This is a genomic window from Rhizorhabdus wittichii (assembly GCF_017607425.1).
GTDB lineage: Bacteria > Pseudomonadota > Alphaproteobacteria > Sphingomonadales > Sphingomonadaceae > Rhizorhabdus > Rhizorhabdus wittichii.
This window is the reverse complement of sequence record NZ_CP059319.1, coordinates 165,814-281,156: the sequence shown is the minus strand read 5'-3', so window position 1 is coordinate 281,156 and position 115,343 is coordinate 165,814. Positions and strand designations below refer to the sequence as shown.

Below are 115,343 nucleotides of genomic sequence, written 5' to 3'. Positions count from 1 at the left end.
CGGGATCGGTTTCGCCGCGCTCCACCAACTCACCCAGACGCTGCGGTTGCAGGACATATTGGCGGCGTTCGACGCGATCGGCTCCCGCCAGGTGGCGCTCGCGATCGGCTGCACCGTCGCCAGCTATGTCGCGCTGACCTTCTACGACCTGCTCGCGCTGCGCGTCATCGGCCGGCCGCTGCCCTGGCGGACCGCCGCGCTCGCGTCCTTCACCAGCTACACGATCAGCCACAATCTCGGCCTCGCGCTGATCACCGGCGGATCGGCGCGCTACCGCATCTACACCGCCGCCGGCCTGTCGGGCGGCGACGTGGCGCGGATCGTCGCGATCGCCTCGGCGACCTTCTGGATGGGGGTGCTGGCGATCACCGGCCTCGCCCTCGCCTTCCACCAGGGCGGGCTGTCGCTGGCGGGGGTCGCGCTGGGCGGGACCGCCGCGCGCGTCGCCGGCGGCGCGATCCTCGCCGGGGCGGCCGGCTTCGTCCTCGCCTGCGCCTTCGGCCCGCGCGAGATCCGACTGTTCGGCTGGACGCTGCCATTGCCGGGCGCGGGCGTCGCGCTCGGCCAGATCGCGATCGCGGGGATCGACCTCGCCGCCGCCTCGGCGGCGCTGTTCGTCCTGATCCCCGGTGCCGATCCGGCGCTGCTCCCCGCCTTCCTCCTCGCCTATGCGCTCGGCATCATCGCCGCGCTGGTCAGCCATGTCCCCGGCGGCATCGGCGTGTTCGAGGCGGTGGTGCTGGCGACCGTCCCGGCCGACCGGCCCGCGCTCGCCGCCGCGCTGATCGCCTATCGGCTGATCTATTATCTGCTCCCGCTCGCGCTCGGCATCGTCGCGCTGGTGCTGCACGAGGGCCGCCAGCGCCGCCTCGGCCGCGCGATCGCGGGGGTGCGGCTGGTCGCCAACGGCCTCGCCCCGCTGCTGATGGGCGTGGCGAGCTTCCTCGGCGGCGCGGTGCTGCTGCTGTCGGGATCGACCCCTGCCGTTCCCGCCCGCCTGCACACGCTGCACGCGATCGTGCCGCTGCCCTTCATCGAGGCGTCGCACCTCGCCGCCAGCCTGGTCGGCACCGGGCTGCTGCTGCTCGCGCCCGGCCTCTACCGCCGCCTCGACGGCGCCTTCGTCGCCGCCCGCGCGCTGCTGATCGCCGGGGCGATCTTCTCGCTGGCCAAGGGCATCGACTATGAGGAGGCGATCGTCTGCCTGACGATCGCGGCGCTGCTGCAATGGACCAGCCCGGCCTTCTACCGGACCACGGCCTTCGTCGCGCGCGCCTTCTCGCCCGCCTGGCTGGTCTGCGTCGCGGCGGTCGGCGGCCTCAGCCTGTGGGTCGGCCTCTTCTCCTACAAGCATGTCGCCTATCAGAACGCCCTGTGGTGGGACTTCGCGCTGCACGGCGACGCCTCGCGCTACCTGCGCGCCAGCCTCGGCACCGCCGTGCTGCTCGCCGGGGTGGCGCTGGGGCGGCTGTTCGCGCCGGCCGCGCCCCGCCGCGACCGGACGGCGCTGCCGGCCGAGGTCGCCGACGTGATCGAGGGCGCCGAGCGCACCGATGCGATGCTCGCCTATACCGGCGACAAGCGCTTCCTCTTCTCCCCCGACGGCGACGCCTTCCTGATGTACCAGATCCGCGGATCGAGCTGGATCATGATGGCCGATCCGGTCGGCCCGCGCGCCGCCTGGGCCGGCCTGCTCTGGACGATCCGATCGATGGCGGACGCCGCGCAGGGCCGGCTGATGCTCTACCAGATCAGCAGCGACATGCTCGAACTGGCGATCGCGCTGGGCCTGCAGATCGTCAAATATGGCGAGGAGGCGATCGTCGACCTCGCCGCTTTCTCGATCGAGGGGCCGCGGATGCGCTCGATCCGCCAGACGGTCCGCCGCGCCGAACGCGAGGGCGCGACCTTCGAAGTCGTCCCCGCCGCCGAGGTCGCCGCGATCATCCCCGACCTTGCCGCCATCTCCGACGAATGGCTGGAGGCGAAGGGCCAGCGCGAGAAGGGCTTCAGCCTGGGCCGCTTCGATCCCGACTATGTCGCGCGCTTCGATTGCGCGCTGGTCCGGGTCGAGGGACGGATCGTCGCCTTCGCCAATATCTGGCGAACGCCCAACGGACGCGAACTGTCGGTCGACCTGATGCGCCATGGCGCGGGTTCGCCGCCGGGGGTGATGGACTATCTGTTCGCCAGCCTGATGCTGTGGGGCCGGGAGAACGGCCATGCCCGCTTCTCGCTGGGCCTCGCCCCGCTGTCGGGGATCGAGGCGCACCGGCTGTCGCCGCTCTGGGTGAAGGCCGCCGCCGCCATCTTCAAGCGCGGCGAGCGCTTCTACGGCTTCCGGGGCCTGCGCGCCTACAAGGAGAAATTCGCGCCGGTCTGGGAACCGCGCTACATCGCCGCGCCGCATGGCCTCGGCCTCGTCCGGGCGATGCGCGACCTCAACCAGCTGATCGGCCGCCCGCATCCGGTGTCCGATCGCGCCGCCTCCTCGGTGGCGGCCGATGCCGACCCGCCCCGCCTCGCCGCCTGACCAAAAGTTCATCCACCCGTCATCGCCGCCACAGCCGCGCCGGCGCAGGATGGTATCGTTCCAGGAGATGTCGATGTCGACCGACCAGCCAGCCGTCCTGCCCCCGATCCGCGGCCGCAAGCGCCACCCGCGCATGATCGCCGAAATCTCGCGCAACTGCCGCGCCGGCCGCCACATCGTCGCGGCCGACGTGCGGACCGACGATCAGGGCGTCGAGCATGGCCGCTGCCGCCATTGCGGCTGCGAGCTGGCGCGCATGCCGGTGCTGCGCCGCTGGTTCCGCACCGGGGAGATGGGCTGAGAGTCTGTTTGGAAATGCGCGGAAGGGCGCATTCCCAACCAGACTCCGAGCGCGAAGCGCGACGGTCAGGCGACCGGATAGGGCGTGGGCGCGCTGCGATTCTCGTCGATCGCCACCGGCCGGCCGATCGGCGGAAAGGCCCGCTGCGGGCAGGACGGCCGCTCGCAGACCTTGCAGCCCGCGCCGATCGGCGTCGCCGCCGCCGGATCGGTCAGGTCCAGGCCGCGCGAATAGACCAGCCGGCCGGCATGGCGGATGTCGCAGCCGAGGCCGACCGCGAAGCTCTTGCCCGGCATGCCGTAGCCGGCGCTCCCCCGGTCCACCGTCCGCGCGATCCACAGATAGCTGCGGCCGTCCGGCATCTGGGCAATCTGGGTCAATAGCCGGCCCGGCTGGGCGAAGGCCTCATAGACGTTCCACAGCGGGCAGCTTCCGCCGACGCGCGAGAAGTGGAAGTCGGTCGCCGACTGGCGCTTCGAGATGTTGCCGGCACGATCGACCCGGACGAAGAAGAAGGGGACGCCCCGCGCCTCGGGGCGTTGCAGGGTCGAGAGGCGGTGGCAGATCGTCTCGAACCCGACGCCGAAGCGTCGGCCGAGCTTCGCGATGTCATAGCCCTCGGCCTCGGCGGCGGCGAGGAAGTCGCCATAGGGCAGGATCAGCGCCCCCGCGAAATAATTGGCGAGCCCGACCCGCGCGAGCCGCCGCGCCTCGTCGCCCGTCAGGATGCTGCTGTCCGACAGCCGCCCGATGACGTCGCCCAGTTCGAGGAAGGCGAGCTGGGTCGCCATCTGGAAGGCCTGCTGCCCCTGCCGCAGGTCGGCCGAGAGATGGAGGATGCGGCGGACCGGGTCATAATGCCGCTGCGCGCCGCCGCCCTCGTCCCAGACGATCTGGACGCCGTGCCGCTCCCGCAGCCAGGCGACCAGCCCCTGGTGCACCGATCGCGGCCCCAGATTGGCCTGCCGGTAGAGCCGCTCCGCCGCCTCGTCCAGCGGCTCGACATGGTTGTGCCGCGCGTAGAAGAAATCGCGCACCTGCTCGAACGGCATCCGCGCCGGACCGCCCGCGATCCAGTCGTCGCCGAGCTGCGCCGCCATCGCCTCGCCGCGCTCGACCGACTCGCGGTAGCGGCGATGGAGCGATACGAGCGTGCGGCCCACCGCGGGCATGTTCATCGCCAGCTCGCGGATCTCGGCGATCGAGACGCTCTCCGATCCTTCCGCCAGCGCGTCGCGCAGCTCGGTGATGAGGCGCGCTTCCTCGTCCTCCGAGAAGAGTTGCACGTCGATGCCGAACGCCGCGTTGATCTTGAGCAGCACCGGCACCGTCAGCGGCCGCTGGTTCTGCTCCAGCTGGTTGAGGTAGCTCGACGAGATGCCGAGCGCATTGGCCAGCTCGACCTGCTTGAGGTTCCGTTCCTCGCGCAGCCGTTTCAGCCGCACGCCCATATAGGCCTTCCGCATCGCCCGATCCGATCTTCGCAAAATTTGCAAATCTGCGGACAACTCTCCGCAAATCTTCGCATATTCCGTTATATTTCAATGTATAACATAATGCGGATATTGCGAAACATGCAAAACAGATCGGGCGCCTTCGCGCTTCAGCCCGCCTGCGGGATCGCTTCCGGCACGATCGTCCTGACGATCGAGGCGTCGAGCGCCTCATAGGCGTGCAGGCCGATCGTCTCGTAGAGCTCGGCGCGGGTCTGCATCTCGTCGACCATGGCGTGGGTGCCGCCGTCACGCCGGATCGCGGCGTAGAGCCTGGCCTGCGCCTTGTTGGCGACGCGCAGCGACGAGACCGGCCAGATCACCATACGATAGCCCATCGCCTCGAACTCGGACGCGGTGAAGAACGGCGTCCGGCCGAACTCGGTCATATTGGCGAGCAGCGGGACGTCGGGCATCGCCCGCGCGAACCTCTCGAACATCTCGCGCGTGTTCAGCGCCTCGGGGAAGATCGCGTCGGCGCCGGCCTCGACATAAAGCCTCGCCCGATCGACCGCTGCATCGAACCCTTCGACTCCGGCCGCATCGGTCCGCGCGACGATCACGATGTCGCGCGCCGCCTTCTTCGCGGCGGCGACCTTCGCCGCCATGTCATGCGCGTCGGCCAGCTTCTTGCCGTTGAGGTGGCCGCATTTCTTGGGGAGGATCTGATCCTCCAGATGGACGGCCCCTGCCCCCGCATCCTCGAAGGCGCGGACCATGTGCATGACGTTGAGCGCCTCGCCATAGCCGGTATCGCCGTCGACCAGCAGCGGCAGACCCGCCGCGCGGACGATCTGGCGAATGAAGAAGGCGACCTCGTCGACGGTGATGATGCCGAGGTCGGGCAGCCCCATCGACGCCGTCATCGCCGCGCCCGACAGATAGAGCCCCTCGAAGCCCGCCGCCTTCGCCTGGAGCGCCGCCTGGCCGTTGTGCGCGCCGGGAAGCTGGAGGATGTTCGGGCGCGCGAGCAGCCGGCGGAAGCGCGCGCCGGCGCTCTCGCGCGGAAGCTCGCCTGCGATCAGATAGGGCAATGCGGTCTCCTCAATTCGCCAGCACGTCGCCGCGCTGGTCGAGCGGCACGAAGGTCAGGTTTTCCGGGCCGGTATAATGGGCGGACGGGCGGATGATCTTGTTGTCCTGGCGCTGCTCGATCACATGCGCCGCCCAGCCGGAGGTGCGCGCGATCACGAACAGCGGCGTGAACATCGCCGTCGGCACGCCCATCAGGTCGTAGGAAACGGCCGAGAACCAGTCGAGGTTCGGGAACATGCGCTTGGCGTCCCACATCACGCTCTCGATCCGTTCGGCGACGGCGAACTGGCGCCGCGCGCCCGCCTCGTCCGCCAGCGCCCTGGCGACGCGCTTGATCACCACGTTGCGCGGATCGGAGACGGTGTAGACCGGGTGGCCGAAACCGATCACCACCTCCTTCGCCGCGACGCGGCAGCGGATGTCGGCCTCGGCCTCGTCGGGGGTGGCGTAACGCTTCTGGATCTCGTGGGCGACCTCGTTGGCGCCGCCATGCTTGGGGCCGCGCAGCGCGCCGATCGCCCCGGCGATCGCCGAATAGATGTCCGATCCGGTGCCGGCGATGACACGCGCGGCGAAGGTCGAGGCGTTGAACTCATGCTCGGCATAGAGGATCAGCGAGCAGTGCATCGCCCGCACCCAGCTTTCGGGGGGTGCGGCGCCATGGAGCAGATGAAGGAAATGGCCGCCGATGCTGTCGTCGTCGGTCTCGACCTCGATCCGCCGGCCGTTGTGCGCGAAATGATACCAGTAGAGCAGGATCGAGCCGAGCGAGGCCATCAGCCGGTCGGCGACGTCGCGGGCGTCGGACGGGTTGTGGTCGTGCGTCTCGGGCAGGACGCAGCCGAGCGCCGAGACGCCCGAGCGCATCACGTCCATCGGATGCGCGGCGGCGGGGATCGCCTCCAGCGCCTCCTTCACCGATCGCGGCAGCCCGCGCAGCTTGCGGAGCTTCGCCTTGTAGGCGGCCAGCCGGGTCGCGGTCGGCAGCTCGCCGTGGACGAGCAGGTGGGCGATCTCCTCGAACGCCGCGGTCTCGGCGAAATCGAGGATGTCGTAGCCCCGATAATGGAGATCGTTGCCGGTGCGGCCCACCGTGCAGAGCGCGGTGTTGCCGGCGGTGACGCCCGAAAGCGCCACCGACTTCTTGGGTTTGAAATCGGCGTTCATGCGCGGAACTTCCTCTCGGATGGGAGGGTGGTGAAGGTGAAGCGGCCGCTGCCCGCCATGCGACGGCCGCCGCCGTGCTGCGGCGCGGTCGCGAAGACCGATACGGTCACGGACTGGCGATCCTCGACGACCGCCCAGCTCTCGACCTCGACGTCGCCCGCCCCGAAGCCCCCGGCGAGCCGGAAGGATTCGCAGGCGGACAGGCGGACCCCGCCGGGCAGCCGCGCCGACGCCCAGGCGGCGGCGGTGTCCGCCATCAGCGCCATCAGATCGAGACCGGATATGGGAGCGTTGGAGAGCATGGGCACCTTATCCGCTCGCGCCTGCGATGCGAGAATGGCTGAAAAGGCGGATATCTGCGGATGCGGCGTTGCGAAGCTGCGAATTCGGCGAAGGCGCGACCCGCCTCAGAAGCTGTCGGCGGGAACCCGCACCCAGCCTTCCATCAGGATGCGGGCGCTGCGGCTCATGATCGCGCGGGCGACGGTCCATCGCCCGTCGACCAGCTTCGCCTCCGCGCCGACGCGCAGGGGTTCCCGACGGGTGGCCAGAACGGACGGCCCGCTCCCCTCCCCGGCCGCCCGATGGACCAGCGTGCCCGGCACCGCCGCCCCGCCGCGATCGCGACCGACGCCGTGCCCATCATCGCGTGGTGGAGCCGGCCCATCGACAGCGCGCGCACCAGCAGGTCGATCTCCCCGGCGCGCACGATCCGGCCGTTCGAAGCGACATAGTCGCTCGGCGGCGCGACGAAGGCGATCTTCGGCGTGTGCTGGCGTCGCGCGGCCTCGTCGATCGAACCGATCAGGCCCATCCGCACCGCCCCGATCGCGCGCAGCGTTTCGAAGCGGGCGAGCGCCTCGACATCGCCGTTGATCGCATCGCGCAATTCGGTCCCCGCATAGCCGATATCGGCCGCGTCGACGAAGATGGTGGGGATGCCGGCGTCGATCAGCGTCGCCCGGAGCTTGCCGCCTGGAACGATCGCCTCGGGCACGTCGAGTTCGTCGACCATGTTGCCGGTCGGGAACATTGCGCCATCGTCCTCCGCCGGATCGAGGAATTCGAGGACGATCTCGGCGGCCGGGAAGGTCACGCCGTCCAACTCGAAATCCCCGGTTTCCCGCACCCGGCCGTCGGCGACGGGGACATGGGCGATGATCGTCCTGCCGATATTGGCCTGCCAGATGCGCACCGTGCAGACGCCGTCCAAGGCCCTTGCCGGATCGACATGGCCGGCGTGGATCGCGAAGGCGCCCGCCGCCGTGGAGAGATTGCCGCAATTGCCGGACCAGTCGACGAAATCGGTGTCGATCGCGACCTGTCCATAGAGATAGTCGACGTCATGGCCGGGCCGCGTGCTCGGCGAGACGATGACGCATTTGCTGGTGCTGGAGGTGGCGCCGCCCATGCCGTCGATATGACCAGCATAGGGATCGGGGCTGCCGATCACGCGCTGGAACAGCCGGTCGCGCGCCGGGCCCGGCACGCGGCAGGATTCGGGCAGGTCCTCCAGCCGGAAGAACACGCCCTTGCTGGTGCCGCCGCGCATATAGGTGGCGGGAATGCGGAGCTGGGGAAGGCCGGACATCAGGCGGCCTCCACCCCGGCGGCGAGGAAATCCTGGGCGAAGCGCTGGAGCACGCCGCCGGCTTCGTAGATCGACGCCTCCTCGGCGGTGTCGAGGCGACAGACGACCGGCACCTCGATCGCCTCGCCGCCGCTGCGACGGACCAGCAGAGTCAGCCCGGCGCCGGGTATGCGCCGGCCGATCACGTCATAGGTCTCGGTGCCGTCGAGCCCCAGTGTCAGCCGCGTCGTGCCCGGCCGGAATTCGAGCGGCAGCACCCCCATGCCGATCAGGTTGGTGCGATGGATGCGCTCGAACCCTTCGGCGACGATCGCCTCGACGCCCGCCAGCCGGACACCCTTGGCCGCCCAGTCGCGCGAGGAGCCCTGGCCATAGTCGGCGCCGGCAATGATGATCAACGGCTGCCGGCGCCCGATATAGGTCTCGATCGCCTCCCACATGCGCATCACCGTGCCGTCGGGTTCGACGCGGGCCAGCGATCCCTTCCGCACCTCGCCGTCGACGACCGCCATCTCGTTGACGAGTTGCGGATTGGCGAAGGTCGCGCGCATCGCGGTGAGATGGTCGCCGCGATGGGTGGCGTAGCTGTTGAAGTCCTCTTCCGGCAAACCCATCCTCGCCAGATATTCGCCGGCGGCCGAGTTGGCGAGGATGGCGTTCGACGGCGACAGATGATCGGTGGTGACATTGTCCGGCAGGATCGCCAGCGGCCGCATCCCCGTCAGGCTGCGCGGGCTGGCCGCCAGCGCGCCGATGCCCTCGGTGTCCCAATAGGGCGGACGGCGGATATAGGTCGACCGGGGGCGCCAGTCGTAGAGCGGAGGGGTCGCTTCCGCCGCATCGCTGCGCGTCGCGAACATCGGTTCATAGACCCGGCGGAACTGCTCGGGCCTCACGCTGGCGGCGACGATCGCGTCGATCTCCTCGTCGGACGGCCACAGGTCCTTGAGCCGGATGTCCCGGCCGTCGACGACGCCGAGCACGTCCTGCTCGATGTCGAAGCGGATCGTGCCGGCGATCGCATAGGCGACGACCAGCGGCGGCGAGGCGAGGAAGGCCTGCCGGGCATGGGGATGGATGCGCCCGTCGAAATTGCGGTTCCCCGAGAGCACGGCGACGGCATGGAGGTCGCGAGCGACGATCTCCTGCCGGATCGCCGGATCGAGCGCGCCGGACATGCCGTTGCAGGTGGTGCAGGCATAGCCGACGATGCCGAAGCCGAGCGCCTCCAGCTCGGGCAGCAGCCCGGCCTCCTCCAGATAGAGCCGCGCGACGCGCGAGCCCGGCGCGAACGATGTCTTGACCCACGGCTTGCGCGCCAGGCCGAGCGCATTGGCCTTCTTCGCCAGCAGCCCGGCCGCGACCACGTTGCGCGGGTTCGACGTGTTGGTGCAGCTCGTGATCGCGGCGATGATCACCGCGCCGTCGGGGAGCAGGCCGGCGCGTTCCTCGGCCTGCGCCTCGGCCAGGCCGGTCGCGATGCCGCGCTCCTTCAGGGCGCTGGTCGGCAGGCGCCGGTGCGGGTTGGACGGGCCGGCCATGGTGCGGCCGACACTCGACAGGTCGAACGCCAGCTCGCGCTCATATTCGGCGGTCTCCAGCGCGTCGGCCCAGAGGCCCGCGGCTTTCGCATAGGTCTCGACCAGCGCGACCTGCTCGGGCGCGCGGCCGGTGAGCCGGAGATAGTCGATCGTCTGCCCGTCGATATGGAACATCGCGGCGGTCGCGCCATATTCGGGGCACATGTTGGAGATGGTCGCGCGGTCGCCGATCGACAGGGCGGCGGCCCCTTCCCCGAAGAACTCGACCCAGGCGCCGACCACGCGCGCCTCGCGGAGGAAGGCGGTGAGCGCGAGGACGATGTCGGTGGCGGTGATGCCCGGCGCGCGCCGACCGGTCAGCCGGACGCCGACGATGTCGGGCAGGCGCATCATCGAGGCGCGGCCGAGCATCACCGTCTCCGCCTCCAGCCCGCCGGCGCCGATCGCGATGACGCCCAGCGCGTCGACATGCGGCGTATGGCTGTCGGTGCCGACGCAGGTATCGGGAAAGGCGACGCCGTCGCGGAGCTGGATCACCGGCGACATCTTCTCCAGGTTGATCTGGTGCATGATGCCGTTGCCAGCCGGGATCACGTCGACATTCTCGAACGCGCGCCGGGTCCATTCGATGAAGTGGAAGCGGTCCTCGTTGCGGCGATCCTCGATCGCGCGGTTCTTGGCGAAGGCTTGCGGGTCGAACCCGCCATGCTCGACCGCGAGGCTGTGGTCGACGATGAGCTGGGTCGGCACCACCGGATTGACCCTGGCCGGGTCCCCGCCCGCCTCGGCGATCGCGTCGCGCAGACCAGCCAGGTCGACCAGCGCCGTCTGGCCGAGGATGTCGTGGCAGACGACCCGCGCCGGATACCAGGGGAAGTCGAGATCGCGCCGCCGCTCGACGATCTGCCGCAGCGCGTCTTCGAGCAGCGCCGGATCGCAGCGGCGGACGAGCTGCTCGGCCAGCACGCGGGAGACATAGGGTAGCCCGTCATAGGCGCCCGGCCGGATGGCGTCGATCGCCGCGCGCGCGTCATGATAGTCGACGGCCGTGCCCGGCAGCTTCTTGCGGAAGGTCTGGGAAAACATGGCCGTCCTATCGGCCTGCGCCTTCGGCGCGAACATGGCTGAAAGCGCGAAGATTTGCGGATGCCGGCTTGCAAATCGGCGAAGCTTGCGAAGGCGGGAACAACATATAAAGTTTTCTTTATATCTGCCTTGACAGCCACGCCGCGATGCGGTCCAATGGATGCTGTCGAGGTTCCCTGCTCGCGATCCGGCAACGGGTTTGCGCGGCAGGGCTAAGACGGGAAGCCGGTGGCGTCCGCGAGGACGGAGTCCGGCGCTGCCCCCGCAACTGTAAGCGGCGAGCGGCGGTTTCAACCATGCCACTGGCGCCCCGCGAGGAGCGCCGGGAAGGCCGGAACCGCCGTGACGACCCGTGAGCCAGGAGACCTGCCTCCGACGCGATAACGTTCCTCGGACGGGGGTTCCTCCGGTGGATCGCGCGACGAAAGCCCCGCGGCCATCGATGCGCCGGGGCCGTTCGTTCGCGCGCTCTTCCGTCGACCTCCGCCCGGCAAAGCAGGTGTCGAGTCGATGTCCAGACCCCAGCCCTACGCCATCGGGCCGCCCGGCCGAATGCGATAGCGCGCCGCGCCGGCCTCCGAGGCCCGACGCGGCGCGCTGACCTCTTTCCATTCCCCACCACCATGACGGCCGGCGACAGCGCCCGGCCGAAGGAGATGACTCATGTCCGTCACTGCCGCCAATCTCGGCTTTCCCCGCATCGGCCCGCGCCGCGAACTGAAGACCGCCGTCGAGGCCTATTGGGCCGGCAAGACCGACGAGGCCCAGCTCTTCGACACCGCCCGCCGCCTGCGCGCCGCGACCTGGGACCGCCAGAAGGCGGCCGGCATCGCGGTGATCCCGAGCAACGACTTCTCGCTCTACGACCAGGTGCTCGACACCAGCGTCATGGTCGGCGCGATCCCCGAAATCTACCGCGGCCTCGGCGCGCCGGACTCGCTCGCCGTCTATTTCGCGATGGCGCGCGGCACCCGCACCGACGCCGACAACGCGGGCTGCGCCCACGGCCATGGCAAGGGCGGCGACGTGCCCGCCCAGGAAATGACCAAATGGTTCGACACCAACTATCATTACATGGTGCCCGAGGTGTCGCCGAACCAGGACTTCGCGCTCGCCACCGCCAAGCCGGTCGATCATTTCAGGGAAGCGAGGGCGCTCGGCCATCACACCCGGCCGGTGATCCTCGGCCCGGTCACCTGGCTGCTGCTGGCCAAGTCGAAGGCCGAGGGCTTCGATCCGCTGTCGCTGCTGCCCCGGCTGCTGCCGGTCTATGCCGATCTGCTCGGCCGGCTGCGCGACGCCGGCGCGGACTGGGTGCAGATCGACGAGCCGGCGCTGGTGCTCGACCTGAGCGACGCGGCCCGCGCCGCCTATGTCTCGGCCTATGGCGAGCTGGCGAAGGTCGACGGCATCAAGCTGATGCTCGCCACCTATTTCGGCGCGCTGGGCGACAATCTGAAGACCGCCCTGTCGCTCCCCGTCGCCGGCCTGCACGTCGATCTCGTCCGCGCGCCCGAGCAGCTCGACGCCGTGCTGGCCGGGGCCCGCAAGGACCTACTGCTCTCGCTCGGCCTGATCGACGGCCGCAACATCTGGAAGGCCGACCTCACCGCCCTGCTCGATCGCTACGAGCCGATCATGAAGTCGCGGTCGGCGTTCCAGATCGCCCCGTCCTGCTCGCTGCTGCACACGCCGATCGACCTGGCGCTGGAGACGAAGCTCGATCCGCAGGTGAAGGACTGGCTCGCCTTCGCCGCGCAGAAGCTCGAGGAGCTTTCGCTACTGGGCCTCGGCCTGTCGAACGGCCGCTACGTGATCTCGGACGAGCTGCTCGCCAATGCGGACTCGATCCAGGGCCGCCGCAATTCGCCGCTGACCAACGATCGCAAGGTCCGTGACCGAGCGGCGCGGATCACCGGCGACTGGGCCCGGCGCAAGGCCCCCTTCGCCGATCGGATCAAGGCGCAGCAGGCGCGGCTGAACCTGCCGATGCTCCCCACCACCACGATCGGCTCCTTCCCGCAGACCGCCGAGGTCCGCAAGGCGCGCTCGGCGCACGACAAGGGCGAGCTCGACACCGCCGGCTATGAACGCTTCCTGCGCGAGGAGACGGCGCGCGCGATCGCCTGGCAGGAGGAGATCGGCATCGACGTGCTCGTCCATGGCGAGTTCGAGCGCAACGACATGGTGCAATATTTCGGCGAGCAGCTCGCCGGCTTCGCGTTCAGCCGCGCCGGCTGGGTGCAGAGCTACGGCTCGCGCTGCGTCCGCCCGCCGATCATCTACGGCGACGTGTCGCGCCCGAAGCCGATGACGGTCGCCTGGTGGCACTATGCCCAGTCGGTGACGGTCAGGCCGATGAAGGGGATGCTGACCGGCCCGGTGACGATCCTCAACTGGTCGTTCGTCCGCGACGACCAGCCCCGCGAGGAGACCTGCCGCCAGATCGCGCTGGCGATCCGCGACGAGGTGCTCGACCTCGAAGCCGCCGGCGCCCGGATCATCCAGATCGACGAGGCCGCGCTGCGCGAGGGGCTGCCGCTGCGCCGCGCCGACTGGCAACATTATCTGGACTGGGCGGTCGAAAGCTTCCGCATCTCCGCCGCGGGCGTCGCCGACGAGACCCAGATCCATACCCATATGTGCTATTCGGAGTTCAACGAGATCATCGAGTCGATCGGCGCGATGGACGCCGACGTGATCTCGATCGAGACGTCGCGGTCGAAGATGGAGCTGCTCGACGCATTCGTCGACTATGCCTATCCGAACGAGATCGGGCCGGGCGTCTACGACATCCACAGCCCGCGCATCCCGACCACGCGGGAGATGGAAGCCCTGCTGATCAAGGCCGGCGAGCGGCTGTCGGCGCGGCAGCTCTGGGTCAATCCCGATTGCGGCCTCAAGACCCGCAAATGGGAGGACGTGAAGCCCGCGCTGGTCGCGATGGTCGACGCGGCGAAGGCGGCCCGTGCGGCTCTCGCCTGACCGGCCGCGCCTCCCCTCCTCCGACGACGAGGGCCTCGACCGCATGTTCCTGCATGGGATCGAGGTCCATGGCCGGCACGGCGTGTTCGATTTCGAGCGCCGCGCCGGCCAGCGCTTCGTCGTCGACGTCGACTGGTGGCTCGCGACCGGCGCGGCGGTGGCGAGCGACCGGCTCGATGCGACGCTCTGCTACAAGCGCCTCCACGATCGCGTGGTCGCGATCATCGCCGGGGAGCCCTGGTCGCTGATCGAGACGCTCGCCGACGCCCTCGTCCGGACGCTGCTGGCGGAATTCGCCGCGATCGAGATCGTCCGGGTCACCGTCCACAAGCCCGACGCCCCGATCGGCGGCACCTTCGCCGACGTCGGCATCACCATGACCCGCCGCCGCCCGATCGACCGCGACGGCGCAGGCTGATCGATCGGCATGTCGCCAACGCTGGATGGAATGGCCGTTACCGGGCTATGCCGGTGGCCATCCCCCTGCCGGCAAGGAGAGGCCTGCGTGATTTTCACCCGGTTCACAGCGTTCGCGCTCTGCCTGATCACCGCACTCGTGTCGGGCTATTACCTGCCCGCGGTGTGGGCGATGCCGCTGTTCGCGGCGAGCGCCCTGCTCTCCCTGCTCGGCATCTACGACCTCGCCCAGCCGCTGCATTCGGTACGCCGCAACTATCCGGTCGTCGGCCGCCTGCGCTGGCTGTTCGAGGATATCCGGCCCGAGATCCGGCAATATCTGATCGAGGGCGACGACGAGCAGACGCCCTTTTCCCGCAGCCAGCGGGCGCTCGTCTATGCGCGGGCGAAGAACGAGAGCAGCGAGCGGGCGTTCGGCACGCTCCAGAACGTCTACGCGGCCGGATACGAGTTCATCGCCCATTCGGTGCGCCCCGCCCCGGTCGCCGATCCCGCGACCTTCCGGGTGGCGATCGGCGGCGACCAGTGCGCGCAGCGCTACAGCGCGTCGATCTTCAACATCTCGGCGATGAGCTTCGGCTCGCTCAGCGCCAATGCGATCAGGGCGCTGAACAAGGGCGCGAAGATGGGCGGCTTCGCGCATGATACCGGCGAAGGCAGCATCAGCCCCTATCACCGCGAAGCCGGCGGCGACCTGATCTGGGAGATCGGCTCGGGCTATTTCGGATGCCGCACCGCCGACGGCAATTTCGACGCGGCCCGGTTCGCGGAGCAGGCGGCCGATCCCCAGGTGAAGATGATCGAGATCAAGATGAGCCAGGGCGCCAAGCCTGGGCATGGCGGCATCCTGCCCGCCGCCAAGGTCACCGCCGAGATCTCGGTGACGCGCGGCGTTCCGATGGGCGAGGACTGCATATCGCCGTCCCGCCATCGCGCCTTCTCGACCCCGGTGGAGATGATGGAGTTCATCGGCAGGCTTCGCGAGCTGTCCAAGGGCAAGCCCGTGGGATTCAAGCTCTGCATCGGCCACCCGTGGGAGTTCATGGGGATGGTCAAGGCGATGCGCCAAACCGGGATATTGCCCGACTTCATCGTCGTCGACGGGGGCGAAGGCGGCACCGGCGCCGCGCCGCTGGAGTTCACCGACCATCTCGGCCTGCCGATGCGGGAGGGGCTGCTGTTCGTCCACAACACGCTGGTCGGCGCCGGCCTGCGCGGGCGGATCAGGGTCGGCGCGGCGGGCAAGATCGTCAGCGCCTTCGACATCGCGGCGGTGCTCGCGCTCGGCGCCGACTGGACCAATGCCGGACGCGGCTTCATGTTCGCGCTCGGCTGCATCCAGTCGCTCTCCTGCCACACCAACCGCTGCCCGGTCGGCGTCGCCACGCAGGACCCGGCCCGGCAGCGCGCGCTGGTGGTGTCCGACAAGGCCGAGCGCGTCGACAATTTCCATCGCAACACGCTGGCCGGGCTCGCCGAGATGATCGCCGCTGCCGGGCTCGAGCATCCGAGCCAGATCAGCCCGCACCACCTCGTCCGCCGGGTGAGCCTGACCGAGGTCCGGCTGTTTTCGCAGCTCCACGTCTATCTCGAACCGGGCGAGCTCCTGAACGACCGGTGCGACCATGATTTCTACGATCGCATCTGGCGCCTCGCGCGCGCCGACAGCTTCGATCTCGCGCAGTGAGGCCGCCTCATCGCAGGAGCGAGCGCGGCGTCGGCGCGAGGTCGCCAAGGTGGAGCAGAATGGCCGGGCGCTGCGTTCCTGTTCGGCACAGCTTCGGGCTTTCCAGTGAAAGGCAGAGCGAGCCATGGCCATGAAACTGCCTGAAATCCTGATCGCGATCGTCGCGGGCCTGACGGCCACGCCGCTGCTCGCCGCGCAGGAGAGCGCCCCCGCCTGCCATGTCGGCGCCTATGCGCTGGCCGACGGATCGATCCTCGACATCGGCAACGCCCCGGACGGGAAGCTGCGGTGGCGGAGGACGGATGGCCGCACCGGCCTGCTCACGCCCGGTGAAGGCGGCGATTGGCGCAGCACGCTCGGCTGGACGGACCGGCCGGACGGGAACGACGTCAGCTTCGGCGCCTGCGGCGACGCGGCGATCGACCTGCACGGCGTCACCGGCCGCCGCATCGATTTCGACGTGCGCGAGACGCGCTTCGCCAGCGGCGACGCGACGCTCGGCGGACGGCTGGTGCTGCCCAGGGGCGGCGGCAAGGTGCCGATCATCATACTGGTCCATGGGTCGGAGCATGATTCGGCGCGCGATTTCTACGCGCTCCAGCGCCTGTTCCCCGCCGTCGGCATCGGCGCGTTCGTCTATGACAAACGCGGCACCGGCGCCTCGGGCGGACGCTATACCCAGGACTATCTCGTCCTTGCCGAGGATGCGATCGCCGCGGCGCGCGCGGCGCGGCGGCTCGCCGGCGACCGCGCGGGACGGATCGGCTATCAGGCCGGAAGCCAGGGCGGCTGGGTCGCGCCGCTCGCGGCGAAGATCGAGCCCGTCGACTTCGTCATCGTCGGCTTCGGACTGGCGGTATCGCCACTCGACGAGGAGCGCGAGGCGATCGCCGAAGGCATCAGGCTCGGCGGCTACGGGCCCGATGTCGTCGCCAAGGCGCTCGACTTCGCCGAGGCCAGCATCGCGATCCTGAGCAGCAACTTCACCGCCGGCTTCGACCGGCTCGAAGCCGCGCGCGCCCGGTACAAGGACGAACCCTGGTTCCGCTTCGTCCGCGGCGACGTGACGCACGTCTTCCTTCAAACGCCCGAAGCGGAGCTGCGCGCGCGCGGGCCGGCGCTGTTCGCCGGCATCCCCCTCCACCATGATCCGATGCCGATCCTGCGCAACCTCGCCGTCCCGCAGCTCTGGGCGCTCGCCGCCGACGACCTCGACGCGCCGAGCGGGGAGACCTCGCGACGCCTCAGGCAGTTGATCGCGGACGGCCGCCCGATCTCGCTCGCCGTCTTCCCCCGCACCGAGCACGGCATATTCGAATATGAGCCGGGCCCGGACGGCGAACGCCTCTCCACCCGCCAGCCCGAGACCTATTTCCGGATGATGGCCGATTTCGTCCGGCAGGGCCGGATCGCGGACGACTATCCTCAGGTCGACATCGCCCGGCCCCGCGGCGACGGGTCGCAGCGGAAATAGAGTCTGCCGATCTCTCCTGTTCTCCGTCATTCCCACGAAAGCGCGAATCCACGGTCACGGAACATTCCGTCTCTTGCGGCCCGCTGTCCATGGATTCCCGCTTTCGCGGGAATGACGATTGGGGCGGACATGCCCCCTATCGGCAGGTCGGCTTGATAAATATACAAAATCATATGATATAAAATTAATGATCGCCGGAGTCGCCCGGCGTCGACGGGGAGGACTATCGATGATCGGCAAGGTTGCGGCGGCGTGTGCCGCGCTTCTCGTTCTGGCGCCGCATGCGGCGCAGGCGCAGGGCATGGGATCGCCACAGGCCGGCGCGGCATTGCGCGATGCCGACTATCCGGGCGTCATCCGGCTGACGATCGACGCGCGCGACGTCTCGCGCGCGATCCTGCGCGGGACGATGGTCCTGCCCGTCGCCGGGCCGGGGCCGATGACGATCTATTTCCCGCGCTGGGTGCCGGGCCATCACGCCCCGTCGGGGCCGATCGCGCGGATCGCCGGGCTGACGCTGCGCGCCGGGGGAGCCGAGATCGGCTGGAAGCGCGATCCGGTGATGATGCACGCGATCCATGTCGACGTGCCGGAAGGCGCGGATACGATCGAACTCGGCTTCCAATATCTCTCCCCCACCGATCCGAAGATGGGCCGGATCGAGGTGAGCCCGGAGATGATCGACCTGCAATGGACGTCGCTGGCGCCCTATCCGGCGGGCTATCCCTCGCGGCGGATGACGGTGCAGGCATCGGTGCGCCTGCCCGACGGCTGGCAGTTCGCCACCGCGCTCACGACCGACGGCGTCGCCGACGGCGTGATCCGCTTCAAGCCGGTCGACTATGAGACGCTGGTCGACTCCCCGATCCTCGCCGGCCGCTATGCGGCGCGCTACAAGCTCGACGAATCGAACGCGCCGGTCGGGCTGGCGGTCTTCGCCGATCGGCCCGAGCTGCTCGCCGCTGCCCCCGCGCAGATCGAGGCGCATCGCCGGCTGGTCGACCAGAGCCTCAAGCTGTTCGGATCGCGCCATTACGACCATTATGATTTCCTGCTCGGCCTGACCGGGAGGATCGGCAGCCTCGGCGCCGAGCACAGCCGGTCGAGCGAGAATTTCACGGTGCCCGACTATTTCACCGACTGGGCCGGCACCGCGCCGAGCCGGGAGCTGCTGCCGCACGAATTCGTCCACAGCTGGAACGGCAAGTTCCGCCGCGGCGCGGACCTGCTGACGCCCACGCTCGACACGCCGATGCAGAACAGCCTGCTGTGGGTCTATGAAGGACTGACGCGCTATCTCGGCGCGGTGCTGTCGGTCCGCTCGGGGCTGCACAGCGTGCAGGAAGGGCTCGACAATGTCGCATTGAGCGCCGCGACGATGCAGAATCGGACCGGCCGGCAATGGCGTCCGCTGATCGACACCACCAATCATTCGATCTACGCCGAAGGCGCGCAGCCCTGGCCCAACTGGCAGCGCGGGTCCGACTATTATCTGGAGGGGCAGCTGATCTGGCTCGACGTCGACACGCGCATCCGCGCGCTGTCGGGCGGCAAGCGCAGCCTCGACGATTTCGTGCGCGCCTTCTTCTCGATCGACGACGGCTCCTATCGGCCGGTCCCCTATGTGTTCGACGACGTCGTCGCCGGATTGAACGCGGTCGCCCCGTGGGACTGGGCCCGCTATTTCCACGACCGCGTCGACAAGGTCGCGCCGGACGCGCCGCTCGACGGGCTGGCGCGCGGCGGCTACCGCCTGGTCTATGGCGACACGCCGACCGCCTTCTTCCGCAGCGGAGAGGCGCAGCGCGGCGTCACCGACCTGAGCTGGTCGATCGGGCTGACAGCGGACAAGGGCGGCACGATCACCGACGTGGTGTGGGACGGCCCCGCCTTCGCCGCCGAACTGACGATCGGCACCCAGATCCTCGCGGTCGACGGCCGGAGCTATGACCCCGGCCGCCTCGTCCAGGCCGTCGCAGCCTGCAAGGGACGCGCCGACCCGCTGACGCTGACGGTCAGGCGCGCCGACGCGGTGCGCGACGTCAGGGTCGCCTGCGCCATGGGGCTGCGCTATCCGCGGCTGGAACGCGATTCGTCGGCGCCCGCGCGGCTCGACGCCATCTTCGCCCCGCGATGAGGGTCGGTTTGGAAATGCGGTGAAACCGCATTTCCAAACGGCCTATCAGGCCATTTTCATATCTGCAAAAATCTATTCATTTTCATATACACTTTTAGGCATAAACTAATTATACCGGTGTCGAGGGGCGGCAGAAGCTCGACCCATGGACGCCGGAACAGGGCGATGAAAGGGAGGCTGGACCAATGAGAAGGATGACCAACCAGATGCTGCGCATGGCGAGCGGCAGCGCGATCGCGGCCTTGCTGGCGATCAGCGGCCAGGCATCGGCGCAGGCCGCGGCCGAGGCTGAGAATCAGGGGCTGGAGGACATCGTCGTCACCGCCCAGCGGCGCAGCGAAAGCATCCAGAACGTGCCGGTCGCGGTGACCGCGTTCAACACGCAGGAACTGCAGCGCGCGAACATCCAGGACGTCGGCGCCTATTTCCAGAACACGCCCAACGTCTTCATCACCGACAGCCCGGTGCGGAGCGGCAACAACGTGTCGAGCAGCGCGCTCGGCCTGGCGCTGCGCGGCATCTCGAACGTCGGCGGCAACGCGTCGTCGTTCGGCATCTATCTCGACGATTTCAACATCTCGAACATCGCGCTCAACCCGCACCTGATCGACATGGAGCGGATCGAGGTGCTGCGCGGGCCGCAGGGCACCTATTTCGGACGCAACGCGTCGGGCGGCGTGATGAGCCTCAACACCGCGAAGCCCGATACGCGGGGCTTCGCCGGCGAGGTGAACGCGATGGCGGGCCGCTTCGGCAGCTACGAGCTGGGCGGCATGGTCAACGTGCCACTGAACGACATGGTCGCGATCCGCGCCGCCGGCAAATGGGAAACCTCCAACGGCGAGTTCAACAACAAGGCGCCGATCGGCGGCGGCAACGGCCGCGACTACAAGGCGGCGCGCCTTTCGCTCCGCGCGACGCCGACCGAGCAGCTGACGATCGACCTGTCGTACAACTACACGCGTGAGAAGGACGACGATTTCGGCCTGATCCACACCGGCGTGCTGAGCGACTTCATCAAGTCGATCTGCCCGGGCGTCACCTTCTCCTGCCCGGTCGATTCCAACCTCGGCTTCTATCCGAACAACCGCCGCAACTATGCGCATGACGCGCCGCTGGTGGTGGACAACGAATATCACATCGCCGTCGGCCGGGTCGCCTGGACCGGCGAGAATGTCGGCGTCACCAGCATCACCGGCTACGGCTCGGCCAAGTTCGACCGCAGCGGCGAGCTCGACTTCTCGAGCGTCGACTTCCTGCGCGAAGGCTTCAACTATGAACGGCGCAAGAGCTTCTCGCAGGAATTCCGCGTCCAGTCGGTCGGCGACAAGCGGCTGAACTGGATCGTCGGCGCCGTCTATGCGCAGGACAAGCATCGCGAGGGCGAGTTCATCGCGGCGGGCGTCCAGAACGATATCGGCCTGCCCGAGGATTTCCCGATCGAGCTGTCGCACTACAACCAGAAGATCACGTCAAAGGCGCTGTTCGCCGAGGCGACCTTCGACGTCACCGACGCGCTCTCGCTGACCGCCGGCGCCCGTTATTCGCACGACAAGATCAAGCGGTTCGAGGACCAGATCGAGTTCGGCGGTCCGCTCCAGGCCGTGCAGGGCAGCCGCAGCTTCAGCGACGTGTCGCCGCGCTTCGTGATCAAATATAAGGCGGCGGACCACGTCAATCTCTACGCGAGCGCCTCGAAGGGCTGGAAATCGGGCGGCTTCGAGCTCGATCCGCAGCGCGCGCGCAGCGACTTCGGCGCGGAGACGCTGTGGAACTACGAAGTTGGCGTGAAAAGCACCCTGCTCGACAACCGCCTGCGCGCCAACCTCGCGCTGTTCTACATCGACTGGAACAACGTGCAGGTCAGCTCGGGCGTGATCGGCCGCGACGCCAACGGCAACATCATCAACTATGCCGGCATTTCGAACGCGGCCAGCGCGACCAGCAAGGGCGCCGAGCTCGAACTGCTCGCCGCGCCGACCGACCAGCTCGAACTCGGGCTGAACATCGGCTATCTCAAGGCGCGGTTCGACAAGTTCGCCGATGCGCGCACCAATTTCGGCACGGTCGACCTGTCGGGCAAGCCGCTGCCCAAGGCTCCAGAATGGACGCTGTCGACCTTCGCGCAATATACCGTGCCGCTGACCGGCGATTTCGAGGCGTTCGTGCGCGGCGAATATTTCTACACCGACGACGCCTACACCACGGTCAACAACATCGCCGCGGTGCTGACCGGCCAGCCGCGCTTCCCCTATGAGGTGAAGGGCTATGGCAAGGCCAATCTGCGGATCGGCGTGGAGAATGACCGCTTCCGCATCGTCGGCTATGTCGAGAACCTGTTCGACAAGAAATATTACACCGCATCGTTCGACTTCGGCTTCGCCAACGGCGCCGCCGTGGTGCCGGGACTGCGGCGCTGGGGCGTGCGGGGCAGCGTGAAGTTCTGATCCTGGCGGCGGCGGCCATTCGGTCGCCGCCTGCCACCCGCGAAGAAAAACCCCCGTCGGCATCCCGCCGGCGGGGGTTTTCCTTGTCACCGAAGAAGGCCGGCCGGCTCAGCCCGGCTGGCTCGCCGTCCAGCTCAATATCTCGATCGCATAGCCCTCGGGGTCCTTGAAGATGAAGGCATGGATCGACCGCTTGTCGTCGAGCCGCGTCGTCTTGCGCTCCTCGCTGATCGCGATCCCCTGCGCGCGGACGCGGTCGTACCAGGCGTCGACCGCGGCGACGCCGTCGACCACCACCGTCACCATCACCGGCTTGTTGTCGGCCGGGCGCAGCGTCCCGTCCTGCGCGTTGACCAGCCCCAGCGTCGCGGTGTCGGTCAGGTCGAACAGCCGCACCCAGGCCGGCGTGTCCTGCGGCGGCGTGCCGAGCAGCTTCTCGTAGAAGGCGGCGGCGGCCGGCAGGTCCTTGTAGTAGAGGAAGGTCATCTGCCCCTTGATCGGCGCCGAGGCGGGGGCGGCCGGAGCCGCCGGCCGTTCGGCAGTGGCCGGGGGAAGCGCGCAGGCCGTCCCCAGAAGCGTGAGCGCCAGGCCGATAATCCGCATTTCGATCTCCCAATAAATATGCGTTTTCATATGAAATGAATTGACATAAATCCAGTCCATTCTAGACTTCCGACCCACTGGATCACCATGAAAGGACAGGAGATGGACGAGAAACTGGTCACCAGCCGTCGCCAGGCGCTGGGGCTCGCCTCGCTCGCGGTGGCGGGCGTCGCGGTCGGCGCGCCGGCTGCTGCTGCCGCTGTGTCGACGGGCGCCGACCCGCGCCGGCCCAGCGATGCCGAGCTGGAACGCGTCGCGCGCCTCTATGGCGGCGAGTTCGGCGGCGGCAGGGGAGCGCGCTGACATGGCGATTTTCGAAGCCGAAAGCTGGTTTCCGATCCAGGGCAAGGAAGCCGAACACGACGCCGCGATGACCAATTTCCTGAAATGGGTCGGCGCCAACCGCCACCTGTTCAAGGAATGGAAGAGCCTGCGCTACTACGTCAAGGAGATCGCGGGCCCCAATAGCGGCCGCCATTTCATCGTCTGGGAATATGAGGACCTGGCGAGCTTCGAGGCGTACAAGAAGCGGCGCCACGACTATCCGGGGCCCTATGCCGAATATAAGAAGAACGATCCCTATCACCTGGGCGTGATGGATCACCGCAACATGGAAGTTGAGATCTGGTACGAGATCGACCGGCCGCTCTGGCTCGAATAGTCGGTCGACAACCGGGTCCTGCCGTCGCCGGCCGCATTGACGGGGCGACGGCACAGTCGTGCGTTCAGGGAGAATATCGATGGGCGATGCCGTCGTGGCAAGCCGCAAGCCGTTCTACAAGGAATTGAAGGCCGGGCGTTCCTATCTCTGGTGCGCCTGCGGGCGATCGAAGCGGCAGCCCTTTTGCGACGGCCGTTCGCACGAAGGCACCGGCATCGAGCCGATCCGCTACGACTGCACCGTCGATGGCGAGGAAGTGCTGTTCTGCGGCTGCAAGCAGACCGCGACGGGCCCCTTCTGCGACGGCGCGCACAGCAACCTGCCCGGCGGCTATGCCGAGGAAGCCGAACGGGCCGAGGACCTGCCCTGGGCGGAAAGCGACGCGGAGGGAATCCGCTCGCTCGACGGCCATTGCTATGTGATCGCCGCCGAGGCGACCCGCCCCGCGACCGCCGGCGACTGGTGGTGCCGGACGATCGTGTCGACCGCGATGGGCGCGCAGCATCAGGCGCAGTTCTACGGCGAGTTGCGGCGCGGCCAATCGCCCGTGCTCGCTTCCGCCGCCGGCGACGTCGTCCTCTGGACGATGGCCGGACAGGGCAGCGTCGAGATTTCCGGGCGGAGCTTCGCCCTCGCCAGGAACATGGGCGTCTATGTCCGGGGCGGCGAGGCGTTCCGCTTCACCCAGCAGGGTGACGCGCCGCTCGGCGTACATATCCACGCCTGTCCCGCCACCGACGCGCTCGGCGAGCTGGCGGAGATGCCCGACGGTTTCGACGCCCGCTGGCCCGACCGCACCGTCGGCGTCGACGAGGGCCAGCGCCACGCCATGGGGCCGCGCTATTTCCAGATGCTCGTCGACAAGCGGATCGGATCGACCACCGCGACGCAGTTCATCGGCCATATCCCGCAATCGCGCGCCGAGATGCATCGCCACCTCTACGAGGAAGCGCTGATCATCCTGTCGGGCGAAGGCGTGATCTGGAACGAAGGCGTCCGCGCCCGCGTCCGCGCCGGCGACGTGATCTTCTTCCCGCGCAAGCATCGCCACTCGCTGCAATGCACCCATCCCGACGGCATGGACGTGGTCGGACTCATCCACCCCGGCGACAATCCCGGGATCAACTATTGAGGCCTTGAGGGGGCCGCCAAGCCTAACGACGATCCTTTTGCCCGTCACCCCAGCGCAGGCTGGGGTCCATGTCTCTCATCAGCCAGATGGCATCTGAGGAGAAAACAGACATGGACCCCAGCCTGCGCTGGGGTGACGAGTGGGAAAACCACCCTACCCCACCGCTTCCCGCCGGGCGAAGCACTGGCCGCTGCGGACCAGCGCGTCGACGAAGCGCTCGACATCGGCTTCGTCATTATAGGCGTGGAAGCCCGCGCGGATGTTGCCGTCGCGGCTCGACGTCACGATGTTCTGCGCGAACAGCTGCGCGACGAACGCATCCTCGTCCCGCACCGGGATCGCGATCATCGGGCCGCGCAGCGCATCGTCCTCCGGCGTCGCGACGGCGATGTCCGCCTCCGCCAGCCGATCGAGTGCGAGCCGGGTGAGCGCGCGCACCCGCCCCTCGATCGCATCGACGCCGAGATCGAGGATCAGGTCGAGCCCCGCCTTGGCCGCATAGAGGCTCGGCACCGGCGGGGTGCCGCCCTGGAAGCGGCGCGCGCTGGGGCTGGGATCGTGCGCGAAGATGTCCATCGCATTGGTGTCGGCCTGGGCGAACCAGCCCGACGTGGTCGGCGCCAGCGCGGAGGTCAGCGCCGCGCGCACCCACAGGAAGCCGCTGCCCGCCGAGCCGAGCAGATATTTGAGCATGCCGCCGACGCAGAAATCAACGCCCAGCGCGCGCACGTCGATCTGCTCGGTGCCGATCGACTGGTAGCAATCGAGGATCACCAGCGCGCCGCGCTCATGCGCGATCCGGACGATCTCGCGGATCCGGTCGGCGGGAAGCTTGCCGCCATGCCGGTAGCAGACGTGCGACAGCGCGACGATCGCGGTGTCGCGGTCGATCGCCGCGTCGAAATGGGCGAGCGGGATGGTGCGATCCTCGGCCTCCGCGACATGGACGACCTGCGCGCCGCGCTTCTCCTGCGCGTGCCAGATCTGCGCGCTGGTCGGAAATTCGTAATTGCTGACCACCGCCTTGCGCCGCGTCGAGAAGTCGACACTGCTCGCCACCGCGTTGATGCCCGCCGATGCCGACGCCGTCACCGCGACCTCGTCGACGTCGCCGCCCAGCAGCCGCGCCATGCGCCGGCGGACCTCCTCCTCCAGCGCCACCCAGGCGCCCCAGTCGGCACCCTTGGCGATCCGGTCGGCCAGATAGGCCTCCATCGCCGCGCGCGCGCTGTTGCCGAGCAGGCCGTAGGATCCGCTGTTGAGGTAGACCATCGTCTCGGTGGTCGGGAACTGCGCGCGAAATTGGCCGAAATCGGCTTCAGCGGTCATGCGGATCTTGCTCCATCTCGTCCTTATGCATTCATATATATATGAAGATGACTATATGTATAGCATGATCTAGCCGAGCAGGTGGACAGCGAGCCCGAAAATGGCGAGCGGGGCGACATAGCGGATGATCAGGGCCCAGAGCCTGAAACCGCGGGGACCGAGGCCGGTGTCGCCGGGGCCGACGATCGCCCGGCACCGCCAGCCGACGAACAGCGCGAGCATCAGCGCGCTGGCGGGCAGCATCAGGTTGGCGATGGTGAAGTCGAGCAGGTCGAACGCCGTCTCCTTCTCCAGGCCGAAGGCGGCGAGCGGGTGGACATCCGACAATATGTTGAACGACAGCAGCGACGGCAGGCCGATCAGCCAGATCGCCAGCCCGGCGCCGACGGCGAGCGGGGCGCGGCCGAGCGGCAGCTTCTCGCGCAGCCGGGCGACCACCGGCTCGAGCATGCCGACCGCGGTGGTGAAGGCGCCCAGCGCGATCAGCCCGAAGAAGAAGATGGCGATGATCCGCCCGCCCGCCATCTGTCCGAACACGACAGGCAGGGTGACGAAGATCAGGTTGGGGCCCTCGGTGGGCTTGAGGCCGTAGGCGAGCACGGCGGGGAAGATCGCGAAGCCGGTCAGCAGCGCGACGACGATCACCCCGCCCGCCAGCGCGAAGGAGGATCGCGGCAGCGATGCGTTGGCGGGCAGATAGGCGCTGTAGGTCATCAGCACGCCGGCGCCGATCGCGGTCGAGAACAGCGCCTGGCCGAGTGCGGTCAGCGCGCCGGTCGCGCCGAGCGCCGCGAAATCGGGTTCGAGCAGGAAGACGGCGCTGGGCATCAGCCCGATCGTGATCGCGTTGTAGATGACCAGGCCGATCAGGATCGCGAACAGCGCGATCATCTTGATCCGCGACACGGTCTCGATCCCGCGCTGCACGCCCAGCCCGACGACCGCCGCGGTCGCCATGATGAAGCCGAGCTGGAGCAGCCCGCCCCGCACCGGCGACGCCGTCAGCGCCCCGAAGGCGGTGCGCGACCGCTCCGCATCGAAGCCGGCGAAGCCCTGCGTCACCGACAGGACGCTGTAGTCGATCGCCCAGCCGGCGACGATGCTGTAATAGCTGAGCCCGAAGAAGGGGATCAGCAGGCCGAGCAGGCCGACGACGCGCCAGCCCCGCGATCCGCCGCTCGCCGCGATCGCGGCGTCGACGCTGGCCATCACGCTGCCATGGCCGCGCCGGCCGATCGCCATTTCGGCGATCATCAGCGGAACGCAGATCGCGACCACGAACAGCGCGTAGAGGATGACGAAGGCGCCGCCGCCATTGGCCCCCGCGACATAGGGGAAGCGCCACAGCGTCCCCAGGCCGATCGCCGCCGCGCCGATCGAATAGATGAACGACAGCCGGGACGACCATTGTTCGTTCGCGCGCGATGCACCAGCCGGATTGTCAGCCAAACGCCCCTCCATAAAACATCCATTTATATATGTTTTATTATCTGTATATGCTGTTTGCCCGATTGACCAGCGCAATAGTTGCTATAAGCTGCCGCGTGTGACCAAGCCGCAAAAGACCCGCGAAACCGCGCGATCGAGCCTCGAAGAGGCGCAGGCCGGGAATAGCTGGCTCAACGACTATCTCCCCTACCAACTCTATCGGCTGACCAACCGGCTCGACCAGAGGCTGCAGGCGCGCCTGCGCAGCCAGGGGATCAAGCCGTCGCGCTGGCGCGTGATGAGCGTGCTGCGGTCCTACGGCACGCTCACCATCGGCAAGATCGCCGAACAGGCGCTGATGGAGCAACCCACGGTCAGCCGCGTGATCATGCAGCTCGAGGCCGACGGCCTGGCGACGCGCCAGGCCTCGACCGAGGATTCGCGCGCGACCGAGGTGACGCTGACCCCGGCCGGGATCGAGAAGCTCGAAGCGATCCTGCTGACCGCCTACCGTCACCAGCAGGAAGCGCTCGCCGGCCTGTCGCGCGCGGAGCTCGACACGCTGCGCGCCACGCTCAACCGGGTCGAGCAGAACATCGATTTCTATCAATGACGGTGGCTGCGTCGCGATGACGGGACCGGTGGAGGGCAGGCCCGACATCGCCGGGACCATCACCTTCTTCTACTATGACGACCTCGCCGCCGCGATACGCTGGTATCGCGAGGTGCTGGGGTTCGAGCCCTATTTCGACCAGGATTGGCTGGTGCTGCTGCGCGTCGCCCCGGGCCACAGCCTCGGCCTCGTCGATGCGGTGAGCGGCAGCCAGCGCCCGGTGCCCGGCCTCAACAAGGGCGCAACGCTCTCGATCGAGACCGATCAGCTGGAACAATGGCGCGACCGCCTTGCGGCCGCGGGCTGCCTCGGACCCGACGACGGCTTCCAGCCCGGCTGCCGCGGCCGCACCACCGAGTTCCGCGTGTGCGACCCCGGCGGCTATTTCGTCGAATTCTTCCGCTGGATCGAACCGCCCCCGCTCGCCTGACACGGCGGGCAGCCAACCGATAAATCCTTGTTTTCAGCAGGATCTGGCGGAGACGGAGGGATTCGAACCCTCGGTACGAGTAATCCCCGTACGGCGGTTTAGCAAACCGCTGGTTTCAGCCACTCACCCACGTCTCCGGCGAGGCAGAGGCCGCGCTATAGCGAGCAGGTGCGCTCTGATCAACCGCCTCTCGATGCATTTTCCGCCATCAATATTCAGGTTCGATTCATTGCAGCATCCGCCAAAAGAGGCTTTACCAGACAACAGGCGAAGCGGTTTGCGGAGAACAGGCATGGTCAAGGGGATGGTGCTCGGCATGGCGGGGGCGATGGCGCTCGCGCTTTCGGGCACGGCGCAGGCGCAGATCAGGACGGTCGACCCCAACGCCGCGAGCGACCTCGCCCCCGTTCCGGCGAGCGAGGCCAATTACGGCACCCGGGTCTCGGCGCCAGCGGCTGAGGCCGCATCCGCCGCGCCGGCCGGCACGACCGACGCCGCCGCCGTCGGCAGCGACGTCGCCACCGGCGATTCGGTCACCGTCGAGGGCACGCCGATGCCGGCCCGCGCCCAGGCCGCCGATGCCGCCGCCAATTCGACCTATGCGCAGGACGACGTCCTCGCCGCCGCCGAGGGCGTGTTCGGCAAGGGCGCCGAGGGCCTCGCCAAGCTGGTCGAGAAGATCTTCGCCGAACAGGGCCGCCCCAACGCCTATATCGCGGGCCGCGAAGCCGGCGGCGCGATCATCGTCGGCGTGCGCTACGGCTCGGGCACGCTGTTCCACAAGGTCGAGGGACAGCAGCCGATCTACTGGACCGGCCCGTCGCTGGGCTTCGACCTCGGCGCCAACGGCGCCAAGAGCTTCGTGCTGGTCTACAATCTGTTCGACACCGCCGACGCCTATCATCGCTTCCCGGCGGTCGAGGGCACGGCTTATATCGTCGGCGGCTTCACCGCGACCTATCTGCGCCGCGGCGACGTGGTGATGATCCCGATCCGGCTCGGCGTCGGCTGGCGGCTCGGCGTCAATGTCGGCTATATGAACTTCACCCACAAATCGAAGATCGTGCCCTTCTGAGAGTCTGCTTGGAAATGCGCGGAAGGGCGCATTTCCAAACAGACTCTTAGCCGGGCAGCCCGATCAGCGAGATCTGCCGCCCATAGCCGGGCTCGCCCAGATGGGTGGCCCGGCGGAAGCTGAAGAAGCGATCGGGCTGGGCATAGGTGTCCTCGCCGATCGCGATCACCCGCCCCACCCCGGCCGCCGCCAACCGGTGCGCGACATAGGCTTCGATGTCGAACTGGGCGTGGCCGACGCGGCGGCCGTCGGCGAAGAAGCGCTCATTGGCGGGATCCTCGGCCTCGAAGCGGCGGACGAAGCCCTCGTCGACCTCATAGCTCGCCCGCGCGATGCACGGTCCGATCGCCGCAACGACGCGCGAGCGATCCGCGCCCAACGCTTCCATCTCCACCAGAGTGGCGTCGGCCACCCCCGACAGCGCCCCCTTCCAGCCGGCATGCGCCGCGCCGACGACGCCGGCCGCCGCATCGGCGAACAGCACCGGCACGCAATCGGCGGTGAGGATGCCGAGCAGCAGGCCCGGCCGGTCGGTGACCAGCGCATCGGCATGCGGCCGTTCATCGTCGGCGAAGGGTGCGGTGACCGCCACCGCATCGGCCGAATGGACCTGGTGGAGCGTGACGAGATCATGGCCCGGCGCCACCGCCTCGACCGCCCGCCGACGATTCTCGCGGATCGCGTCGCGGTCGTCATCCGATCCCAGCCCGACATTGAGCCCGGCATGGATGCCCTGCGACACCCCGCCCTCGCGGCCGAGGAAGCCATGTGGCAGCGCGCCGAGCGCGTCGATCCGGATCGGACGGACGGCCATGCTCATACCGTCGGCTTCTGGGTGAAGCCCTGCGCGACCACGCCAGGCGTATCCTCGACATCGATCGAATCGACCCGCGACGCGGGCGACCCACGCCGACAGCGCGCGATCATCTCCTCGACCCGATCGGCCGGTCCCGCAGCGACCGCCTCGACCGAGCCGTCCGCGCGGTTGCGCACCCAGCCGTCGAGGCCGAGTTCGGCCGCCTGCTCGACCGTCCAGGCGCGGAACCAGACGCCCTGCACCTTGCCCTTCACATGGATGCGGCGGGCGATGCGGTCGGGGCGATCGGCCCCGCTCATCCGACCTGCGCCCGGTGCAGCAGCTTCTGGTCGGCCAGCACCAGCGCGACCATCGCCTCCAGCACCGGCGCGGCGCGGATGCCGACGCAGGGATCGTGGCGTCCCTTGGTGCGGATGTCGGCGGCCTTGCCGTCGCGCCCGATCGTCTCGACCGGGGTCAGGATCGACGAGGTCGGCTTGAGCGCGATCCGCACCACCACCGGCTGGCCAGTGGCGATGCCGCCCGCGATCCCGCCGGCATGGTTGGCGAGGAACACCGGCTTGCCGTCATTGCCGGGCCGCATCGGATCGGCGTTGCTCTCGCCGGTCAGCCGCGCCGCGGCGAAGCCGTCGCCGATCTCGACGCCCTTGACCGCGTTGATCGACATGCAGGCCGCCGCCAGCTCGCTGTCGAGCTTGGCGTAGAGCGGCGCGCCCCAGCCGGCCGGCACGCCCTCCGCGACGCATTCGACGACGGCGCCGACCGAGGAGCCGGCCTTGCGCGCATCGTCGACGATCGCTTCCCAGCGCGCCGCCGCCGCGCGATCGGGGCAGAAGAACGGATTCTCGTCGATCGCGGCATCGTCGAACGCGACGGGATCGATCCTGTCGCCGCCCAGTTCGATCAGATAGGCCCGGATCCTGACCTCTGGAATCACCAGCCGCGCGACCGCGCCCGCCGCCACCCGCGACGCCGTCTCGCGCGCCGAGGATCGCCCGCCGCCGCGATGGTCGCGGAAGCCATATTTGGCATCATAGGCATAGTCGGCATGGCCGGGCCGATAGGCGAGCGCGACCTCCGAATAATCCTTCGAGCGCTGGTCGACATTCTCGATCATCAGGCTGATCGGCGTGCCGGTGGTCCGCCCTTCGAACACGCCCGACAGGATGCGGACCTGGTCGGGCTCCTGCCGCTGGGTGGTGAAGCGCGAGGTGCCCGGCCGGCGCTTGTCGAGCCACGGCTGGATATCGGCCTCGCTCAGCTCGAGGCCCGGCGGACAGCCGTCGACCACCGCGCCGATGGCGGGCCCATGGCTCTCCCCCCAGGTCGAGAAGCGAAAGACGCGGCCGAAGCTGTTGAAGCTCATGCGTCCCTCTCCCCGAGGGAGAGGGAGGGGCCCAAGCCGCAGGCTTGGGAGGGTGAGGGCACGCGCTCGACCAGGGCGCAACGGATCGCTTCGAGCACGCCGGGCAGGTTTCCCGCCACTTCATTGTTCCAGACCCGGATCACCCGATATCCCTCGTTCCGCAGATAGGCATCGCGCCCTACGTCATATTCCCGATTTTCGCCATGCTGCGATCCATCGGCCTCGACCACCAGCTTCGCTTCGACACAGGCGAAATCGGCGATGAACGGACCGATCCAGACCTGGCGGCGGAATTTGAACCCGCCCAGCCGCCGGTTCCGCAATTCGCGCCAGAGAATCCTTTCGGCGTCCGTCGCCGACCGGCGAAGGGCGCGGGATCGCGCGAGGGCTTCGGTTCCGTCGATCGCCTTCACCGTGCCCTCACCCTTCCCACGCCTGCGGCGCGGGCCCCTTCCCTCTCCCTTCCGGGAGAGGGACGATCGCTCACGCCAGCGCGATGTCCGGGGCGTCCTCCGCCTTCATGCCGATGACGTTGTAGCCGGCGTCGACATGGTGGATCTCGCCGGTCACGCCCGATGCGAGGTCCGACAGCATGTAGAGGCCGGCGCCGCCGACATCCTCGATCGTCACGTTGCGGCGGAGCGGCGAGTTGAGCTCGTTCCACTTCAGGATGTAGCGGAAATCACCGATCCCGCTGGCCGCCAGCGTCTTGATCGGTCCCGCCGAGATCGCGTTGACGCGGATATTCTCCGGCCCCAGGTCCATCGCCAGATATTTGACGCTGGTCTCCAGCGCGGCCTTGGCGACGCCCATGACGTTATAGTGCGGCACCACCTTCTCGGCGCCGTAATAGCTGAGCGTCAGGATCGATCCGCCCGCCGCCATCATCGGCCGCGCGCGCTTGGTGACGGCGACCAGGCTGTAGGCCGAGATGTTCATGGTCAGCAGGAAATTGTCGAGGCTGGTGTCGACATATTTGCCGCGCAGCTCGTTCTTGTCCGAAAAGCTGATCGCATGGACGAGGAAGTCGATCGTCGGCCAGCGCGCGGCCAGCGCCGCGAAGGCCGCGTCCACGCCCTCATCGGTCGCCACGTCGCATTCGATCAGGAAGTCGGAGCCGACCTGCTCGGCCAGCGGGCGGACGCGCCGCTCCAGCGCCTCGCCCTGGTAGCTGAACGCCATCTCCGCGCCCTGATCGTGAAGCGCCTTGGCGATTCCCCACGCCAGCGAGCGATCATTGGCGAGCCCCATGATCAGCCCGCGCTTCCCCTGCATCAAACCGGCCACGATATCTCCCTTATTCGTTCGGCGAGGCATCCTTTACAGAAGTTTCCGGGCCTTCGGCTAGAGCCGCGTTGAGGTGCGCGCCGAAAACGAGGCCGAGCCCGACCAGCCAGAAGAACAGCAGGGTCACGATCACCCCCGCCAGGCTGCCATAGGTGCGGCCATAGCCGCCGAACGCGCCGACGACGATCGGCAGCAGCATCGTCACCGCCATCCACCAGCCCGCGGTGAACAGCGCGCCGGGCCATTTCGGGCAGTCGGACAGCCGGTATCGGGCCGGGGTCAGGGTCACGAACATGGCATAGAGCGCCCCGGCCAGCATCAGCAGCGGCGCGAGCCGCGAGAGGTTGATCAGCGGCTGCAACTCGTCCGCGAAGGGCAGCAGCCGCCAGATGACCTGCTCGACGCCGGTCAGCACCACCTGCGCGCTGAACGCCGCCATCGCCAGGATCACCGAGACGACGATGATCAGGATCGCCCCGGCGCGATAATGCCAGAAGCTCTTGCTCGGCCGGGTGCCATAGGCGCGATAGAGGATGTCGCGGATCGTCTCGATGAAGCTGCCGACCGTCCACAGCCCGACCAGCGCGCCCAGCCACAACAGCGCGCCCTTGTTGTTCGCCGCCAACACGTCGCTGATCGGCTGGGCGACGAGCTGGCGGACCGAGGGCGGCACCGTGGCAAGGAAGCCGTAGACCGCGTGCTGGACGTCGGGCGTCCGGCCGAACAGCTGCGCCAGCGCGGCCATGACGATGAAGAAGGGGAACATCGTCAGCAGCGCCAGATAGGCGATGTTGCCTGCATGGATGAAGCCGTCGGCATAGACGCCGAGCACGGCACGGCGGAAGACGGTGTAGATGCGCCCGCCGGGGCGCATCTGGTTCAGGTGCTTCTCGAAGGGCCGGCGGCGGCGCGCTTCGGGGGATTCGTCCGTCACCAAAGCCCGCCGCTCCTGTCCCTTCCGAAAATCCGTCGCCTCGTCAAACGCCCAGATTGGCGCGCGGGTTGCGCTGGCCCTTGCCCGGCCATGTCTCGACGAAGGCCTCGAGCTCCGCGTCGCCGGCCGGGATGTCGATCATCACGGTGACGAGCTGGTCGCCGCGCGACCCGTCCTTGCGGTGGAAGCCCTTGCCCTTCAGCCGCAGCGTCTTGCCCGAGCTGGCGCCCTTGGGGACCGCGAGCATCACCGCGCCGTCGACGGTCGGCACCTTCACCTTGGCCCCGGTCACCGCCTCGTCGATCGCGACGGGCAGGTCGAGCCGGACATCGTCCTCGTCGCGGCGGAAGAAGCGGTGCGGGCGCACGTCGACGGTGACGATCGCATCGCCCTTGCCGCCGGGGCCTTCCTCGCCCTGTCCGGCCAGCCGCATCTGCGTGCCGGTTTCGACCCCGTTGGGCAGCTTGACGTCGATCGTCTTGCCATTGGCCAGGGTGATCCGCTGCGGCTTCAGCGCCGCCGCGTCCTCGAACGGGACGGCCAGGCGATAGGAGACGTCCGCGCCCTTCACCGGACGGCTGCCGCCCTGCGTCCCGAAGCCGCCGAAGCCACCGCGCCGCCCCGCGCCCGGACCGGCCCCGCCACCGCGCGAGCGGCCAAAAATGCCTTCGAAGATGTCGCCGAAGTCCGAACCCTCGCCGAACTCGAAGTTGGCGCCGCCGGGTCCGGCGCCCGGATGGAAGCCCCCGCCCCCACCGCCGCCGCGCCCGCCGAAGCCGAAGGGGCCGCGCGGATTGCCCTGCTCGTCGATCTCGCCCCGGTCATATTGGGCGCGCTTGTCGCGGTCGGACAACAGGTCGTAGGCGGAGGTCACCTCGGCGAAACGCTCGGCGGCCTTGGGATTGTCCTGGTTGCGATCGGGATGCAGCTCCTTGGCGAGCTTGCGATAGGCCTTCTTGATCTCGGCCTCGTCCGCCCCACGCTTCACACCCAGCTTCGAATAGAGATCCGCCATCGTCGTCGTCGTCATCCTGCCGTCGCACCTGTTGCAAAAATGCAACATGGGAGATGTGTATCGGCTTGCCGTTCCGCAAGTGAGAATTCGTCGCCTTCGGCGGCAACCCGCCGGAGACGCCCCGCGTTCTGGGACCTAAATCGACGAACTACAAGCGAGTTGGCCGTCCATGGCACCCTATCCCTGCCCCAACTGCAAGCGCCTGCTCCATTTCGAGGCGCGCGTCTGCCCCGGGTGCGCCTTCACCCTGGGCTATGATCCGGCGTCGGACGGCTTTCTCTTCCTGGGCGACGGCGCGACCACCTGGCGCGACGTCGACGGCCAGCCGCGCGATGTCGCGGTTTGCGCGAACAACGATGCGCACGGCGTCTGCAACTGGCTGGTCGGCACCGGCGAGGGCACCCCCTATTGCCGCGCCTGCCGCCACAACCGGACGATCCCCGACCTGTCGGTGCCGTCGGTCCCGCCGCGCTGGGCGAGGATCGAGGAAGCCAAGCGGCGGATGTTCCACACGCTGATCAAGCTCGGCCTGCCGTTGGAGACGAAGGCAGAGGAAGTCGATAGGATACAGGGGCTTGCCTTCGATTTCTTATACGACCCCTCAGCCGAGGAGCAGGGCGACGCCCGGATCACCACCGGCCATGACGGCGGGGTGATCACGCTGAACCTGATCGAGGCCGACGATGCCGAGCGCGAGCGGATGCGCCGCGCGATGGGCGAACCCTATCGCACCCTGCTGGGCCATTTCCGGCACGAGGTCGGCCATCATTACTGGGCGCGTCTCGTCGCGACCGATCCGGCCGAACTGGCGGCCTTCCGGTCGATCTTCGGCGACGAGACGATCGACTATGGCCAGGCGCTGCAGGACCATTACGGCCCGAACGGCGGCAAGGTCTGGACCGACGACTATGTCAGCTTCTACGCGACCGCGCATCCATGGGAGGATTTCGCCGAGACCTTCGCCCATTATCTCCACATGGTCGACACGCTGGCGACGGTCGGCGGCTTCGCCATGCGGATGGCGCCCTTCCCCGGCCCGGAAAGCCATCCCGGCGCGGCGGTCGACTTCAATCCCTATGGCGCGACGACCGACCGGCTCGCCGCCCAGATGGGACCGTGGAGCTTCGCGCTGAACACGGTCAACCGCAGCATGGGGCAGCCCGACCTCTATCCCTTCCGCCTGTCGCCGGCGATCACCGCCAAGATCGATTATGTGAATCGCCTCGTCGCCAAGGCGGCCGGGCGGACGGAGGCCGGCGCCATGCCGGAACGCGCATGCTCGGCACGATGAGGGTCGCCGCCCGCGACCGGGGGCGGCTCGCGGAGATCGTCGGGGTCGTCTCGCGCTTCGGGCTTCAGCTTCTGCTGCGGCGGATCGGCCTGTCGCTGGGCGACGGCGGGACCGACGGCGACGACCTTCCCCGGCGGGCGCGACAGGCGATGGAGGCGCTGGGGCCGACCTTCGTCAAGCTGGGCCAGATCCTCGCGACCCGCGGCGACCTGCTGCCGCCAGCCTGGATCGCCGAATTGGAGATGCTGCACAGCCAGGCGCCCACCCTGCCCTTCGACCGGCTCCGCCCCGCGGTGGAGGCGGCACTGGGCGAAGCGCCCGAGACCGCCTTCGCCAGCTTCGACACCGAACCGCTCGCCGCCGCCTCGATCGCCCAGGTGCATCGCGCCACCTTGCCCGACGGACGGGCGGTGGCGGTCAAGATCCGGCGGCCCGACATCCGCCCGCGCATGGAAGCCGACCTGCGCCTGCTCGTCCATTTCGCGGGCCTGATCGAGGGCGCGAGCGCGGAGGCCCGGCGCTGGGCGCCGTCCGCGCTGGTCCGCCACCTCGCCGAGGCGGTGCTGGCCGAGCTGGACTTCACCCATGAAGGCCGCAACGCCGATCGCCTGCGCGAGGATTTCGCCGGCCATCCCGGCGTGGTGATCCCGGCGATCCACTGGGAGCTGACGTCGGAAACGCTGCTGGTGATGGATTTCGTCTCGGGCGTGCCGCCCCGCGACGCCGCGAGCCTGGTCGCGCAGGGGATCGATCCCGCCGCGATCGCCGATCTCGGCGCGGACGTCGTGCTCGACATGATCCTCGTGAACGGGCGCTTCCACGCCGATCCGCATCCGGGCAACCTGCTCTGCCTGCCGGGCAACCGCATCGCCCTGCTCGACCTGGGGATGATCGGCCATGTCTCGCCGTTGCGGCGCGAGGAGTTCGTCGACTTCGTCCGCGCGATCGCCGGCGGCGACGCCGCGAGCCTCGCCGCCATCCTCCGGCGCTGGTCGGTCGTCGACGACATACCCGCCGCCGCCTTCCGCCGCGCCGCCGACCGGCTGGTCGAGCGCCATGGGGGAACGCGCATCGTCCTGAAGGCGATGATCGCCGATATCTTCGCCCTGATGCGCGAGGAGCGGCTGGTGTTGCCGCCCGATCTGGTGCTGATCTTCAAGGCGCTGGTGACGATCGACGGCGTGCTGTCGGCGATCGAGCCCGATTATGACCTGTCGGCCGCGATCGCGAGGGCCGGCGCGCGGATCGCGATCGCCCGGCTCGATCCCGATCGCTGGACCGGGACCGTGCGCGAATTGCTATGGGAACTCGGCCGCGCCGGGGACGACGCGCCGCGACTGTTGCGCGCCGCATTGCGCCGGCTGGACGGCGAAGCCGAACCGGCGCGTCCCGCCGATCCCTCGGCGGCGATCGCGGCGGCCGGGGGCCGGATCGCGATCGCGCTGTTCCTGGGGCTCGCCCTGATAGCCGGCGCGGTCCTGCTCGGCTGACGCGCCGGCCAGCCGGTCAGGCGAGCGCCCCGCGCATATTGCCCGCCAGCCGGTCCTTCACCATCAGTCGCAGCTTCTTGAGCCGGAGCAGGCGGATGCTGTCGGGAATCCGGCGCTTCAGCTCGCGGCGGATCTCCGCGTCCAGCTTGTGGTGGATCACGGACAGTCGGTACATCATGGCAGTCATGTCAGGCATTCCCTTCGATGGTTGCATCGATCGGATATGCCGGTGAGGTAGGACAATCGAACCTGCACCGGCTTACCCGATGCGGTCCGACATCACGCTTCCGCAGAAGCGCCAGAGGGGCCCGGCCCGCACTCTCGAGATAGGGTGGTCCGGCGCCGGAACAAGGCCGGCAACAAAAAGAAATCAAAAGGAATCAGAAGCTGGCGGTCAGGTTGAACGATCCGTAGCGGGTCCAGCGCTTGCGCGTCGCATTGGGGGCGTCCCGCAGGAAGCGCCCCTTGGCGAGCAGCACGCCGTCGAACTCGAAGCGCAGCCGCTTCGGCACCAGCCAATAGCGCAGCCGCCCCTCGATCTGGTGCCCGGCGAAGTCGCCCGAGCGGCCCGCCGGATCGCGCACGCCGCTGGTCGAGAAGGCATCCTCGTCGGCCGCCAGCCACATCGGCCGATAGGCCATGAAACCGTCGAGCCGGCCGCTCGGCGCGGCTTCGATGCGGATGCCCGGCGTCACGATGTTGGCGCGCGCGACCGCGCCGTAGATGCCCGAGGGCGCCAGGTCGGCGCGGCGCATGCCGAACAGCGTGTCGAAGCGGCCATAGCGGCCGCCCGCCCGGTCGCCGCTCGCCCGGTCGAACTCGATCGACAGGCGCGGCTTCCAGGCGGTGCGGAAGCTGTAGCCGATGTCGGCATGGACGAAGCTGGCGCGCACCGCCTGCCGGCCGGCGCCGGGGGCGAGCGAGCGGCTGATCGAGCCGCGCTGCCCGAGGATCTCGACCTCATAGTCGACGCGGCCCGCCGCCGGCTCGGCGATGATCCGTCCGCCGAAGGTGTCGAGCGACCGGTCCCGCGTCGCGAGGCGCGGCGAATCCCGCTCGCCGAAATGGAAGAAGCTCAGCTCGATCATGGCCCGGCCGATCATGTCGTCGCGGCTGACCACGCCGCCCCACAGCACCGCGTCGAAGCTCTCGCGGTCGATCCTCGGCCGGTTGTCGCGCAGCGCCTCGGCGCCGTCGGGCCGGCGCATCTGCGGTAATGTATAGACGAATGTCGCCTTGATGCCGCCGCGCGCGGCCAGGTCGGCGCGCAGCCCGGTATAGCCGTTGGTGGTGTTGCGATAATCGTCGGCGGCGACGATCCGGCGCGAGCCGAGGTTGAGCATCATCCGCCCCGCCGTCAGCGACAGCCGGCTTCCCGCGCCCAGCACCCCGTCGATATCCCCGGCGACATAGGCCTGGACCGGCTCCAGCGCATTGACCTCGCCGGTCGACAGCGGCGTTCCCCGATCGGCGCCATAGGCGCGGCTGTCGAACAGCTCCGCGCCGAAGCGCAGCGCGCCGGTACGATATTCGGCGTGGATGCGGGTGCGCAGGCTGAACAGCGTGTCGCGGCTGTCGAACCGCGCCCGCGCCTGCCCGTCGATCGTCTCGTACCGCGCCCGCACCTCGCCGCCGAGGGTCAGCCCGTCATCGGCCATCGCCGGGGCTGCGATCGCGAGCGCGGGGACGGACAGGAACAGGGCGAACCGGGGCGGCGTCATCATGATCGGCGCGCTAGAGAAAAGTCGCGCCGGGCGCCAGCCGCGACGTTGCACTTGTTAACACCGGCTCAACTCCAAAGCTGGTAAAAGGAGCTGGCAGAGGAAGGACCGGGCCGTGGAGGAGCAGGCGATACAATGGGGAGCGATCGCCGTTTTCGGCGCGATCGTGCTCGGCTCGCTGCTGCTCAACCTCGGCCTGCGCTGGCACCAGCGGCAGCGCCGCCGCCGGGCGCGCGGCTTCCGCAACATGAAGTCGATGGCCCAGAAGCAGCGCGAACGCGCGCGGCGGCCGGACTGGCGGCAGGCTCCGCCCAGTTCCCAGCGCGGCTGGCGCTGAAACCTACCCCACCGGCTCGACGTCGACCGCGACGTCGATCTTCTGCCCTTCCTGCCCGGTGAACACCCCGTCGATCGGCGCGACGTCGGCATAGTCGCGGCCCATGGCGGTGACGATATGGTCGCTGCCCACCAGGCAGGCGTTGGTCGGGTCGAAGCCCAGCCAGCCGCGCTCCGCCCCGCACCAGATCACAACCCAGGCATGGGTCGCGTCGGCGCCCACCAGGCGCGGCTGGCCGGGCGGCGGGATGGTGCGCAGATAGCCCGAGACATAGGCCGCCGGCACCCCGACGCCGCGCAGGCCGGCGATCATGATCTGGGCGAAATCCTGGCAGACGCCGTGGCGCTTCTCGAACGCCTCGGCCGGGCTGGTGTCGACGGTCGTCGCGCTGCCGTCATAGGTGAAGCGGTCGTGGATGCGGGTGGCGAGCGCCAGCCCCGCCTCGACCACCCCGCGATCGGGATCGAGCAGTTCGGAGCACCAGGCGGTGATCGCCGCGCTGAGCGGGATCGACGGCGACGGATAGATGAAGTTGGCCGGGCTCTCCACGCCGATGTCGAGCGTGACGCGCGCCGCGGCGGCGACCTCGGCCACGGTCGCGTCGCCGGGCAGCGGCATCGGCACCGGCCGGTCGACGCGGATACGGAAGCGGCTCTCGATCTCCAGCTCGCGCGACGGCTTCTCCACCACCATGCGGGTGACATGGCCGAGATAGCCGGTCGGCCGCGTGCCGGTGACGCGGGAGCCCGGCGACAGGCGCAGCCGGAAGCTCTCCAACCGCTGCCCCGCCCAGTCGACCGGCTGGAGGCGCAGGTTGCAGCGCGCGAAGGCGACCGGATAGGCGTAGCGGAACAGGGTGCGGTGGCGGACCTGGTAGAGCATCGCGGTCGCGGTCAGGCCAGCGTCATGCCGGACATGCGGAAACCCTCGCTGCCCTGCAGGAAGAAGCGCGTGCTGATCGCGTTGGACAGCTCGGAGAACATGTTCTCCAGCCCCAGCACCGTCGCCGCGTCGAGCGTCTCGGCGGTGGCGGTGCGGAGCGTGGCCTCGATCCGATAGAAGATCATCTCGTGCGCCTCGGCCATGCCGTCGTCGCGCAGCGCCGGCAGCTCGGCGAGATGGCGGGCGATCCGCTCGACCTGGAAGGCGATCGAGCGCGGGTTGTAGGGATCGAGCGCGACGAGGTCGCGGACCGGTTCGAGCGCGAGCCCGGCGAGATAGCGCGCGCGATAGCTGATCTGGCTGTCGAACAGGTCGAGCAGGGTGGTGAGGTCGTCGGCCGAGGCGTCGGCGGCGCCGAAGATGCGGACCTGGCGGCATCCCCACTGCGCCCGTTCGATCCGCCGCCCCATGTCGTGGAAGCGCCAGCCGGCGGTGCGGCCCATATTCTCCGCCGACAGCCCGGCCAGCGCCGAGAAGCGTTCCTGCAGATCGACCGCGCGCGCCAGCATCGCCTCGGCATCGTCGGATGCCGCCGCCGGCAGCGGCGCGTCGACGAGACGCCAGACGTCGCCCGACAGACGGTCGCGCGTACCGCTGGCGATGGCGCGGGCGTGGCGCATCAGCACCTTGATGCTCGCCGGCCCGTCGCCGTCGAGCGCGAGCAGCGCCAGCTCGCGCAGGTCGTGGGTCTCGCCCGCGCCTTCCTCTTCCTCGGGCTCCTCGCCGTCCTCCGCCGCCGGCCGCTCGGCGATCGCCGCGCCCGAGGCGATCAGCATCGTGCCGAGCCGGTCGAGCGTCAGCGGGAACAGCGCCGCGCCGCCGTCGGCGACGATCGAGCCGCCCAGCGTGGCGCGGACCAGCCGCAGCGTCGCCTCGCCCCGCTCCAGATAGCGGCCGAGCCAGTAGAGATTGTCGGCCGCGCGGCTCGGCAGCGTGCCGGGATTGCGGCGGATCGGCACCTTCTGCGGCAGCAGCGAGACCGGATCGACCGTCTTCCTGCCGACCACGCAGACGTCGGCGGAGAAGGCCCCCTCGCCCATCACCGTGACGCGCGCGTCGGAATCGTCGCCGATCCGGGCGAAGCCGCCCGGCATCACCGTCCACTTGCCCTCGCCGTCGCGCGCCGCGAACACGCGCACGGTGAAGGGGCGCGGCACGAGCTGCCCGTCGAGCACGGCGGGCGTGGTCGACAGATGGACGTCCTCCATCGCGACATAGTCGGTCGGTCGGTTGCGCATGTCGGCGAGCAGCATCTCGCGCTGGGCGCGGCTGAGCGTCGCGGCGAGCACCGGGCGGCCGCGCGGCAGGCCGAGCGGCGCCTCGCTGAACGCCGGCGCGATCAGCAGCTCGTCGAGCCGCGCCTCGACCTGCGCGCGCGGCCCGTCCTGCCCGCACCACCAGGTCGCGATGTTGGGAAGGATCAGATGCTCGCCCAGCAGCCGTTGCGCGAGCGCCGGCAGGAAGGCGCCCATCGCGGTCGATTCGACCGCCCCCGCGCCCGGCGCGTTGGCGATCACCGCCTGACCCGCCGCCATCGCGTCCATCAGTCCGGGCACGCCGATCGCCGATCCCGCATCGAAGGCGAGCGGGTCGAGATAGCGCGAATCGATCCGGCGCCACAGCGCGTCGACCCGCTTCAATCCCTCGATCGTGCGGACGAACAGCCCGTCCTCGGTCACCGAAAGGTCGCTGCCCTCGACCAGCAGCAGGCCGAGATAACGGGCGAGATGCGCCTGTTCGGCATAGCTCTGGTTGTAGCGGCCCGGCGTCAGCAGGCCGATGCGCGGATCGGAGCGGCGGCAGACCGCCGACAGTCCTTCGCGGAAAGCCGAGAAGAAGGGCGCGAGCCGCTCGACATGAAGCCGGGTCTGGAGCGCGCCCATCAGCCGGCTCGACGCCAGCCGGTTCTCCAGCGCATAGCCCGCGCCGACCGGGGCGCGGACATGATCGTCGAGCACGCGCCATTCGCCGCTCGGATCGCGGCCGATATCGGCGGCGTAGATGTGGAGATGGTGGCCGCCCGGCGGCTTCACCCCGATCTGCGATCGCCAGAAGGCGCGGCTGCCGGTGACGAGCGCGGCGGGCACCGCGCCGCTGGCGACGACCGTCTGTTCGCCGAAGACGTCGTCGAGCAGCCGTTCGAGCAGCTCGGCGCGCTGGGCGATCCCGGCGGCGATCACCGCCCAGTCGTCCTCGCCGATCAGCAGCGGCACCGCCGAGACCGGCCAGGGCCGCTCGCCCTCCTCGCCCGGCAGGCGGAAGGCGGTGCCCAGTTCCTGCACCTGCCGCGCCATGCGCTGCTGGAGCAGGTCGAGCCGGCCTTCGCTGAGCCGCCCGATCCCCTCGAACAGCGCATGCCACCAGCGCGCGCCGCGGCCGACGTCGCCGCGCAGCGCGTCGGCCATCCCCGCCATGGCGATATAGCTCTGGAGCCAGCCTTCCCCGAGGCTCGGCAGGCCCGGCAGCTCGGCCATCATGTCGCCCTGCATGGCCGTCCTACCAGCCCGGCGGGACGCGCAGGTCGAGCGTCATCGGGAACTCGCTCGCCCGTTCCGGCATCGGGATCGTCACCGGGCCCGGCGTATGGCCATGGTCCTGGAACCGCGCCCGCCGCCGCGCCTCGGCCTCCAGGTCGTTGACCGGCACGGTGTCATAGTTGCGGCCTCCCGGATGCGCGACATGATAGACGCACCCGCCTAGCGAACGTTCGTTCCACTTGTCGAGCACGTCGATGGTCAGCGGCGCATCGGCGTCGAGCAGCGGGTGGAGGCAGTTGGCCGGCTTCCACGCCTTGTAGCGCACCCCGCCGACCGCCTCGCCGGGCACCCCGGTCGGCGTCATCGGCACCGCGCGGCCGTTGACCGCGACGACGTGGCGACCCGGCACCAGCCCGGTGGCGCGCAGCTGGAGCCGCTCGGTCGAGCTGTCGACATAGCGCACGGTGCCGCCGATCGCGCCGGTCTCCCCCAGCACGTGCCACGGCTCCAGCGCATGCGCGACCTCCAGCGTCACCCCGCCCGCCGAGACGGTGCCGTGGACCGGGAAGCGGAACTGGCGCTGCGCCTCGAACCAGGCGGGATCGAAGCCGTAGCCGGCATGGCGCAGGTCGCCGAGCACCTCCAGGAAATCGGCCCAGACGAAATGCGGCAACAGGAAGCGGTCGTGCAGCGCGGTGCCCCAGCGGACCAGCCCGCCCTTCTGCGGCTCGCGCCAGAACCAGGCGGTGAGCGCGCGGAGCAGCAATTGCTGGGCCAGGCTCATCTTCGGCTCGGGCGGCATCTCGAAGCCGCGGAACTCGAGCAGGCCGAGCCGGCCGGTCGGCCCGTCGGGCGAGAACATCTTGTCGATGCAGATCTCGGTGCGGTGGGTGTTGCCCGTCACGTCGACCAGCAGGTTGCGGAACAGCCGGTCGACCACCCAGGGCGGCGGCGCATCGCCCTCGCCCGGCGCGGGCACCTGCGCCAGCGCGATCTCCAGTTCGTAGAGGCCGTCGTGGCGCGCCTCGTCGATGCGCGGCGCCTGGCTGGTCGGGCCGATGAACAGCCCCGAGAAGAGATAGCTGAGCGAGGGATGCCGCTGCCAGTAGAGCAGGAAGCTCTTGAGCAGGTCGGGGCGGCGGATGAAGGGCGAATCGTTCACCGAGCGGCCACCGAGCACGATATGGTTGCCGCCGCCGGTGCCGATCGGGCGGCCGTCGACCATGAACTTGTCGGCGGTCAGCCCGGTCTCGCGCGCCAGATCGTAGAGACCGGTGGTGATCTCGACCGTCTCGCGCCAGCTCGCCGCCGGCTGGACGTTGACCTCGATCACGCCGGGGTCGGGCGTCACCTTCAGCAGGTTGAGGCGCGGATCGGGCGGCGGCGCATAGCCCTCGACCCGCACCGGGATGCGGGTGCGCGCGGCGGCCGCCTCGATCTCGGCGATCAGCTCCAGATAGTCTTCGAGCCGCTCGGTCGGGGGCAGGAACACCGCGACATGACCGCCCTTCGCCTCGACCGTGATCGCGGTGCGGACGGCGCCCTCGATCAACACCTGCTCCTGCCGCTCCTGCGCGGCGGCGCCGGCGGCGGGCGCGACCGCCTCGATCCGCTGGCGGTAGAAATCGGGCATCGGCTCGCGCGGCTCGGTGGTGTCGCGCGGGTGGAGATAGGGATAGTCGGCGGCCGGCACATGCGGCAGCGATCCGAGCGGCAGGCGATAGCCGAGCGCGCTGTCGCCGGCCACCGCGAACAGCTTGCCGCGCCGCAGGCTCCAGCGTTCCGACCGCCAGCGCCCCGGCGTCGCCGCCTGCCGCGCATTCCAGCGCTGGATCGGCAGGACATAGCCGACCGGGCTGCCCAGCCCCCGCTCGAACGCCTTGACCATGCGGGCGCGCGCCTCGGGATCGTCGATCTTGGGATCGCTCGGGTCGACATTGGCGGGAAGCTGCGCCTCCTTCACCGACCAGTCGACCGGGTCCTCATAGGCCGGCGCGACCATCGCCGCGCCGACGCCCAGCCCCTCGGCCATCGCGGACAGGAAGGCCTCGGCCTGCTCGGCCCCGACCGTCGCACCCGCCCCATCGGTCCCCTCGCCCGCGATCAGCGCGGCGTCGTTCCACACCGGCACGCCGTCGGTCCGCCAATAGACCGAATAGCCCCAGCGCGGCAGGCTCTCCCCCGGATACCATTTGCCCTGGCCATGGTGGAGCAGGCCGCCCGGCGCGAAGCGCTCGCGCAGCCTGCGGATCAGCCGGTCGGCATAGCCGGCCTTGGTCGGGCCGACCGCGTCGCCGTTCCACTCGGGCGCCTCCGGATCGTCGAGCGCGACGAAGGTCGGCTCCCCGCCCGTCGTCAGCCGCACGTCCTGCGCGACCAGATCCGCGTCGACCGCCTCGCCCAGCGCGTCGAGCGCCTCCCAGCGGGCGTCGGTGAACGGCTTGGTGATGCGCACCGCCTCGGCGATGCGCTGGACGTCCATGTCGAAATGGAAATCGACATGCGCGGGTTCGAGCAGCGCGCCCTCGATCGGGGTCGCCGACCGGTGGTGCGGAGTCGCGGCGAGCGGGATGTGCCCCTCCCCCGCGAACATGCCCGAGGTCGCGTCCATTCCGATCCAGCCGGCGCCGGGCACATAGACCTCCGCCCAGGCATGGAGGTCGCAGACGTCGGCGGCGACGCCCTTGGGTCCATCGATCGGGACGATGTCGGGGGTGAGCTGGATCGAATAGCCAGAGACGAAACGCGCGGCGAAGCCGAGGCGCCGGGCGACCTGGACCAGCAGCCAGGCCGAATCGCGGCAGCTTCCGGTGCCGGCCGCCAGCGTCTCCTCGGGCGTCTGCACGCCCGGCTCCATGCGGATGACATAGGCGACCCGCCGATGGATCGCGACGTTGAGGTCGACGAGGAAGTCGATCGTGCGGGCGCGGAGATCGACGAAGGGCGCGACGAATTCGTCGAATAGCGGCCCCTGCGGCTCGATCTCGAAATAGGCGGCGAGGTCGGCGGCGATCGCGGGCGCATAGGCGAAGGGCCGCTGCTCGGCATAATCCTCGACGAAGAAGTCGAACGGATTGACCACCACCAGGTCGGCGATCAGGTCGACGGTGATCGAGAATTCGTCGGTCCGTTCGGGAAACACCAGCCGCGCCAGCCAGTTGCCGTGCGGGTCCTGCTGCCAGTTGATGAAGTGGTTTTCCGGGGCGATGCGCAGCGAATAATTGTTCACCGCCGTCCGGCTGTGCGGCGCCGGCCGCAGGCGGATGAGCTGGGGGCCCAGCGGGACCGGGTGGTCGTAGCGGTAGACCGTCTGATGGTGCAGCGCCGCCTGAATCATGGATGGAAGGATCAGCACATCCCGTTGTGCGGTGCAATGAAGAGTTGGAGCTTTCGTCATTCCGGCGGAGGCCGGAATCTCAGCGGAGAGGAGATGAGGTCGAGGCAGGAACCTCCCGAGATGCCGGCCTCCGCCGGCATGACGACCGAGATCAGGCCCGCTCGACCAGTTCCACTAGCCCGGGCACCAGCGACGCGACGAGCAGCAGCGCCATGCCGATGTTGAAGGCGCGCAGCGCGCCGGGGCGCTTCAGGAGCTGGCGCACCACCGTGCCGCCACCGGCCCACAGCATGATGCACGGCAAGCCGGCGAGCGTCAGGATCAGCGCGGCGAGAGGCACGTCGGCGGTGAGGTGGTCGGGGCGCGTGAAACCGGTGGCGATGCCGAGGCACATCGCCCAGGCCTTGGGGTTCACCCATTGGAACGCCGCCGCCTCGATGATGCCGAGCGGACGGGCGCGCGCCGAGGTCGATCCGACTCCGACCGAGGTCGCGATTCGCCAGCTCAGATAGAGGAGATAGGCGGTCGAGGCGATGTGCAGCACGGTATAGAGCCACGGCGCCCGCGCGATCACGCCCGCCAGCCCGAGGCCCAGCAACAGCATCATGACGATGCAGCCGAAGCTGATCCCCGCCATGTGCGGGATGGTGCGTCCGAAGCCGAAGGTCGCGCCCGATGCCAGCAGCATCATGTTGTTCGGCCCCGGCGTCACCGAGGAGACGATGCAGAAGGTCACGAGCGCGATGAGGATGTCCGGGCTCATTGTCACCGCCTGATTGTCATCGTCTGAGGGCCAGGGCCAGCCGATATTGCGCGTCGACCATCATCGCGCGCCCCTGCTTGCGTAGATCGGGATGGGCCGACGATGCAATCGCCGACGCCGAGACCACGGCCGCGAAGCCGAGCAGGATGAAGGTGGCCACCGCCATCGTCCAGAACTGTCTCATGATCCTTGTCCCATTGTCACATCGGTTTGAAATGTTGACAGCGGTCAATTGTCGCATATTGTATTGCTAGTCAAAGAGCATATTGTCACAGTGACATTAAAGGCGGACCATGACCTGGACTCCCACGCTGCAGGATGACGCCGACACGGTGTCGGGCCGGCTGCTGTCCGCCCTGCGCCGCGACATTGCGGAGGGGCGGCTGTCGCCCGGCACCCGCCTGCCCCCGCATCGCGACCTCGCCCATCGGCTGGGCATCGGCATCGGCACGGTGACGTCGGTCTATGGCGAGGCGGCGCGGCAGGGCCTGCTTACCGCGACGGTCGGGCGCGGCAGCTTCGTCGCCGACGCGGTCGCGCGGTCGGATCGCGGCGACGGCGGCATCGACCTCAGCCGCAACGTCCCCCCGCTCGGTTCGGCGCAGCGACGCCTGCCGGCGACGCTCGCCCGCCTCGCCCGCCGTCCCGACCTCGGCCTGCTGCTCGACTATGCGCCGCCCGCCGGGCTCGATGCGCATCGCCGCACGGCGGCGAGCTGGCTCCGCCGGATCGGCGCCTTCCCCGATGCGCGGGCCGACCGGCTGATCGTCACCACCGGCGCCCAGCAGGCGATGACCCTCGCCTTCGACATATTGTGCGCGCCCGGCGACGCGATCATGACCGAGGCGGCCTCCTATTTCGGCGTCCGCTCGATCGCCCAGGCCGGCGGCCAGGCGACGATCGGCCTGGCGATGGACGAGGAGGGCCTGCTGCCCGACGCGCTCGACCGCGCCGCGGCCGGCGGGGCGCGGGTGCTCTACACCCTCCCCACCCTCCAGAACCCGACCGGCCGGATCATGGGCGAGCAGCGCCGCCGCGACATCGCCGCGATCGCCCGCCGCCGCGACCTGTGGATCGTCGAGGACGACCTCTATTCGATCTACGCGACCGGCGGCACGCCGGCCCCGCTCGCCGCGCATGCGCCCGAACGCTGCTTCTACATCCACGGCACGTCGAAGGTGTTCGGCCCCGGCCTGCGCACGGGCTTCCTGATCGCCCCCGACGACGACCGTTTCGAGCGGATATTGAGGCTGATCCGGGCGCGGATCTATGCGCCCGCGACGATGGGGCCGACCGTCGCCTGCCAGTGGATCGAGGACGGATCGGCCGACGAGATCGTCGCCGAGACGCTGGACGAGATGCTGGCGCGCGGCCGGCTGGCGATCGAGCGGCTCGGCGCCGCCGCCAGCCCGCCCGCCGATCCGCGCTGCCCGCATCTCTGGCTGCCGATGCCCGAGCTGGAGGCCGAGCGGGTGACGGCGCGGGCGCTGCGCGCGGGCATCACGCTGACGCCGCCTTCCGCCCCGGTGATCGATCCTTCCCTGATCTCCGGCGTGCGCCTATGCCTTGGCGCCGCGGCGGACCGGACCGAACTGGGCCTTGCGCTCGACCGGATCGCCACGGCACTGGACAGCCGTCGAACCGAGGCCGCCGAGGCGGTGATATGAGCGAGGCGCAATTGACCACCGAACCCACCGATCCCCACAGCCTGTTCCGGAGCTGGTTCGCCGAGGCGAAGGCGTCCGAGCCCAACGATCCCGAGGCGATGGCGGTCGCCACCGTCGGCGCCGACGGGCAGCCCTCGGTGCGCATGGTGCTGCTCAAGGGCCATGACGCGCGCGGCTTCGTCTTCTACACCAATTATGAGAGCCGCAAGGCGACCCAGCTCCTCGAAACGCGCCGCGCCGCCCTGCTCTTCCACTGGAAATCGCTGCGCCGCCAGGTCCGCATCGAGGGGCCCGTGTCGAAGGTGAGCCCCGAGGAAGGCGACGCCTATTTCGCGACCCGCCACCGCGATTCGCAGATCGGCGCCTGGGCCTCCGAGCAGTCGCGCCCGCTCGACAGCCGCGCGACCTTCGAGGCGCGCTACGAGGAGATGCTGCGCCGCTTCGAGGGCGGCCCCGTTCCCCGGCCGCCGCACTGGTCGGGCTTCCGCGTCGCGCCGGAGCGGATCGAGTTCTGGCAGGACCGCGCCCATCGCCTGCACGAGCGCCGGCTGTTCACGCGCAGCGGCGACGGCTGGAGCGAAGGCCTGCTCTACCCATGACGATCGCCCCGAACGTCCGGGCGGGCCTGGCCTCGGTCGCGGTGGCGATCAGCCTGATCGCGCTCAAGGGCTATGCGAGCTGGACGACGGGATCGGCGGCGATGCTCGGCTCGCTCGCCGACAGCACGCTCGACCTGATCGCCTCGCTCGTCACGCTGTGGGGCGTGCGGCTGGCGGCGACCCCGGCCGACCGCCACCACCGCTTCGGCCATGGCAAGGCGGAGGCGATCGCCGCCTTCTTCCAGGTCGTGCTGATCAGCCTCTCCGCCTTCTGGATCATCGTCCATTCGGCCGAACGGCTGATCGCCGACGCGGCCCCCACCGCGGCGGAGGCCGGCATCGCCGTGTCGCTGATCGCGCTGGTGCTGACCATCGCGCTGGTCGCCTATCAGCGCCGCGTGATCCGCCAGACCGGGTCGCTCGCGATCGGCACCGACAAGGTGCATTACCAGAGCGACCTGCTGCTCAACATCGCGGTGATCGCCGCGCTGCTGGTCGAAAGCGCGGCCGGGGTGCGCGGCGCCGATGCGGTGGCGGGGATCGGCATCGGCCTGTGGCTGCTCCACGGCGCCTATCGCGCCTCGCGCGCCGCGATCGACCAGCTGATGGACCGCGAATGGCCCGAGGAGCGCCGCCGCGCCTTCGCCGAGGTCGCCAGCCGCCATCCCGAGCTGCGCGGCATCCACAACATGAAGACGCGCACCGCCGGCGGCGACGACTTCGTCCAGTTCCACGTCTGGGTCGACCCCGCCATGTCGCTGGGCGAGGCGCACCGGGTGATGGACGAGGTCGAGACGAAGCTGCGCGTCGCCTTTCCCGGCGTCGACATCACCATCCACCCCGAACCCGAAGGGCATCTCGACCCCGGCGAGGAGAACCATCCGTGAAGATCCCGTTCCAGCAGGTCGACGCCTTCGCCGATCGCCCCTTCACCGGCAATCCGGCGGCGGTGATGCCGCTCGAAGCCTGGCTCGACGACGCGACACTCCAGGCGATCGCGGCCGAGAACAACCTGGCCGAGACCGCCTTCATCGTCCCCTGGGCGGGCGACGAGGCCGATTTCGAGCTGCGCTGGTTCACCCCGGGCGTCGAGGTCGCGCTGTGCGGCCATGCGACGCTGGCGACCGGCCATGTCCTGCTGTCGCGCAATCCGGCCAGCCAGCAGGTGCGCTTCATGACCCGCCAGGCCGGCCCGCTGGAAGTCGCGCGCGACGGCGATCGCTACCGCCTCGCCCTGCCCGCCTGGGAGATGGCGCCGAAGCCGCTGCCCGACCATGCCGCGATGCTCGGCGGCGCGCCGGTCGAAACGCATTGGCGCGACGGCGGCTATGCGCTGTTCCGCTACGGGAGCGCCGCGGAGGTGATCGCGCTGGAGCCCGATTTCCGGGCGATGCGGCGACTGGGCGACATATTGTTCATCGCCACCGCGCCGGGCGTCGAGACCGACATCGTCAGCCGCGTCTTCGCGCCGGGGGCCGCGATCGACGAGGACCCGGTCACCGGATCGGCGCATTGCCTGCTCGCCACCTATTGGGCGAAGCAGCTCGGCCGCGACAGCTTCACCGCCTTCCAGGCCTCGGCGCGCGGTGGCCATATCGACGTCCGTCTCGACGGCGACCGGGTGCTCCTCGGCGGATCGTGCGTGACGGTGATCGAGGGGGTGTTCACGCTGTCCTAGGCGGCGCTCAGGCCGCTACGGCAAGCTCGGCCGGGACGGTCGCGCGGATCCAGCCGCCGCCGAGCACGCGGTCGCCCGCGTAGAGCACCGCCGCCTGTCCGGGGGCGACGCCATATTCGGGCTGGTCGAAGCGGACGGCGCCGTCCTCGAACCGGGCCGGGACCGGCTTGGCGAGCGAGCGGACCTTGGCGGTCAGCGGCCCCTCATAGCCCTCGCCGATCCAGTTGACGTCGTCGAGCATCGCCGCCGACACGGCGAGCGCGCGGCGCGGGCCGACGACGAGACGCTTCGTCTCCGGCTCCAGCCGGACGACGTAGAGCGGCTCTGGGCTGCCGCCGATCTCGATCCCGCGGCGCTGGCCGACGGTGAAATGGATCAGCCCGCGATGCCGGCCGAGCACCCGGCCGTCGAGGCCGACGATCTCGCCCTCCTCCGCCGCTTCGGGGCGCAAGCGCTTGACGATGCTGGCATAATCGCCGTCGGGGACGAAGCAGATATCCTGGCTGTCGGGCTTGGCCGCGACCCCCAGCCCGAGCTCGGCCGCGATCTCGCGGACGCGCGGCTTGGGCATCGCGCCGAGCGGGAAGCGCAGATAGTCGAGCTGGTCGCGCGTGGTGGCGAACAGGAAGTAGCTCTGGTCCCGCGCCGGATCGGCGGCGCGGTGCAGCTCGGCGCGGCCGCCCGCCCCCGCCACGCGGCGGACATAATGGCCGGTCGCCAGGCAGTCCGCGCCGAGGTCGCGGGCGATGCCGAACAGGTCGGTGAACTTCACCCCCTGGTTGCAGCGGACGCAGGGGATCGGGGTCCGCCCGGCGGCATATTCGTCGGCGAAGTCGGCGATCACCGAATCCCGGAAACGGCTTTCATAATCAAACACATAATGGGCGATGCCGAGCCTGTCCGCGACGGCCCGCGCGTCGCGGATGTCCTGCCCCGCGCAGCAGCTTCCGGTGCGGCCGACGGCGGCGCCGTGATCGTAGAGCTGGAGGGTCACGCCGATCGTCTCGGCGCCGCTCGCGGCGGCGAGCGCGGCGACCACCGAACTGTCGACGCCGCCCGACATGGCGACGACGATGCGGGCGCCGGCGAGCGAGCCGGGCGCACGGCCTTCGAGCTGGAATTCCGGGTTCATCGGGGCGCCCATAGCAGGTCGGGCCAACGCCCGCAAAATTATGCGATTTTCCCCTAAAGATTTGCCCCGCGAAGCCGTTTCTTGTGCTGACACGGGACAACAGCGAGGCACGCGATGAAAATCGACATCAACAAGTTCCGGGTCGACGGCGCCGAGCCGACCGAGGCGCCGCTCGACTTCGCCACGCTGTGCACCCTGCTCGCCCGCCACCAGGCGGAGACGCCGACCGCGCGGCTCGCGCGCGACGGCGACTGGACCGGCGAGCATCCCGATCACGCCAGCCAGCCCGCCGTCGCCGTCCTGCTCTCGGGGCCGAGCCAGCCGACGCCGGCGGGCGGCAACGCGCATGGCAGCTTCCACGCCGCCGCCGCCGCGCTGTTCAATCCCCGGTCGTAAAAGATGGTGACCCGCCGGTTTACCGTTCACCGCAAAGTTTCCTTGAAGGCCGGGCGGATAGCCAGGCCTTCGGAAACGCAGTCCGGTCGTCCGGCCATGTTCGAGGTATCGCATGCTTGAGAATCAGAAGATCCGCCCGCATCAGGTCATCGGCCCCCTCGGCGAGCCGCTCACGCTCGACAGCCTTCCGCCCAAGGGCACGACCCGCTGGGTGGTCCGCCGCAAGGCGGAGGTGGTGGCGGCGGTCAGCGGCGGCCTGCTGACCGTGGACGAGGTCTGCGAGCGCTACGATCTCAGCATCGAGGAATTCGCCGGCTGGCAGCGCGCGGTCGAGCGGTCGGGCATGCCCGGCCTGCGCGTCACCCGCATCCAGCACTACAAGTCGCTCTACGAGCGCCAGCAGAAATACTGACCGTTAACCGCCCGCGTCCTTACCGCGGCCGGCCGGCCCGCTCCTTCCGGAGCGGGCCTTTTTCTTGCGCGCGATGCGACGAAATCCGCCATTCGGAACGGGCAAGAAAGGAACCTGTACAGGACTCGAACGTAGTCTCCATAGCGGCTAGACTCAGGTCATAACCAACAGTGGACAGGAGGACGCGATGAACCTGATCATTTTCCTTATCGTCGGCGGCATCATCGGCTGGCTGGCGAGTATCCTGATGCGCACCGACGCGCAGCAGGGCATCATCCTCAACATCGTCGTCGGCATCATCGGCTCGTTCATCGGTGGCGTGCTGTTCGGCCCGACGCTGGGCGGCGGCGGCATCTACGGCTGGATCAGCGCCTTCGTGGGCGCGGTGGTCCTGCTCGCGATCGTCAACCTGGTCCGGCGCGGCACCGTGCGCTGACCGCACCCGATCCGGGCAACGACGCCTTGGAGCCGCCGGAGATGATCCGGCGGCTCTTTTCTTGGCGCGGTCCCCGCCCTAGACATTCGGGCGTCATCGTTCCGGGGGTTCCGAACAGTCCATGTCCGACCGTGCCAAGCTGATCGCCTATGGGCTGCCCCGCCAGCCGCTCGACATCAGGCCCGCGCCGCACGAACGCGACTGGATGGACGCGACCGACCAGCGCTACGCCTATCGCTGCCTGCCGCTGGCCATCGCCAATGCGCATGGCTGGGAAATCCTCTGCACCTCGGGCTTCTCGGCCTGGTGGAACGGCGAGCTCGCGATCGACGCGATCACGATCACCCCCGACCAGGAGGGGCAGAAGCCGGCGATCAGCCATTTCGGCTATGGCATCATGACCTTCCACGTCTCGGCCGTGTTCCGGACCGAGCCGGGCTACGACCTGATGATCCAGGGCCCGATCAACCGGCCCAAGGATGCGATCGCCCCGCTGACCGGCGTCGTCGAGACCGACTGGACGCCCTTCACCTTCACGATGAACTGGCAGTTCACCCGCCCCAACACGGTGATCCGCTTCGAGGCGGGCGAGCCCTTCTGCCACGTCTTCCCGACCCGGCGCGGCGAGCTCGAGCGGATCGAGCCCGAATTCCGGCCGATCGAAAGCAATCCCGAGCTCCAGGCCGAGTTCGAGGCCTGGACCGCGAGCCGCGCCAATTTCCTGGCGACGCTGCACACGCCCGAGACCGAGGCCGCCGCCCAGAAATGGCAGAAGCATTATTATCGCGGCCATAATCTGGAAGGATCGGGGATCGCGAGCGACGACCACCGCACCCGCATCCGGCTGCGCCCCTTCGCGCGGGACGGGCAGGACGGCGGCTGACGCCCGGCGAACCGGCCCGCCCTATGCCTGCGGACCGAAAAGGTCTATGATCGCCGCGTCGGACCGCCGCGCGGCGATTGGGTCGGCGCAGCTATGGTCAGGCCGTTGTGGGAGACGGGCGCCATGGACAGTTCGCACATCAGGATGCTGCTCGCGGGCCTTTTCGTGGCCTTCCTGCTGGCCGTCGTCATGAAGGACCTGATCCGGCGCCGGCCGAAACCGCCCGCCATGCCCAGGCACAGGGGCTTCCGGCCGACGAAGGCGCCGCCCCGGACCGGCTGGAAGGCCGGCCCCCCGCGCTAGGGCCTGAACCCCGCCGGACGCCGGCCCTCGGCCGTCAGTTCAGCTCGAACGTCACCGACAGGCTGATCGACAGCTTCTGCTCGCCCGCCTCGATCGAGGTGTCGGCGGCTTCCTTGCCGCGCGCCATCATCATCATCGGCGCCGGACGCGGCATCATCGGCGGTTCGAAGCTGCCCTCGCTGATCGCGACGATCCGCTTCACCGACAGGCCGGCGGCGCGCGCATAGAGGTCGGCGCGCGCCCGCGCCTCGGCGACCGCCTTCTGGCGCGCCTGGTCGAGCAGCGGCTCGGGCTTGTCGATCGACAGGGTCGGGCCGTCGATCTGGTTGGCGCCCGCCGCGACCAGCGAATCGAGGATCGGGCCCGCCTTCTTGACGTCGCGGAAGCGCACGCTCACCCGGCTCGACGCCTGGTAGCCGGTGATCACCGGCGGCTGGTTGTCGGCATAGCGATATTGCGGGCTCAGCGAGATCGCGGTCGTCTGGATGTCGCGGTCGGCGACGCCGGCCTTGCGGATCGCGGCGACGGTCGCCGCGGTGCGGCTGGCATTCTCGCTCATCGCCGCCGCCGCGGTCGGCTGCTGGGTGACGACGCCTGCCCCGATCGTCGCGATGTCGGGCACCGCGCTCACCTCGCCGCTGGCGACGATGTCGAGCCGCGTGCCGCCGATCGGCTGCGGACCGGCCGTCGCCTGCTGCGCCGAAGCCGGCGCCATCAGCGCCAGGGCGACCGGCATGGCCAGACCGATCTTCAGCAATTCATGTCCCATTTCGGTTGCGCTCCTGCTTGGCCGCGAGGATCGCGGCTGCTAGATGCGCCATAACGATCCTCGCTGCATGGGGCATGAACGCCTTACGGCCACGAAATGATCCCGGTCGCCATCGGGATCGCGCGCCGGCATTGCTCCTCTTGAGCGAGGTGACGTATTGAGATAATACAGCTCCAACAGACAGCAGGCCCCCGCGCCGGGCCGACAATGGAAAGCTATGGGGATGAACGTCGAATCCGGCATCCAGACCGACTATGCGGCCTATGACTATGACGACGGCCAGGCGCGCCGCCGCCGCCGGATCATCATCGGCGGGGTGATCGCCGCCGTGGTCGTGGCCGTGTCGCGGGGTGATGATCTTCGGCGGCAACAAGGCCGCCCCGCCCGCCCGCCGCCCCCGGCGTCACCGTGATCGTGCCCGGCCTGACCGACGTCGCCGCGACGATCTCGTCGACCGGCACGCTGTTCGCCAAGCGCGAGATGCCGGTCGGCATCGCCGGCGAGGGCGGCATGGTGCAGGCGGTCCTGGTCGAACCCGGCACCTGGGTCGCCGCCGGCCAGACGCTGGCGGTGATCGAGCGCTCGGTCCAGGCGCAGCAGGCCAATTCGCTCTCCGCCTCGGTCCGGGTCGCCCGCGCCGACGCCGAGCTTGCCCAGGCCGAACTCGACCGCGCCAAGGCGCTGGTCGCGCGCGGCTTCATCTCCAAGGCCGACATCGACCGCCGCACCGCGACGCGCGACGCCGCCGTCGCGCGGGTCGCGGTCGCGCAGGCCCAGCTCGGCGAGCAGCGCGCCCAGATCGGCCGCCTCGACATCCGCTCGCCCGCCGCCGGCCTGGTGCTGACCCGCGCGGTCGAGCCCGGCCAGGTCGTCAATGCCAGCAACGGCGCGCTGTTCCGCGTCGCCAAGGGCGGCGAGATGGAGATCCGCGCCCAGCTCGTCGAGCGCGACCTCGCCCGCCTCAAGGTCGGCGACACCGCGCAGGTGACGCCGATCGGCACCCGCAAGACCTTCACCGGCACGATCTGGCAGCTTTCCCCGGTGATCGACCCGCAGACCCGCCAGGGCGTCGCCCGCATCCAGCTCGCCTATGATCCGGCGCTGCGGCCCGGCGGCTTCGCCACCGCGACGATCAGCAGCGGCCGCGTCACCGCGCCGCGCCTGCCCGAATCCGCGGTGCTGAGCGACGACAAGGGGTCGTTCGTCTACAGCGTCGGCAAGGACGGCAACGTGGTCCGCCACGACGTGAAGGTCGGCGACTTCTCCGACGCGGGCATCGTCATCCTCTCCGGCCTGCGCGGCGACGAGAAGGTGGTGCTGTCGGCCGGCGCCTTCCTGAACCCCGGTGACAAGGTGACGCCGCAGCTCGCCAAGCCCGACGCCCTCGCGCACTGATCGATCGGAGCCCTCCGGCATGCGTAACATCTCCGCCTGGGCGATCAGGAACCCGATCCCGCCGATCGTCCTGTTCGCCGCCCTCACCCTCGCCGGGCTGATCAGCTTCGCGCGGATGGACATCAACCAGATGCCGGACATCAGCTTTCCGGCGGCGGAGGTCCAGGTCGTCCAGCCCGGCGCGGCGCCGACCGAGATGGAGACCCAGATCACCCGCCGGGTCGAGGCCGCGGTGGCGTCGATCGGCAATGTGAAGTCGATCACCTCCTACGTCACCGAGGGCACGTCGGGCACCAATGTCGAGTTCCACCTCGGCACCCCGGTCGATCGCGCCGTCAACGACGTACGCGACGCCGTCGCCAAGATCCGCGCCGAACTGCCCGAGGGCATCCTCGAGCCGACCGTCCAGCGCCTCGACGTCGAGGGCGGGCCGATCGCCTATTATTCGATCGAGGGCGTCGACATGACGCTGGAGCAGCTGAGCTGGTTCACCGACAACACGGTGATCAAGCGCCTGCAGGCGATCGACGGCATGGCCGGTGTGTTCCGCGGCGGCGGCGTCAGCCGCGAGATCCGCGTCATCCTCGATCCCGCGCGCATGCAGGCGCAGGGCGTGACGGCGAGCCAGGTCAACAACATCCTGCGCAACGTCAACCTCAACGCCGCCGGCGGCCGGGCCGAACTGGCCGGCGCCGAGCAGTCGGTGCGCGTGCTCGGCAACGCCGCCTCGGCCTATGAGCTGGGCCAGACCCAGATCTCGGTCGGCGACGGCCGCACCGTCCGCCTCGCCGACATCGCGACGGTGCGCGATTCCTATGGCGAGCAGCGCCAGATCTCGAAGATGAACGGCCGGCAGGTGCTGTCGATCGGCATCCAGAAGGCCAAGGGCGCGTCGGACGTCAAAGTCTACGACGCCGCGCAGAAGGTGCTGAACGAGCTCCGCAAGGAGAATCCCAAGATCACCTTCAAGGAGCTGTTCACCAGCGTCATCTACACCAAGGAGCAGTATAAGTCGGCGATCCACGCGATGGTCGAGGGCTCGGTGCTGGCCGTCATCGTCGTCTTCTTCTTCCTGCGCGACTGGCGCGCGACGATGATCTCGGCGCTGGCGATCCCGCTGTCGGCGATCCCGGCCTTCTGGTTCATGGACCTGATGGGCTTCACGCTGAACACCATCAGCCTGCTCGCGCTCAGCCTCGTCGCGGGCATCCTGGTCGACGACGCGATCGTGGAGATCGAGAACATCGTCCGCCACATGCGGATGGGCAAGACCGCCTACCAGGCGTCGATGGACGCCGCCGACGAGATCGGCCTCGCCGTGGTGGCGACGACCATGTCGATCGTCGCGGTGTTCCTGCCGGTGTCGTTCATGCCGGGCATCCCCGGCCAGTTCTTCGAGCAGTTCGGCCTGACCGTCGCGGTCGCGGTGCTGATGAGCCTTGCCGTCGCGCGCCTCATCACGCCGATGATCGCCGCCTATTTCCTGAAGGCCGAGGGCGTGAAGGAACATGGCGGCGGGCCGATGATGGACAAATACATCGCCCTGCTCAAATGGTCGCTGGTCAACCGCTGGAAGACGATCGGCATCGGCGTCCTCGCCCTCGTCGTGACGATCGCGCTGTTCATCACCTCGCCGCAGCAGTTCCAGCCGGCGCTCGACGTCGACTACAGCCAGGTGAAGATCGAGCTGACCCCGGGCGCCCGCGTCACGCAGGACACCCAGAAGGTCGCCGACGAGACCATCGCCGTGCTGCGCCAGCAGCCCGAGGTCGACGCCGCCTTCGCCGACATCGGCGACGGCGGGGACACCCGCTTCGCGTCGATCTACATCACGCTGAAGCCGGCCAAGGAACGCACCCGCTCAAGCATCGAGTTCGAACGCGAGACCGCGCCGCTGCTCAACAAGATCCCCGACGCGCGCGTGAACTTCGTGTCGCAGTCGGGCGGCTTCGGCCGCGACCTGACGATCATGCTGGCCGGCGACGATCCGGTGAAGCTCCAGCAGAGCGCCAACGCGCTGATCGCGCAGATGCGCAAGAGCGCGATCATCCGCGATCCGCGGATCGACGGCGACATCCAGCGTCCCGAGCTGATCATCAAGCCGCGCCTCGACCTGGCCGCCGACCTCGGCGTCACCACGGCGGCGCTGAGCAATGCGATCCGCATCGCGACGCTGGGCGACATCGAGCAGAACATGGCGAAATTCTCGCTGAGTGACCGCCAGATCCCGATCCGGGTGTCGCTGAGCGAGGCGTCGCGCCGCGACCTCTCCTCGATCGAGAACATGCCGGTGCAGACCACCTCGGGCGGCACCGTGCCGCTGAAGGTCGTCGCCGACATCGATTTCGGCGCCGGCCCGTCGAAGATCCGCCGCTACAACCAGGTCCGCCGCCTCGTCGTCGGCGCCGACCTGGTGCCGGGCGCGGTCAGCGGCGACGCGTATAAATATATCTACGCCACCCCGATCATGAAGAACCTGCCGGCCGGCGTCCGCGAGGTGAAGTTCGGCGAGCAGGAGTTCCAGGGCGACCTGATCTCCGGCTTCCTGATCGCCGTCGTCTCCGGCATCCTGCTGGTGTTCGCGGTGCTGGTGCTGCTCTACAAGCGCGTCCTGCCGCCCTTCGTGAACATGGCCTCGCTGCTGCTCGCGCCGCTCGGCGGCGTGCTGGCGCTCCGCATCGTCGGCATGCCGATCTCGATGCCGGTCTATATCGGCCTGCTGATGCTGTTCGGCATCGTCGCCAAGAACTCGATCCTGCTGGTCGACTTCGCGATCGAGGAGATGCGCCACGGCGCCAACCGCTTCGACGCGATCCTCGAGGCCGCCCACAAGCGCGCCCAGCCGATCGTGATGACCTCGGTCGCGATGATCGCGGGCATGGTCCCGATCGCGATCGGCCTGTCGGGCGATTCGAGCTGGCGGTCGCCGATGGCGGTCTGCGTGATCGGCGGCATCGCGATGTCGACGCTGCTCACCCTCGTCATCGTGCCGGCGGGCTTCACCCTGGCCGACGACATGGAGAAGTGGATCGGCCCGCGGCTCGGCAAGCTGCTCGTCAACAATGAGGAGCACCAGTCGGGCCCGACCGCCCAGCCGGCGGAGTAGGTGCGGGCCGCGGTCCGGTTTCCACCATCGTTCCGTTCGATCGTCATCCCAGCGAAAGCTGGGATCTCCCTTCTCCTTCGTCGCGTCCGTCGCACGAAGGCAGTGAGATTCCGGCTTTCGCCGGAATGACGGAAGGGGGTTGGACAGCGCCGCCGTTCGTTTCGGTTGAACATTCCGCCCGGCTGTCCATTGTGAAGGCATGAACCTGTTCCAGGCCATCGGTCTCGACCGCTTCAACCCCGCGCAGGGCGGCGTGCGCGGGATGCGCGTCGTCGCTTCGGGGCTGCTCGTCATCATGGCGGGGCTCTACTTGCTCGCCCGCTCGCATGAGGCGCCGGGCGCGGCGGCGGGCTGGGGCTATCTGCGCGCCTTCGCCGAGGCGGCGATGGTCGGCGGGCTGGCCGACTGGTTCGCGGTCACCGCCCTGTTCCGCCACCCGCTCGGCCTGCCGATCCCGCACACCGCGATCATCCCGCGCAACAAGGACCGGATCGGCGACAGCCTGGCCGCTTTCCTGCGGGTCAACTTCCTGACCGCGTCGGTGGTGGCGCGGCGCATGTACCGGGTCGACGCGGCCGGCGCGCTCGGCCGGCTGCTCGCCCATCCGCCCGAGGGCGGCCGCACCCGCGCCGGCATCGGCCGCGCGCTCGCCACCATCCTCGAATCGCTCGGCGACGACCGCTTCGGCGCGATGGTGAAGGGCGCGCTCGCCAGCCGGCTGCGCGGATTCGATCTCGCCCCCCTGCTCGGCCGCACCCTCGACGCCGCGATCGTCGAGAACCGCCATGCCGAGATGCTCGACGGGCTGATCGGCTGGGCCAGCCGCATCCTCCTCCACAATGAGGGGATGATCCACGAGATGGTCCAGGCGCGGACCGGCAAGTTCATGCGCTGGACCGGCCTCGACGAGAAATTGTCGACCGCGATCGTCGAGGGGCTCCACAAGCTGCTCGACGACATGACGACCGATCCGCACCACCCGCTGCGGCTCAAGGCGCAGGAGGGGATGGAGGACCTCGCCCACAAGCTCCAGCACGATCCCGCGACGCGGGCGAAGGTGGCGCAGATCAAGGGCGACCTGATCGACAGCCCCGCCGTCGCCGCCTGGCTCGACACGCTGTGGCAGGGCGCGCGCCTGCGGCTGATCGATGCGGCGCGCGATCCCAACGCCGCGCTCGGCGGGCAGGTCGGCGAGGCGCTCAAGCAGCTCGGCGCGACCCTCCAGACCGATCCGCGCCTGCGCGCCACCTTCAACCGCTTCGCGCGGCGGATGACGGTCGGCCTGGTCGCCGACTATGGCGACGGCATCGTCAAGCTGGTGTCGGAGACGATCCGCGGCTGGGACGCCCGCACCGTCACGAGCCAGCTCGAGAATGCGGTCGGCCGCGACCTGCAATATATCCGGGTCAACGGCACCCTGGTCGGCGGCCTGATCGGCATCGGCCTGCACGCGATCGGCCAGTTCATCTGACGTCCTTGCGGATGTGATCGAAGCGCGCCGCGCTCCCCCATCTTTCCGTCATTCCCGCGAAAGCGGGAATCCACCGTTACGGAACATCCGGTCTCTTGCGGGCCACGTCCATGGATTCCCGCTTTCGCGGGAATGACGACAGGAGAGAGGACGGCTCGGTCACTCGACACGAGACCGATCGCGATTCGCGCTGGGGACGGTTGGTGATGCCGGAACCCATGATCCTGATGGCCTGACAGGGCAAAGACAGACCGGCCGGACGGCGGGGGAGCAACCCTCCCGTCCGACACCCCCGATCATCGACGGCCCGGCACCACCGGCTTCGACAATAGGGTCCGACCACCCCGATCTTGTTGTAAACAATTGTAACTTTGCAGTTGCTCACATTCGCACCCGGCACTCTGGGGCTAAACGGTCTGCCATCCACAGGGCAATGGGAGGGAGCAAATCATGGGCGCAACGGCCCTATCCGCACTTGGCATCGAACGTGGCCACGGGCATGGTCGGGGGCATGGCCACCGATCCGACCGCGAAACCATCGGGCGATAGCATGCGTATCGCGGTCCTCGACGACGAGGCGGCCATGCTGGCCTTCGTCACCCAGACGCTGATCGAAGCCGGCCATTATTGCTACGACTTCCCCAACGCGCGGACGCTGATCTCCCGGCTGCGGCAGGACACGTTCGACCTGGTGATCCTCGACTGGAACATGCCCGACAAGAGCGGGGTCGAGATCATCCAGTGGATGCGCGAGAATATGGACAAGCCGGTCCCCTCGCTGCTGCTGACCAACCGCAACAGCGACGAGGACATCGTCGCGGGGCTCGACGCGGGCGCCGACGATTATGTCATCAAGCCGGTCCAGCCGTCGGTGCTGCTCGCCCGGATCAACGCGATCCACCGCCGCACCGGCCCGCGCGAGGCGATCGGGGCGAACGAATCCTACGGCCCCTTCACGCTGCATCCGGCGCGGCAGATGGTGGCGGTCGACGGCGAGAACGTCACCCTGACCGCCAAGGAGTTCGAGCTGGCGGCGACGCTGTTCCGCAACATGCACCGGCCGTTGTCGCGCTCCTACCTGCTGGAGATCGTCTGGGGACGGAACCCCGACCTGCCGACCCGGACGCTCGACGCGCACATCTCGCGCATCCGCGCCAAGCTGGGGCTGCGGCCCGAGCGCGGCTTCCGCCTGATCCCGGTCTACAGCTATGGCTACCGGCTCGAGGCGCTGGAAGCCGAAGACAGTTGATGCCGGCAAAGGTGGGGCGATCCTGGTTCTTCCTTCCCGTCGCGGCCCTGCTGGCCGCGGCGCCGCTGGCCGCGCAACCGGCGGCGGAGCCGATGCTCCGCTACACGGTGCGGCCGAACGACACGCTGTCGGCGCTCGCCAGGGATTTCCTGGTCGGCGGCGACTATCGGGAGGTCCAGCGACTCAACAAGGTGGCCGATCCGTACCGGATGCCGATCGGCTCGATCCTGCTGATCCCCGACCGGCTGCTCCGCACCGAGCCGGTGGTCGGCAAGGTCGTCTCCTTCCGCGGCAGCGCGACGATCGACGGGCGCCAGGCCGCGCTCGGCGGCGAGGTGCGCCAGGGGATGCGGGTCGAGACCGGCGCCAACGCCTCGATCGCGATCGCGATGCCCGACGGCAGCACGATCGCGCTGCCGTCGCAGAGCCGCATCCTCGTCGACAGGCTCCGCCGCATCCTGCTGACCGATGGGCTCGACCGCAATTTCCGGCTGGAGACCGGCCGCTCGCGGTCGAGCGTGATCCCGATGAAGGACCCGGCCAGCAATTTCCGGGTGACCACGCCGCTGTCGGTGGCCGCCGTGCGCGGCACCGAGTTCCGCGTCGCGGTCGATAAGAGCGGCGAGCGCGCGCTGACCGAGGTCGTCGCCGGCACGGTCGGCGTCGCCGCCGGCCCCGATCCGGCGGAGGTCGCCGTGCCCAGGGGCTATGGCGCGATCAGCACCCCCGCCGGCACCGAGCCGCCGGTCGCGCTGCTGCCCCCGCCCAAGCTGCTCCAGCTCGAAAAGACCGAGACCGGCGTCAGCATCGTCGCCGAGCGGATCGAGGGGGCGAAGGCCTATCGCGTCGAGCTGGCGACCGACGTCGCCTTCCTGAACATCATCGAGGAGGCGCAGTCCGACGAGCCCAGCATCAGCCTCGCCCTGCCGCAGGGCGCGACCTTCTTCGTCCGGCTGACCGCGATCGCCACCTCGGGGCTGGAGGGACTTCCGGGAATCTATGCGCCGGGTGTGCGCCGCTCCGCTCCGCCGCCCGCCCCCGCATCCGGGCCCAGCGCCGACGCGGGCGCGGCGGAGCCCCTGCCCTTCCGGCTCTGGGCCGAGCCCCGGCCGCTTCCGATCCGCCTGACCGGCCATGGCCTTGTCCAGCCGCGCGCCATCGCCGCCCACACGCCTCTACGCTGAGTGGCTCGCGGTCGCGATCGTCGCGACGCTGCTGATCTTCGCGCTGGTGACGGGCCGGCTGACCGAGCGGCTCGACCATATCGTCTATGACAATGTCCTGACCGCGTCGGGCCGTCCGCCGCCCGACGACATATTGATCGTCGCGATCGACAATCGCAGCCTCCAGGCGATCGGCCGCTGGCCCTGGCCGCGCGCGATCCACGCCCAGGCGCTCGACCGGCTCGCCGAGGCGCGGCCCCGCGCGATCGGCTATGACGTGCTGTTCGTCGAGCCGAGCGCCGACGACGCCCTGCTCGCCGCGGCGGTGCGGCGGACGCCGACCTATCTGCCGATGGTGATCGACGTGCCCGGCACCGACGGCGCGCCCTATGACATCGCCCTGCCGGCCGGCCCGCTCGAGGACGCCGCCGCCGGCATCGCCCAGGTCAACCTGCATTTCGGCGACGACCGGGTGATCCGCACCGCCTATCTGGAGGAAGGCGGCGGCGGCCGGTCATGGCTCCAGCTCTCGGCGCTGATGGCCGGGCTGAAACCCGAAGGCGGCGCCGGGCGCGAGCGCGACGGGCTGTGGCAGGCGCGGCCGGTGCTGATCCCCTATGGCGGGGCCGCCGGCCATGTCAGCACCATCTCCTTCGTCGACCTGCTCGACGGGCGCGTCCCCGCCGAGCTGATCAGGGGCCGCCGGGTGCTGATCGGCGCCACCGCCGACGGCATGGGCGACAGCTATCCGACGCCGACCTCGGGGGCGACGAGCCAGATGGCGGGGGTTGAGATCCAGGCGCAGCTCCTCGATGCGCTGCTGCGGGGCGAGGCGATCACCCCCGCCCCCCGCTCCTGGACATTGTGGCTGGCGCTGTGCGCGCTGTGGGCGATGCTGGTCGGCTTCCTGCGGCTGTCCCCGCGCGCCAACGCCAATCTCTCCCTGGCGCTGGTCGTCGCGCTGCCGCTGCTCAGCTTCCTGCTGTTCCGCTTCGGCCATGTCTGGCTGCCGCCGTCGGCGGCGCTGATCGGCCTGCTGTTCGTCTATCCGCTCTGGGGCTGGCGCCGGTTGCAGGCGATCAGCAGCTACATGACCGGCGAGCTGCGCCAGCTCGATGCCGAGAACGACGCCTTCCCGCGCCGGCACCGGGTGCGCAGCATCCGCGAGGTGACGTTGCAGGCGGGGCTGCTCGGCCAGGCGATCGACCGGCTGCGCGACCTTCGCCGCTTCCTGTCGGACGCGATCGGCCGCCTGCCCGACGCGCTGTTCGTTACCGGACTCGACGGTCGGCTGGCCCTGACCAACGCCGAGGGCCGCCGCCTCGCCCGCCGGCTCGGCGCGCCGAGCGAGGTCGGCGCCGACCTGCGCATCCTGCTCGACCGGTTCCGCGCGCCGGACGGCACCGCCTTCTCCCCCTTCGCGGCGGATGCGCCGATCCGGGGCGGCACCGAGACCGCGACGGAGGACGGCGGCAGCTTCGACATCCGCTACGTCGCGCAGCGCGACGCCGCCAACGCGCGGGTCGGCTGGATCATCCGGATCGTCGACGTCACCGCCCTCAAGCAGGCCGAGCGCCATCGCGAGGAGGCGCTCCAGCTGCTGAGCCACGACATGCGCGCGCCGCAGTCGGCGATCCTCGCGCTGCTGCGCGGGCCCGAGACCGGCGTCCCCAAGGCGATGGCGGCGCGGATCGAGGGCCTCGCCAACCGCACGCTCGAGCTGGCCGAGGATTTCGTCCAGCTCGCCCGTGCCGAGGCCAAGCCGATGGACCGCGAGCCGCTCGACATGAACGACCTCGCGATCGACGCCGCCGACGCGCTATGGCCGGTGGCGAAGGCGCGCGCCATCAAGGTGGCGGTCGAGGGGACCGACGATCCGCACATGGTCGACGGCGACCGCCAGCTCCTCACCCGCGCGATCCTCAACCTGATCAGCAACGCGATCAAATATAGCGATCCCGGCATGCGCATCCGCTGTTCGGTGAGCGAGGACGACGGGCTGGTCCGCGTCGCGGTCGCCGACGAGGGCGTCGGCATGGACGAGGATCAGCTCGCCAACCTCTTCGCGCGCTTCCGGCAGGGGCCGCGCGAGGGCGTCGGCCTGGGACTCACCTTCGTCCGCACCGTGGTCGCCCGCCATGACGGCAAGATCGATTGCACCAGCGCGCCCGGCAAGGGCACGACCTTCACGATCACGCTGCGCAAGAGCGACGCCGACCCCTATGCCGACGAATGATCTCTAACGCGCTTCGAGGCCCAGGAAGCCGGCGATCGCCTCCGCCGCGCGCCGCGAATGGCGCTCGCCATCGTGCAGGTCGAAGGTGTCGCGGAAGGCGGCCGCCTGGACGGCCGCGAAATCGCGATGGGTGGCGATCGCCTGCTCGATCGCCGGCACCACCTGCGCGGCGCCGTCGATCACCGGGCCGAAGCGCCAATGGTCGTGGTTGGGATCGCCCTGCCACGTCCGCCCGTTGCCGTTGACGAACAGGCAGGGGCGCGGCCGGCGGAGGAATTCGTAGACCTGGCTGCTGACGTCGCCCAGGTAGATGTCCGCCATGCTGGTATAGGTCATGTCGATCGACCGCTCGCTGCCATAGTCGACATGGACGTGGGGCAGCGCCGCGAACGGCCCGAACGCCGCCTCCGCCGCCGCCCGGCCGCCGCGCGTGTCGCACAGCCGGATATGCGGGGCGACGATCAGATTGTAGCGATCCGCCTCGGCGATCCGCCGGACCAGTTCGAAGCCATGGTCGCGCCACGAGCCGAGCGTCGGCGAGAAATGGGGGTTGTAGAGGATGATCGGCCGCTCGACCGCGAAAGGCGTCCAGCTCCGGTCGCGCAGCCGGTCGGCGGCGTCGAACTTGGGATAGCCGACGACCGCGCTCGCCTCCTCGCGGACCAGCCCCTCGGCCAGCATCCGGCGGCGCTGCTTCTCCCCGGCCATCAGCGCGAAGTCGAAGCGGGCGATGCGCGGATCGAACCCGGCCGCCCGGTCGCCCGCGCCATGGTCGATATGGATGAAGCACGGCCGGGTGACGCCCAGCGAGCGCAGCATGATCGAGGTGCGTTCGGGCAGCGCGATCGCGTCATAGCCGTTCATCCGGCGGCGGATCGCGAACAGGGTCAGCAGCTTGGGCGGGACGATCCGCCCCATCCGCGCCGACAGCGCCCGCACCAGCGGCGAGCCTATCTGCTCGAAACCCATCCATTGCCGGCTGTCGGGCAGGACCGCCGCGCGGGCGAGATCGAGGTTGACCTGGGTCGAGGAGAGGATGTCGACCTCCGCCCGCCAGCCCAACGCCAGTTCCTCGGCCGTGGTGATGCCGTGCAATAGCTGGTGCGGCTGGGCATTGAAGAAGAAGGCGATGCGCGGCGCCCGCGGCCGATCGGCGGCGCGCGTCCCGCCGTCCCGCGCCGGCAGCGCCTCCGCGCCGGGCGGCGCGAACGCCTCCGCGCCCATCTTGCCCAGCCCGATCGATCCCGTCGCCATGCGCCTTCCGCTCCCGCTTTGGCGTGAGACGCCGCCGGCGAGCCGCCACCACAGTCCGGACGATCAGAATTTCCGTTCGATGCGGATCGAGACGGTGCGCGGGCGGACGGGCGTGTGCTGATCGAACTGGCGCAGCGAGAAGGGATTGCCGAAACCGAAGCTGTCGCCCCGGCCGTCGAACAGGTTGGAGACGGTGAGCGCCACCCGCCAGTCGGCCGGCGCGACGACCAGTCCCGCATCGGCGGTCCAATAGCCGCCCATCGAGCGGGCGAGCCCCGGATCGAAGCTGAGCCGCGCCTTGCCCATGTAGCGCGCCGCGACGAACAGGCCCGCGGGAATCCCGGCGATCACGCGATCATAGCCGATCTTCACCCGGCCGGCGCGATCGGGCAGCACCGGCAGCCGGTTGTCGTCCCCCGCCGCGTTGGCCGCCGCCGACGGCGCGTAGAGCCGGGCATGCTGGACGGTCAGATGGGCGTCGATCGACCATGGCGACAGGTCGACCGACCCGCCGAGCTCGAGCCCGATATTGCGCCCCTTGCCCGCGTTGATCGTGCGGACGAGACCGTCGGTGCCGATGCTGTCGCTCTGGATATTCTCCCAGCGCAGCCCGAACAGCGTGCCGTTCAGGCGCACCCGCCGCCACAGCAGCAGGCGCCAGCCGAGTTCGACGCTCTTGAGGTCGTCCGAGCGGAAATCGGCGAGGTCGGGCGCGCCGTCGGGGTTGAGCCCGCCCGGCCGGATCGCGCTGGCATAGCGCAGCCAGGCGAGCGCGCCGTCGCGCGGTGCCCAGGACAGGGTCGCGCTGGGGGTGACGCCGGCCTTGCGCGCGCGGCGGCGGGTCTGCCCCTGCTGCTCGTTGTCGACCTTCGAATAGAAGCCGCGCAGGCCGAGCGTCGCGGTCAGCGCGCCGCCGAGCGGCTGGCTCGCCTCGCCGAACAGCGCCGCCTCGATCGCGTCGTCGTGGAGCGAGATGTCCTGCAAGGCCCCGCCGCCCGGGGCGAAGAAGCGGCCGAGATAGATGTTGTCGGCCTTGAGCAGCGCGAGGCCGAGCACCCAGGGCCGCGTCGCCGCCGGATCGCTGAGCCGCCATTCCTGCGTGCCGAGCCGCAGCCGGCGCATGTCGCTGAAGCCGAGCGGCGCCGGCAGGCCACGCGCCGCCGCCACCGCGCCGGCATCGAACACGCTTTCCACCTCATGGTGGACGAAGGCGCTGGCCGACACGAAATCGAACGCGCCGACCACGCCCCGGATGGTCGCGGTCAGCGCGACGAAATCATTGTCATGGGGCTCGGCCAGCGCAGTCGAGCGGACCAGGCCGCGCGCGGCATATTGGCTGTCGTCGGAATTGATCCCCTGGATCGCGCCGCCGAGGTCGACCATCCAGTCGGGCGTCGCCTGCCAGCGCAGCGCCAGCCGCCCGCCGTATCGCGCGGTGCGGTTGACGTTGCGTTCGCCCCGGCCGGCATCGTCGATCCAGCCGCCGATCCGCTCGGCATAGCCGACCATGCGGATCGCCAGCCGGTCGCGGACCAGCGGGACGTTGATCCCGCCCTCGATCGCGCCGCTGGCGGCGCCGTGGCGGGTGACGCCGGCGTCGATCGCGGCGAAGCCCGACCCGTCGGCGAGGTCGGGCTTGTTCGGCACGATCCGGATGATCCCGCCCAGCGCGCCGGTGCCGTAGAGCGTCCCCTGCGGCCCGCGCAGCAGCTCGACATGATCGATGTCGACGAGGCGCAGGTCGGGATCGGGGGTGGCGTAGCTGACCCGCGCGTCGTCGAGCAGCAGGCTCACCGTCGACTGGGTCGGCCCGTTGAACGCGCTGTCGGCGACGCCGCGCAGGAAGATGCGGTCGCGCCCGGGGCCGAGATTGGTGGCGAACGCCCCTTCCCCGGTCTCGATCATGTCGTGCAGGCCCCGCCCGTAGAGCAGCCGGTCGGCGATGCCGGGCCGCATCAGGCTGACCGCGATCGGCACGCTGGCGAGATTCTCGTCGCGCTTGGTGCCGGTGACGATGATGTCCTCGATCGCCTCGGTCGGCCCGACGAAGCCCGACCGCGTCACCTCGCGCGGGAGCCGTTCGAGCCGCCACAGCCCGGCGGCGCGGACCGCGCGCAGGCCGCTGCCCCGCAACAGCCGTTCAAGCGCGGCGGCGGGCTCGATCGTGCCGCTGATCGGCCGGGTGCGGTGGCGGGGAATGGCGCCCGCCATGCCGACCGACAGCCCGGTCTGCCGCGACAGCGCGAACAGCGCGTCGCCGAGGTCGGCGGCGGGAATGTCGATCCGGACGGGACGCGCCGACAGCGGCGCCGCGAGCAGGCTAGAGAGTGCCAACCAGGCGGATGCGATGATCCTCGACCGTCGCCTTGACCGGCAGGAGAGCCTCGATCTGTCCGACAAGCCGGCTACCGTCCCCAATGGTGAGCACACCCGACACGCGCAGGCCGGCGACCGCGGGGTCCACCGACACGGCGCGCCCCGCATAGCGCGACAGATCGACCGCGACCAGAGCCAGCGGCGCATTGTCGTAGACCAGCCGCCCGTCGCGCCAGCTCGCGACGTCGGCGGCGTCCTGGCGCCGGATCGTCGCCTGCCCGCCCGGGCCGGCGATGTCGACCCGCTGTCCGCCGGCGAGCGTCAGCCCCTCGCGCCCCGGCTCGGCGATCGTCACCTGCCCCTCGGCCACCGCCACCGCGAGATGGCCGGGCGCGCGGACGACGTCGAAGCGGGTGCCGATGTCGCGCACCTCATAATCGCCGGCGCGGATCACCATGGCGCGGCCCGGATCGTGGCGGATGTCGAAATAGGCGCTGCCGCTCCGCATCTCGACCTCGGGCGATGCGCCGTCGCGCAGCGCGAGCTCGCTGTTGCGGTCGACGACGATGCGGCTGCCGTCGCGCAGCCCGATCGCGCGCGTCTCCCCGGGGCCGGTGCGATAGACCAGCGCCGCCGCGGGCGACGGCAGGCGGAGCTGCGGCACCACCACCACCGCGAGGCCCGCCGCGACCGCGAGCCCGCCGCCGGCCCACCAGCGCGCCTTGCGCGTCCGGGGCGGCGCGGCCGCATCGGCCGCCGCGTCGGCGCCGTCGTTGGCGGGCTGCGTCGCGCGGATCGCGTCGCGGGCGGCGACGATCTCGGCATCGAGCAGGGCGATCGCATTATAGGCGGCGCGGTGCGCGGGATCGGCATCGAGCCAGGCCGCGAACCCGTCCCAATCCATCGCATCCGAATCGATCCGCACGTGCCATTCGGCCGCTTCCTCGCGGATTCCATGCCCTTCACCAGGCTGGGTCATGCCGACCTCCGAACCATCGCGCCGTCCTCTTTCCAATAAGACGCCGCCGAACGGCCTCCACCCCAGTTCATCCTTCCCGCGATCATTCGAGCGCCTCGCGCAGATGGCGCAGCGCGACCGCGATGTGCTTTTCGACCGCGCTGCGGCTGATCCCCAGCTCGGCCGCGATCTCGGCATGGCCGAGCCCGTCGAGCTTGTGGCGGCGGAACACGCGCGCCGCGCCCGGCGGCAGCCTCTCGATCGCGGCGGCGAGCGCGCGGATGCGCTGCCGTCCCTCGGCGACCGCGAGCGGCGACGGCGTCTCGTCGACCGCCTCATGGCCGGCGATGCTGACCGCCGCGTCGGTCCAGCCCTGCTCGCGCCGCGCGCGGCGGCGGCCCTCGCGCAGCCGATCGAGCGCGATGTTCATGCCGATCCGGTGGAGATAGGCGAGCGGATGCGCGACCGGCCCGCCGCTCGCGCGGGCGACGTGCAGCCAGATCTCCTGGACGACATCCTCCGCCTCGGCCGCGTCGCCGGTCCGGCTGGTGAAGAAGCGGACGAGCTGCTGCCGATGTTCGGCCAGCACCGCCGCCAGTCCTGCCGATATTTCAAGATCCTGCGCGACCGCAGCCTCCAAGCGCCAATGGCGTCATATTGCGCCTCCCCGCCGGGGAAGTCGCCTGGAAATCGCCGCCGCGCATCGGCATTCGCCGGCAACGCTGCTTGCACCTCCGACGCTTTGGCCATAGCTTGCCCGATGCGGGCGGTTCCCGAGTGTGAAGGAGTATCATAATGAAAAACAAAGCTATTCTTGCAGCGATAGCAGCGGCGCTGGTCACCCAGACCGCGCTTCCCGAAAGCGTTTCGGCCCAGCGCTACGAGCAGCGCGACCGGCATGACAAGCATGATCGCTACGACCGGAACGACCGAAACGACCGCCGGTGGCGCGGCGACCGCAACGACGGGTGGGACCCTTCGCGGCATTATGACAAGAAGCGCTACAAGGAACGCCGCCTCGGCCGCAACGACCGCATCTATCGCGGCAGCGACGGCCGCTATTATTGCAAGCGCGACAATGGCACGACCGGCCTGGTCGTCGGCGCGCTGGCGGGCGGCGTGCTCGGCAACGTCATCGGCGGCAACACCCTCGGCACCCTGCTCGGCGCCGGCGGCGGCGCGCTGCTCGGCCGGCAGATCGATCGCGGCGACGTGAAGTGCCGCTGATGCGGCCGAACTGACCTACTGACGGTTTCCAGATAGGGGTCCGGTCGCGAGACCGGGCCCTTTTCCTTTCAGCCACCCGCCTGCGCCAGGGCGACGAGCGCGTCGACGTCGACATGGCGTTCGATTTCCTCGGCGATCGCATCGAGCGCCGCGTCGACGCTCGCGGCATAATCGCGCCCGCCCCCTTCGATGCCGAGCCGGGCGAGCAGCGCGCGGCGCAGGTCCGCATTCGCCATCAGGCCATGGACATAGCTGCCCATCACGGTTCCGCCGGGATCGACGGCGCCGTCGGTCCGTCCGTCGTCGAACCGCGCGAAGGGCCGCGCCCGGCCGGGACCGTCGGTCTCGCCGACGTGCATCTCATAGCCGTCGAAGCGCGCGTCGAGCGCCTGGCCCTCGACCCGGCGCAGGGTCTTCGCCGGCGACAGCCGCGTCTCGACGTCGAGCAGGCCGAGGCCGTCGACCGCGCCCGGCGGTCCCTCGATCCCCTCGGGATCGGCGACGCGGCGCCCGAGCATCTGATAGCCGCCGCACAGGCCGAGGATCGCCCGCCCGCGCCGGTGATGCGCGCGGATGTCGATGTCCCACCCCTCGGCCCGCAGCGCCGCGAGATCGGCGATCGTCGCCTTCGAGCCGGGCAGCACGACCAGCGCCGCCTCGGCCGGGATCGGGCGGCCGGGCGGGACCATGACCAGCTCGACCCCGGGCTCCAGCTTGAGCGGGTCGAGATCGTCGAAATTGGAGATGCGCGGCAGGATCGGGCAGGCGACCAGCACCCGGCCCTCCGCCGGGCCGCCGCGCCGTTCGAGGATCACCGCGTCCTCGCTCGGCAGGCGCGCGGTCGCGGTCAGCCAGGGGACGACGCCGAAGCCGCGCCAGCCCGACAGCGCCTCGATCTGACGATAGCCATCCTCGAACAGCGCCGGATCGCCGCGGAACTTATTGATCAGGAAGCCATGGATCATCGCCGCGTCGGCCGGATCGAGCACCGCGCGGGTACCGACGACCGCCGCGATCACGCCGCCGCGATCGATGTCGCCGACCAGCACCACCGGCACGCCGGCCGCGCGCGCGAAGCCCATATTGGCGATATCGCCGGCGCGCAGGTTGATCTCGGCCGGGGAGCCCGCGCCCTCGACGACGACGATGTCGCACTGCTCGCGCAGCCGCTGGTAGCTCGCCAGCACCTCGTCGAGCAGCGGCCGGCGCGCCTCGCGGAAATCGGCGCTGCCCAGCGTGCCGCGCACCCGGCCATGGACGACGAGCTGCGACGTGCGATCGGCCTGCGGCTTGAGCAGCACCGGGTTCATGTCGCTGTGCGGCTCGACCCGGCAGGCGATCGCCTGGAGCGCCTGCGCTCGGCCGATCTCGCCGCCGTCGATGGTGACGGCGGCATTGTTCGACATGTTCTGCGGCTTGAACGGCCGCACCGCCAGCCCGCGCCGGACGAAGGCCCGGCACAGGCCCGCGACCAGCACCGACTTGCCGACGTCGGACCCGGTGCCCTGCAGCATCACCGCGCCCATCCGCACCCTCCCGCGATCATCTGGGGGAAATCATGTCCGCATCCGGGGGTACAAAGGACCGATCCGGCCTCGATCGCCGCACTAAGCTCCTGATATTGCAGGAGTGGTGACCCCAACGGGACCGGTTTTTTAGTGTAATTTAAGTCGTTGAATTAGCGGTACTTATTGACTTCACTGACTTTTCCCTAAAATAAGTGTGTAACTTTGGTGTGTAACAAATCTACGAAATTGGACCTCGGATGGCGAGCAAAATCCGGTACGTTTCGAAACGCAATGGCGTGTACCAATATATCCGCCGGGTGCCGGACAGCGTTGTCAACAAGCCCATCCGATTCGAAGCCTTTTTCAAATCGCAAGCCGTGTTCCGTCGATCCCTTCGAACCAAGGAACAATTGGCAGCCTACGAGGCAGCGAAGATCGTCCACGAAGAATTCGAACTGCTGCTGGCCCAAGCGCTGGGGCGGTTATCGCCGACACCGACCGAGTCCAAGGTCGCCCTTAAAAAGGTCACCCAGGCCGATCTCGACATCATCGCCGAACAGGCAAAGGAATCGGTAATCAGGCCCTTTCGACAGGCATATTTGCGGGCCGATGCCGATCCGCTGGCAGCGGCAGAATTGGAACGGCTCTATCACGAAATTGAGGCGGATGCGGAGGAGATCAAGGCTGCTTCGCGGCCCGGCTCGGACAGCACCATATTTGGCGAGACGTTCAAGCAGCACGCTGAATGGGTGATCAAGCACCATCATTTTAACGCCCCGCCCGGATCGGAGGAATTCGGTCTGATTATCGCAGCGATCCGTTCGGGAAAGGCCCAAGGTTATGCCTATGTCGACGAGCTTCGCGACGGGAAGATAACACCCACCATTCCTACCCCCGCCTCTATCGCGAAAGCAGCAACGGGCCTCACCCTTCGCGAAGTCGTCGAGCGCTATAAGAGATTCAAAGGCTTCGATAAAAAGCCCGCCTCTGAGATCGATCTATCCCTAAATATCTTTGAGTCGGTGGTGGGGAATAAGTCGCTTACTGCGCTGACCAAATCGGATTTTCACAAATATGTCGAGCACTTGGCCGACAGCACCGTTGGAGGGAAGACGGCTGGCAGCATCAAGCGGGCTGTCTCCGCCCAGACCGTTAAAAAGCGGATCGGCATTCTCTGCACCGCTATCAATTTTGCGATTAGCCGGGATTGGTTTGAAGGACGTAATCCGGCGGCGGGAATCAATATCGATGCGTTCGTCAAGAAGCCCGACAAAGCCATCATGCCCGACAAGAGGCCGTTCAAAATTTCCGAGTTGAACGCCCTGCTCAAGCATCCTTGGTTTACCGGCTGCAAATCCGCATCAGAAACCCATTTGCCGGGATCGCACAGGCTGAATGGCGCGGAATTTTGGGTGCCGATCGTTGCCCTGTTTTCGGGATGTCGTGCTTCCGAGCTTGGCGGCTTGAGGGTTGCGGAAGTCCAACTTGATGACAAACATCCCCATTTCGCCATCCGGGCGAATGTTTATCGTGGCATCAAGAATTCCGAGGCCCGCGATGTCCCGATCCTGGACGTGTTGGTGAATCTGGGTTTCAAGGAATATTACGAGCGCATTAAAAAGACTGGTGCTGATCGCCTGTTTCCTGATTGGGAAAAGGGAGCCGGGGATAGTTCCGGCTGGGGCAATTCTAAATTGGTCCGCGCTATCAATCGTACCGTTATCCCGGCGGCATTGAAGGCCACTTTAGCGCCTGGGGCGCGTACGGAGGTGACCTTCCATAATTTCCGGAGCGCCTTCAAAACTATGTTGGTTAGCTCGGAAAAATCCCTTCATCCGAACATCATTAACGAGGTGGTGGGTCACGCCAAGGGCGAGATGGATTCCCGATATGTCGGCAAGGTGCCCATTGAGGTGACCTACGAGGCGGTGAAGGACTGCACTGTCCGTCGTCGGGACATTTGGCGCAGATGGTTGCGCAGAGAAGAGGAGATCGGGCCTCGTCTGGGGTTGATGTTTAGGCGGCGAGCTTGCGGTGAAGCAAGCGTCGCTGTTCGATGGTCTTTCGCTTGATGCGTTTCCTCCGTTCGATAATGGCGGCGGCCCTGCCGAAATAGGCGTCGGCCGGTGTCACGTTGTCGAGGCTCTCGTGATAGCGGCGATGGTTATAATGCTCGACGAAGGCCTCGACCTGCCGTTCGAGATCGCCAGGCAGGAAGTAGTGCTCCAGCAGGATGCGGTTTTTCAGGGTCTGGTGCCAGCGCTCGATCTTGCCCTGGGTCTGGGGATGTAGCGGAGCGCCGCGAACATGGCTCATGTCATGGGCTTTGATCCAGTCGGCGAGTTCGCCGGCGATGTAGCTCGGTCCGTTGTCGCTGAGCAGCTTTGGTTTGTGCCTGACGGTGGCGTGGTCGCAGCCTGAGGCTTCGAGCGCGAGTTGCAGCGTGTCGGTCACGTCCTCGGCCCGCATCGTGGTGCACAGCTTCCAGGCGATGATGTAGCGCGAGAAATCGTCGAGCACGGTGGAGAGGTACATCCATCCCCAGCCGATGATCTTGAAGTAGGTGAAATCGGTCTGCCACATCTCGTTCGGGCGGCTGGTCTTGCGATGGAACTCGTCGGCCGCCTTGACCACGACGAAGGCCGGGCTGGTGATCAGGTCATGCGCCTTGAGCAGGCGGTAGACCGTTGATTCCGAGACGAAATAGTCCTTCTCATCGGTGAAGCGCACCGCCAGTTCGCGGGGCGACAGATCGGACTGCTCCAGTGCCATCTCGACGATCTGGTCCTGAATGGCGCCGGGGAGGCGGTTCCAGACCCGGCTCGGCGCGGAAGGACGATCCTCCAGCGCCTCGGGGCCGCCTTCGAGATAGCGATCATACCATCGGTAGAAGGTCCGCCGCGCGACGCCCAACTGGTCGAGGGTCCGCTTCGCCGGCAGGTGCGACTGCTCGACGATGCGGATGATCTCCAGCTTCTCGGATCCCGGATACCTCATTCGGGGTCTCCCCCATCCGCGATCATGCTTTTTTTCAGCAGCCGGTTTTCGAGCGTGAGGTCGGCGACGGCCTCCTTCAGGGCACGCGCCTCACGGCGCAGATCCTGTACCTCGCCGCTCGTCGCGGCACGGGCGGTGTCGCCCGCCAGCCGACGCTTCCCGGCCTCCATGAACTCCTTTGACCAAGTATAATACAAGCCCTGGGCAATGCCCTCCTTGCGGCACAGCTCCGCGATGCTGTCATCGCCGCGCAAGCCCTCCAGAACCACGCGGATCTTGTCCTCCGCCGAGAAATGCCGGCGTGTCGCGCGCCGGATATCCTTCACCACCTGTTCGGCCGACGCCTTGGGTTTGCGGGCCGATTTTACGCTTGAGGATTTGGGCTTCATCTTCGTTCCTTCGTCACTACGACGAAGCCCAAATCCTCCTTACATCACAACCTCAAATCTGTGCCATTGGCGCTGACGGCGGACAGACTGCACTTACAAGGGACTGACATTACCCCCTGCACCCGTGACCTTCACCGACTAGCAGCGCGGAAGGCTCAAAAGATTATTGGGCGGGAAACCGTCACCTTCCGTAGTGAGATAATCGCGGCCCGACGTAGGATGTTGTCGCACAACCACCCAAACGCTTCGTCCGCCCACGCTGGTATAAAACCTGTGTGCGCCAGTCTTGATAAAGCGTATGACGTTATCGATGGAATCATTCCAGTTGGGACCGCCTAAGCGGTCAATGCGTCTATCGGCGTCAGCGCCGTCGGGAACAATGCAAGTCACCTGATAATCGGCCATAACCCTGCTCCTTAAAATAGGATTAGATTTGCTCTATCTCGTTTCGGAGTCGAATCGCATTTGATCCATATCGGATCGTTGATTCGTCGGGGATCATTACCCCTTGCGCCCGAATTCAGAATGAGCAAATTGGTCCTGTCGCCCTGAGAGGGGCGATGGGGCGTCGTAACCCCAGGTCACAAGGTCCGGTCGAGTTTCTCGGCCGGGCGGCTGTCGCGCATTCTCTCGTTGCGGTGGTCAAGAGGGGATATCGCTCATCGCCACATAGTCAGACCCTCCTTTGCCTGATGGTGCGCGTTCGCTGACAGGATTCGCTATTCTCTTCGAGGTCGTTCCGGCCGTTGGTTAGGTCCTCTTCTGGAGGAGCGAGCCGGATGCCGTCAGTTTGGGGTTCTTCCACGAGTGGCGCCTTCATATGTCAACAACGTCATGATCGCCCATTGGACGGTCTGACAATACGCGTACATCAAGGTCGCCTCCCCGCCGTTCCTGCAGGTAACGCCCGAGCGGGTTCAGACCGCCCGCCCAGGTTCCGCTGGTGTCGGACGATTAGCTGGTCGCCGCGGCAGGAGCCGCAGGTTCCATGGTCGCCTTGCCCCAGCGAAAGACGCTCTGGTCACGCCAGATCCTGTACATGACGGTGGCGAGCTTGCGGGCCACGGCCACCTTCGCCTTGTTGAAGCCGATACGATTCACAAGCCTCACGCCCCAGGCTTTCAACGTCGACCAGCGCTTGACGCTGACGAGCAGGACCGTGGCGGCCTGCACCAGATGCAGGCGCATGCCGACATCGCCGCGCTTGCTGATGCGGCCGTGGCGATCCTTCTCGCCGGATTGCTGCCGACGCGGCGTCAAACCGAAATACACGCCCACATCGGCGGCGGTCTTGAAGCGCGATGGATCATCCACCGCGGCACGGAACGCCAGCGCTGTGACGGGGCCTACGCCCGGAATCGTCATGAGCTTCCGGCAGATTGGCTCAGTCGCCGCAATAGCCTCAAGCCGTGCATCGGCATCGGTGATATGCCGCGCGAGCACCCGATGCACGTCAAGCAATGGTAGCAGCAGAGCCTTGATCTGGATCCCTATGTCCTGCGCATGCGTCAGGGCATCGACCACCCTGTCACGGAAGGTCTCTGCACCGACATTGCCGCGGGCCACCACAAAGCCAAACGGCTTCAGCAGGCCGCAAAGCTCGTTCTCGAGGTCGACACGCTGCTTGACCAGCCGACCTCGGGCGGCAAGCTGCACCCTCAATTCCTGGCTGGCCTGCTCCCTGACATGGACGATGTTCATCCAGTCGGAACCCATGCGGAGCAGTTCCGCCAGGCCACGCGCATCGTTGCGGTCGGTTTTGTGCCGCTTCAGCGACAAGGCCCGATGGGCATGCACCGCATCCATGCAGACCACATCGAAGCCCATTTTGCGCAAACCATGATAGAGCCATGCGGCCAGGCTCCCCGTTTCCATTCCCAGCTTCAGCGGACCGTCGAGCCGCTTCTGCAAATAGCGACCGATCTCGAACGGGTCGGTCTTCGCTTGGCCTTCCAGAACAACCTGGCCCTGCTCATCCACAACGCAGATGCTCGTGCTGCGCTGGCTGACATCAAGACCTACACTGAAAAGCGCTTCATGCCGGATCACATCCGCCGGCTCGACTTTCATCGCCATGGAGAGCCTCCGATTTCTGCGGTGACTTCGGCGAGTCGTGCATCGCACCCTCGCAACTGGCAGCCTCTTTCAGCCGCATCCCCACCGCAACGACCCTATTTGTCCAGGGAGCAATCCTAAAGGCGTGCGCGGCCTTCTTATCGAGGCTTCTCAACTCCCCGGTCACCAGGGAGGTTGGGATGATAACGATCTATGCGCTGTTCATGTGCCTTCAGGCCGCTAGGCCGGGAATCGGGCACAACTGCATTCTCATCTCACAATATCCGATGCGACAATATGGCAGGCCATATACCCGTCTGGCTGACTGCCAGCGCGATATGAAAATCTACCGAAATCCGCCGCGCGGATATGAGATGGTCTGCATGAGCAAGCAGGTTCCCGCTTGGGGCAATTAACATATCGAGTTTTCGATTCGCTAAATTACCCGACTCGTTACCCGAAACAAGCAAGAGCAAGGCCCGACTCCGTCAAACCATTCCAAGTGGTTGATTTTAAACGGGAAATGGTGCTGCCGGTGAGGATTGAACTCACGACCTCAGCCTTACCAAGGATGCGCTCTACCACTGAGCTACGGCAGCACTGCCAGCGTTTGCGGGCATGCCGGAGAGGTGATCTCCGGCGGTGTGGCGCGCCTATGGACAATGCTGCGGCCCACGTCAAGGCGGCTTGCCGATCATCTTTCGATAAGTCTATCGATCGTGCGATGAAGAAGGCCGAACCCCAGCCCGCCGACGCCAAATCCGCCACCGACCGCGCCGCGCGGCTGGCGCAGGCGTTGCGCGCGAACCTCCACCGCCGCAAGGCGCAGGCGCGGGCGATCGACGATGGCGCGGACGGCGGGGAGGAAAGCGCCGGAAAGCCCGGTCAGTAGGGCTTTTCGCCGATCACGTTGCCGCCCTCCAGATAGCGGCAGACCAGCACCTCGTCCTCCTCGCCCGTCGCGATCGCGCAGCCGACCTCGGTCGTCGATCGCCAGATCAGCTGGGTATAATGGCCGACGTCGCGCCACTGGCCGGTGGTGCTGTTGCGCGGGAACGGACCGTTGACGAAGATCTTCCGCTCGTCGACCCACAGGTTCACCATCTGCTCGGGCGTGTAATAGCCCTTGGTGCCGCGCCAGAGATTCTCGCCCTCCTCGCCGTCGGTCGGGTCGATATAGTCGGCGGTGTCGCTATGCTCCAACCCCTCGATCTGGGTGAGCTGCCGCGCCCATTCGAGCGACTGGCGGGCGAGCTTGTCGCTCCATTTCAGCGGCGGGATGCCCAGCCGCGCCCGCTCCGCATTATGCGCGGCGAGCAGGCGCTGGTTGAGGTCCTGCGGCGTCCAGAGCGGCGCGGCTCCATGCGCGGCGGTGCAGGCCGACGCGATCAGAAGGCCCGTCATGATCCGGCGTAACGGCTGCATCTCGCGCGTCGCCCAATTCCCCCTGCCCCGGTGCCGAAAGCTCTGCCCCGGCCGGTGGAAAGGCCCGACTCATCGCAACGGCGGTGAACCTTAAGGTCGGCTATCGCCGCTTTCAAGCAAGGGCGCGGTCTGCCGCCGCAGCCAGGCCGCCGCATCGCCGTCGAGCTGCGGGCCGACCAGCGCGTTCACCTGGGCATGATAGGCGTCGATCCAGGCGATCTCGCCCGCGTCGAGCATCGCCGTGTCGATCAGCGCGCGCTCATAGGGGGCGAAGGTCAGCGTCTCGAAGCCGAGCATCTCCTTCTCCGCCCCGTCGATCGCCTGCGGCACGGTGAGGATCAGATTCTCGATCCGGATGCCATATTCGCCGGCCTTGTAATAACCGGGCTCGTTCGAGAGGATCATGCCGGGCTGGAGCGGCTCGTCGCCGCCACCGAAGGTCGCGATCCGCTGCGGCCCCTCATGCACCGACAGATAGGCGCCGACGCCGTGACCGGTGCCGTGGGCATAGTCGAGCCCCGCCCCCCACAGATATTGCCGCGCGAGGATGTCGAGCTGCCCGCCGCGCGTCCCGTGGGGGAAGACGGCGCGGGCGATCGCGACATGGCCCTTGAGCACGCGGGTGTAGCGGTCGCGCATCTCCCGCGTCGGCGTGCCGATCGCGACGGTGCGGGTGACGTCGGTGGTGCCGTCCTGATATTGCCCGCCCGAATCGACCAGGTAGAGCGAATTGGGCTCCAGCACCCGCTTGGTCTCGTCGCTGGCGCGATAGTGGACGACCGCGCCGTTGGGCCCCGCGCCCGAGATGGTGTCGAACGACAGGTCCTTGAGCAGGCCGCCCTCGGCGCGCAGCGCCTGCAGCTTGTCGGAGGCCTGGATCTCGTCGAGCCCGCCCTTGGGCGCCTCGACCGACAGCCAGTGGAGGAAGCGGCTGAGCGCCGCCCCGTCGCGCGCCTGCGCGGCCTTGTGCCCGGCGATCTCGACCGGGTTCTTGATCGCCTTGGGCAGGACGACCGGATCGCGTTCCTCGATCAGCCGGGCCTTGCCCGCCTCCAGCGCTGCGAAGATCGCCGCGACCGCGCGCTCGGGGTCGACCGCGACGGTCTTGCCCTCGAGCGCCTCGAGCGCGGCTTCGAAGGCGGCGCGATCGTGCAGCCGCACGCCATTGCCGAGATGGGCGCGCACCGCGTCGTCGATCTTGTCGGGGGCGACATAGAGGTCGGCGGTCGCGTCGTCATGGACCACCGCATAGGCCAGCGCCACCGGCGTCCGGTCGACGTCCTGGCCGCGGATGTTGAACGCCCAGGCGATCGAATCGAGCGCGGAGAGCACCGCCGCGTCGGCCCCCTTCGCAGTCAGCCAGTCGGCGATGTCGGCGCGCTTGGCGGCCGACGACTTGCCGGTCAGCTCGTCGGGCTGCACCACCAGCCGCGCCTTCGACGGCGCCGGCCGATCGGGCCAGATCGCGTCGACCGGATTGGTGTCGACCGCGACCAGCTCGGCGCCCTTCGCCGCCAGCGCCTTGCGCGCAGCCGTCACCCAGCCCCTGGTGTGCAGCCAGGGATCATAGCCGATCCGCCCGCCGCCGGGGGCATGCTCCTCCAGCCATTGCGCGGTGCTGGTCTGCGGCACCGACTGGTAGCTCCAATGCTTGCCGTCGACCTGCTCGCGCACCTGCAGCGTGTAGCGCCCGTCGACGAAGATCGCCGCCTCCGCCGGCAGCACCACGGCGGAGCCCGCCGACCCCTGGAAGCCGGTCAGCCAGGCGAGCCGCTGCGCATAGGCGCCGACATATTCGCTCATATGCTCGTCGGTCAGCGGCACGACGAAACCGTCCAGCTTGCGGCGCACCAGTTCCTCGCGGAGCGCCTTCAGCCGATCTTCATGGGTGGACATGGAATGGGACCTCGATGCGGATATGCCGCCAAGATAGGCGCGGGCGATGGTGGCGGCAACGCCTTCCCATCCACCGTCATTCCGGCGAAAGCCGGAATCTCCCTGCCTTTCCGCGCTCGGGAGAAAGGACGAAGAAAAGAGAGATCCCGGCTTTCGCCGGGATGACAGGAGATTGCGCGCGATTATTCCGCCGGTTGCGCCTCAGCCAGCGCCTTGCGGTGCTTGCGGGCCTCGACGACATAGGCGGCGACGCCCTTCTGGTTGCCGGCCATTTCCTCGGGCGACAGGTCGCGCATGTAGCGCGCCGGGCGGCCGCTCCAGAGCTGGCCGCTGGGGATGCGCTTGCCCGGCGTCAGCATCGCGCCGGCGGCGAGCATCGCGTCCGATTCGATCACGCAGCCGTCCATCACCACCGCGCCGAAGCCGACGAACGAGCGGTCGTGCAGCGTGCAGCCATGGACCATCGCCATATGGCCGATCAGCACGTCGTCGCCGATCACGGTCGGATGGGTGTGGGCGGATATGTGGATGACGCTGCCGTCCTGGACGTTGGTCCGCGCGCCGATGCGGATATAGTTGCCGTCGCCGCGCACGACGACATTGTACCACAGGCTCGATTCCGCCCCGATCACGACATCGCCGATCACCCGCGCGCCGGGCGCGACGAAGGCGCTCTCGTCGATCGCCGGGGTGATGCCTTCATAGGTCAGGATGGTGGGTGCGTCGCTCATCTGGGTCTTTCGATGCTGTAGGTGACATGGGCTTTCAGCCGCTCCTCGAGGCCGGGCAGCGGATGATCGAAATCGAGTTCGTGGCGCCGGGTCATCCCCAGCCGCTCCATCAGTCCCCAGGAACGGACATTGGCGGGGACGGTGATCGCCCAGACGGCGTCGGCGTCGAGATGGCGCCAGGCCCAGTCGAGCGACGCCTGCGCCGCCTCGCGCGCATAACCCTGGCCCCAACAGGCCCGGGCGAGCCGCCAGCCGATCTCGATCCGCCCCTCGATCGGCGTTCCCGCCGCCCCCGGCTTGAGCCCGCAAAAGCCCATGAAGGCGCCGTCCTCGCGCCGCTCGACCGCCCAGAAGCAATGGCCATGCGCGTCGAGGAAGGCGTTCTGGCGCTCGATCGCCTGCGCGACATCGTCGGCCGTCATCGGCGGGCCGAGGAATTCCATCACCGCCGGGTCGTTGCCCATCGCGGCGAAGGGCGCGGCGTCGCTTTCGCGCCAGCGGCGCAGGACCAGCCGCTCGGTCGCGATCATGCGCCCATCAGGCGCGCCGCGTGCAGCGCGTGATAGCTGAGCACGCCCGACGCGCCGGCGCGCTTGAACGCCATCAGCGTCTCCAGCACCATCGCGTCGCGATCGGCGGCGCCGGCGGCGACCGCCAGCTCGATCATCGCATATTCGCCCGACACCTGATAGGCGAACACCGGCACCTCGAACCGCTCCTTCACCAGGCGGACGATGTCGAGATAGGGCAGGCCCGGCTTCACCATCACGCTGTCCGCGCCCTCGGCCAGGTCCAGCGCCACCTCGCGCAGCGCCTCCTCGGCATTGGCGGGGTTCATCTGATAGCCCTTCTTGTCGCCCTTGAGCAGGCCGCGCGTGTCGACCGCGTCGCGGAACGGGCCGTAGAAGGCGGAGGCATATTTGGCCGCATAGGCCATGATCTGCACGTCGACATGCCCGCCGGCCTCGAGCGCTTCGCGGATCGCGCCGACCCGGCCGTCCATCATGTCGGACGGGGCGACGATGTCGCTGCCCGCCTCGGCCTGGACCAGCGCCTGGCCGACCAGCACCTCCTTGGTGGGATCGTTGAGGACATGGCCGCCGGCGTCGACCAGGCCGTCATGGCCGTGGGTGGTGTAGGGATCGAGCGCGACATCGGTCAGCACGCCGATGTCGGGCACCGCGTCCTTGATCGTGCGGATCGCCCGGCACATCAGATTGTCGGGGTTGAGCGCCTCGCGCCCGTCGTCGCTGCGTCGGTCGCGCGGCGTGTTGGGGAACAGCGCCAGGCAGGGAATGCCGGCGTCGCGCGCCTCTTTCGCCCGCGCCGCGATCTGCGCGAGCGGCCAGCGCGAGACCCCCGGCAGCGAGGCGATCGGCTCGACCTCGTCGCCATTGGCGATGAACAGCGGCCAGATCAGATCGGCGGGGGTGAGGACATTCTCGGCGAAGAGCGCGCGGCTCCAACCATGGCGGCGCGGACGGCGCAGGCGAAGCGCGGGAAAGGCGGGCTGAGTCATGCGCGCTGCTTTAGCGGGTGGGGCGAGCGGGTGCAAAGGCGCCAATCGTCATCCCGGCGGAGGCCGGGATCTCGGGAGAGAGGAGATGAGGGCGAGGCAGGAGCCGCCCGAGATGCCGGCCTCCGCCGACATGACGACTGACATCATGCATGATGAAGGAGGCTATGCATCCGAAACGATCGTGGCGCGTTGAGCCTTCCGCATGACCCAGCCCGCCTCCCCGCCCCGTTCCGCGATCCTGATCGTCAACGCCCTGTCGCGGCAAGGCCGCAAGCAGTTCGAGGTCGCGCGCGACAAGCTGCTCGCGGCGGGGATCGAGCTGGCCGACGCGATCGCGATCGACCGGCCCGGCACGCTGGAGACGGTCGTCGCCGAGGCGATGGCGAGGAAGCCGGCGATGCTGATCGTCGGCGGCGGCGACGGATCGCTGTCCTGCGCGGTCGACCATCTGGTCGGCACCGACACGATCTTCGCGCCGCTGCCGCTCGGCACCGCGAACAGCTTCGCCCGCTCGCTGGAGATTCCGCTCGACCTCGACGGCGCGATCGACGTGATCGCGAACGGGGTGCCGCGCCGCATCGACCTCGGCATGATCGACGACGACTATTATTGCAACTGCGCGGCGATCGGCCTGTCGACCCGGATCGGCGGGCAGATCCCGCCGCTGCTCAAGAAGAGCCTCGGCCGGCTCGGCTACCTGATCTGGGCGACCTGGCAGTCGATGAAGTTCAAGTCCTTCCGGCTGGTCGTCACCCATGACGGGGTGCGCGAGGAACTCGACGCGCTGGAGGTGCGGATCGCCAACGGCCCCTATCATGGTGGGGTCGAGCTGGTCGACGAGGCCGATCCGCAGAGCGGCGAGATCGTCGTGCAGGCGGTGGTCGGCCGATCGCCCGCGCAGCTCGGCTGGAGCTGGTTCACCAGCTGGCTGCGGCTGCGCGCGCGCAAGGACACCACGGTCGAATATCGCGGCCATGCGATCGGGATCGAGACGATCCCCCCGCAGAAGGTGTCGATCGACGGCGAGGTGCTGGCAAGGACGCCGTTCACCGCACGGATCGCGGCCGGCGCCGTGCGGGTGATGACGCCCCGCGCCGCGGGGTGACGTCGGTTCAGGGTGACGGGGGGTTCAGGCCGGCGCGTGCTCGGCGCGTTCGGCCTGCTCGACCAAGGAGGTCTTCTTCCAGCCGCCCTGCCGGTAATAGGCCCAGGTCAACGCGGCGGAGGCCATCGACCCGACCGGGAAGGCCCACCACAGCGCGTCGAAATGCAGCCAGGGCTGCGCGAACAGCGCGAAGCCGAGCCGGCAGGCGAACAGGCCGACGATCATGATGATCAGCGGCATCAGCACGACGCCGTTCGCCCGGATCGTGCCGAGCATCACCATCGTCGCGCCGGAGAAGAGGAAGCTCCAGCTCGCCAGCAGGTGGATGCGCTCCGCCACCCCGATCGCCGGGCTCCCGGCGCCGAGGAACAGGCCCAGGACATGATCGTCGACCAGCGTCAGCAGCGCGATCAGGACGCCGGTCATCAGGAAATTGTAGAGCAGGCCGATATTGGTGATCGACCCCAGCCGGTCCCAGCGGCCGGCGCCGATATTCTGCGCCGCCATCGCGCTGACCGCCGACGCCACCGCCATCGACGGCATCTGGATATAGTTCCAGAGTTGGAAGGCGACGCCATAGGCGGCGGTCACGATCACCCCGGCCTGGTTGACCAGCCCGACCATCACCAGCGCGGCGGCAGTGAGCACGAACATCTGCAGGCCCATCATCATGCCCTTGCCGAAGATCAGGCGGATGAGCGCGGGACCGGGCAGCAGATAGGCGAGTTCGCGGCCGCGCAGCCGGATCGGCAGGTCGCGCCAATAGACGACGGCCAGCATGCCGACCATCGACACCCCGTTGGCGATCAGCGTCGCCACCGCCGACCCGACGATCCCCATTTCGGGAAAGGGACCGATCCCGGCGATGAAGAAGGGATTGAGCCCGGCGTCGAGGACGATCCCGACGATCATGAACCAGAGCGGCGTCATCGCATCGCCGATGCCCCGCAGGGTCATCATCAGCAGCACCATGATCGCGCTGAACGGCAAGCTCCAGAACATCATCTTGAGATAGGCCGAGGCGAGCGGGGCCGCGTCGGCCGGGGTGCCGAGCAGGTGGAGCAGCTTGTCGGTCAGGCCGATGCCGATCGCCATCATCACGAAGGATATGCCGAGCAGCAGCGTCGCCGCCGCGCCGACCGCGCGCCGGGCACCGTCGACGTCCCTGCGGCCCATATGCTGGCCCACCAGGATCATCGCCGCCATGCTGCATCCGAACAGCGCGGAGAAGATCAGGAACAGGATGTTGCTGGCGTTCGCCGTCGCCGCCAGCGCCCGCTCACCGAGGAAGCGCCCGATCCATACCGTGTTGATCGAGGCGTTGAGCGACTGGAGGACGTTCGCCGCCAGCGTGGGGATGGCGAACAGCAACAGGGTGCTCGCGATCGGCCCCTGCGTCAGGTCCTGCCGTCCCCCCGCCATCGCGGTCAGCCCAGACGGGCGAGCGCGGCGCCGAGCTGCTCGGCCTCCAGGCTCTTCTCGGCATGGTCGGCGCGCGCCTTCTCGACCGCCTCGGGCTTCGCCTTCTCGACGAAGGCCGGGTTGCCGAGGCGGGCGGCGAGGCCGTCGCGCTCCTTCTCCGCCGCGGCGATGCCCTTGGCGAGGCGCGCCCGCTCGGCATCGAGGTCGATCACCCCTTCGAGCGGCAGCACATAGGTCGCCTCGTCGACGACGACCTGCGCCGCGCCGCCGGCCGGGGCCTCGCCCTCGGCCAGGTCGATCCGCGCCATCCGTGCGATCGCCACCGCGTTCGCCGCGAGCCGCCGCCGGGTCTCCTCGGAAGCGCCGCGCGCATAAGCGGGCAGCCGCGCGCCCGGGGGCACGTTGAGGCCGGTCCGCGCCGCGCGGACCTCGCCCACCATGCGGATCAGCCAGTCGATCTCCTGCTGCGCCGCCGGATCGATCGCGCGAGCGTCGGCCATCGGCCATTTCGCGACGATGATGTCGTAATCCCGCCGGCCGAGGGCGTGCCACAGTTCCTCGGTGATGAACGGCATGAACGGGTGGAGCATGACCAGGATCTGGTCGAGCACCCAGCCCGCGACCGCGCGCGTCTCGGCCGCCAGCCCTTGGTCGGCGCCCTCGGCGAGGACCGGCTTGATCAGCTCAAGATACCAGTCGCAGAAGCTCGCCCAGACGAACTGGTAGATCGTGTTGGCGGACTCGTCGCAGCGCAGGTCGGCGATGGCGAGGTCGAGCGCCTGCACCGTCCTGACCGTCTCGGCGATGATCCAGCGGTTGACCGCCAGTTCGGCCGCCGGCGGCTCGATCGTCGTCGACGCGCCGATGCCGTTGCCCTGCGCGAAGCGGGCCGCGTTCCACAGCTTGGTCGCGAAGTTGCGATAGCCCTCGACCCGCTTCTCATCGAGCTTGATGTCGCGGCCCTGGCTCTCCATCGCGGTCAGGGTGAAGCGCAGCGCGTCGGCGCCATATTTGTCGATCAGGCCGAGCGGATCGACCGTGTTGCCCTTCGACTTCGACATCTTCGACCCGTCCGCCGCGCGGACCAGGCCGTGCAGGTAGAGGGTGCGGAACGGCACCTCGCCCATGAAGTGCAGGCCCTGCATGATCATGCGGGCGTCCCAGAAGAACAGGATGTCGAAGCCCGAGATCAGCACGTCGTTGGGATAATGGCGCTGGAGCTTCGAGGCCTTGCCGGCGGCGCCCGCCTGATAGGCCTCGGGCGGCTGCTGGCCGGCCTGGTCGGGCCAGCCGATCGTGCCGAACGGCCACAGCGCCGAGGAGAACCAGGTGTCGAGCACGTCGGAATCCCGGGTCAGCGCCTTGCCGCCGGCGAGCGCCGACGCGGCGGCCTCGTCCTCGGCGACGTAGACCTGGCCGTCGGCGTCGTACCAGGCCGGGATCTGGTGGCCCCACCAGAGCTGGCGCGAGACGCACCAGGGCTGGATGTTGTCGAGCCAGTTATAATAGGTCTTGGTCCAGCTTTCGGGGACGACCCTGATCGCGCCCGATCGCACCGCCTCGATCGCGGGCTTGGCCAGCGTCTCGGCATCGACATACCATTGGTCGGTCAGCCAGGGCTCGATCACCGCGTTGGAGCGGTCGCCATAGGGCGTCTGGATGACGCGGTCCTCGACCTTCTCCAGCCGGCCCTCGGCCTCGATCGCCGCGACCACCTTCCTGCGCGCCTCGAACCGGTCGAGGCCGAGATAGTCGGCGGGGATCAGCCCGTCGGCGGTCTGGACGATCTTCGCCTCGGCATCGAGCATGTTGAGCATGTCGGCCGGCTTGAAGCCGGCGCGCTTGCCCACCTCGAAATCGTTGAAGTCGTGGCCCGGCGTGATCTTCACCGCGCCCGAACCCAGCTCCGGATCGGCATGTTCGTCGGCGACGATCGGGATCAGCCGGCCGGTGATCGGCAGCCTGACCTGCTTGCCGATCAGCGCGCGGTAGCGGCCGTCCTCGGGGTTCACCGCGACCGCCATGTCGGCGAGCATCGTCTCCGGCCGGGTCGTGGCGACCGAGATCGCGCCAATCCCATCGATTTCCTGGCCGTCGGCGAGCGGATAGGAGAAGTGCCAGAAGCTGCCCTGCACCTCCCTGGTCTCGACCTCCAGGTCGGAGATCGCGGTCTTGAGGCCCGGATCCCAGTTGACCAGCCGCTTGTCGCGATAGAGCAGGCCCTGATTGTAGAGATCGACGAACACCTTGAGGACCGCCTTCGAGAAGCCCTCGTCCATGGTGAAGCGCTCGTTCGCCCAGTCGCACGACGCGCCGAGCCGGCGGAGCTGGCGGGTGATCGTGCCGCCGCTCTCCTCCTTCCACTCCCACACCTTGGCGATGAACTGCTCGCGCGTGAAATCGGTGCGCTTCTGCCCCTTGGCGTCGAGCTGCCGCTCGACCACCATCTGGGTGGCGATGCCGGCATGGTCGGTGCCGACCACCCACAGCGCGTCCTTACCCTTCAGCCGGGCGTGGCGGATCAGCACGTCCTGCAACGTGTCGTCGAGCGCATGGCCGATGTGCAGGCTGCCCGTGACGTTGGGCGGCGGGATCACGATGGTATAGGGCTCGGCTTCCGGACGTTCCGGGCGGAACAGGCCGTTGTCTTCCCAATGGGCATACCAGCGCGCCTCGATGGCGGCGGGGTCGAAGGTCTTGTCGATCGTCATGATGGCGCCGGCTTTAGCGGGGGAAGCGGGAGCCGCGCCACTGATTTGTAAGCGCGTCACTTACAAAAAAGCCGTCATGCTGAACGCGTTTCAGCATCCACCCATCATCCGCACTGTCGCGGCTTGTGGCACGGTGGATGCTGAAACGCGTTCAGCATGACGTCCGGCTCACTTCCCCTTGGTATGCTCGTCCATCCAGCCGAGCACCTCGGTATACCATTGGATGCTGTTCTTCGGCTTGAGTATCCAGTGGTTCTCGTCGGGATAGACCACCAGCCGCGATTCGATGCCGCGGCGCTGGGCGGCGGTGAAGGCGGCGATCCCCTGGGTATAGGGGATGCGGAAGTCCTTCTCGCCGTGGATGACGAGCATCGGGGTCTTCCAGGCGGCGACGTGGTTGACCGGGTTCCACTTCTCGTAATTGGCCGGCACCTCGAAATAGGGGCCGCCATGCTCCCATTCGTCGAACCACAGCTCCTCGGTCTCATAGGCCATGGCGCGCGCGTCGAACACGCCGGCATGGGTGACGAGGCACTTGAACCCGTCGGGCCAGTTGCCCGCGATCCAGTTCATCATATAGCCGCCATAGGAGCCACCCGCCGCGCAGGCGCGGCTGCCGTCGAGCCAGCCATATTTGGCGGTCACGGCCGCGAAGCCGAGCTTCAGGTCCTCGAGCGGCTTGCCGCCCCAGTCCTTGTTGATCGCGTCGGTGAAGGCCTGGCCGTAGCCGGTCGACCCGTGGAAATCGACCATCACCGCGCCATAGCCCGCGCCCGCGAACAGCGCCGGGTTCCAGCGATAGGACCAGCCGTTGCCGAAGCTGCTCTGCGGGCCGCCATGGACGAGGAAGGCCATCGGCGCCTTGGCGCCCTCGGCCAGCCCTGCGGGCTTCATCACATAGGCCCAGACGGTGTCGCCATTTGCGCCCTTGAAGCCGACATGCTCGACGCTCGGCATGTCGATGCCGGCGAGCTTGTCCTTGTTGACCCAGGTCAGGCGGGTCGGCTTGCCGCCGGCCTTCACGCCGGTCCCGGCGTAGAAGTCGGACGGGGCGGTCAGGCTGTTCAATGTGTAGACATAACCCTTGGGCGTCGCGAGGACGCCCGCCGCGGTGCCCTCCCCGGTCAGCCGGGTCGGCTTGCCGGTGGCGAGGTCGACCGCGAACACCGCGTCGTCGCCGGTGTCCTGCGCGGTGGCGTAGAGCGTCTTGCCGTCCTTGCTCCAGGCGAGGCTGCCGACCGAACGGTCCCAGCCCTCGGTCAGCGCGCGGACCTGGCCGGTGGCGAGGTTGCGGAGCTGGATCACCTGCCGGTCGGCCTCGTAGGTCGGCCGCTTCATCGCGACATAGGCGAGCCACTTGCCGTCGGGCGAGACGGTCGGCAGCGTGTCGGTGGCCTGGTTCGCCCTGGTCAGGTTGACCGGCGCGGCCGACCCGTCGGCGGGCGCCGCGAAGATGTCGAGATTGGTCGACAGCGGCTCGGTCGTCCCCGCCTCGCGCAGGGTGAAATAGACGGTCCTGCCGTCCTTGCTCCAGGCGATCTCGCTGCCGTCGCCGAACGGCTTGGACGGCGTGTCGCCGACCAGCGCGCCGCCGATCGCGACGCCGTCGCCGGTCGCCTTGCCGCCCGCCAGCGGCAGGACGAAGAGCTGCGACCGCTGGCCGTCGCTCCACGTGTCCCAATGGCGGACGAAATAATGGTCGTAGGTGCGGGCGCTGCCGCCGTCCTTGCTCGCGGCCTTGTCGGCGAGCGATTTCGCGCCGACCGGGCGATCGGCCCAGACGAGCAGCTTGTCGCCGGTCGGCGCGATCCGGAAGCCGCTCACGTCCTGGTCGACGACCAGCTCGGGCGCGCCGCCCGCGATCGCGACCCGCCACACCGCCGACTTGCCGCCGTTGTCGGCGGTGAAGAACACCCATTGGCCGTCGGGCGAGAAGGCGGGACCGGACTCGCTCTTCGCCGGATCGGCGGCGAGCTTCTCGGGAACCGCGCCCTTGCGCGACAGGTCGAGGCGCCACAGGTCGGTGCGGCCCTTGTTCGCGGCCATGTCGGTCTCGCGCTGGTCCCAGACCAGCCAGCGGCCGTCCGGCGACACGTCGGCGCCGCCGATGCGCGAGAGGGAGACGACGTCGTTGATGGTGAGCGGGCGGGCCTGCGCCGCAGCGCCGAGACCCGCGATCAGGCCGATGGCCAGAAGCGATGTTTTCTGCATGGCAGAGGCCTAGACCAAAATGGTCCCGCTCGCCAAGACTGTATGACCCGGGTGGTACAGCCTTGGGATCGGCCCCGCCGCATCACCCCTTGTCGGTCATCCGCCGAATCTCGGCCTGGACGAGCCGCTCGACCATGTCGGGCAGGTTGCGCTCGATCCAGTCGGCCAGCATCGGCTGCAGCATCTCCCGCACCAGCGCGTCGAGGGTGACGTCGCCGCCGGTCGAACGCGGCGCCGGGGTGCGCGGCAGCAGATCGCGCGGCACCGGACGCGGCGCCGGCTCGGGCATCTCCGCCTCGGCCTGGCGCAGCCGCTCGACCGCGCGCTGGACGGGAGCCGGCGCGGGCGCGGGCGCCATCTGGGGCGGCGGCGCGGGCGCGTGGTGGCGCGCCTGGAAGGCATCGGGCACCCGGTCGGTCAGCTCGAGGATCGAATCGGGCGGGGTCGGATCGGCGCGCCGCGGCCAGGGCGGCGCCGGATCGGCGGGCGCGACGCGCGGCGGCTCGGGCGGAGCCTGGACGGGCGGCGCCATCGCCGCGGCCATCGGCCTCGGCGGTGCGGGATCGTCGTGGATGATTCGCTTGATGGAAGCCAGGATGTCTTCCATCGACGGTTCGGGACGCGGATCGGCCATGCGCCGAATATAGGCTATTTCGCCGGGCTTTCCACCAGGCTGTGCGTCGGCACCGCCGAAACGCTCGGCTCCTTCAGGGTCGAGGTCGCGACCGGCTTCGGCCGGGGATCGCTGTCCCAGTCCCAGATGCGGCCATGGACCCGGCGGTAATTGGCGACCGGATCGTAGAGCGCGCCGCCGTCGAGGCCGAGGTCCTTCGCCTGCGCGCGCCCCATCGCCGCGATCAGCGCGAAGCCGGCGACATAGGCGTCGCGCTTCGCCGAGACGAGGGTCGAGCGCGAGTTGAGCAGCTCCTGCTCGGCATTGAGCACGTCGAGCAGGTTGCGGTTGCCGACGCTCTGCTCGGCGCGCACGCCTTCGAGCGCCAGCTCGTTGGCGGACACCGCAGACACCGAGGAATCGATCACCCCAAGCGCCGCTTCGTAACGGGCGAAGGCGACCCGCGCGTCGGCGATCACCGCCCGCTCGACCGCGGTCTGGTTCTCGATCGCCTGGCTCTTGCGCGCCTGCGCCTGGCGGACCTGCGCGGCCGGGCCGCCGCCCTGGTAGATCGGCACCTGGAGCTGCAGGCTCACCGTCGCGGTCTTGTCGACCTGGCGGACGCCGGCGGCGCCGCCGGCCAGCGTGCCGCGATAGTCGACATAGTCGCCGGTGCCGACCGCGTTGAGCCGCGGCATGCGCGACGCCTCGGCCACGCCGATGTCATATTGGGCGGCGCGGGTCGCCTGCCGGGCGGAGGCGAGGTCGGGATTGTTGGTGACGGCGATGTCGACCGCGTCTTCCGAGGTCGAAGGCAGCCCCGGCAGCGCCGGCGGCGTTTCGAGCGCGTCGGGGAATTTGCCGACCACTTCCAGATAGGTCTGCCGGCTCGCGTCGAGCTGCGCCTGGGCGGTGCGGAGGTTGGCGCGCGCGCCGGCGAGGCGCGCCTCGGACTGGGCGACGTCGGTGCGGGTGAGGTCGCCGACCTGGAAGCGGTCCTGGCTCGCCTGGAGATTGGTCTCCAGCACCTTCACGTTGCCGGCGTTGAGATCGACGATCGCGGTGTCGCGGATCACGTCCATATAGGCCGCGACCGTCTGGGTGAAGATGTCGCTCTCGGTCGCCTGCAGGCCGGCGCGGCCCTGCTCCACCCGGGCCTTCGCCGCGCGGATCGAGTTGCGGACGAAGCCGCCCTGGTAGATCGGCACCGACACGGTCGCCGATCCGCCGAGCGAGCGCTTAGGCTGGGTGAAGGCGTTGGCCGACCGCTTGACGAACTCGTTATAGGAGCCGGTGGCGCTGACGTCGGGCAGGCCCTGGGCGCGGGCGATGCCGACATCCTCGTCGGTGGCGCGCAGGCCGGCGCGAGCGCCGGTCAGCGTCGGATTGCTCTGATAGGCCAGGCCCAGCGCTTCGCGCAGCGTGTCGGCCGCCGCCGGCGTGCCGAATCCGACCGACACCAGCGCTGCGACGGACACAGTCCAGCGGCCGGCGGCCGCTCCGCGAAGCTTGCGTTTCACCTGATCTCCATCCCTGTCAGAAGCTGAAGGCGGCGGGCACCCCGAACCCCGGCAGCGTGGCGGCATCCGCGTCGGCGAAAGCCGTGACGCCGAAGCCGCCGCCCACGCGCACGCCCGACACCAGCCGGGAGACGCCATTGTCGATCAGCGCGCCGACCAGGCGGCCGCCGTCGGCGAGCTGGTCGATCAGCGCCTGCGGAATCTGCTCGACCGCGCCGTCGATCACGATCAGCGAATAGGGAGCGCCCTTCTTGCTGCCCGAGGCGGGCGCCGCCTTGATCCAGGTCGCGCCCGGAACGGCCGCCTTGCCGGCCGCGAGCAGATCGGCATCCTCCTCGACCGCGACGACGCTGGCGCCGAGCCTTTCGAGCAGCGCGGCGGTGTAGCCGGTCGCCGCGCCGACGACGAGCGCGCTGTCGCCGGGCGCGACCTGCGCCTGGGTGAGCAGGCGGCCCGTCACCATCGGCGGGTTGAGCGCGCGGCCCGGCGCGATCGGCAGCGGCAGATCGGCATAGGCGACCGCCGCCTTGTCCGCCCCGACGAAGCGCTCGCGCGCGACCTCACCCATCGCCGCGACGACGCGCGCGTCGCTGACGCCGGTGGTGCGAAGCTGGCTCACCACCATGGCATGCCGCATTTGCTCGAAATTCTGTTCGGTCACTGGCTCTACCCGCCTCTGGTGTCTTAGACATACAATACAGTTGAAAGCGCTTCAAGGCTTTATCGCGTCCCCTCACCGCCGCCAAGCGCGATCTCCGGCGCGCGCGACCCATCCTTCGCCATCGACGCGCGCCGTGTCGATGGCGGTTGACATTCCCTCGCCCTGCCGCCATCTCCCGCGCCCACACCGGCCCGATGGCGGAGTGGTTACGCAGAGGACTGCAAATCCTTGCACGCCGGTTCGATTCCGGCTCGGGCCTCCATCTCCCTACAGTCTTTCCGAAAGTCCCGTCCCCCTATGGGGGCACGCCCGCGCGCGTCCGTCGCAACGGGGCGATTCGGCTGGTCGGTTCGGAACATCTGGTGGTGGAGAGCGCCGCTTCGCGGAAAAGGCCGATCGCCCGTCGGTGGGGGCCAAACGGACGATCGACCATTTTCCATGCCCCGCCGCGTCGATCGTCCCGTTGGGGGTAGGACTTTCGGCGCGACGCGGCGATGGAGCGCAGCGAACTGCCCGGGCACTGAAACCCAGGCGGGCGGCGGCTGGCAGTGTCTCTCCGTCTCTGTAACCGTTACAGTCGCGATAAGGATTCGCCTTCAATCGGCGAATGACTTGCAGCGATTTTCACGCTATCGCCTTGCCGGCATGACGGATGCTCGCGAGGTGACGGCCGATCGGGACGGGGAAGAGGCGGCCGGCCGGCCGGCGAACCCCGCGTCGGGCGCCGTGTCGAGCCCCATGTCGAGCGATGCCGAGCTGATGCGGCAGGAACTCGATACCGTCATTGCATCGCCCGATTTCGCGCGCGCGCCGATCATGAAACGGCTGCTCTCCTTCCTGGTGGGCGAGACCGCCTCGGGCCGTGGCGACCAGCTCAAGGCCTATTCGGTCGCGGTCGACGGGCTCGGCCGCGCGCCCGACTATGACGCCCGCGCCGACAGCTATCCTCGCGTCCAGGTCGGACGGCTGCGGCGCATGCTCGACAATCATTATCGGACGAACCAGCCGGTCAACGGCCTGCGCCTGACGATCCCCAGCGGCCGCTATCGCGTCGCGCTGCAGCCCGCCGAGGAACCCGGCGGCCCGGAAGCGGAGGCCGCCGCCTCCGCCGCCCTTCCCCAGCGTCCGTTCCAGTTCGGCTGGCACATCGTCCTGCTGCTGGTGCTGGTCGGCCTGGCGGCGGCGCTGATGCTCCGCGTCCTGCCGATGCGGACGACCGCGCCCAATGCCGGCCGCGAACGGCCGGTCCTGGAGATCGGCGGGACGACGATGGCCCAGGACAGCCCGCTCGGCAAACTCGTCCGGGTCACGCTGATCAACGGGCTGGGCCGCAGCGACATGTTCGACCTGCGGCCGCTGCGCCGCTCCGCCGTCCAGGGCGCGAGCGCCGCGAGCGGCCCGAACGCGCCCGCCGCCGCGGCGATGCCCCAGGCGCGCTATCGGCTGGGCGGCGACCTGATCGGCGGCGAGCATCCCCGCCTGTTCCTGCGCCTGATGCGCCTCGCGCCGGACCGGCTGATCTGGTCGGGCGATATCAGCCTGGGCGATGCCCGTCAGCTCGACGGCGAGACGCTCGAACAGCGGCTCGCGCCGATGATCGCCACGATCGGCCGCGCCAACGGGCTGATCGCGACCCATGAGCTGCAGGAAAATGGCGGGATCGAGGCTGCCGGCTATAGCTGCCTGCTGCTCTACCACCGCTATCGCAAGGAACGGACGGTGGAGGAGCTTCGCCATGTCCAGGCCTGCGTCGAGAAGAGCCTGAAGCGCGACCCCGACAGCGCCCAGCTCCAGGCCGCCGCCGCCCAGCTCGCGATCGAGAAGATGGTCAGCACGGAGACCGACCCGCGCGACCGGCCCGCGCTGCTGCTCACCGCGCGCCGCCATGCCCAGATCGCCGGCTCGATCGACCCGCTCGACGCCTGGGGCAACGCCGCCCGCGCCCGCGTCGCCGTGGCGCGCAACGCCTGCGCGCAGGCGGTCGGCTTCGCGATCCGGGCGAGCGAGCTCCAGCCCTATGATCCGGCGCTGCTCGCCGATGCCGGCGTCTATCTGCTCGACTGCGACGATCCGCGCGCCGAAGCGATGATCCGGCGGGCAATCGCGCTCGACGACGATCCCGAGGGCCGCTTCTACGGGCCGCTGCTGCTGCTCGCCATCGCCCGCGACGACCAGGCGATGGCCCGCGAGGCGCTGGCGCAGATGGCCCCGCCGGTGCTCGGCCGGCACGGCCGCTTCTTCCTGACCAGCGCCGTCGGCTATGCGATGATCGGCGACGTCGCCCGCGCCCGCGCCGCCTGGGCCCAGCTCGAGGAAGGCAGCGCCGCGATCGCCCGCGATCCGAGGGGCTTTCTCGAACGGATCGGCTATGCCGCCAAGGTCCGCGAACGGGCGATGGTCCATTTGCGCAACGCGCGCCTGATCGCCGGCTGAAGAAAGATGCGCGACCGGCGGAATGGCTTCCGTTCGATCGGATTGGCGGATAATATGGCGGTCGCCGTGGGGCAAACGGCATCATCCGGCGTTCGCGCCGGATAAATGGGAGCAGGACCGATATCCGTGATCCTCGAACTTCCGCACCGGTTGGCCGGGCGGAAACCGGATCTGGCGACCGACGTCGTGGTGGCGACGGCGGGCGTCGGGCTTGCCGTGGCCGGCCGCCTGATCGTCGACATCTTCGCGCCCGGCGTGCTCGCCTATTCCTTCGTCTTTCCGGCGGTGATCTTCTCCTGCCTGATCGCCGGCCTGCGATCGGGGCTGCTCGTCACGGTGATCTGCCAGCTCCTGATCTGGTATTTCGTGATCCCGCCGCAGCGCGACTTCGCGATCGATTTCCCCCACGGCGTCGGCCTCGCCGTCGCGACGGGATCGCTTCTCCTGACCGCCTGGGTGGTCGCCGGCTTCCGCGCCGCCGCCTTCCGCCTGCGCGAGGAACAGCAACGCCATGTCGAGCTGCTGTCGCTGGCGCTGCGCGAGGTCGACCATCGAACCCGCAACAATTTCCAGATCGCCGCGTCGCTGCTGCTGTCGCGCGCGGCGGGCCAGGAGAATCCCGAGCTGCGCGGCGAGTTGCAGGCCGCCGCCGGACGGCTCCAGTCGCTCGCCTCGGTCTATTCGAACCTCGCGCTGAGCAGCACCAACCTGTCGACGGTGATGCTCCACGAGCATCTGCGCGACATCTGCGAGCGCATCCGCGACGGCATGCTGCCCGCCGGCGTCACCCTGAGCGTCGACGCCGACCCGATCGAGGTGCCGGCGCAGACCGCCGTGTCGATCGCGCTGATCGTCAACGAATGCCTGACCAATGCCGCCAAGCACGCCTTCCCCGAAGGGGTGGGCGCGGTCGCGGTCTGGCTGCGCCCCGACGCGGAGGGGAACATCCTCATCACGATCGAGGATGACGGCGCCGGGCACAATCCGGACCGGAGCCACGGCACCGGATCGAAGCTGATGGACATGCTGGCCCGCTCGCTGGGCGCCGAGCTTCAGATCAGCAGCGGCACCACGATCGACCGCGGCACCCGCTGCGAGCTGAAGGTACCGCGCGCCAGCCTGACGCATGGTTGAGGCTATTCGGACTCGTTCCGGGTTCGACCTCCCAGCTAGGCCAGAAGCCCTCTGAGCGGCCCTCGGGCGTGGTCGCCGCCAGGCCGCCGATCGGTACTTCCATATTTTGAGCCTGGACATTTTTCGAATATAAGGTATGCTTACCCCGCTTGTATGGAAGCGGAACAACCCGATAAATGTCAAATATATCCATAGACAGTCCGCAAGATTTCGAAGAATCAGCATGTATTTTTTCGCTTCGCGACGGTGAGACGGCCGCGACCGGCGCCTGGGCCGGCAGGGCCGTTCACGCCGCCGACGCTGTGATCGATGCCATCGCAACGCCCTAAACCTCGGCCCCGGCCGTTTCGCTACCTGACCATGAGCGACCTCAGGCCGGTGTGGCTGAAAAGGACCGCGCGCGGTCTCGTCGTCCTGGTCGGCCTGGTGTTGATCCTGCTCCTGGCGGGGTCCACGGCCCTTTGGTTCACGGTGCAAGACCGGTTGAAGACTGCGGACTTCGCGCCGGCGAAACCGCTTTCGTCCTACGCAGACGAGGCGGCCCCTGCGCCTCGGCCCGCGCCCGCGCCGGCCCCGTTCGACTGGGCCGCGATCGACGCCCCGCCAACCTCGGCCTTGCCCTGGGTGCGGTGGTGGTGGCCAGGCGGCAACGTCGAGCCGAGCGAGTTGCGACACGAGCTCGACCAGTTGAAGGCCGCGAACTTCGGCGGCGCCGAGGTCCAGCCCTTCGCCTTCGGCGTCAAGGCGGTGACGGACAAGGACCCCGCGGCGCGGGCGCGCATCGCCGCCTTCGACACGCCTGCCTATTTCGCGATCCTGCGCGGCGTGATGAAGGACGCCGCCGATCGCGGCCTGCGGATCGACCTCACCCACTATAGCGGCTGGCCGGCGGGCAGCCCCGCCGTGGGGGTCGCGGACGGACTGCAGAGCCTCGCCTGGTCGGAGCGTCGCTTCCGCGGCGGACGCCAGGTCGAGATCGCCTTGCCGCGCCCGAAGCCCAGCCTCAACGCCTTGCTGCTGGCGGCCTCGTCACTGATCTCGCCGATGGGCGATATCAGCGATTTCGATCCCTCGCGCGCCCAGCTGCTCAGCGTCCTCGTGGCCCGGCCAAAGGGCGGGGGCCATAGCCTGTTCTCGACAAAGGACACGCTCCGCCTCGACGCGGCTTCGGTCCAGGTCGTGGACGCTCAGGTGAAGGACGGCAAGCTCGTCTGGGACGCGCCGCCGGGTCGCTGGGTGCTGGTCGCCTCGTGGATCCTGCCGGCCGGCCAGCCACCGATGTTCAGCGCGCCCGAGCCGCCGGGCTATGCGGTCGACGTCTTGCGCGCGGCCAATGTTCGAGCGCACTACAACTACGCCTTCGGCCGACGCACGGGCCTGGACGCCGAAGCCGGCCATGCCTTCCGCGGGATCTTCAACGACAGCCTGGAATTCGCCGTCGATCGCTTGGGCTCCGCCGACATCCTGGCCGAGTTCAGGCGTCGGCGCGGCTACGACCTGCGCCCTCACCTGCCGGTCGTCTTCGTCGACGCCGCCGACAGCTTCTATGTGAGCGAATTGATGCCCTCGCGGAAACCGAACTTCACCCTGGGCGAGATGGATGACCGCATCCGCCACGACTACCAGCTGACCCTCTCGGACCTCGTCGTGGAGCGCTTCCTGGACGAGACGCGGACGTGGGCCGCGGCGCGAGGTCTCAAGTCCCGCGGCCAAGGCTACGGCATGGACATCGACGTCCTGCGCGCGCTCGGCGCCAACGACATACCCGAGACCGAGCAGCTCTACGCCGGCGGCGGCGAGGCCTTCCTGCGGATGGCCGGATCGGCCGCGGCGCTCTACGGGCGCGACCTGGTGAGCGCCGAGGCCTTCGTCTGGGCCGACCAGGACTATGCGACCACGCCCGCCAAACTGAAAGCCGCGGCCGACAAGCTGTTCTTGTCCGGGGTCAACCACGTCATCTACCACGGCTTCCCCTACGACTGGCGCGCCGGGGATCGCGACCGCTGGTTCGGGGATCAGGGCTGGGCTCCCTTCGCCAGCGATCCGATGGCCGTCTTCTCGGACAACTATTCGCCACGCAATCCGCTGTGGGCCGATCTGCCGGCGCTCAACGCCTATATCGGCCGTTCGCAGAACATCCTTCGGCAGGGACGCCAGGCGGCTGACGTCCTGATCTACTATCCGTTCCTGGGCTATCGTGCGACGGGCTACGGCCCCGACGAGCTCAAGGAGCCACTGTTCCTCGGGGCCTTCCCCTCCGCCGCCCCCGCAGGCCCGCCGCCGAGGACGGGGGTGCAAGGAACCGACGAGCGGATCCTCTGGTTGCGCAAGATGGCGCCGGTGTTCGACGCGCTGAACCGGCGCGGCCTCACCTGGGGCTGGGTGAATGGCGACGGCCTGCGCAACCAACTTCTGCCCGACGGCCGCATGAGGTCCGGCGCGTCCTACGGCGCCATCCTGCTGGCCGAGGTCGAGGCCATGGCGCCCGAAGACCTCGCCGCCGTCCAGGCGCTGGCAGCGCGCAAGGTCCCGGTGGCCCTGTACGGCCGCACGCCGGTCCGCCAGCTAAGCTATCTGGACGCCAAGGCCGGTGACGCCCGTGTGCGCGCATCCAGCGCGGCGCTGGCGGCCGCAGCATCGAGCGCCCAGACGCCCACGGCTCTCGTGGACGCTATCGTCGCGGCGAGCAGACCCGATCTCCGGTTCGCGGGCCGCAGCGCGTTGCAGCGCTATTCCCGCATCCTGGCGAACGGCGGCCGGATCGACTTCCTGGCCAATCCCGGCGCCAGCGAGGCGAGCACGCTGATCTCCACCCCGGACCACGCGCAGGCCTGGTGGTTCGACGCGCGGACCGGCCGAGCGGCGCCGGCCGTGCGGGACGCCGAGGGCCGTATCGCGCTGACGCTCCAGGCCTATGACTCGCGGTTCCTCATCCGAGGCGTCCCCATGCCGGCCCACCTCGCCTCGTCCGCCATGACAACCAGCCCGGTCACGCGCGCATGGCCGTTGAAGGGCTGGAGCCTGCGCGTCGGCGGCGACGTCCGAACGTCGGGGCTCTTCGACTGGCGCAGCGACGAGGCCCTGCGCCATTCCAGGGCCGAAGGCGTCTACAGCGCCAAGGTCATCCTGCCCGAGTTGGCGCCCGGGGCGCGTCGCGGCCTGCGCCTCGGCATCGTTCCAGGCATGGCCACGGTGAGGATCAACGGCCGCGACGCCGGCCGAGCCAGCCTGCCGCCCGGCGAATTGGACGTCAGCGGCCTGCTGAAGCCCGGCGTGAACCGCATCGAGATCGTCTACCGGCCGACGCTGCGCAACTGGATGATCGGCCGCGCGGCGGAGGGCGACAAGCGCGCCGCGGCGTTCCGGTCGCGGACCGAGGCGCTTACGCCCGCGGGCCTCCAGCAGCCGATCAGCATCGTGGAGCATGGCGCGCCCGACGCGCGCGGCCGTACGAAGTGACGCGGCGCAGGCCGGCGCCCGGCGGGGGCGTCAGGCCACGTGTACGATCTGGCCGCCGTCCACCGGAAGCGAAGCCCCGCGATGAGCCGGGTCTCGTCCGAATGGAGGAAAGCAGCCTCCTCGGCCGCGTCTCCCCTGCCGAATATGCCAACTATGCCAGCAGTGCCGGATATGCCTCGATTTAACCCGGAAAGACTCTAGCCGAACCGCCCGGTCACATAGTCGCGGGTGCGCTGGCCGCGCGGGTTGGCGAACAGTTCCTCGGTCGGCTGGAACTCCATCATCCGGCCCAGATACATGAAGCCGGTATAGTTGGAGATGCGCGCCGCCTGCTGGAGGTTGTGGGTCACGATCACGATCGTGAAGTCCTGGCGCAGCTCGATCAGCGTCTCCTCGAGCTTGGCGGTCGACACCGGATCGAGCGCCGAGGCCGGCTCGTCGAGCAGCAGCACATCGGGTTCGACCGCGATGCCGCGCGCGACGCACAGGCGCTGCTGCTGCCCGCCCGACAGGCCGAGGCCCGACGAGTGGAGCTTGTCCTTCACCTCGTCCCACAGCGCCGCGCGGCGCAGCGCCGTCTCGACGATCTGGTCCATCTCGGCCCGGCTCTTGCGCTGGTAGAGGCGCACGCCGAAGGCGACATTGTCGTAGATCGACATCGGGAAGGGCGTCGGCTTCTGGAACACCATGCCGACGCGGGCGCGCAGGCCGGCGACGTCGACCGGCGAGCGGACCATCGCCGTATCGTCCCCGCCGCCGTCGCGATCGCGCAGCCGCTGCAGGCTCTTGCGGTCGGCGAGCACGTCATGCCCGTCGAGCAGGATGCGGCCGACGGCATGCTGCCTGGGATAGAGATCGTAGATCCGGTTGAGCGCGCGCAGCAGGGTCGACTTGCCGCAGCCCGACGGGCCGATCAGCGCGGTGATCTTGTGCCGCTCGACCGGCAGGTCGACCCCGTAGAGGGCCTGCGTCCTGCCATAGAAGAAGTCGAGCTTGCGCGCCTCGATCGCGAGCGCGTCGCGCGAGGGAAAGGCGAGATGGACTTCCTCGGACAGGTGCGACGGAAGGTCGGTCATGAACGGCGGGCCTCCCGGGCGACGATACGCCCGATGATGTTGATGGAGAGAACGGCGGCGGCGATCAGCAGCGCGCCGACCCAGGCCAGGCGCTGCCAGTCGTCATAGGCGGACAGCGCGAACTGGAAGATGGTGGTCGGCAGGCTGGCCATCGGCTGGGTCAGCTCGGTCGAGAAGAACTGGTTGCCGAGCGCGGTGAACAGCAGCGGCGCGGTTTCGCCGCTGATCCGGGCGAAACCGAGCAGCGCGCCGGTGACGAGGCCGGCGCGGGCCGACTTCCAGACGATCTTGCGGATCACGAAGGCGCGGCTGGCGCCGAGCGCCATGCCCGCCTCGCGCAGCGCGCTCGGCTGGAGGCTGAGGATGTCCTCGGTCGTGCGGGTGACGATCGGCATGGCGAGGATGGCGAGGGCGACGCCGCCCGCCCAGGCCGAGAAGCCGTGGAAGGGCCGCACCAATATCTCGTAGACGAACAGGCCGATCAGGATCGACGGCGCCGACAGCAGAACGTCGTTGAGGAAGCGGACGACCTGGCCGTAGCGGGTGGCGCCGCCATATTCGGACAGCCAGGTGCCGGCGAGGACGCCGACCACGACGGCGATCGCAAGGCCGATGCCGCACATGATCAGCGATCCCATGATCGCGTTCGACAGGCCGCCCTCGGAACCCGGCGCCGGCTGGGTCATGGTGAAGATCTTCGTGTCGAGCCCGCCGATGCCCTTGCTGAGCAGCGACCAGAGGATCAGCACCAGCGCGGTGAGCGCGATCAGCGTCGCGATCGCGGTCAGCACGATGAAGGCGATGTTGGAGATGCGGCGAACGAGAGCGCGGTCCATCGCTGTCCCCCTCAATGGCGCTGGCTGCCGAGGAGCGCGCGAGCGATCGCGAGCACCCCGAAGGTGATCAGGAAGAGGACGAGGCCGAGCGCGACGAGCGCGGCGCTGTGCATGTCGCTGGTCGCCTCGGCGAACTCGTTGGCGATCGTCGAGGCGATGGTCGAGCCCGAGGCGAACACCGAATCGGGGAAGCCATGGGCGTTGCCGATGATGAAGGTGACCGCCATCGTCTCGCCCAGCGCGCGGCCGAGGCCGAGCATGATCACGCCGACCATGCCGCGCCGGACATAGGGGATGACGACCGCGCGGATCACCTCGAACGGGGTGCAGCCGAGGCCGTAGGCCGCCTCGCGGAGCTGCGCGGGGACGGTCATGAACAGCTCGCGGAACACCGCCGCCATATAGGGCAGGATCATGATCGCGAGGATCACCGAGGCGGTGAAGATGTTGGCGCCGTTGGGGATGCCGGAGAACAGCGTCTCCTGCCAGGAGCCGGGCTCGGCCTCCATCATCAGCGGAAGCTGGACATGTTCGGCGAACCAGGGGGCAAGGACGAACAGGCCCCACATGCCGTAGACGATCGATGGGATGCCGGCGAGCAGCTCGACCGCGATCGCCACCGGCTGGGCCACCGGGCGCGGGCAGAATTCGACCAGGAAGACCGCCACGCCGATCGCGAGCGGCAAGGCCATCACCAGCGCCAGCAGCGCGGTGACCAGGGTGCCGACCACCGGCCCGGCCGCGCCGTAGACCTCGGTGACGGGGTTCCACTCGCTGGAGGTGAGGAAGCCGAAGCCGAAATGCTCGATCGCCGGCCAGCCGCCGATCGCGAGGCTGACGACCACCCCGCCCAGCGTGACCAGCAGCAGGGTCGCCGCCCCGAAGCAGGCGGCGTGGAACAGGGTCTCCCCCGTCGAGCCGGGCTTTCCGAAGCGTGCGGTGTCAGGTGGAGCAGCGCTGGCCATGTTTCCCTTTCAAGGCAACGGGGGCGACGCTATCGCCCCCGCTTCCCGCATCTGTGGCGCCGGTCGCGGCTCAGCGCGGAACATAGACGGGCTTGCGGCCCGCCGTCACGCTGGTCAACCATTGCTTGCGGACCAGGGTCTTCACGGCCGCCGGCAGCGGCACATAGTCGAGCTGCGCCGCCGAGGCATCGCCCGCCTTATAGGCCCAGTCGAAGAATTTCAGGACGCTGCCGCCCGTCGCCGGATCGGCCTGGTTGCGATAGACGAGGATGAAGGTCGCGCCGGTGATCGGCCAGGTCTTCGGGCCCGGCTGGTCGAGCAGCAGGACATAGTTGCCCGGCGCCTTGGCCCATTGCGCGCCCGCCGCAGCGGCGGCGAAATTGGCCGCGCCCGGAGCGACGAACTGGCCCGCCTTGTTCTGCAGCAGGACGAAGGTCGCCCGGTTCTGCTTGGCATAGGCATATTCGACATAGCCGATCGAGCCCATCGTCTGCTTGACGAAGGCCGAGACGCCGTCATTGCCCTTGCCGCCGATGCCGGTCGGCCAGGACACGGCGTCGCTGGCGCCGACCTTCTTCGCCCAGACCGGGTTCTTCATCGCCAGATAGGTGGTGAAGAGGAAGGAGGTGCCCGAGCCGTCCGAGCGATGGACGACGGTGATCGGCATCGGCATCAGCTTCACGCCGGGGTTGAGCCGCGCGATGCGCGGATCGTTCCACTTGCGGATGCCGCCCATGAAGATGTCGGCGAGGACCGCGCCGGTCAGCTTGATCTGGCCGGGCTTGACGCCGGGCAGGTTCACGATCGGAACCACGCCGCCCATCACGGTCGGGAACTGGTAGAGGCCTGCGGCCGCCAATTCGTCCGGCTTCAGCGGCTTGTCCGACGCGCCGAAATCGACGGTCTTCGCCTTGATCTGCTTGATGCCGCCGCCCGAGCCGATCGCCTGGTAGTTGAGGCCGATGCCGGTGGTCGCCTTGTAGGTCTCCGCCCATTTCGCATAGAGCGGCGCGGGGAAGGTCGCGCCCGCGCCCGAGATGTTGGCGGCATGGGCGGGGGAAACCATGCCCGAGGCGAGGACCAGGCCAGCGCTCAGCGCGGCGACGAAATGCTTGAGCATGAAAGATTCTCCGATGCCGGAGTCCTTCCGGCGCGAGGGCTCGCTTAATCCCGGGCTGTTACAGCAATGTTACACCGGATCGCCTTATGCGGCGGCGATGGGGCCTGTCCTGGCCCCATATCGTCACCGAACTGACATAAAAATGTAGCATCGGCGGATATCGATGCGGGATCGGGGATGGAGAGCCGAGCGCTCCACACCGCAACATCCTCACCCTGACGCAAATCGGAATCCATTGCCGCTCCGTCGAGATGGCGAGCGGCGTTCGGCGTCAGGCGGAAGCGATACGCTCCTATTCGGGTGGCGCGAATTTCGCCGCATGGGCCTCGAGCGTCGCATCGATCTCCTGCCTGGGATACCAGCGGCCGCGCACCATCACTCCCTCGATGCGGTCGGCATTGTCGATATCTTCGAGTGGATTTGCCGCGAGGAGCACCAGATCCGCGCTGGCGCCGGGAACGATGGTTCCGAACTGCCCGACGCGATCGAGATAGCGCGCCGGCTCGGCCGTCGAGGCGGCAAGCGCCTGATAGGGCGTCAGTCCGGCTTCGACGAAATGCTTGAGCTCGGTGTGCAGGGAAAAGCCGGGCACGACCACCAGCGCCGGTGAATCGGTGCCGGTGAGCAATGGCGCACCGGCGTCGCTCAATGCCTTGACGATGGCCAGCCGAACGGATCGACTGCCTTCCAGGTTCGACCGGTGCCGCGCGTCGAACACCTGGTTGAAGAGAGTGTCATCGCGCAGCTCGGCCGGAAGATATCTGCCCTCCGGCAGGCCCTGCCGCTTCTCGCGATCGAGCTCGTTGGTAAGACGATCGTAGACGACAAGTGTCGGATCGTTCCAGACGCCGGCCTTCTTCACCTTCGCCACGAGCTCCTCGATCTTTGCCGTCGTGCCGAAAGCGAAGCCCGTATAGAGATCGGGAATGCCAGCCGAGACCTTCGACGGGTCCGGCCAGAATGCCACGTCGAAGCCGGAGAGATGCTCGATCGACCGCATGCCCCGCAAGGCGTGGTCGAAGCTGACGAGCTGAGGCAGGTGGCCGGTGATCGGCAGCTTCTGCTTCCCCGCCTCGTCCACGACGGCGTCGAAGACATCGGTTCCCAGCGTCGAATAGACCTTGATGAAATCGAACCCTTTCCGCGCCGACCATCGGACATAGGCACGCGCGGCGTCCGGCTTGCCGAAAGCCATGGTATAGGAGGTGAGCGGGGGGTCTCCGTCCATGATCGCCGATGCCGTGAAGATGCGCGGCCCTTCGACTTTCCCGGCATTGATGGCGTCCCGGAGCAGGAGGTGAGGCTCGCCGCCTGCCATGTTCCTGACCGTGGTAACGCCGTTGGCGATGAACAGGTCGAGGAAGGCCCGCGCGGCATCCGGGGAAACGCTCCCCTCGGCCGACCCGTTGATCGTCGGACCGCCAACCGGGATGTGGACGTGCATGTCGCTCAAGCCCGGAATGACATAGCGGCCACGGCCATCGATAAGCTTGCCGCCCTTCGGGGGCAGCGTCGAGGCGGCCGGGCCGTAGCGGAGGATATGGCCGTCATGGACGAGAAGCGTCTGGTCCGGAATCACCCGTTCCCGGTCCATCGGGATGACCGAGACATGGGTGATCGCGAAATCCTCGGCCCGCGCTTGCGCGGTTGCGATCGCCAGCGAAAGCAGCAAGGCCGCACCGGCACCGGACGCCCGCGAGAGATGCTTCCTGTTGCTGGAATTGCGCATCCATATCCCCCTTTTTCCTGGCCTTTTGACGCCCCGCGCGAAAGCCGGCGATCGGCTCGCGAGTCGCGACGGATTATTTGGTCCAAAATATGGACCTTTTAGCGGAAGGCGCAATAGCTATCGTTTCGGCATGGTATCGGATCAAACGCAGCAATCCGATCGCCTCAGCCTTTCTGTCAGGGCTGACAGAATAAGTTTGCCCCGATGGCGCGCTTGGGCTTGACGAAAATGTGACCGAGCGGTACGTGCCTGTTCATACCACGTACCGATCTGTCACATCTTGTCAGGGGACACAACGCCATGGCCTATCTGGGCTTCACCCCCCTCGATGGGGAAAGCAGGACGGCGACGGCCTCCGACGCGGGGCTGTTCTCGTCCACCGAACTCCGCGTGATCAGCCTCGCCGAGCGCATCGACGCGACGCGGGAGATCGCGCCGCACAGCCGCTTCGGCCGCTTCGTCGAATGGGCGCTCGGCGTCCGCCTCGCCCGTCCGCTCGCCGATCCGCGGCTGGAAAGCCTGCGCCGCTTCGCCTCGCTGGCCCGCCACCATGCCGACGAACTGGGCGACGACGACGTCGGCAGCTTCCTGGCCTCGGGCTATTCGCGCGGCCAGGCGCAGGGCCTGCTCGCCTATCTCCGCGGCGAGGGCCGGCGCAGCCGGCTCGCCTGAACCGAACTCCCCGCCGGATCCCTGCGGCGGGGCGGGGGGTGGGCACACGGCCCCGTGACGCGATCCGGCTTCCCCCCATTGGCCGTCGATCGCAGCCCACCCCCAACCGGGGTCCGTCGAGGGACCGTCATGCTGAACTTGTTTCAGCATCCACCCAGCAACTTGGACGGGTTATGAGATAGCCGGCCTGCACGCCGCAGGATTCTCTACGGCATAGCCAAGCCTCCCGGTGGATGCTGAAACAAGTTCAGCATGACGTGCGGAGTGAACGGCGTGGAAATCAGATCCGCTTGGCCAGCGCCTCGAGCTGGTCGGTCGCGATGCCCCAGCCCTCATGGAATCCCATCGCCTCGTGCTGGGCCTTGTCCTCGGCGGTCCAGTGGCGGACGGTCGCGGTGTAGCGGGTCTTGCCGGCTTCGTCGGCGAAGGTGAGGATGCCGGTCATGAACGGCTTCTCCGACGGTTCCCAGGCGCTGGTGAAGGCGTCGGTGAAGACCAGCTTCTCGTTCGGGACGACCTCCAGATAGACGCCGGGATTGGGCATCTCCTGCCCTTCGGGACCGCGCATCACGATCAGGCACGAACCGCCGGGCCGCAGATCGACCTCGGCCTTCGACACGCCCCAGGGCGGCGGGCAGAACCACAGCGGGATCAGCTCGGGATCGGTCCAGCAGCGGAACAGCTTGTCGCGCGGCGCGTCGATCAGGCGGGTCAGGGTGAGGTCGTGCATCTGGCATCTCCTATCGTCTGCGTCGGTACGACGATGGCGGCGCGTCCGATCCGACAGCCGGTCCGCATTTATCTGGCCATATCTATTTGGGCTGCGATAGCCGATCGAGCTGCTGGCGGATATAGGCCGCCTCCGCCGCCGAGCCGGCCAGGCCGATCGCCCGGCCGAACGCGGCGCGCGCCTCTTCCGCCCGGCCGAGCTGATCGAGGAAGGCGCCCCGCGCGCCATGATAATAGAAATAGCCGTCGAGCCGTTCGCCGAGCGGCGCGATCAGGTCGAGCGCCGCCTCGGGCCCCGACAGCCGGCCGAGCGCGACCGCCCGGTTGAGCGTCACCACCGGCGAGGGCTGCATCCGTTCGAGCGTCGCATAGAGCCGCTCGATCCCGGCCCAGTCGGTGTCGGCGGCGGTCTTCGCCCGCGCGTGGAGCGCCGCGATCGCCGCCTGCACCTGATAGGGGCCGGGCCGGCGATGCCGCATCGCCTTGTCGAGCAGCGCCAGCCCCTCGGCGATCATCGCGCCGTCCCAGCGGCCGCGATCCTGATCCTCGAGCAGGACGACCTGCCCCTCCCCGTCGAGCCGCGCCGCACTACGCGCATGCTGGAGCAGCATCAGCGCGGCCAGCGCGAGGATCTCGGGCTCGGACGGGAACAGCCGCAGCAGCAGCCGGCCGAGCCGGATCGCCTCGCGACACAGCGGCTCGCGCGCGCCGGCCTCCGCGCCGCTCGCCGAATAGCCTTCGTTGAAGATCAGGTAGACCATCGCGGCGACCGCCCCCAGCCGCTCGGCCCGCTCGATCGGCCCCGGCGTCTCGAACGCCACGCCGCTGTCGGCGATGCGCGCCTTGGCGCGGGTGATGCGCTGCTCCATCGCCTTCTCGCCGACCAGGAAGGCGCGCGCGATCTGCGCCACGGTCAGGCCGGAGACGATGCGCAGCGCCAGCGCGATCGCGCCGGTGACGGGCAGGTCGGGATGGCAGCAGACGAACAGCAGCCGCAATATGTCGTCGCGATACTGGCCCTCGTCGAGCCGGTCGGCGAGCCCGGCCTCAGCATCGTCGAGGTCGGAAAGCTGGTCCTCGGGCGGCAGCGCCTCGGTCCGCGCCGCCTTGCGCACCGCATCGATTCCGCTGTTGCGGCCGACCAGGATCAGCCAGGCGGCGGGATCGCGCGGCGCCCCCTGCTCGGGCCAGCGCGCCAGCGCGCGCAAACAGGCCTCCTGATAGGCCTCCTCGGCCAGGTCCATGTCGCGGAAATAGCGGAGCAGCGCGGCCACCGCGCGCGGCCGGGCCGACGCCAGCGCCGCGTCGATCCAGGCGAGGTCGGTCACGAAGCCTCCACCTGCGCCTCGCCCGGCCGGTAGAGCATCAGCGGCCGCACCTCGTGCGCGCCGGCCGAGCCGCTCGCCCGGCCGAGTTCGGCCGCGACCTCGATCGCGGCGTCGAGGCTGTCGCAATCGACGACGTAGAAGCCGAGGAGCTGTTCCTTGGTTTCGGCGAAGGGGCCGTCGAGCACCAGCGGCTCGGCACCCTTGCGCACCGTGGTCGCCGCCGTCGTCGGCATCAGCCGGGCGACGGGGCCGAGCCGCCCTTCGGCGCGAAGCCGGTCCTGCACCGCGCCCAACCGCGCCATCACCGCCGTCTCGGTTTCCGCGCTCCAGGCGCCGACCACCTCTTCGGAATCATAGCAGAGGATCGCGTACAACATGCCCATCTCCTTGTCCGGCAGCGCCCCATGATCGCGTCCGCGCGACGGCCGTGCAACCGCCTGCCTCTACGACGCGGAACTGACCCACGATCCGACAGGAAGCGCAACGCGCCCGTCAAAAAATCTTCGCCGTCCTCGGGCATAGGGGGCGCACCGCAGCGGCCGAGGGGTGCGTGCCGCGCCGACGAACATGCGGAGGATCATCGATGGACGGGATCGTGCGGCGGGGCCTGTCCCGCCGGCAGGGCGCGCTCGTGCTGTTGCTGGGTAGCCTGTTGCTGCTGCTCGCCCGCGCGGCGCGGCGCGGGAGCAGCCGCCCTTTATCCCGCCCCACACGGCGACGCCGGCCTGTCGGTGATGACCTATAATGTCGAGGCGCCCTGGCCCGCCCGCTTCGGGCGCGGCGACGCGCTGGCGCGGATCGGCGAACGGCTGGCGGCGCTGCGCGCGACCGGCGCCCAGCCGCGCGTCGTGCTGTTGCAGGAGGCCTTTTCGGACGACGCCAAGGCGATCCGCGCGGCATCGGGCCATCGCTATGCCGCCTTCGGCCCCGACGACGCCCTCGCCGGTCCGCCGACGCGCTCCCCCGCCGATCGCGCCTTCGCGGCCGAGGCCTCCTTCCTGAAGGGCGAGCGGAGCGGCAAGCTGCTCGACAGCGGGCTCGTCATCCTGTCGGACTATCCGATCCTGTCGGTGCGCCGCGCCGCCTTCCCCGCCGCCGCCTGCGCCGGCTATGACTGCCTCGCCAACAAGGGGATGGTCATGGCGGTGGTCGCGGTGCCGGGCGCGCCGGGCCCGATCGCCGTGGTCAACCTCCACCTCAATTCGAAGCGCGCCTCGGGCGTCGCGATCGAGCGCGCCGACGCCGCCTTCCGCCAGCAGGTGGCGGCGCTCGACCGCTTCCTGGCGGCCAACCATGTCCCCGGCATGCCGATGATCGTCGGCGGCGACTTCAACATCGGCCGCAGCGCCGCGCGCCGGACGATGGTGATGGAGGTGCTGGCGCGCCACCACGGCACGGCGCCGGCCGACGCGCTGTCGGCCTGCACGGGCGTCTGCCGCGACGGCCTGTCCGCCGACGCCCGCGAGGCGCGCCGTCGCGCCAAGGACTGGCAGTTCCTGATCCCCGGCGCCGCCGCCGACCTGACGGTGCGCCGCATCGCCACCCCGTTCGGCCGCGAGGCCGACGGATCGATGCTGTCGGACCATGTCGGCTACACCGCCTATCTGACGATGGCGGCGAACCCGGCCTGACCTAACCGATCACATCCCCATCGACTGGCGCAGGAAGGCATCGCTGTCGCGGAGCATCCGTGCGCGCATCGCGCCGTCCTCGATCTGGTGGTCGCGGTTCTCGAAGATCACCGTCTTGTGCGGGACGCCGGCCGCGGCCAGCGCCCGGTCCATCACCCGCGTCTGCTCGACATTGACGTTGCGGTCCATCGTGCCGTGGAACAGCATCACCGGGGCCTTGATCTGCGCCGCGTTGCGCGCGGGCGATCCCTGCAGCACCTGCGGTCCCGATCCGATGAAGTCGCTGACGAGGCGATAATCGCTCCACCAGCGCGACTGCTCCTTGAGCAGCGGCAGGTCGGTCACCGGGGCGATCGCGACGATCGCCTTGAACAAGGCGGGGTCGACCACCGCCGACTGGAGCGCCGCATAGCCGCCATAGGACCAGCCGACCGCCGCGAGCTTGCTGGGATCGGCGATCCCCTGCTTGATCATCCAGCGCGCCCCGTCGCCGATGTCGGAGACCGCCGTCGGCCAGGACTTGAAGCCGTTCTGCAGATACCAGTCGTCGCCATAGCCGGTCGACCCGCGGAAATTGGGCTGCAGCACGGCGAAGCCGCGCGCCGCATAATATTGCGCCAGCCAATCGAAACCCCATGTGTCGCGCGCGCCGGGGCCGCCATGCGGCATGACGATCGCGGGGAGGTTCTTGCCCGCGCTGCCGGCCGGCAGGGTCAGATAGCCGGGGATCATGGTGCCGTCGGCGGCCGGATAGGACACCGGCTTCATCTCGGCGAGCTGGACGCCTTCGAGCTGCGGCCGGTTCGGCTGGAAGGTCGCCATCTGCTTGGTCGTCCGGTCGAGGATATAATAGACGCCCGGATCCTTGTCGCTGCCCGCCCAGATCAGCAGCTTCTTCTCGTCCATGCTCGAATCGACGATGCGGACCATCGGCTGCCCCGGCAGCGCCTTGGCCAGCGAGTCCCTGAGCTTGGCGAGGTCCGCGTCGAAATAGACCGCCTGGCGGATATCGGTGGCATAGCTGGCGCCGATCACGCGGTTGCGCCGGCCGATATGGATCAGCTTATCGACGTCGACATCGAGCCGCGAATAGACCAGTTCCTCCTTGAGCGATCCGTCGAGCGCGATGCGATAGACGGCCTTGAGGCCGTTCTTCTTGCGGAAGCCATAGACGGCGTTGCGCTCATAATCGACCGAGTCCGGCTCGAACCCATCCTCGGTGACATAGTTGTAATCGGACAGCGGCTCCCATTTCTTGCTGCCCGCCTGCCGGTAATAATAGCGGATCACGCCGCTGTCGCGGCCACCCTCATTCTGCTGGATCGCCTTGATCCGCAGCGTGCCGTGGCCGTCGCTGATATAGGTGGAGACATCCTGCTGGGCGCTTTCGACGCGCGACGAGCTGAGCGTGCGCGTGTCGACCTTGTCCACCGTCATGCCTTCCTCGCTCTTGCCCAGGCGCGTGCCCAGGCGGGAGTCGGGAAGCTGGTTGCGGGTCATCAGGACGTTGCCATCCTCCTCCGGCAGCCAGTCGATCACCTCGCCGCCGCGCAGGTTGTAGCCGCGCGAATTGCTGTTGTGCATCGCGCTGAGCATGCGCGGATTGCCGCCATTGGCGTCGATCGCGACGACCCGCGAATAGGGGATGATACCCGCATTGGCCAACTCGGCGGGCTGGGCGAGGCCCCATATCCCGCACACCAGCCGGTCGTTGGCGATCCAGTTGCAGTCCGACAGGCGATCGGGCTCGCCGTTCATGGCGAAGGCGACCTTGGGCTCCTTGTCGATCCCGGGCGCGAAAGTCAGCAGCGCCGAGCCCTGCCCCGCGGTCGGGACGACATAGGCCAGCCGCGATCCGTCGGGCGACAGGCTGATCTGCTCGATCTGCTCGCGCGCGCCGAAGGCGGTCGCGAGATCGGTCTGCGCCGATGCGCCCGTAGCGGCCAGCGCCAGCGCGGCCGCGATCCATCTGACAGTCATAAGCCCTCCCTGTACGGGGCCCTGTTTAGGGGCACCGGCCGCTCGGGCAAGCGCAATCCTGTCCATAATCGAACAACTTACCCGATCGCCCCCATCGCGGCGGCGACCCAGGCGCCCCACGCGGCGAGCGCCAGAAAGGGGCCGAAGGGCAGCCGCGAGGTCGCGCCGAGGCGGCGGCCCACCAGCGACAGGAGCAGCGCTGCCGCCAACCCCGCCAGCGCCGCGCCGAGCAGGACGATCGGCAGCATGCGCCAGCCGAGCCACAGGCCGATCGCCCCGAACAGCTTGGGGTCGCCGCCCCCCATCCCGTCGCGGCCGCGCAACCGGCGATAGCCGTGGCGCACCGCCTCCAGCAGCAGGAAACCCGCCACGCTGCCGATCAGCCGGTCGGCAAGATCGGGCGGCAGTCCGGCCAGTCCGACGACCAGCCCGGCCAGCGCCAGCACGATCGTCAGCCGGTCGGGCAGCCAGAAATGGCGGAGGTCGAGCAGCGCCAGGGCGAGCAGCAGCCAGCCGAACAACGCCCCGGCGATCGCCTGCTGGAGATCGGGGGCTGCCGCCACGCCGATCGCGCCGATCGCCGCGCCGAGCAGCTCGGCGAGCGGATGGACGGGGTCGATCCGGCCGCCGCAACAGGCCGCCCGGCCACGCTGCACGGCATAGCTCAGGACGGGCACGAGCCGCGCCGGGCCGAGCGGCGCGCCGCACCCGTCGCAGGCGGAACGGCCGCGCGCCGCCGACCGGCCCTGCGGCCAGCGGACGACGATCGTCGCGATGAAGCTGCCGAAGATCACCCCCAGCAGCGCGCCTGCCGCGATCAGCATTGCGGTCCCAATCCCCTGCCGCCCGCTGTCATGGGGCCGTCATGCAGTCATGCAATAGGGCCGGGCGGAAGGATAGTGGTCACGCTTATGCATAACATCGGAAGCTGTCAGTGGAGCCTGCTCGGCCGGCTGCTGATGTTCGCCACCCGCAACGCGACCGCGCCCGCTCCATCCCCTCAGAGGTTGAGCAAGGCCGGGTCGCCGCCCTGCGCGGTGATGTTCACCGACAAGGCCCGCTCGGTCGCGTAGCGCAGCAGCGCATGCGGACCGCCGGCCTTCGGGCCGGTGCCCGACAGCCCCTCCCCGCCGAACGGCTGGACGCCGACCACCGCGCCGATGATCGAGCGGTTCACATAGACATTGCCGGCCGGCACCAGCTCGCGCACCTCCTCGGCGAAGCGCTCGATCCGGCTGTGGACGCCGAGCGTCAGGCCATAGCCGCGCGCGGCGAGCCGCCCCGCGACCTTGGCGAGATCGGCCGGATCGTAGCGGACGATGTGGAGGATCGGGCCGAACACCTCGCGCTCCAGATAGTCGGCGGCGGGAATCTCGGCCATCAGCGGCGCGAAGAAGTCGCCGCCCTCGGGCGCCGCGCATTCATGCAGGATCACCGCCTCGCGCGACAGCCGCTCGCGATGCGCGGCGAGCGCCGCCTTCGCCTCGGCGTCGATCACCGGGCCGACGTCGGTCGCGGGATCGGCCGGATCGCCGATGACGAGCGCCTCCATCGCGCCCTTCAGCGTCGCGACCAGTTCGTCGGCGCTGTCGCGCGGCACGAACAGCAGCCGCAGCGCCGAGCAGCGCTGGCCCGCCGAGCCGAAGGCCGACAGGACGACGTCGTCGACCACCTGCTCGCGCAGCGCGGTGGTGTCGACGAACATGCCGTTGAGGCCGCCCGTCTCGGCGATGAATGGGATGATCGGCCCGTTGCGCGCGGCGAGCTGGCGGTTGATCGCCCAGGCGGTCTCGGTGCCGCCGGTGAAGGCGACGCCATCGATCCCGGGATGGTTGACGATCGCGCCGCCGACGGTGGCGCCGTCGCCGGGCAGCAGCGCCAGCAGGTCGGGGTCGA

98 protein-coding genes, 3 tRNA genes, 1 pseudogene and 1 riboswitch (2 of these 103 only partly in view) are annotated in these 115,343 nt (G+C 68.8%); of the genes and pseudogenes, 44 read left to right on the top strand and 58 right to left on the bottom strand.

Annotation, left to right across the window (positions count from 1 at the left end):
* Positions 1-2,533 carry the 3' portion of a bifunctional lysylphosphatidylglycerol flippase/synthetase MprF gene (gene mprF / locus HRJ34_RS01335; protein WP_208633140.1) on the top strand. Its footprint begins 86 nt before the window's first position, so only the last 2,533 of its 2,619 coding nucleotides appear in the window; its start codon lies off the left edge, out of view; the stop codon is at positions 2,531-2,533.
* Between the two features lie 73 nt (positions 2,534-2,606).
* Positions 2,607-2,834, top strand: coding sequence for a hypothetical protein (locus tag HRJ34_RS01330; RefSeq protein WP_148218846.1), 228 nt, complete (start codon positions 2,607-2,609; stop codon positions 2,832-2,834).
* 65 nt (positions 2,835-2,899) lie between these two features.
* Here the strand turns inward: HRJ34_RS01330 and HRJ34_RS01325 are convergent, their stop codons facing one another.
* The 7 genes and pseudogenes from HRJ34_RS01325 to acnD all read right to left on the bottom strand — a co-directional run bounded on the left by HRJ34_RS01325 (position 2,900) and on the right by acnD (position 10,747).
* Positions 2,900-4,300, bottom strand: a complete 1,401-nt coding sequence (locus tag HRJ34_RS01325) for a short-chain fatty acyl-CoA regulator family protein (RefSeq protein WP_208633139.1) — start codon at positions 4,298-4,300, stop codon at positions 2,900-2,902.
* A 137-nt stretch (positions 4,301-4,437) separates the two neighbouring features.
* Positions 4,438-5,361 (bottom strand): methylisocitrate lyase, encoded by a 924-nt coding sequence (gene prpB / locus HRJ34_RS01320; RefSeq protein WP_208633138.1) that lies wholly within the window; start codon positions 5,359-5,361, stop codon positions 4,438-4,440.
* A gap of 10 nt (positions 5,362-5,371) precedes the next feature.
* On the bottom strand, positions 5,372-6,529 hold the full coding sequence (gene prpC / locus HRJ34_RS01315) for a bifunctional 2-methylcitrate synthase/citrate synthase (RefSeq protein ID WP_208633137.1): 1,158 nt from the start codon (positions 6,527-6,529) through the stop codon (positions 5,372-5,374).
* Positions 6,526-6,795, bottom strand: coding sequence for a hypothetical protein (locus tag HRJ34_RS01310; RefSeq protein ID WP_226948998.1), 270 nt, complete (start codon positions 6,793-6,795; stop codon positions 6,526-6,528). The genes prpC and HRJ34_RS01310 overlap by 4 nt, the downstream gene beginning before the upstream one ends.
* Before the next feature lie 141 nt (positions 6,796-6,936).
* A complete protein-coding gene (locus HRJ34_RS29405) occupies positions 6,937-7,134 on the bottom strand; it encodes a 2-methylaconitate cis-trans isomerase PrpF family protein (protein ID WP_264319416.1) in 198 nt (65 codons plus the stop codon).
* 68 nt (positions 7,135-7,202) lie between these two features.
* Positions 7,203-8,081, bottom strand: a pseudogene (gene prpF / locus HRJ34_RS01305) (2-methylaconitate cis-trans isomerase PrpF); the annotation flags it as partial.
* A gap of 38 nt (positions 8,082-8,119) precedes the next feature.
* Positions 8,120-10,747: a Fe/S-dependent 2-methylisocitrate dehydratase AcnD gene (gene acnD, locus HRJ34_RS01300; protein ID WP_208633135.1), complete on the bottom strand. Its 2,628-nt coding sequence runs from the start codon at positions 10,745-10,747 to the stop codon at positions 8,120-8,122.
* Positions 10,748-10,899: 152 nt separating this feature from the next.
* Positions 10,900-11,135: riboswitch (cobalamin riboswitch) on the top strand.
* 275 nt (positions 11,136-11,410) lie between these two features.
* Between acnD and metE the strand changes: the two genes are divergently transcribed.
* The 6 genes from metE to HRJ34_RS01270 all read left to right on the top strand — a co-directional run bounded on the left by metE (position 11,411) and on the right by HRJ34_RS01270 (position 21,894).
* Positions 11,411-13,732, top strand: a complete 2,322-nt coding sequence (gene metE / locus HRJ34_RS01295) for a 5-methyltetrahydropteroyltriglutamate--homocysteine S-methyltransferase (RefSeq protein WP_208633134.1) — start codon at positions 11,411-11,413, stop codon at positions 13,730-13,732.
* On the top strand, positions 13,716-14,150 hold the full coding sequence (folB, locus tag HRJ34_RS01290; protein ID WP_208633133.1) for a dihydroneopterin aldolase: 435 nt from the start codon (positions 13,716-13,718) through the stop codon (positions 14,148-14,150). Before metE ends, folB begins: the two co-directional genes overlap by 17 nt.
* 87 nt (positions 14,151-14,237) lie before the next feature.
* Positions 14,238-15,836 (top strand): FMN-binding glutamate synthase family protein, encoded by a 1,599-nt coding sequence (locus HRJ34_RS01285; protein ID WP_016747824.1) that lies wholly within the window; start codon positions 14,238-14,240, stop codon positions 15,834-15,836.
* A 130-nt stretch (positions 15,837-15,966) separates the two neighbouring features.
* Positions 15,967-17,310, top strand: coding sequence for an alpha/beta hydrolase family protein (locus HRJ34_RS01280; RefSeq protein WP_226948997.1), 1,344 nt, complete (start codon positions 15,967-15,969; stop codon positions 17,308-17,310).
* Between the two features lie 229 nt (positions 17,311-17,539).
* Positions 17,540-19,447, top strand: coding sequence for a M61 family metallopeptidase (locus HRJ34_RS01275; RefSeq protein ID WP_208633131.1), 1,908 nt, complete (start codon positions 17,540-17,542; stop codon positions 19,445-19,447).
* Positions 19,448-19,632: 185 nt separating this feature from the next.
* The gene (locus HRJ34_RS01270; protein WP_012050954.1) at positions 19,633-21,894 is read left to right on the top strand and encodes a TonB-dependent receptor; all 2,262 of its coding nucleotides are present in this window, start codon (positions 19,633-19,635) and stop codon (positions 21,892-21,894) included.
* A gap of 108 nt (positions 21,895-22,002) precedes the next feature.
* Here the strand turns inward: HRJ34_RS01270 and HRJ34_RS01265 are convergent, their stop codons facing one another.
* Positions 22,003-22,497, bottom strand: a complete 495-nt coding sequence (locus HRJ34_RS01265; protein WP_157783634.1) for a VOC family protein — start codon at positions 22,495-22,497, stop codon at positions 22,003-22,005.
* A 102-nt stretch (positions 22,498-22,599) separates the two neighbouring features.
* On the opposite strand from HRJ34_RS01265, the gene HRJ34_RS01260 reads away from it, so the two are divergent.
* From HRJ34_RS01260 to HRJ34_RS01250, 3 genes are all read left to right on the top strand, one after another.
* Complete coding sequence (locus HRJ34_RS01260) at positions 22,600-22,800, top strand: hypothetical protein (protein WP_029993108.1); 201 nt, start codon at positions 22,600-22,602, stop codon at positions 22,798-22,800.
* Position 22,801: 1 nt separating this feature from the next.
* Complete coding sequence (locus HRJ34_RS01255) at positions 22,802-23,158, top strand: hypothetical protein (RefSeq protein WP_012050952.1); 357 nt, start codon at positions 22,802-22,804, stop codon at positions 23,156-23,158.
* 79 nt (positions 23,159-23,237) lie between these two features.
* Entirely contained in the window at positions 23,238-24,290 is a 1,053-nt protein-coding gene (locus HRJ34_RS01250) for a cupin domain-containing protein (RefSeq protein WP_208633129.1), read from the top strand.
* Positions 24,291-24,443: 153 nt separating this feature from the next.
* On the opposite strand, the gene HRJ34_RS01245 is transcribed toward HRJ34_RS01250, so the two are convergent.
* Entirely contained in the window at positions 24,444-25,619 is a 1,176-nt protein-coding gene (locus tag HRJ34_RS01245) for an aminotransferase class V-fold PLP-dependent enzyme (RefSeq protein ID WP_012050950.1), read from the bottom strand.
* 69 nt (positions 25,620-25,688) lie between these two features.
* On the bottom strand, positions 25,689-27,068 hold the full coding sequence (locus HRJ34_RS01240; RefSeq protein ID WP_208633128.1) for a sodium-dependent transporter: 1,380 nt from the start codon (positions 27,066-27,068) through the stop codon (positions 25,689-25,691).
* Positions 27,069-27,165: 97 nt separating this feature from the next.
* On the opposite strand from HRJ34_RS01240, the gene HRJ34_RS01235 reads away from it, so the two are divergent.
* Together HRJ34_RS01235 and HRJ34_RS01230 are read left to right on the top strand one after the other, a co-directional pair.
* Positions 27,166-27,660: a MarR family winged helix-turn-helix transcriptional regulator gene (locus HRJ34_RS01235; protein ID WP_012050948.1), complete on the top strand. Its 495-nt coding sequence runs from the start codon at positions 27,166-27,168 to the stop codon at positions 27,658-27,660.
* A gap of 16 nt (positions 27,661-27,676) precedes the next feature.
* On the top strand, positions 27,677-28,090 hold the full coding sequence (locus HRJ34_RS01230) for a VOC family protein (RefSeq protein ID WP_012050947.1): 414 nt from the start codon (positions 27,677-27,679) through the stop codon (positions 28,088-28,090).
* A 44-nt stretch (positions 28,091-28,134) separates the two neighbouring features.
* On the opposite strand, the gene HRJ34_RS01225 is transcribed toward HRJ34_RS01230, so the two are convergent.
* Positions 28,135-28,227 (bottom strand) — tRNA-Ser (locus tag HRJ34_RS01225).
* A 155-nt stretch (positions 28,228-28,382) separates the two neighbouring features.
* On the opposite strand from HRJ34_RS01225, the gene HRJ34_RS01220 reads away from it, so the two are divergent.
* A complete protein-coding gene (locus HRJ34_RS01220; protein WP_208633127.1) occupies positions 28,383-29,165 on the top strand; it encodes a DUF1134 domain-containing protein in 783 nt (260 codons plus the stop codon).
* 46 nt (positions 29,166-29,211) lie between these two features.
* On the opposite strand, the gene pgeF is transcribed toward HRJ34_RS01220, so the two are convergent.
* The 7 genes from pgeF to HRJ34_RS01185 all read right to left on the bottom strand — a co-directional run bounded on the left by pgeF (position 29,212) and on the right by HRJ34_RS01185 (position 34,584).
* Positions 29,212-29,985, bottom strand: a complete 774-nt coding sequence (gene pgeF, locus HRJ34_RS01215; RefSeq protein WP_208633126.1) for a peptidoglycan editing factor PgeF — start codon at positions 29,983-29,985, stop codon at positions 29,212-29,214.
* Positions 29,982-30,281, bottom strand: a complete 300-nt coding sequence (locus tag HRJ34_RS01210; RefSeq protein WP_012050944.1) for an acylphosphatase — start codon at positions 30,279-30,281, stop codon at positions 29,982-29,984. The genes pgeF and HRJ34_RS01210 overlap by 4 nt, the downstream gene beginning before the upstream one ends.
* Entirely contained in the window at positions 30,278-31,348 is a 1,071-nt protein-coding gene (gene aroC / locus HRJ34_RS01205; protein ID WP_208633125.1) for a chorismate synthase, read from the bottom strand. Before aroC ends, HRJ34_RS01210 begins: the two co-directional genes overlap by 4 nt.
* Positions 31,345-31,761 carry an endonuclease domain-containing protein gene (locus HRJ34_RS01200; protein WP_319025633.1) on the bottom strand — a complete coding sequence of 139 codons (417 nt, stop codon included), beginning with the start codon at positions 31,759-31,761 and terminating at the stop codon, positions 31,345-31,347. The genes aroC and HRJ34_RS01200 overlap by 4 nt, the downstream gene beginning before the upstream one ends.
* A 70-nt stretch (positions 31,762-31,831) precedes the next feature.
* Positions 31,832-32,635 (bottom strand): enoyl-ACP reductase FabI, encoded by an 804-nt coding sequence (fabI, locus tag HRJ34_RS01195; protein WP_208633124.1) that lies wholly within the window; start codon positions 32,633-32,635, stop codon positions 31,832-31,834.
* Between the two features lie 10 nt (positions 32,636-32,645).
* Positions 32,646-33,569, bottom strand: a complete 924-nt coding sequence (locus tag HRJ34_RS01190) for a YihY/virulence factor BrkB family protein (RefSeq protein ID WP_012050941.1) — start codon at positions 33,567-33,569, stop codon at positions 32,646-32,648.
* A gap of 43 nt (positions 33,570-33,612) precedes the next feature.
* On the bottom strand, positions 33,613-34,584 hold the full coding sequence (locus HRJ34_RS01185; protein ID WP_208634301.1) for a DnaJ C-terminal domain-containing protein: 972 nt from the start codon (positions 34,582-34,584) through the stop codon (positions 33,613-33,615).
* Between the two features lie 169 nt (positions 34,585-34,753).
* On the opposite strand from HRJ34_RS01185, the gene HRJ34_RS01180 reads away from it, so the two are divergent.
* Both HRJ34_RS01180 and HRJ34_RS01175 read left to right on the top strand, forming a co-directional pair.
* Positions 34,754-35,875, top strand: coding sequence for a zinc-binding metallopeptidase family protein (locus HRJ34_RS01180; RefSeq protein ID WP_208633123.1), 1,122 nt, complete (start codon positions 34,754-34,756; stop codon positions 35,873-35,875).
* Entirely contained in the window at positions 35,860-37,365 is a 1,506-nt protein-coding gene (locus HRJ34_RS01175; RefSeq protein ID WP_012050937.1) for an ABC1 kinase family protein, read from the top strand. The genes HRJ34_RS01180 and HRJ34_RS01175 overlap by 16 nt, the downstream gene beginning before the upstream one ends.
* 16 nt (positions 37,366-37,381) lie before the next feature.
* Here HRJ34_RS01175 and HRJ34_RS01170 read toward each other — a convergent pair whose 3' ends face one another.
* Complete coding sequence (locus tag HRJ34_RS01170; RefSeq protein WP_404947161.1) at positions 37,382-37,540, bottom strand: DUF465 domain-containing protein; 159 nt, start codon at positions 37,538-37,540, stop codon at positions 37,382-37,384.
* A 205-nt stretch (positions 37,541-37,745) separates the two neighbouring features.
* Positions 37,746-39,140: an alginate export family protein gene (locus HRJ34_RS01165; RefSeq protein ID WP_208633122.1), complete on the bottom strand. Its 1,395-nt coding sequence runs from the start codon at positions 39,138-39,140 to the stop codon at positions 37,746-37,748.
* Between the two features lie 61 nt (positions 39,141-39,201).
* Between HRJ34_RS01165 and HRJ34_RS01160 the strand changes: the two genes are divergently transcribed.
* Positions 39,202-39,423, top strand: a complete 222-nt coding sequence (locus tag HRJ34_RS01160; protein ID WP_012050934.1) for a hypothetical protein — start codon at positions 39,202-39,204, stop codon at positions 39,421-39,423.
* Between the two features lie 3 nt (positions 39,424-39,426).
* On the opposite strand, the gene HRJ34_RS01155 is transcribed toward HRJ34_RS01160, so the two are convergent.
* The 5 genes from HRJ34_RS01155 to HRJ34_RS01135 all read right to left on the bottom strand — a co-directional run bounded on the left by HRJ34_RS01155 (position 39,427) and on the right by HRJ34_RS01135 (position 47,126).
* Positions 39,427-40,305 (bottom strand): transglutaminase family protein, encoded by an 879-nt coding sequence (locus tag HRJ34_RS01155; protein WP_012050933.1) that lies wholly within the window; start codon positions 40,303-40,305, stop codon positions 39,427-39,429.
* Between the two features lie 11 nt (positions 40,306-40,316).
* Positions 40,317-42,854 carry a circularly permuted type 2 ATP-grasp protein gene (locus tag HRJ34_RS01150; RefSeq protein WP_208633121.1) on the bottom strand — a complete coding sequence of 846 codons (2,538 nt, stop codon included), beginning with the start codon at positions 42,852-42,854 and terminating at the stop codon, positions 40,317-40,319.
* A gap of 7 nt (positions 42,855-42,861) precedes the next feature.
* Complete coding sequence (locus HRJ34_RS01145; RefSeq protein WP_208633120.1) at positions 42,862-46,179, bottom strand: transglutaminase family protein; 3,318 nt, start codon at positions 46,177-46,179, stop codon at positions 42,862-42,864.
* A gap of 151 nt (positions 46,180-46,330) precedes the next feature.
* Positions 46,331-46,942: a LysE family translocator gene (locus tag HRJ34_RS01140; protein WP_012050930.1), complete on the bottom strand. Its 612-nt coding sequence runs from the start codon at positions 46,940-46,942 to the stop codon at positions 46,331-46,333.
* Positions 46,943-46,958: 16 nt separating this feature from the next.
* Positions 46,959-47,126: a hypothetical protein gene (locus HRJ34_RS01135; protein ID WP_012050929.1), complete on the bottom strand. Its 168-nt coding sequence runs from the start codon at positions 47,124-47,126 to the stop codon at positions 46,959-46,961.
* A 109-nt stretch (positions 47,127-47,235) separates the two neighbouring features.
* On the opposite strand from HRJ34_RS01135, the gene HRJ34_RS01130 reads away from it, so the two are divergent.
* Genes HRJ34_RS01130 through HRJ34_RS01115 form a run of 4 tightly spaced genes read left to right on the top strand, consistent with a single transcriptional unit; the run spans position 47,236 to position 50,886 of the window.
* A complete protein-coding gene (locus HRJ34_RS01130) occupies positions 47,236-48,609 on the top strand; it encodes an aminotransferase-like domain-containing protein (protein ID WP_012050928.1) in 1,374 nt (457 codons plus the stop codon).
* Positions 48,606-49,208 (top strand): pyridoxamine 5'-phosphate oxidase, encoded by a 603-nt coding sequence (gene pdxH, locus HRJ34_RS01125; protein WP_208633119.1) that lies wholly within the window; start codon positions 48,606-48,608, stop codon positions 49,206-49,208. The genes HRJ34_RS01130 and pdxH overlap by 4 nt, the downstream gene beginning before the upstream one ends.
* Complete coding sequence (locus HRJ34_RS01120) at positions 49,205-50,095, top strand: cation diffusion facilitator family transporter (protein WP_208633118.1); 891 nt, start codon at positions 49,205-49,207, stop codon at positions 50,093-50,095. Before pdxH ends, HRJ34_RS01120 begins: the two co-directional genes overlap by 4 nt.
* Positions 50,092-50,886: a PhzF family phenazine biosynthesis protein gene (locus tag HRJ34_RS01115; protein ID WP_208633117.1), complete on the top strand. Its 795-nt coding sequence runs from the start codon at positions 50,092-50,094 to the stop codon at positions 50,884-50,886. Before HRJ34_RS01120 ends, HRJ34_RS01115 begins: the two co-directional genes overlap by 4 nt.
* 7 nt (positions 50,887-50,893) lie before the next feature.
* Here the strand turns inward: HRJ34_RS01115 and mnmA are convergent, their stop codons facing one another.
* Positions 50,894-52,018: a tRNA 2-thiouridine(34) synthase MnmA gene (gene mnmA, locus HRJ34_RS01110; protein ID WP_208633116.1), complete on the bottom strand. Its 1,125-nt coding sequence runs from the start codon at positions 52,016-52,018 to the stop codon at positions 50,894-50,896.
* Between the two features lie 114 nt (positions 52,019-52,132).
* On the opposite strand from mnmA, the gene HRJ34_RS01105 reads away from it, so the two are divergent.
* From HRJ34_RS01105 to HRJ34_RS01085, 5 genes are all read left to right on the top strand, one after another.
* Positions 52,133-52,414, top strand: a complete 282-nt coding sequence (locus tag HRJ34_RS01105; protein WP_029993479.1) for a hypothetical protein — start codon at positions 52,133-52,135, stop codon at positions 52,412-52,414.
* A gap of 112 nt (positions 52,415-52,526) precedes the next feature.
* A complete protein-coding gene (gene sciP, locus HRJ34_RS01100) occupies positions 52,527-52,826 on the top strand; it encodes a CtrA inhibitor SciP (RefSeq protein WP_012050923.1) in 300 nt (99 codons plus the stop codon).
* A 187-nt stretch (positions 52,827-53,013) separates the two neighbouring features.
* A complete protein-coding gene (locus HRJ34_RS01095; protein ID WP_012050922.1) occupies positions 53,014-53,262 on the top strand; it encodes a GlsB/YeaQ/YmgE family stress response membrane protein in 249 nt (82 codons plus the stop codon).
* A gap of 121 nt (positions 53,263-53,383) precedes the next feature.
* A complete protein-coding gene (locus HRJ34_RS01090; protein ID WP_012050921.1) occupies positions 53,384-54,145 on the top strand; it encodes a DUF6065 family protein in 762 nt (253 codons plus the stop codon).
* 123 nt (positions 54,146-54,268) lie between these two features.
* Positions 54,269-54,448 (top strand): hypothetical protein, encoded by a 180-nt coding sequence (locus HRJ34_RS01085; protein ID WP_152523590.1) that lies wholly within the window; start codon positions 54,269-54,271, stop codon positions 54,446-54,448.
* A 34-nt stretch (positions 54,449-54,482) separates the two neighbouring features.
* Here HRJ34_RS01085 and HRJ34_RS01080 read toward each other — a convergent pair whose 3' ends face one another.
* Positions 54,483-55,217 (bottom strand): SIMPL domain-containing protein, encoded by a 735-nt coding sequence (locus HRJ34_RS01080; protein WP_012050919.1) that lies wholly within the window; start codon positions 55,215-55,217, stop codon positions 54,483-54,485.
* 223 nt (positions 55,218-55,440) lie between these two features.
* Here HRJ34_RS01080 and HRJ34_RS29605 point away from each other — a divergent pair, with 223 nt between their 5' ends.
* The 7 genes from HRJ34_RS29605 (at position 55,441) to HRJ34_RS01050 (ending at position 65,837) form a co-directional block, all read left to right on the top strand.
* Positions 55,441-55,629, top strand: a complete 189-nt coding sequence (locus HRJ34_RS29605) for a hypothetical protein (protein ID WP_404947160.1) — start codon at positions 55,441-55,443, stop codon at positions 55,627-55,629.
* Entirely contained in the window at positions 55,626-56,612 is a 987-nt protein-coding gene (locus HRJ34_RS01075; protein ID WP_404947159.1) for an efflux RND transporter periplasmic adaptor subunit, read from the top strand. The genes HRJ34_RS29605 and HRJ34_RS01075 overlap by 4 nt, the downstream gene beginning before the upstream one ends.
* Positions 56,613-56,631: 19 nt before the next feature.
* Entirely contained in the window at positions 56,632-59,718 is a 3,087-nt protein-coding gene (locus HRJ34_RS01070) for an efflux RND transporter permease subunit (protein WP_208633115.1), read from the top strand.
* A gap of 199 nt (positions 59,719-59,917) precedes the next feature.
* Positions 59,918-61,189 (top strand): DUF445 domain-containing protein, encoded by a 1,272-nt coding sequence (locus tag HRJ34_RS01065; RefSeq protein ID WP_208633114.1) that lies wholly within the window; start codon positions 59,918-59,920, stop codon positions 61,187-61,189.
* A 550-nt stretch (positions 61,190-61,739) separates the two neighbouring features.
* A complete protein-coding gene (locus HRJ34_RS01060; protein WP_029548523.1) occupies positions 61,740-62,438 on the top strand; it encodes a response regulator transcription factor in 699 nt (232 codons plus the stop codon).
* The gene (locus tag HRJ34_RS01055; RefSeq protein ID WP_208633113.1) at positions 62,438-63,622 is read left to right on the top strand and encodes a FecR domain-containing protein; all 1,185 of its coding nucleotides are present in this window, start codon (positions 62,438-62,440) and stop codon (positions 63,620-63,622) included. Before HRJ34_RS01060 ends, HRJ34_RS01055 begins: the two co-directional genes overlap by 1 nt.
* A complete protein-coding gene (locus HRJ34_RS01050; protein WP_030090799.1) occupies positions 63,573-65,837 on the top strand; it encodes a CHASE2 domain-containing protein in 2,265 nt (754 codons plus the stop codon). The genes HRJ34_RS01055 and HRJ34_RS01050 overlap by 50 nt, the downstream gene beginning before the upstream one ends.
* Before the next feature lie 3 nt (positions 65,838-65,840).
* Here HRJ34_RS01050 and HRJ34_RS01045 read toward each other — a convergent pair whose 3' ends face one another.
* From HRJ34_RS01045 to HRJ34_RS01030, 4 genes are all read right to left on the bottom strand, one after another.
* Positions 65,841-67,091, bottom strand: a complete 1,251-nt coding sequence (locus HRJ34_RS01045; RefSeq protein ID WP_208633112.1) for a hypothetical protein — start codon at positions 67,089-67,091, stop codon at positions 65,841-65,843.
* 63 nt (positions 67,092-67,154) lie between these two features.
* Positions 67,155-69,425, bottom strand: a complete 2,271-nt coding sequence (locus HRJ34_RS01040) for a TonB-dependent receptor (RefSeq protein ID WP_208633111.1) — start codon at positions 69,423-69,425, stop codon at positions 67,155-67,157.
* Positions 69,412-70,386 carry a FecR family protein gene (locus HRJ34_RS01035; RefSeq protein WP_208633110.1) on the bottom strand — a complete coding sequence of 325 codons (975 nt, stop codon included), beginning with the start codon at positions 70,384-70,386 and terminating at the stop codon, positions 69,412-69,414. The genes HRJ34_RS01040 and HRJ34_RS01035 overlap by 14 nt, the downstream gene beginning before the upstream one ends.
* 82 nt (positions 70,387-70,468) lie before the next feature.
* Positions 70,469-71,005 (bottom strand): RNA polymerase sigma factor, encoded by a 537-nt coding sequence (locus HRJ34_RS01030; protein ID WP_226948995.1) that lies wholly within the window; start codon positions 71,003-71,005, stop codon positions 70,469-70,471.
* A gap of 155 nt (positions 71,006-71,160) precedes the next feature.
* On the opposite strand from HRJ34_RS01030, the gene HRJ34_RS01025 reads away from it, so the two are divergent.
* Positions 71,161-71,592 carry a glycine zipper 2TM domain-containing protein gene (locus HRJ34_RS01025; protein WP_208633109.1) on the top strand — a complete coding sequence of 144 codons (432 nt, stop codon included), beginning with the start codon at positions 71,161-71,163 and terminating at the stop codon, positions 71,590-71,592.
* Between the two features lie 68 nt (positions 71,593-71,660).
* Here the strand turns inward: HRJ34_RS01025 and HRJ34_RS01020 are convergent, their stop codons facing one another.
* Complete coding sequence (locus tag HRJ34_RS01020) at positions 71,661-73,118, bottom strand: cobyric acid synthase (RefSeq protein WP_208633108.1); 1,458 nt, start codon at positions 73,116-73,118, stop codon at positions 71,661-71,663.
* A 239-nt stretch (positions 73,119-73,357) separates the two neighbouring features.
* Here HRJ34_RS01020 and HRJ34_RS01015 point away from each other — a divergent pair, with 239 nt between their 5' ends.
* Positions 73,358-75,172: a tyrosine-type recombinase/integrase gene (locus HRJ34_RS01015; protein ID WP_208633107.1), complete on the top strand. Its 1,815-nt coding sequence runs from the start codon at positions 73,358-73,360 to the stop codon at positions 75,170-75,172.
* Here HRJ34_RS01015 and HRJ34_RS01010 read toward each other — a convergent pair.
* The 4 genes from HRJ34_RS01010 to HRJ34_RS00995 form a co-directional block, all read right to left on the bottom strand.
* Positions 75,117-76,486 (bottom strand): IS3 family transposase gene (locus tag HRJ34_RS01010; protein WP_150289884.1). Its coding sequence is split into 2 segments (ribosomal slippage): positions 75,117-76,132 and positions 76,132-76,486, totalling 1,371 coding nucleotides; the frame shifts between segments, so codons are not numbered across the junction. The two genes, HRJ34_RS01015 and HRJ34_RS01010, sit on opposite strands and share 56 nt — an antisense overlap.
* 138 nt (positions 76,487-76,624) lie before the next feature.
* Positions 76,625-76,891 (bottom strand): DUF3892 domain-containing protein, encoded by a 267-nt coding sequence (locus HRJ34_RS01005; protein ID WP_081876393.1) that lies wholly within the window; start codon positions 76,889-76,891, stop codon positions 76,625-76,627.
* Between the two features lie 549 nt (positions 76,892-77,440).
* A complete protein-coding gene (locus tag HRJ34_RS01000) occupies positions 77,441-78,562 on the bottom strand; it encodes an IS110 family RNA-guided transposase (RefSeq protein ID WP_208631983.1) in 1,122 nt (373 codons plus the stop codon).
* A gap of 503 nt (positions 78,563-79,065) precedes the next feature.
* A tRNA-Thr gene (locus HRJ34_RS00995) sits at positions 79,066-79,140 on the bottom strand.
* A 125-nt stretch (positions 79,141-79,265) separates the two neighbouring features.
* Between HRJ34_RS00995 and HRJ34_RS00990 the strand changes: the two genes are divergently transcribed.
* Positions 79,266-79,433: a hypothetical protein gene (locus HRJ34_RS00990; RefSeq protein ID WP_167535058.1), complete on the top strand. Its 168-nt coding sequence runs from the start codon at positions 79,266-79,268 to the stop codon at positions 79,431-79,433.
* On the opposite strand, the gene HRJ34_RS00985 is transcribed toward HRJ34_RS00990, so the two are convergent.
* The 5 genes from HRJ34_RS00985 to hemB form a co-directional block, all read right to left on the bottom strand.
* Positions 79,427-79,945 (bottom strand): CAP domain-containing protein, encoded by a 519-nt coding sequence (locus tag HRJ34_RS00985; RefSeq protein WP_148218723.1) that lies wholly within the window; start codon positions 79,943-79,945, stop codon positions 79,427-79,429. The two genes, HRJ34_RS00990 and HRJ34_RS00985, sit on opposite strands and share 7 nt — an antisense overlap.
* A 111-nt stretch (positions 79,946-80,056) precedes the next feature.
* A complete protein-coding gene (locus HRJ34_RS00980; protein ID WP_208633106.1) occupies positions 80,057-81,862 on the bottom strand; it encodes an aminopeptidase P family protein in 1,806 nt (601 codons plus the stop codon).
* 182 nt (positions 81,863-82,044) lie between these two features.
* Positions 82,045-82,593 carry a gamma carbonic anhydrase family protein gene (locus HRJ34_RS00975; RefSeq protein WP_011951931.1) on the bottom strand — a complete coding sequence of 183 codons (549 nt, stop codon included), beginning with the start codon at positions 82,591-82,593 and terminating at the stop codon, positions 82,045-82,047.
* The gene (locus HRJ34_RS00970) at positions 82,590-83,123 is read right to left on the bottom strand and encodes a GNAT family N-acetyltransferase (RefSeq protein ID WP_208633105.1); all 534 of its coding nucleotides are present in this window, start codon (positions 83,121-83,123) and stop codon (positions 82,590-82,592) included. Before HRJ34_RS00970 ends, HRJ34_RS00975 begins: the two co-directional genes overlap by 4 nt.
* The gene (gene hemB, locus HRJ34_RS00965; protein WP_029548770.1) at positions 83,120-84,112 is read right to left on the bottom strand and encodes a porphobilinogen synthase; all 993 of its coding nucleotides are present in this window, start codon (positions 84,110-84,112) and stop codon (positions 83,120-83,122) included. Before hemB ends, HRJ34_RS00970 begins: the two co-directional genes overlap by 4 nt.
* 202 nt (positions 84,113-84,314) lie before the next feature.
* Here hemB and HRJ34_RS00960 point away from each other — a divergent pair, with 202 nt between their 5' ends.
* Positions 84,315-85,217: a diacylglycerol/lipid kinase family protein gene (locus HRJ34_RS00960; RefSeq protein ID WP_208633104.1), complete on the top strand. Its 903-nt coding sequence runs from the start codon at positions 84,315-84,317 to the stop codon at positions 85,215-85,217.
* 24 nt (positions 85,218-85,241) lie between these two features.
* On the opposite strand, the gene HRJ34_RS00955 is transcribed toward HRJ34_RS00960, so the two are convergent.
* Both HRJ34_RS00955 and HRJ34_RS00950 read right to left on the bottom strand, forming a co-directional pair.
* Complete coding sequence (locus tag HRJ34_RS00955; RefSeq protein ID WP_011951935.1) at positions 85,242-86,639, bottom strand: MATE family efflux transporter; 1,398 nt, start codon at positions 86,637-86,639, stop codon at positions 85,242-85,244.
* Between the two features lie 5 nt (positions 86,640-86,644).
* Positions 86,645-89,350: a valine--tRNA ligase gene (locus HRJ34_RS00950; protein WP_226948994.1), complete on the bottom strand. Its 2,706-nt coding sequence runs from the start codon at positions 89,348-89,350 to the stop codon at positions 86,645-86,647.
* Between HRJ34_RS00950 and HRJ34_RS00945 the strand changes: the two genes are divergently transcribed.
* On the top strand, positions 89,349-89,510 hold the full coding sequence (locus HRJ34_RS00945; RefSeq protein WP_208634438.1) for a hypothetical protein: 162 nt from the start codon (positions 89,349-89,351) through the stop codon (positions 89,508-89,510). The genes HRJ34_RS00950 and HRJ34_RS00945 overlap by 2 nt on opposite strands.
* 8 nt (positions 89,511-89,518) lie before the next feature.
* Here HRJ34_RS00945 and HRJ34_RS00940 read toward each other — a convergent pair whose 3' ends face one another.
* From HRJ34_RS00940 to HRJ34_RS00925, 4 genes are all read right to left on the bottom strand, one after another.
* Entirely contained in the window at positions 89,519-91,561 is a 2,043-nt protein-coding gene (locus tag HRJ34_RS00940; protein WP_208633103.1) for a S9 family peptidase, read from the bottom strand.
* Positions 91,562-91,643: 82 nt separating this feature from the next.
* Positions 91,644-92,195, bottom strand: a complete 552-nt coding sequence (locus HRJ34_RS00935) for a DUF2497 domain-containing protein (protein ID WP_011951939.1) — start codon at positions 92,193-92,195, stop codon at positions 91,644-91,646.
* 14 nt (positions 92,196-92,209) lie between these two features.
* Positions 92,210-93,694 (bottom strand): TolC family outer membrane protein, encoded by a 1,485-nt coding sequence (locus HRJ34_RS00930; RefSeq protein WP_011951940.1) that lies wholly within the window; start codon positions 93,692-93,694, stop codon positions 92,210-92,212.
* A gap of 16 nt (positions 93,695-93,710) precedes the next feature.
* Positions 93,711-94,355 (bottom strand): protein-L-isoaspartate O-methyltransferase family protein, encoded by a 645-nt coding sequence (locus tag HRJ34_RS00925; protein WP_011951941.1) that lies wholly within the window; start codon positions 94,353-94,355, stop codon positions 93,711-93,713.
* 188 nt (positions 94,356-94,543) lie between these two features.
* On the opposite strand from HRJ34_RS00925, the gene HRJ34_RS00920 reads away from it, so the two are divergent.
* From HRJ34_RS00920 to HRJ34_RS00905, 4 genes are all read left to right on the top strand, one after another.
* Positions 94,544-94,617, top strand: a tRNA-Cys gene (locus HRJ34_RS00920).
* 383 nt (positions 94,618-95,000) lie between these two features.
* Complete coding sequence (locus HRJ34_RS00915; RefSeq protein ID WP_208633102.1) at positions 95,001-96,788, top strand: tetratricopeptide repeat protein; 1,788 nt, start codon at positions 95,001-95,003, stop codon at positions 96,786-96,788.
* A gap of 126 nt (positions 96,789-96,914) precedes the next feature.
* Positions 96,915-97,922 carry a sensor histidine kinase gene (locus tag HRJ34_RS00910; protein ID WP_011951943.1) on the top strand — a complete coding sequence of 336 codons (1,008 nt, stop codon included), beginning with the start codon at positions 96,915-96,917 and terminating at the stop codon, positions 97,920-97,922.
* 360 nt (positions 97,923-98,282) lie between these two features.
* Entirely contained in the window at positions 98,283-101,381 is a 3,099-nt protein-coding gene (locus HRJ34_RS00905) for a glycosyl hydrolase (RefSeq protein WP_208633101.1), read from the top strand.
* Positions 101,382-101,578: 197 nt separating this feature from the next.
* Here HRJ34_RS00905 and HRJ34_RS00900 read toward each other — a convergent pair whose 3' ends face one another.
* From HRJ34_RS00900 to HRJ34_RS00880, 5 genes are all read right to left on the bottom strand, one after another.
* Positions 101,579-102,457, bottom strand: a complete 879-nt coding sequence (locus HRJ34_RS00900) for a phosphate ABC transporter ATP-binding protein (protein WP_011951945.1) — start codon at positions 102,455-102,457, stop codon at positions 101,579-101,581.
* Complete coding sequence (gene pstA / locus HRJ34_RS00895) at positions 102,454-103,293, bottom strand: phosphate ABC transporter permease PstA (protein WP_011951946.1); 840 nt, start codon at positions 103,291-103,293, stop codon at positions 102,454-102,456. Before pstA ends, HRJ34_RS00900 begins: the two co-directional genes overlap by 4 nt.
* A gap of 11 nt (positions 103,294-103,304) precedes the next feature.
* Positions 103,305-104,258: a phosphate ABC transporter permease subunit PstC gene (pstC, locus tag HRJ34_RS00890; RefSeq protein ID WP_011951947.1), complete on the bottom strand. Its 954-nt coding sequence runs from the start codon at positions 104,256-104,258 to the stop codon at positions 103,305-103,307.
* A gap of 70 nt (positions 104,259-104,328) precedes the next feature.
* Entirely contained in the window at positions 104,329-105,378 is a 1,050-nt protein-coding gene (gene pstS, locus HRJ34_RS00885) for a phosphate ABC transporter substrate-binding protein PstS (protein ID WP_016746644.1), read from the bottom strand.
* 292 nt (positions 105,379-105,670) lie between these two features.
* Entirely contained in the window at positions 105,671-107,107 is a 1,437-nt protein-coding gene (locus HRJ34_RS00880) for an amidohydrolase family protein (RefSeq protein WP_208633100.1), read from the bottom strand.
* 300 nt (positions 107,108-107,407) lie between these two features.
* Here HRJ34_RS00880 and HRJ34_RS00875 point away from each other — a divergent pair, with 300 nt between their 5' ends.
* Positions 107,408-107,779: a hypothetical protein gene (locus HRJ34_RS00875; RefSeq protein WP_208633099.1), complete on the top strand. Its 372-nt coding sequence runs from the start codon at positions 107,408-107,410 to the stop codon at positions 107,777-107,779.
* A gap of 280 nt (positions 107,780-108,059) precedes the next feature.
* On the opposite strand, the gene HRJ34_RS00870 is transcribed toward HRJ34_RS00875, so the two are convergent.
* The 3 genes from HRJ34_RS00870 to HRJ34_RS00860 all read right to left on the bottom strand — a co-directional run bounded on the left by HRJ34_RS00870 (position 108,060) and on the right by HRJ34_RS00860 (position 110,213).
* Positions 108,060-108,509, bottom strand: a complete 450-nt coding sequence (locus HRJ34_RS00870) for an SRPBCC family protein (RefSeq protein ID WP_011951952.1) — start codon at positions 108,507-108,509, stop codon at positions 108,060-108,062.
* Positions 108,510-108,591: 82 nt separating this feature from the next.
* Positions 108,592-109,836 carry an RNA polymerase sigma factor gene (locus tag HRJ34_RS00865; protein ID WP_208633098.1) on the bottom strand — a complete coding sequence of 415 codons (1,245 nt, stop codon included), beginning with the start codon at positions 109,834-109,836 and terminating at the stop codon, positions 108,592-108,594.
* The gene (locus HRJ34_RS00860) at positions 109,833-110,213 is read right to left on the bottom strand and encodes a YciI family protein (RefSeq protein WP_011951954.1); all 381 of its coding nucleotides are present in this window, start codon (positions 110,211-110,213) and stop codon (positions 109,833-109,835) included. Before HRJ34_RS00860 ends, HRJ34_RS00865 begins: the two co-directional genes overlap by 4 nt.
* 357 nt (positions 110,214-110,570) lie before the next feature.
* On the opposite strand from HRJ34_RS00860, the gene HRJ34_RS00855 reads away from it, so the two are divergent.
* The gene (locus HRJ34_RS00855) at positions 110,571-111,467 is read left to right on the top strand and encodes an endonuclease/exonuclease/phosphatase family protein (RefSeq protein ID WP_226949224.1); all 897 of its coding nucleotides are present in this window, start codon (positions 110,571-110,573) and stop codon (positions 111,465-111,467) included.
* Between the two features lie 9 nt (positions 111,468-111,476).
* Here the strand turns inward: HRJ34_RS00855 and HRJ34_RS00850 are convergent, their stop codons facing one another.
* The 3 genes from HRJ34_RS00850 to putA form a co-directional block, all read right to left on the bottom strand.
* Complete coding sequence (locus tag HRJ34_RS00850) at positions 111,477-113,447, bottom strand: alpha/beta hydrolase family protein (protein WP_208633097.1); 1,971 nt, start codon at positions 113,445-113,447, stop codon at positions 111,477-111,479.
* A gap of 77 nt (positions 113,448-113,524) precedes the next feature.
* On the bottom strand, positions 113,525-114,271 hold the full coding sequence (locus HRJ34_RS00845; protein ID WP_208633096.1) for a prepilin peptidase: 747 nt from the start codon (positions 114,269-114,271) through the stop codon (positions 113,525-113,527).
* Positions 114,272-114,447: 176 nt separating this feature from the next.
* A protein-coding gene (putA, locus tag HRJ34_RS00840; protein ID WP_208633095.1) for a bifunctional proline dehydrogenase/L-glutamate gamma-semialdehyde dehydrogenase PutA crosses the window boundary here: on the bottom strand, positions 114,448-115,343 show its end. The gene runs 2,203 nt beyond the window's last position; only the last 896 of its 3,099 coding nucleotides appear in the window; its start codon lies beyond the right edge, outside the window; the stop codon is at positions 114,448-114,450.

Coding starts and splice junctions, on each gene's coding strand:
- HRJ34_RS01330 (WP_148218846.1), top strand. CDS start 2,607: ATGTCGACCGACCAGCCAGCCGTCCTGCCCCCGATCCGCGGCCGCAAG.
- HRJ34_RS01325 (WP_208633139.1), bottom strand. CDS start 4,300: ATGCGGAAGGCCTATATGGGCGTGCGGCTGAAACGGCTGCGCGAGGAA.
- prpC (WP_208633137.1), bottom strand. CDS start 6,529: ATGAACGCCGATTTCAAACCCAAGAAGTCGGTGGCGCTTTCGGGCGTC.
- HRJ34_RS01310 (WP_226948998.1), bottom strand. CDS start 6,795: ATGGCGCTGATGGCGGACACCGCCGCCGCCTGGGCGTCGGCGCGGCTG.
- acnD (WP_208633135.1), bottom strand. CDS start 10,747: ATGTTTTCCCAGACCTTCCGCAAGAAGCTGCCGGGCACGGCCGTCGAC.
- metE (WP_208633134.1), top strand. CDS start 11,411: ATGTCCGTCACTGCCGCCAATCTCGGCTTTCCCCGCATCGGCCCGCGC.
- HRJ34_RS01280 (WP_226948997.1), top strand. CDS start 15,967: ATGAAACTGCCTGAAATCCTGATCGCGATCGTCGCGGGCCTGACGGCC.
- HRJ34_RS01275 (WP_208633131.1), top strand. CDS start 17,540: ATGATCGGCAAGGTTGCGGCGGCGTGTGCCGCGCTTCTCGTTCTGGCG.
- HRJ34_RS01270 (WP_012050954.1), top strand. CDS start 19,633: ATGAGAAGGATGACCAACCAGATGCTGCGCATGGCGAGCGGCAGCGCG.
- HRJ34_RS01265 (WP_157783634.1), bottom strand. CDS start 22,497: ATGCGGATTATCGGCCTGGCGCTCACGCTTCTGGGGACGGCCTGCGCG.
- HRJ34_RS01260 (WP_029993108.1), top strand. CDS start 22,600: ATGGACGAGAAACTGGTCACCAGCCGTCGCCAGGCGCTGGGGCTCGCC.
- HRJ34_RS01255 (WP_012050952.1), top strand. CDS start 22,802: ATGGCGATTTTCGAAGCCGAAAGCTGGTTTCCGATCCAGGGCAAGGAA.
- HRJ34_RS01250 (WP_208633129.1), top strand. CDS start 23,238: ATGGGCGATGCCGTCGTGGCAAGCCGCAAGCCGTTCTACAAGGAATTG.
- HRJ34_RS01245 (WP_012050950.1), bottom strand. CDS start 25,619: ATGACCGCTGAAGCCGATTTCGGCCAATTTCGCGCGCAGTTCCCGACC.
- HRJ34_RS01230 (WP_012050947.1), top strand. CDS start 27,677: ATGACGGGACCGGTGGAGGGCAGGCCCGACATCGCCGGGACCATCACC.
- HRJ34_RS01220 (WP_208633127.1), top strand. CDS start 28,383: ATGGTCAAGGGGATGGTGCTCGGCATGGCGGGGGCGATGGCGCTCGCG.
- pgeF (WP_208633126.1), bottom strand. CDS start 29,985: ATGAGCATGGCCGTCCGTCCGATCCGGATCGACGCGCTCGGCGCGCTG.
- HRJ34_RS01210 (WP_012050944.1), bottom strand. CDS start 30,281: ATGAGCGGGGCCGATCGCCCCGACCGCATCGCCCGCCGCATCCATGTG.
- aroC (WP_208633125.1), bottom strand. CDS start 31,348: ATGAGCTTCAACAGCTTCGGCCGCGTCTTTCGCTTCTCGACCTGGGGG.
- HRJ34_RS01185 (WP_208634301.1), bottom strand. CDS start 34,584: ATGGCGGATCTCTATTCGAAGCTGGGTGTGAAGCGTGGGGCGGACGAG.
- HRJ34_RS01180 (WP_208633123.1), top strand. CDS start 34,754: ATGGCACCCTATCCCTGCCCCAACTGCAAGCGCCTGCTCCATTTCGAG.
- HRJ34_RS01175 (WP_012050937.1), top strand. CDS start 35,860: ATGCTCGGCACGATGAGGGTCGCCGCCCGCGACCGGGGGCGGCTCGCG.
- HRJ34_RS01170 (WP_404947161.1), bottom strand. CDS start 37,540: ATGTACCGACTGTCCGTGATCCACCACAAGCTGGACGCGGAGATCCGC.
- HRJ34_RS01155 (WP_012050933.1), bottom strand. CDS start 40,305: ATGCTCTACCAGGTCCGCCACCGCACCCTGTTCCGCTACGCCTATCCG.
- HRJ34_RS01150 (WP_208633121.1), bottom strand. CDS start 42,854: ATGCAGGGCGACATGATGGCCGAGCTGCCGGGCCTGCCGAGCCTCGGG.
- HRJ34_RS01145 (WP_208633120.1), bottom strand. CDS start 46,179: ATGATTCAGGCGGCGCTGCACCATCAGACGGTCTACCGCTACGACCAC.
- HRJ34_RS01140 (WP_012050930.1), bottom strand. CDS start 46,942: ATGAGCCCGGACATCCTCATCGCGCTCGTGACCTTCTGCATCGTCTCC.
- HRJ34_RS01135 (WP_012050929.1), bottom strand. CDS start 47,126: ATGAGACAGTTCTGGACGATGGCGGTGGCCACCTTCATCCTGCTCGGC.
- HRJ34_RS01130 (WP_012050928.1), top strand. CDS start 47,236: ATGACCTGGACTCCCACGCTGCAGGATGACGCCGACACGGTGTCGGGC.
- pdxH (WP_208633119.1), top strand. CDS start 48,606: ATGAGCGAGGCGCAATTGACCACCGAACCCACCGATCCCCACAGCCTG.
- HRJ34_RS01120 (WP_208633118.1), top strand. CDS start 49,205: ATGACGATCGCCCCGAACGTCCGGGCGGGCCTGGCCTCGGTCGCGGTG.
- mnmA (WP_208633116.1), bottom strand. CDS start 52,018: ATGAACCCGGAATTCCAGCTCGAAGGCCGTGCGCCCGGCTCGCTCGCC.
- HRJ34_RS01105 (WP_029993479.1), top strand. CDS start 52,133: ATGAAAATCGACATCAACAAGTTCCGGGTCGACGGCGCCGAGCCGACC.
- sciP (WP_012050923.1), top strand. CDS start 52,527: ATGCTTGAGAATCAGAAGATCCGCCCGCATCAGGTCATCGGCCCCCTC.
- HRJ34_RS01095 (WP_012050922.1), top strand. CDS start 53,014: ATGAACCTGATCATTTTCCTTATCGTCGGCGGCATCATCGGCTGGCTG.
- HRJ34_RS01090 (WP_012050921.1), top strand. CDS start 53,384: ATGTCCGACCGTGCCAAGCTGATCGCCTATGGGCTGCCCCGCCAGCCG.
- HRJ34_RS01085 (WP_152523590.1), top strand. CDS start 54,269: ATGGACAGTTCGCACATCAGGATGCTGCTCGCGGGCCTTTTCGTGGCC.
- HRJ34_RS01080 (WP_012050919.1), bottom strand. CDS start 55,217: ATGGGACATGAATTGCTGAAGATCGGTCTGGCCATGCCGGTCGCCCTG.
- HRJ34_RS29605 (WP_404947160.1), top strand. CDS start 55,441: ATGAACGTCGAATCCGGCATCCAGACCGACTATGCGGCCTATGACTAT.
- HRJ34_RS01070 (WP_208633115.1), top strand. CDS start 56,632: ATGCGTAACATCTCCGCCTGGGCGATCAGGAACCCGATCCCGCCGATC.
- HRJ34_RS01065 (WP_208633114.1), top strand. CDS start 59,918: ATGAACCTGTTCCAGGCCATCGGTCTCGACCGCTTCAACCCCGCGCAG.
- HRJ34_RS01060 (WP_029548523.1), top strand. CDS start 61,740: ATGCGTATCGCGGTCCTCGACGACGAGGCGGCCATGCTGGCCTTCGTC.
- HRJ34_RS01055 (WP_208633113.1), top strand. CDS start 62,438: ATGCCGGCAAAGGTGGGGCGATCCTGGTTCTTCCTTCCCGTCGCGGCC.
- HRJ34_RS01050 (WP_030090799.1), top strand. CDS start 63,573: ATGGCCTTGTCCAGCCGCGCGCCATCGCCGCCCACACGCCTCTACGCT.
- HRJ34_RS01045 (WP_208633112.1), bottom strand. CDS start 67,091: ATGGCGACGGGATCGATCGGGCTGGGCAAGATGGGCGCGGAGGCGTTC.
- HRJ34_RS01035 (WP_208633110.1), bottom strand. CDS start 70,386: ATGACCCAGCCTGGTGAAGGGCATGGAATCCGCGAGGAAGCGGCCGAA.
- HRJ34_RS01025 (WP_208633109.1), top strand. CDS start 71,161: ATGAAAAACAAAGCTATTCTTGCAGCGATAGCAGCGGCGCTGGTCACC.
- HRJ34_RS01020 (WP_208633108.1), bottom strand. CDS start 73,118: ATGGGCGCGGTGATGCTGCAGGGCACCGGGTCCGACGTCGGCAAGTCG.
- HRJ34_RS01015 (WP_208633107.1), top strand. CDS start 73,358: ATGGCGAGCAAAATCCGGTACGTTTCGAAACGCAATGGCGTGTACCAA.
- HRJ34_RS01005 (WP_081876393.1), bottom strand. CDS start 76,891: ATGGCCGATTATCAGGTGACTTGCATTGTTCCCGACGGCGCTGACGCC.
- HRJ34_RS01000 (WP_208631983.1), bottom strand. CDS start 78,562: ATGGCGATGAAAGTCGAGCCGGCGGATGTGATCCGGCATGAAGCGCTT.
- HRJ34_RS00990 (WP_167535058.1), top strand. CDS start 79,266: ATGAAGAAGGCCGAACCCCAGCCCGCCGACGCCAAATCCGCCACCGAC.
- HRJ34_RS00985 (WP_148218723.1), bottom strand. CDS start 79,945: ATGACGGGCCTTCTGATCGCGTCGGCCTGCACCGCCGCGCATGGAGCC.
- HRJ34_RS00980 (WP_208633106.1), bottom strand. CDS start 81,862: ATGTCCACCCATGAAGATCGGCTGAAGGCGCTCCGCGAGGAACTGGTG.
- HRJ34_RS00975 (WP_011951931.1), bottom strand. CDS start 82,593: ATGAGCGACGCACCCACCATCCTGACCTATGAAGGCATCACCCCGGCG.
- HRJ34_RS00970 (WP_208633105.1), bottom strand. CDS start 83,123: ATGATCGCGACCGAGCGGCTGGTCCTGCGCCGCTGGCGCGAAAGCGAC.
- hemB (WP_029548770.1), bottom strand. CDS start 84,112: ATGACTCAGCCCGCCTTTCCCGCGCTTCGCCTGCGCCGTCCGCGCCGC.
- HRJ34_RS00960 (WP_208633104.1), top strand. CDS start 84,315: ATGACCCAGCCCGCCTCCCCGCCCCGTTCCGCGATCCTGATCGTCAAC.
- HRJ34_RS00955 (WP_011951935.1), bottom strand. CDS start 86,639: ATGGCGGGGGGACGGCAGGACCTGACGCAGGGGCCGATCGCGAGCACC.
- HRJ34_RS00945 (WP_208634438.1), top strand. CDS start 89,349: ATGATGGCGCCGGCTTTAGCGGGGGAAGCGGGAGCCGCGCCACTGATT.
- HRJ34_RS00950 (WP_226948994.1), bottom strand. CDS start 89,350: ATGACGATCGACAAGACCTTCGACCCCGCCGCCATCGAGGCGCGCTGG.
- HRJ34_RS00940 (WP_208633103.1), bottom strand. CDS start 91,561: ATGCAGAAAACATCGCTTCTGGCCATCGGCCTGATCGCGGGTCTCGGC.
- HRJ34_RS00935 (WP_011951939.1), bottom strand. CDS start 92,195: ATGGCCGATCCGCGTCCCGAACCGTCGATGGAAGACATCCTGGCTTCC.
- HRJ34_RS00915 (WP_208633102.1), top strand. CDS start 95,001: ATGACGGATGCTCGCGAGGTGACGGCCGATCGGGACGGGGAAGAGGCG.
- HRJ34_RS00905 (WP_208633101.1), top strand. CDS start 98,283: ATGAGCGACCTCAGGCCGGTGTGGCTGAAAAGGACCGCGCGCGGTCTC.
- HRJ34_RS00900 (WP_011951945.1), bottom strand. CDS start 102,457: ATGACCGACCTTCCGTCGCACCTGTCCGAGGAAGTCCATCTCGCCTTT.
- pstA (WP_011951946.1), bottom strand. CDS start 103,293: ATGGACCGCGCTCTCGTTCGCCGCATCTCCAACATCGCCTTCATCGTG.
- pstC (WP_011951947.1), bottom strand. CDS start 104,258: ATGGCCAGCGCTGCTCCACCTGACACCGCACGCTTCGGAAAGCCCGGC.
- pstS (WP_016746644.1), bottom strand. CDS start 105,378: ATGCTCAAGCATTTCGTCGCCGCGCTGAGCGCTGGCCTGGTCCTCGCC.
- HRJ34_RS00880 (WP_208633100.1), bottom strand. CDS start 107,107: ATGCGCAATTCCAGCAACAGGAAGCATCTCTCGCGGGCGTCCGGTGCC.
- HRJ34_RS00875 (WP_208633099.1), top strand. CDS start 107,408: ATGGCCTATCTGGGCTTCACCCCCCTCGATGGGGAAAGCAGGACGGCG.
- HRJ34_RS00870 (WP_011951952.1), bottom strand. CDS start 108,509: ATGCACGACCTCACCCTGACCCGCCTGATCGACGCGCCGCGCGACAAG.
- HRJ34_RS00860 (WP_011951954.1), bottom strand. CDS start 110,213: ATGTTGTACGCGATCCTCTGCTATGATTCCGAAGAGGTGGTCGGCGCC.
- HRJ34_RS00855 (WP_226949224.1), top strand. CDS start 110,571: ATGACCTATAATGTCGAGGCGCCCTGGCCCGCCCGCTTCGGGCGCGGC.
- HRJ34_RS00850 (WP_208633097.1), bottom strand. CDS start 113,447: ATGACTGTCAGATGGATCGCGGCCGCGCTGGCGCTGGCCGCTACGGGC.
- HRJ34_RS00845 (WP_208633096.1), bottom strand. CDS start 114,271: ATGCTGATCGCGGCAGGCGCGCTGCTGGGGGTGATCTTCGGCAGCTTC.